This window comes from Acinetobacter lanii, from assembly GCF_011578285.1.
GTDB lineage: Bacteria > Pseudomonadota > Gammaproteobacteria > Pseudomonadales > Moraxellaceae > Acinetobacter > Acinetobacter lanii.
The window spans coordinates 115,125-230,467 of the sequence record NZ_CP049916.1; the positions used below are offsets into that span (position 1 = coordinate 115,125).

Here is a 115,343-nt window from a genome sequence, read left to right on the forward strand (position 1 = left end):
TTCTATTTTTGCTGTGGTACATCACAACTGACCAAAAATGGGTGGATCCCGCATTATTGCCACGTCCTCACAATGTATGGCAAGTGTTTGTAGAAAGTTGGCAGTCTAAAGAATTAATTGAAAATATTCTGTATAGCTTGGCACGCAATACCACTGGATTTATTGCAGGGGGACTCATCGGCGCTGCATTGGGACTGTTATTGGGACTGAACAGTTGGGCAGATCGTTTCTTCTCACCAACCTTAAATGCGATTAAACATGTGGCGGTGTTTGCTTGGATTCCACTCATGATCATGTGGTTTGGTAATGGGGAATTGTCCAAAGTGATCTTTATTGCATTGGTGGTGTTTTATCCGGTGTTTTTTAATACCTATGATGGGGTCAAAAACATCTCAGAAAAAACCAAAGAAGTAGCGAAAATATTCCAACTCAGTAAATTCAGCACCTTTTTTAAAGTGATTTTACCCTCAGCAGCACCGAGTATTTTTGCAGGCTTAAACATTGCCTTGGTGTTCTCTTGGGTCGCAACCATTGGTGCGGAATACTTCTTTGTGGCGGCACCGGGTGTGGTCAATCCAATCTTAGATGGACAGAGTTTATTTAAGATGGAAGTGGTGTTGTATGGCATGGCGATTATTGCTGTAGTGGGTTTGCTGTTCTCCAAATTGGCACAATTCTTTGAAGGCTATAACCTGCGTTGGCGTCAAGGTTTACACAAATAAACCCATTTAAAAATAGAAAAAATAAGGTCTGCATTCGTTCAGACCTACACCGAATATGAAAATAAATAGGCATACATATGAATCAGCAAGTCAAAGCCTTTGGGCAAGTTGAAATTAAGCAATTAGATAAATTTTTCCTGCGACAAGGCGAACCCTTACAAGTGTTGGATCAAATTAATCTCAATATTCAACCGGGTGAATTTATCAGTATTGTTGGGAATAGTGGCTGTGGTAAATCGACCTTATTGCGTCTTTTGGTGGGTTTAGATGCGGAGTTTAAAGGCTCAATTCTGATTGATGGCAAAGCCATTGAGGGTACAAGTCTAGAGCGGGGGATTGTGTTTCAAGATCACCGACTCTTTCCATGGTTAAATGTTGAACAAAACATTGCATTGGCTTTGGAAAAGAGTGCCTATAGCAAAGCTGAAAAGCAGGCGTTAATCGATTATCACCTTGAGTTGGTACAACTCAGCGCATTTAAACATTCCTATCCCTCTGAGTTGTCAGGTGGGATGAGTCAGCGCGTAGCGATTGCACGCAGCTTGGTGAATCGCCCGCAAATTTTGTTACTCGATGAGCCTTTTGGTGCACTCGATGCCTTAACCCGTGCCAACCTGCAACAAGAGTTGCAACGGATTCTAGCTTCAGAAAAAATCACCACCATTTTGGTCACGCATGATGTGGAAGAAGCGGTGTTATTAGGAGACCGTGTGGTGGTGATGCAACCCAATCCGGGTCGGATCAAACGTATAGTGGAGGTCAATTTAGAGCGTCCACGTAAACGTGAAGACTTTCGTTTGGCAGCTTTGAAAAATGATATTTTGGTGGATTTTAAAGACAAGCAGATTGAAGTCGAACCGCATGAATTGGCGCAGTATGGTTTAACTTGGTAATGCATATGCGCTGTTTCCAGCAAGAAACACACCATCAAATAAACAATAAAAATGCCCCGAAGGGCATTTTTTTATTGTGTTCTACAGCAATCTTAAGAGGCTTGAGCGGTATGACGCTTCGCCAACACATATTGGTTTTCAGGACGTTTTAGGCCTAAATTTTCACGTAAGGTGGTGCCTTCGTAAGCAGTGCGGAATAAACCTCGACGTTGCAGTTCAGGCACAATCAATTCAACGAAATCATCTAAACCAGCAGGTGTGGTCGGTGGTAACACGTTAAAGCCATCAGCCGCTTCATTTTCAAACCAGTGTTGTAAACGATCGACAATTTGTTCAGGTGTACCAATGAGCGTCCAATGCCCACGTGCAGAAGCAATATATTCATACAACTGACGAATACTAAATTGATGCTCACGGGCAATATCGATCATCATTTGCTGACGACTGGAGAAATTAATTTGACTGTCATCGAGTTCAGGGAAAGGCGCATCTAGGTCATATGGCGACAGATCAATCCCGCCGGCGAGACCCGCCAATAAACCTAAGCCCACATCGGGGTGAATTAAGCTGTTTAAATGTTCATATTTGGCTTGGGCTTCTTGTCCAGTTTTGGCCACAAACACTGAAACACCGGGCATGATTTTCACGTCATCGGCATGGCGACCATATTTGACTAAACGTCCTTTTACATCACGGTAAAAGGCTTGTGCATCTTCAAGCTTTTGTTGTGCGGTAAAAATCACTTCGGCATATTGCGCCGCCAACTCACGACCATCTTCCGACTGACCGGCTTGCACAATCACCGGATAACCTTGCGGTGGACGAGGTACATTTAACGCCCCTTGAACACTAAAGTATTTGCCTTGATGCAGCGGTTCATGGTTTTTCTCGGCATCATAAAAGTGCGCCGTTTCCTTGTTGTGTTCAAAGGCATCATCTTCCCAAGAATCCCAAAGCTTTTGCGTCACTTCAATAAACTCATGCGCACGTTCGTAACGTACTTTTGCATCAGGATGTGCGACCAAACCAAAATTTCGTGCGGTATCGGCAGACGTGGTGGTCACCACGTTCCAACCGGCACGACCTTTGGAAATATGATCTAAAGAGGCAAATTTGCGTGCCAGTAAATACGGCTCTTCATAAGTCGTGGACGCGGTCGCAATAAAACCAATATGTTGGGTCACGGCAGAAATTGCTGCAAACAAGGTCACCGGTTCAAAGCTCGCCACTTTGTCACTATACCCAATCGGTTTTTTGCCATTGGTTGAGCCATGACTCCAATTCACTGATAAACCATCGGCAAGAAAGTAAGCGTCAAATAAGCCTTTTTCAGCGATTTTTGCCAGTTCAATGGCATAGTCAATACTGAGATGATCCTGCGGACGCGAGGCTTCATGTCGCCAACCCGCTGCATGTTGTGATGTTGTTGGAATAAATGCACCGAGCTTAATTTGACGTTTTGACATTGTTATATCCTATTGATGTTCTTCAACTTGAATAGGGTTATAACAAGAATTGAAAGGGCTTAAAAATACGATTAAATTAAATCCTTATAAGTTTTATGGGATAGCTGTAACGCCATCCCATAAATAGGTTGCTGAATTTAATTTTTTAGTGAAAGGCAGGTTTAGATTAAGACCTCGACGGTTTTTTTCTTCCACACAAATTGATAGTACAGACCCTGCATCATGCACAGGCAAACAAAGGCAAGCGCATAGCCATACCAAATGCCAGCTAAGCCCCACCATGAACTGAACAGATAAGCACACGGCAATTCAATGGCAACAATCGCAATAATATTGATCACCATTGGTACTGTGACTGTACCGCTGGCACGCATAATTGAGGCAAAAATGGCACTGGCACCAAAGAAAATAATCGACCAAACCACAATAAAGAGCAGTTGCTGACCGAGTACCACCACATCTGGGTCGGTAATAAACAACGCCATTAAATATTTTGAGAACAGATACGCCAAGATTACCAAAATACCGGTAATCACGATATTCAAGCTAAGCGCGGTTTTGGTCACTTTAGACAGTGAATCGGCTTTACCTGCACCAATGGCTTGTGCTGCAAAAATTGAAGCGGCAATCCCAATCGATAGAGCAGGGAACTGAATGTAATTCAAGACCTGATTCACTGCGCCGTACGCCGCAGTCGCATTTGAGCCATACTGATTGACGAGGCTTACAATCACCAAACCTGCCACAGAAGTAGTGATCATTTGGATTCCAGTAGGAATGCCCAAGCGGAGAATGGTTTTACTCAGTTCCGCATCATATTTAATATGGCCCAGCAAAGCACGATCCGGCTTGAGGGGATGGTCTTTTTTGTTGAGATAGAAATAAAGAAACAATAAGACTGAGAAATAGCCGACCGTGGTTGCAATGGCAGGCGCAATAATCCCGAGCTTTGGAAAACCAAAATAACCGCCAATCAGTACTGGAGTAATACATAGGCCAATCACACTGGTCATGCCCAATGCAATCAAAGGCGTGACACTGTCACCGACCCCACGCAGGATGGAAGTGTAAATAATATAAATAAATAGCAGCGGACTGCCTGCCATCATCCATTGCACATAAGGCAAGGACAAATGCATCACGTCAGGATCTGTGCCTAAAGCAGTAAGTATTGAACGTGCTGCCAGTACCCCAAAGATCGCAATTAAACTTCCGCCAATAAAAGTCATAAACAGGGTTGAACCGACCACTTGACGGACTTTTTCGACATTTTGTGCCCCCCATGCTTGTCCGACCAAGACGGTAGATCCGGCTGAAAGCCCAATGACGAATGCCATTAAGCAAAATAAGATCGGGAAGAATACTGCCACCGCAGCAATGGCATCGACCCCGAGCATTTGCCCAACAAAAACGGTGTTAATGGTACCGGAGAGATTTTGCAGAATATTGGTGGCAATCAATGGCAGTAAAAACACCAAAAAAATTCTCCAGAAATTCGGCTCATCAATTGGGGTTAAATGGGGTTTCATTATTGAATATTGTCCGTAATTTAATAAGCTTTGCTATTTTTTCACAATAGCATAGCTGAATCCTGTCTAGCCTGAGCATTTGAGTAACCAAACTGCTAAAAATCAATCTGTTCGCTTAAATCACCGATAAGATCTGTGCTGCTTTTATTAAGGTCTGATCTGTTTTGGCGAAGCATAAACGTATGAGGCACAAATCTCGAGGGGGGCTCTGATAAAACACCGACACTGGAATCGCTACAATTTTGTGTTGTTCTGCCAAGTATTGGCACATCTCGACATCCTTTAACTCAGGTCGAATCTCGCTATAGTCCAAGTTTTGGAAATACGTTCCTGCCGAAGGGGTACATTTAAAACGAGATTGTTCAATGCCTGAGTTAAACAGATCACGTTTGGCTTGGTAGAAACTAGATAGATTTTCAATATGCTCAGGGTGCTCCTGCATAAAATTCGCCAATGCCCACTGAATCGGGGTGACCCCACAGAAATTGGCAAATTGATAGACCTGACGAAACACAGTCATCAACGCTGGCGCAGCGACACAGTAGCCGGTCTTCCACCCCGTGACATGAAAGGTCTTGCCAAAAGAGCCGACCACCACACTGCGTTCACGCAGTTCAGGAAAGGACAGAGCTGAATAATGATGTTGTCCATCAAAAATCAAATGTTCATAGACTTCGTCTGACAGCACCACAATATTGCGGTCTTGAATCAGTTCAATCAGATTCAGCCAATCTTGTTTTGACCAAATTGCACCTGAGGGATTGTGTGGTGTATTGACAATCACCATGCGGGTTTTGTCATTGATCGCATCTTTGACCTGATTCCAATCCACATCAAAGCTTGGATGTTGCAAAGCAATGTGAATCGGCTTGGCACCGACCAAAGTCACACTGGGTGCATAGCTGTCATAGCTTGGATCGAAAATAATGACTTCATCACCCGCCTGTACCAAAGCCTGAATCGTGGCAAAAATGCCAATGGTTGCCCCGGGGGTAATGGTGATTTCAGTGACAGGGTCAAGCTGAATCTGATCTCGCTTTAAAAATTGCGTTGCCACTTGCTCCCGAAGCGCCAACAATCCATCGCCCGGTGCATATTGGTTATGACCCGCTTGAGTCGCCTCACTTAAAGCCTTCAGGAGCTCGGGCGGGGCAGCAAAGTCAGGAAAACCTTGCGATAGATTCAGTGCATTTAAGCGTTGTGCTAAAGCCGACATGACACTAAAAATGGTCACCCCTTGGGCAGGCAGTTTGGATTGGATCTGGATCATAAGACGCAATAAAATTAATATTGTTATGGCTGACAACATAGCATGTTGTTCTTGTTTTTCTTATGCATTTTTTTCATGAGCATCAGCAAATGCTTTCAAAAGACATTCAAATCAAGCGTGCACTTTTGAAAGCAAAAACAATTGAGTCATAGACGGATCAATGCTTAAAACGCCACATCCACCAAGGCACGAATAATCCCAAGCACCAAACCAATAAAGGCACCCACGACGACGCCATTGACCCGAATCATATGCAGGTCGCCACCGACTTCATTTTCAATCTTGTCGATCATTTCCCGCGAATCCCATTCATGAATCCGCTCACTGATAAATCGAATGACTTTCTCGCTGTATTGGTCACTCAGGTTCACCGCAATACCGCTGATTTTTTCATTCATTAACTGACGAATAGCATCATTGGACATGATGTTTTCACCGACTTGTTGAATCGCAACCCGTAGGTTTTGCGCAATACCTGAATCAGGTTTGAGTAAGTCTTCTCGGATGGCATTACACAGAATGCCCACCGCGCCACTGATAAAATTCAGCACTTGCGGACTATCGAGTAATGCATCTTTGGTGTTGTTTAAACGAATGCTCGCGGTACTTTCATTGTTGGCCAACTCTTGCATTAAATGTTGCCCGATTTCCTCCACCTTTTGACGCCAAGGATGTTCAGGGTCAGCAAGCATGGATTCGACCCGACCAATCAGAGAATCAATCGTGCGTTGTTGCACATCAATCCCGATCCAACTGGCGCCCTTTGCCAGCTTCCATACCCCTAGTTCTTTAAACAGCGTGCGAGTCAGCTCCCGTGTCTGTTCGGGATGGGTCATGACCCATTCATGGGCTAAATCGAGCCCACGTTGCAACACATCCTGATGGAAGTCATTTTCCAACACCGCACGAATCATTTCACTCGCGAGATTATTAATTTTAGTATTGCGTACCCATTGCACACTATTGCTTTGAATAAAACGACCAACTTGCTCTTGACCGACAAATTCAAAGATTTTCGGTACGGTTTGCTGAATCACTTGCGTCACTTGCGCATTGTTTTGTGGTTTCGCCAACCATTTTCCGACGGCCAAACTCAAATCGGTTTGCATTAAACTTTTTTCAACAATCTGCGGCGATAGAAAGTTTTCTTGCACAAAACGACCCATGGATTCTGCAATACGGGCTTTGTTGCGGGGAATAATTTCAGTGTGATCTTTTAAAAATTTAGGAATCGGAATGCGACCAAAGGGATTGCGAAACAACACTGTAATCGCGTACCAATCGGCTAAACCCCCGACCACACCGGCTTCAGCGCCCAACATCAGAATATGAATCAGCCACACATAGTCGGGCAACAGTTTGGCACTGATCATCAGCGCGACCCATGCCAAAACCGCAATAATCAATGCTGTCATGGCATAACGGCGACTACGTTGTAAATTCGGAGATTGATATTCTTCCACTGGATTCATTCATTTTCCTAATCGGGTTTAAGCTTCAATTTAATTCATTCAGCAAAGCGATTCTGGCTCGCTTATTTTGCTTGGGTCGCAGGTGCAGGTGTCGCAGTCACAGGTTGAGGTTGTAATACCTGACCCGTTGCCGTCACGCCATATTTTTGACCTAAGGACTGTAAAATTAAGCGTGCGTCAAAAGCGTCATTCGGTGCAGATTTTTTGTCTTTAAAACACTGAATGGTATAGGACACTTGTACCGGATCGACATTGATCACTTGAGGCATGTTGTAAAAGGGATCATAGAAACCATGAAAACGTCTAAAGCCATAACCGTAACCATAGGGATACATCTGATTGGGATAAACCACCGCTTGACGAGGCGGTTGCTGGGTACGATTACTTGGGTCATCCATCACTTTAAAAAATTGGAAACCATTCAGCACCGCAGTTTGTGCAGATTTGAGTAAGGTAATTTCTTCAGCCATTCCATAGTTCATATTTGAACTGCCTTGGAAGCTGATGCGATAGGTCTGTGTATTTAACGGTGTGGTGCTGAACTGCCCCAATTGATCGAAAGTACGCGGTTGAGAGGGTGTAGTGACACAGCCAGAAAGTGCCAATACGGCCACCATCGTAAGACCCATGAGTGACTTTTTCATAATGATGTCTCCATAAAATGCTCCCAATGCGCTACAGTCGATTGAACAGCGACGAAATTGCCTAAAATTATAGCACTAACTAAAAGCTGCTATTCGGTTGCTTGAGAAACTCAATTTCTTCCGCCGTTGATTCACGCTCTAAAATGGCATTACGGTGTGGGTAGCGCCCGAAACGGTCGATAATGACTTTATGTTTCTTTTCAAATTCAAGATTGACCGGATTGCCTAAAGCTTCAAACAATTGTAGCGCTTGTTCATGAATGATCTTAGATTCACTGTGCATAAACGGCATATACAAAAATGAACGCTGTTGCGGTTTAAGTGCTAAGTCTAGTCCTAAACGAATGGCTTCTTGCGCCAAGGACAGCGCTAAGGGATCTTGAGCAAACGAGGCAGGATGGTCACGGAACAGATTTCGGGAAAACTGATCCAGCACAATAATTTCCGCCAAACGACTTTCAGCCGTTTCACGCCATGTCCACAATTCACATTGCATGGCTTGTTGTAGGGTATGTTCAAATTGAGTTTCGATTTCGAAGTCAAAATCATCGTCTTTGGCAAACCAATATTTTTGATGATTGGGGTCAAACCAAAAGTCTAATACGTTTTGATAATTCATAATATTTACAATTCATTAGCATTTATTGCTTCATAAAATCACAAATTTCAAATGTCTTAAAGGCAAACTTTGTGATAAACAATGGGCAAATAAGAAAGTTTGTTCCGTTGAAATGTCGTGTCAATCTGCATCTCGGACAAAAATTCACGTTATACTTGATATAAATCAATGATTTTATTTAAGCCGTCTTTAAGATAAGCGAGTAAGTAATGAGTCAACCCGAAGCCATCTCTCAATCGATTTTACCAAATTGGGTGGATTCAGCATTATTCAAAGGCATGTTGCGTGGTATAGAACGTGAAAGTCTACGCATGCAAAGCAATGGATTTTTATCGCAGCAGAATCATCCTGAAGCCTTAGGTTCGGCACTGACTCATCCGCATATTACGACGGATTATTCTGAAGCATTGATGGAGTTTATTACGCCACCTCAAGCCAGCATTCCAGAGGCACTGAATTATTTAAAAGATATTCATGCAGTGGCACATCGTCATTTGGAAAATGGCGAAAAATTATGGCCACTGTCGATGCCATGCATGTTAGATGAAGAAGAGGAAAATATCCGTCTGGCTGACTATGGCACATCCAATATTGGACGTTTTAAAACGCTATATCGTCATGGTTTAGGCGTGCGTTATGGTCGTCGTATGCAGACCATTTCAGGGGTACATTACAACGTCTCTTTCCCTGAAGAGTTGTTTGAAGCACTACAACAACACGAAACAGATGAACAATTAAAAGCACTGAGTCTGCAAGATTATCGTAGTCATCGTTACTTTGGTTTGATTCGGAATTTCATTCGTTTAACCCCTTTGGTGATGTTTTTACTCGGTGCAAGTCCTTCGGTCTGTCGTTGCTTTATGACCGGTCGTGATCATCATCTGTTGCCTTTGGTCGGGGGCACGCTACATCTTCCTTATGCGACCGCTTTACGCATGGGGCGCTTTGGTTATCAAAATTCGGCACAAAAAGAACTGGGCATTCACTACAACAATTTGCCGGATTATTTAGAAGGCTTACAACAAGCGGTGCATACGCCGTACAGCGCATTTACCCGTTTAGGCTTAAATGACAAAAATGGCGAACCGATTCAAATCAATGATCATGTGCTGCAAATCGAAAATGAGTACTACAGTCTCGTTCGCCCTAAACAGGTGCCTGAAGCAGGCGAAACGCCGTCACAAGCTTTGGCCAACCGTGGGGTGGCTTACGTTGAGCTGCGTGCAGTCGATGTGAATCCTTATGACCCAATTGGTGTAGATGAAGACACAGCAGGCTTTTTGGAAGTGTTGGCGCTGTATTGTTTACTCAAATACAGCCCAGAACTATTCGACAAAGAACTCGAAATCATTGAGAAAAACCAAACTGAAGTGGTCAATCGGGGTCGTGCGCCGAATGCTTCTATTATTGAAAATAAAAAATCCATTCATATTGAAAAATGGGCGGCTCAACATTTGGCTGACATGGCACCGTTGGCACAGATGTTAAATCAAAGCTATGCAACTCAGTTGTATAGTCAAGCCTTGAGTACCATGCAGTCACGGATCGATGAAGTGGACAACACTTTATCGGCGCAAGTGATTCAAGACACCTTGAGCAACAATGGCACTTGGGGCTTTGGCAGTGTCATGGCACAAAAACATGCTGAAGCTTATGAGCAGCATCAGCTTAGCCCTGAAACAAAACGCTATTTTGATGCGCTGGCAATCAGTTCATTGGAAAAACAACAGCAACTTGAGCAAGAATCAACACAGAGTTTTGATGATTATCTTGCTGCATTCAGATAAAAAAAAGAGGACATGCCATGCAGTGGAAAAGTTACCGTGCGGTGAGCGGGTTGTTGGTGATCACAAGTGTCATTGGAATGGCGTTTGCTTTATACCTTGAACATGGTCAAGGGCTAGAGCCTTGCCCGCTGTGTATTTTCCAACGTGTGGGATTAATCGGACTCGGCATTATTTCACTGATTGCTTTCTTACATAATCCCATCAGCAACGCCTTTAAACGTGGTTATGCATTTTTAGGATTATTGTCTATCTTATGGTCGGCAGGGGTGGCCACTCGTCATGTCTGGCTACAACATTTACCGCCAGATCAAGTACCGAGTTGTGGTCCCGGTTTGGACTATTGGTTGGATACCTTGCCGCTGAAATCAGTCTTTGAACAAGTGCTGAAAGGCTCAGGTGAATGTGCCAAAGTGGATTGGACGCTGTTGGGGCAATCTTTGCCTGTGTGGTCATTGGCGTTCTTTGCGGTGTTGACGCTGATTAGTCTGTGGCAATTATTGCGGAAATATCCGATTCGTTAATGACTCAAAAAAACCAGACTTTAAGTCTGGTTTCTTTTTTTGAAGAACAATAATTTAGAAGTACAACAATTTAGAAGAACATAAATGAAAAAATTAATCGCTATCGCAATGCTATCTGTAGCAACCACAAGTTCCGCCAACTATGCATTGATTCAAGATCCTGACGGTTATGTAAATGTTAGAGATCAAGCTTCGTTAAAAGCTAAAATCAGAGGGAAATTGAACAATGGTACAGTGGTTTACTGCTTAAATGACATCGAAAAGGAAACATTTTATGATGCTACTTATGCGAATTTGAAAACTGATGAAGGCTATATTCACAAGTCACGGCTGAACGTTTTTAAAGGTTTTCAGCAGTGGAAATATGAAAAAACACTCGCTCATAGTGCCATTTATGCACTTAAGCAAAATCGAATCACGATTTCTGTAAGACCTGCACAGTTCAATCATCAAGATTTCAAAATGGTCAAAACCAAAGACAATATCCCGCTATATTCGCTTTATAAAAACAAACCTTTTTTTGGCACGGATGGGGAATTGCCGAATCAGACTTCAATGTGGCAATTGTCTGAAATTAAGATTCAATGGAATGGTCATACCATTGTTATTCCGCAATCCAATTTGGAGCAATACTTTTTCCCAAACACGCCTTTAGCAAAAGGCTCTAAATATGACCATGAAATGTCAGAAATTTATAGCTTAGGGAATACACTCTATATTTTGAATGATTTGAATATTGGGGGTGCTGCACATTATCATCAAATCGTTGTGATTGAAGATGGCAAAGTCAAAGCTATCCAAGCATGGAATGCCATGTAAAAATTCTTTCTTACATGCCATATGAGTTATAAAGAAAACAGGCTGAAACCTTCACTTAGGTCTCAGCAATCCCTTCCATACTCTCAAGTTTGACCAGATATTTGCGAATCTGTTCTTCTGCCAATTCATCATGATGCGGGTAAAACCATTTCGCAATTTGTTCCGCCACACTTGAGTGATATTGAATTTCCATGTGGTTTAAACCATAGAACACCGCTTTATGCGATTCAGGTACTTTCAGTTGAAAGCGTGGATTCGGATGTTCGCCAAATGCACTTTTCACACTCACCAAATAATCACCAATCATTTTTAAGGTTCGGTTCTTTTTATTTTCAAATTCAATCGTGCCTGCCACCATAAAGGCGTTGATATGGGATGGGAGTGGGGCAGGCTTACGGTTGTCGTCCATACCACCAATACGGGCATGGTTATGTTCCCAATCATCATCACGGACACTGCCATGACGCAAATCTAGAATTCCGTCACTGCGAATATTCACAATATGCCCAGCCAGTTTCACGATGGGCAATTTGCCGACTTTCTCTTGCACGGCAAAACCAATCCGTTCAAGTACCGCACCATGATGCGGTGAACCCAGACAAACGATATTTTCTGCCATATGGAACCAGCGGTGCATATTTTGTTTACCGTAGAACAAGGCACTACGTGATACTAAGCCCCCCATACTGTGACCAATTAAATCGATACTGGTAATGCGGGGATTACGTTTCACTAAATCTTCAAGCAAATTCGACAATGAACGACCATTGGCGGAGATGCGACGTCCGGTGTTGTAATGCAAATAAAGCATGGTGTTTTGGTCACGTTGCGCCAACAGTTTTTCACCAATCCCGCCATAATTGCGATTGGTCCAATCTAAATGGTTCATACATAAACCATGACAGAAAATCACCACTCGACCAGATAAATCGCCTTGTTGCAGTGAGCCATAATGGTCATACAAGACTGTCGAGAGCGCCAGAGGATTATGGTTTTTAAGCAAATAATCTCCAATCACGCCGTTTAAGGCACTGATCAGAAAAATCATTTTTGGGGTTAAAGGTTTATCGTGTAAATTGGGAAATTGATCGATGATCTTACGTAAAGTTGGCGCAAGAAAATAATTACCGTAGTTTAATAAGGTGTTGTAGGAGAATTGATACAGTTTTTGAATATAGGAATTCTTTTGAAATTCTTTGGATTTTTTCTTACTTAAGCCAAAAATATCCAGCAAGATTTCACGTTGTAAGGACTGGATTATGTTCTTTACCACATTGCTCAAAGGCGTACTGACGAGCTGTGCTAAACCTTCCAAAACATCAGCTTGGCTGGGTGGTGAGCGATCCCATTTACAATAGGTTTCGTGGAGTGGCGTTAAACTCGGCATGCGTTATTATCCTCATCCAAATGATGCTGCCCGGAGTCTTTCTTTTAGGCATTAATCATTGTATAAAATCCTTTATATTTATCTTATGTTGTTCTTCCCGAACCATTTTTAAGATAACGCCATTACGCAACTGTTCTAATTATTTTGTCTGACAATACTTGCATAAGTACAAAACTTAAACAAAGTTGTGATTCAGTTCACACTAAAACTAAAGCAGATCATTTTCAAATGCAAACGAAACGTTCATGAATATCATCTATCTGCATGGCTTTAAAAGTAGTGCTTTATCGATCAAAGGACAACAGTTAAAGCAGTATTTTGTGCATGACCAAAATGTACAGGTGCATTTACCGGATTTAAATCAACCGCCGTGCATTGTGCTGCAAGAGATGTCGGCATTGATTGAATCATTGGATCAGGTCGCTTTGGTCGGCAGTAGTTTAGGTGGCTTTTATGCGACACAATTGGTCGCAAAATATGGCGTGCCTGCTGTTTTAATTAATCCAGCTATGCGACCATGGCAACTGTTTCGCGAGTTGTTCGGTTCGAGTGCTATTCCGCTAAAAGTCACCGAGGATTGGACTTTGAATGATGCACAACTTGATCAGTTAGCCGAAATGGCGGTGCCATTTGTGCAAGATGCAGACAAAATTTTGGTTCTGCTGCAACAAGGTGATGAAGTTTTGGATTATCGTGCAGCGCAGCGTTATTATAGCGCGGGAGAGCGCCACGCCTTAATCATCACTGAGGCGAAGGGCAATCATGCGATGGAAGATTTCGCGGACAAAATTCCAATGGCATATCAGTTTTTATCGGACTGCATAAAATAAGGAAACAGTACAACGTGTCTCAATATACGGCTCAATCACTTGAAGTTTTATCTGGTTTAGATCCGGTACGTCGCCGTCCCGGCATGTATACCGATACCACTCGCCCAAACCATTTGGCGCAAGAGGTCATTGATAACTCGGTCGATGAAGCACTTGCAGGACACGCCAACAAAATTACGGTCACAGTCTATAAAGATGGTTCATTGTCGGTGGAAGACAACGGTCGAGGGATGCCGGTCGATATTCACCCTGAATATGGTCAAAGCGGGATCGAAATCATTCTGACCAAACTGCATGCCGGTGGTAAATTCAGCACCGATAACTACCAATTTTCAGGCGGTTTGCATGGGGTGGGAATTTCGGTGGTGAATGCACTATCGATTCGAGTTGAAGTTGAAGTTCAGCGTCAAGGTAACCTCTACAAAATGGCTTTTGAGCAAGGTGCGCCTGTGGGCCCACTTGAAGTCCTTGAAGGTAAAGCACCGAAACGTGCCACGGGCACCCGTGTTCATTTTTGGCCTGAAGCCAAATATTTCGACTCACCAAAATTTGCATTAAAAGCACTTAAACATAATTTAAAAGCCAAAGCGGTTTTAGCAGCCGGCTTGCAGATTACTTATATCGATCAAATTAACGATGAAAAAATCGTATGGCAATTTGAAAATGGTTTGGTCGACTATTTGATGGATGAATTGGAAGATCGTGAAATTCTTCCAAGCCCTGCTTTTGTGGCGACAGGTGATGCTGAACGTGCCAGTGCGGAATTTGCCATTTGTTGGAATGCTGAAGGTGGCGAACAGATTCAAGAGTCTTATGTGAACTTGATTCCAACGGCACAGGGCGGTACGCATGTGAACGGCTTACGTTCAGGCGTGACCGATGCGATGCGTGAGTTCTGTGAACTGCGTAACCTGCTGCCGCGTAATTTGAAATTGGCTGCCGAAGATGTCTGGGATGGAGTGAACTATATTCTGTCACTCAAATTCCAAGAACCACAATTCTCAGGGCAGACCAAAGAGCGTCTTTCAAGCCGTGAAGCGGTGAGTGTGGTACAGAACATTGCGAAGGATGCGTTTGCACTATGGCTGAACCAAAACTCTGAAGTGGCAATGCAATTGGCCGAGTTGGTGATTGCCAAAGCGGGTCGTCGTCTAAAAGCTGCGAAAAAAGTTGAACGTAAAAAGATTGTTTCAGGCCCGACTTTACCGGGTAAATTGTCGGATTGTGTGGGACATGATCTAGATCAATCAGAACTGTTTATTGTTGAGGGTGATTCGGCAGGTGGTTCAGCCAAACAAGCCCGTGATAAGAATTTCCAAGCGATCATGCCAATTCGCGGTAAGATTTTGAATACTTGGGAAGTGTCTTCAGATGAAGTGTTGGCTTCTCAAGAAGTGCATAATATTGCCATTGCGATTGGGGTCGATCCGGGTTCTGACGATTTGTCTGAACTGCGTTATGGCAAGATCTGTATTTTGGCCGATGCCGACTCAGACGGTTTGCATATTGCGACTTTATTGTGCGCTTTATTTGTGAAGCACTTCCGCACCTTGGTGGAAGAAGGGCACCTTTATGTGGCAATGCCACCGCTGTATCGTATTGATGACGCCAAAGATGTGCACTATGCGCTGGATGATGCGGAACTTGAGGGCATTTTGAAAAAAACCAAAACCAAGAATCCACAAATTACCCGATTCAAAGGTTTGGGCGAGATGAATGCCAGTCAACTGCGTGAAACCACGCTTGATCCAAATACCCGTCGTTTGGTGCAATTGGACTTAGATGATATGCAATTTACCGCAGGTTTACTGGATAAATTGTTGGCGAAAAAACGTTCCGGTGACCGTAAGGATTGGTTAGAACAAAAAGGGAATTTGGCAGATATTATTGTTTAATCGCTCATCTGTTTTGTTAGATGAAACGGCTCGCATATCGCGGGCCTTTTTTATTTTTATAGGCTTTTAAACGGCTCATTTTGATCAATTAAATGATTCATCCGTACGTATTCAGAGGCTCGCTCCAATCGGCTTGGCACAGAAATTGAATAGCCTAGTACAGAAAACTAGTACAGAAAATTAGTACAGAAATTCAGTACAGAAAATAAACAACGCTGCATTTCAACGTGACCAACGCTGTGGAGAATGAAAACGATGTTTCAACAAAAAATACTGTCAAAAACTGTAGTTGCATTGGCGATGATGGGGAGCCTTGCATTAACCGGATGTTCAAAGCCTACGGAAAAAACTGCTGAAGCGAAACCTGAAGCGAAAGCCCCTGCTACGAGTGGTGACACGATTAAGGTCGGGATTCTGCACTCACTCTCAGGCACAATGGCTATTTCAGAAACCTCACTGAAAGACACTGCAATGATGGCGATCAATGAGATCAATGCCAATGGTGGTGTACTGGGTAAAAAGCTCGAACCGATTGTGGTGGACCCTGCATCGGATTGGCCATTATTTGCGGAAAAAGCCCGTCAGTTGCTGACCCAAGACAAAGTAGCGGTGATCTTTGGGGGATGGACCTCAGTATCACGTAAGTCAGTGTTGCCGGTGGTGGAAGAACTGAATGGTTTAATGTTCTATCCGGTGCAATATGAAGGGCAGGAACAGTCTAAAAATATTTTCTATACCGGAGCAGCACCGAACCAACAGGCCATTCCTGCAGTTGAATATTTGATGAGTGAGGAGGGGGGCAAAGCAGAGCGTTTTGTTCTACTTGGTACGGACTATGTTTACCCACGGACCACCAACAAAATTTTGCGTGCTTTCTTAAAGTCTAAAGGCGTTGATGAAAAAGACATTATGGAAGAGTACACGCCATTTAGTCACAGCAACTATCAAACCATAGTCGGCAATATCAAGAAATTCTCAGCAGGGAAAAAGACTGCGGTGATTTCGACGATCAATGGTGACTCCAATGTACCGTTCTACCGAGAATTAGGTAACCAAGGCATCAAAGCCTCAGATATTCCAGTCATGGCATTCTCAGTAGGGGAAGAAGAACTGCGTGGTATTGATGCCAAACCTCTGGTCGGTCATTTGGCGGCATGGAACTACTTCATGTCGGTGAAGAATCCAGTTAACAGCAAATTTATTGATAAATACAAGCAATTTGCAGTGGAATACAAACTTCCAAATGCAGCCAAAGTGGTGACCAATGACCCGATGGAAGCGACCTATGTCGGTATCCATATGTGGAAGCAAGCGGTTGAAAAAGCGGGCAGTACTGATGTTGATAAAGTTCGTGAAGCGATGGCAGGTCAGACTTTTGCTGCACCTTCAGGCTATACCTTGAAAATGGATGAAACCAACCATCACTTACACAAACCTGTGATGATTGGTGAAATTCGTGCAGATGGTCAATTTGATGTGGTCTATAAAACACCGACTGTAATCAAAGCGGAGCCTTGGAGCCCGTATATTCCTAAATAAGTTGTGCTTGCCTGCGGTGTTTTATCGCAGGCTTTTTTTTGTACTTTTTTCCCGCAAAGGGATGTTGCCCTCAATAGGGAGATTTCGCATGATTTGCCGTATAAATTACGCCATAATTCTACTGATTATTACTCAAATTTTTCTACTGCAACATTTATATGCAGAGACTTCCACTTCTCCTGAATCAGCATCACCGATCAATGCACCAAATACAGTTTTAACGACATCTGGCGATGCGATTCAGCAATTTGTCCAAGCTGAATTTGCTCAGCGTCGTGCCATGCTCAACAACTGGCCGGCAAGTATTGAACAATTGGATCAGTTGGTGGCTTATATTGACCAAAATGAACTGTATAGCGATGGTTCAGGGCAAACCTATATTTTAAAAAGCGAAGACACGTTACTGAGTTATCCTGAGCAAACGCCAGTCGCAACATGGCCTTCGGATTTGAATCAAGTCACTTTGGTGAATACCTTACGTAAGGCACTGAGTTTTGGACAAGCCAAAGCCAAACTGAAATCGGATGACACGCGTCAGCGTTTAGATGCGATTGATATTTTAGAAAATAATATCAATGAACTAAATATAAAAGACATCAATACACTGTATTTAAAAGAAAAAAATAGCAACGTCAAAGCACGCTTAGAACAGCTCAAAGCACGGATGGATTTTTCAAGTTCAGACGTATTGACCCAAATCCAAGCCACGAAAATACTCAAACAATCGAATCGTCCCGATGTTTTGGCACTGATTGAACAGCGTTTAGAACAGCCGAATCTACATCCCGATCTAAAAGCAGCATTACTGGATGCTAAAGGCAGTATTAAAACCCGTTTACAGTTGAGTGAATGGAGCGGACACGTCTTTTCAGGACTCAGTACAGCGAGTATTTTACTGTTGGCAGCACTTGGCCTTGCGATTACCTATGGTCTGCTGGGTGTGATCAACATGGCGCATGGTGAATTGATCATGATTGGGGCTTATACCACCTATGTGATTCAAGGACTGTTTAAAACCCATTTAGCAGGCTATGACGATTGGTACTTGATTGCCGCGATCCCTGCGGCATTTGTAGTCAGTGCTTTAATTGGCATGTTGATTGAACGAGTCATCATCCGTCCTTTATATGGTCGTCAACTTGAAACGCTACTGGCCACTTTTGGGGTGAGTCTGATTCTGATGCAAGGGGTGCGTATGCTGTTTGGTGCGCAAAATGTCGAAGTATCGAATATCTCATGGCTATCCGGTGGGATCTCAATTACGCCAAGTTTGATGCTGCCCTATAACCGCATTGCCATCATTGTATTCACTGTCGCAGTACTGCTTCTTTTGGTTTATCTACTGAATAAAACTCGCTTTGGTTTATTTGTTCGTGCGGTCACGCAAAACCGTCAAATGGCACGCGCTGTCGGGATTCGTTCAAGCCGAATTGACATGATGGCCTTTGGCTTAGGTTCAGGACTGGCAGGGCTTGCAGGCTGTGCTTTGGCGCAAGTGGGCAATGTTGGCCCTGACTTGGGGCAAAACTACATTATCGATGCTTTCTTGGTGGTCGTGGTCGGTGGCGTGGGACAAGTTTGGGGTGCAGTGCTGGCAGCCTTGGGTCTAGGCATTAGTGGCACAGTTCTTGAAATTGGAATCGGTGCTGTGCTTGCGAAAATTGTACTGTTGGTTCTTGTGATTTTGTTTATTCAAAAACGTCCACAAGGTTTATTCGCCATTAAAGGTCGATTTGTGGAGTAAGCTGAATGAAGATTACACATTTATTATCGGATAAACCCTACAGTGCGGTGCTGATCGCACTCTGTTTTGCAGTGATGTTGATTTTACCGTGGTTGCATCTGTTACCTGCGGATTCAGCACTGCATCTCTCCGCTTATTGGGTGACGCTGATTGGCAAAATCATGTGCTTGGCTTTGGTGGCTTTAGCCCTTGATTTGGTGTGGGGTTATGCAGGCATTTTAAGCCTTGGGCATGGTTTGTATTTTGCCTTGGGTGGTTATGCCTTTGGCATGTATCTGATGCGTGAGTCAGCAGGTGAAAGTTTGCCTGACTTTATGCGTTTCCTCAGTTGGACTGAACTGCCTTGGTATTGGATTGGAACAGAGCATCTCTGGTGGGCATTGGCATTGGTGGTACTCGCACCTGGATTGATCGCCTTTATCTTTGGCTACTTTGCTTTCCGCTCGAAAATCAAAGGCGTGTATTTCTCGATTATTACTCAAGCCATGACCTTTGCAGCAGCACTCTTGTTTTTCCGCAATGAAACAGGTTTTGGCGGTAACAATGGTTTTACGGGTTTTAAAACTATTTTGGGCATGGACATTACTTCGGCCTCCATGCGTGCAACATTGTGCTTTATCACCGCATTGGTGTTGATGTTGAGCTTCATCGGTTTGCGTCATCTTATGAATAAACCTTATGGTCGTGTACTCGGTGCAATTCGTGACAGTGAAAACCGTCTGCAATATTTGGGCTATCGTACCCTATGGTACAAGCTGTCTGCATGGGTGCTTTCAGCAGTGATTGCAGGGATTGCAGGAGCGCTGTATGTCCCTCAAGCAGGGATTATCAATCCAAGTGAAATGAACCCTGTTAACTCGATTGAAATGGCGGTGTGGGTCGCAGCAGGCGGACGTGGCACGCTCATTGGTCCAATTCTTGGTGCAGGACTGATTAATGGCGTGAAAACTTATTTCACCGTGGCCTATCCAGAAGCGTGGTTATTGATTTTAGGAGCGTTATTTATTGTAGTAACCATTTTCCTACCGAAAGGGGTGATTGGCTTGTTTGACCGCTTTAAGAAGGAGAAAAACTAAATGTCTGATTTAGGTTTACATGCACCGCATGGGGGTCAAGCACAGGAAGCGTATGGACGTCCGAAAGAAATTGGGCCGGATTTCACCCATGGGATTGCGCTGTATTTGGAAAAAGTCAGCGTGTGGTTTGATGCCTTTCGTGCTTTGAATGACTTGTCTCTCTACATCAAAGAGGGTGAATTACGTTGCATCATTGGACCCAATGGTGCAGGCAAAACCACCTTGATGGATGTGATTACAGGCAAAACCCGACCGACTGAAGGGACCGCATTTTTTGGTCAAAACTATGATCTTGCCAAGATGAGTACTGAACAAATTGCAGAAGCGGGCATTGGGCGTAAATTCCAAAAGCCCACCGTGTTTGAAAATTTCACTGTCATGGAAAATTTATTGCTTGCTGCGCCTAAAGATAAACGGGTCAAAAAAAGCTTTTTTTCTAAGCTCGATCCCGATGCACAACTGGCTTTAGATGAATCCTTGACTCAAATTCGACTGCAAGAATTCGTGAATAAACCTGCAGGCTTACTGTCACATGGTCAAAAGCAGTGGCTAGAGATTGGTATGTTGCTCATGCAACGACCTAAGCTAATTCTGCTCGATGAACCTGTGGCAGGTATGACCGATGCTGAAACGGAACGTACCGCAGAACTATGTTTGGAGCTCAAGAAAAATCACACCTTGGTGGTGGTGGAGCATGACATGAGCTTTATCGACGCCATCAGTGAAAAAGTCACAGTACTTGCGCAGGGGGCGATTTTGGCTGAGGGCACATTGGCGGAAGTCCAAGCCAATGAAGATGTAATTGAAAAGTATTTAGGGCGTTAAGGAGCAGACCATGTTAGAAGTCAAAGACGTCAATCAGTTTTATGGGGGCAGTCATATTTTACGTGATGTGTCCTTCACTGCCCCTGTCGGTGAATGCTCTGTAGTTTTGGGGCGTAATGGTGTCGGTAAAACCACGCTTTTAAAATGCCTCATGGGAATTTTACCGATCAAATCAGGTCAAATTTTATTGGATGGACAAGACATTTCAAAACTGAGCCCTGAACAGCGTGTTCGTGCAGGTTTGGCTTATGTCCCCCAAGGTCGCGATATTTTTTCAACCTTATCCGTAGAAGAGAATATCCTCATTGGGATGGCGAAATTTAAAGGTGCGAAAACTAAAAAAGTGCCTGAGCATCTTTATGAAATTTTTCCTGTGCTCGATGAAATGAAGCATCGTCGTGGGGGCGATTTATCGGGTGGTCAACAACAACAGTTAGCCATTGCTCGTGCGTTGGCATCTGAACCTCGGGTGCTTATTTTAGATGAACCAACGGAAGGCATTCAGCCATCTATCATTAAAGACATCGGGCGGGTGATTCGTAAACTTGCTGATGGGGGGGAAATGGCAATTGTACTGGTTGAGCAGTTCTATGACTTTGCTGAAGAACTTGCTGATGCTTATACCGTCATGGCACGTGGGCAGGTGGTGGCGCAAGGTGTGGGTAGCGAAATGCCTGAGAAAGGGATTAAGGATTTAGTGGCGATTTAATCAAAGCTTCCTCTCCCTTTGGGAGAGGGAAAAGCCTCCCTTTTTTAAAGGGAGGTTTGGAGGGATTTAATTTGTCGCTTTACGTTCTTCTTGTTTTGTCTCATTAATCGCTTTGATACTTTGTAATCGCTCTTGTCTTCGATGCCTTGCGATATACCATTCTTCTAATAATAATTCGATTAATTCAATGAGTTTTTGTGCTTCATCAGGGGCAACATCAATGATCAAATTGATGTTTTTTTCCATATGAGCACCGATGTTCCCAAGTTGACGTACTGCATTAATTGCATCGAAAATCAAAGGATCTACTTTTTCTTCAATTTGATCAATTTCTTTATTGAGATTATCAGGTTTGACTTCCCAAAAATCGCGTAATATTCCCTGTAAACAACGACGCGCTAAAGTTGCTGAGGCTTTAGGGCTTAAATCTCGAATCTTACATGCTTCTTCGTAATCATTAAGAATAGGGAAAGGGATGTAACTAGGAAAAATTTTGGCTTGGGAGAAAGGTCTCAATTGCCACTTTTCCAATAGTGAATCTGTTGAAGAGTTAAATATTGCAGAATCGCCCATGAATAGAGAAATATCTCTATGTAAAGAAGCTGATATTACGACTTCAGCACATGATGTATTTGGACAAACAATTACATAGGTATTTAGGCATAATTGTCTTTCAAATTTATTTGATAAGTGAAAAGTGTTACTCGCATTTGAAATATTATTTTGAGTTATATAGCATTTATGATTGCAATACGGACATTCCCAAGTAAAGTTAGACATAGATATTCCTAATTATTTGAATAAATTAAGAATATTCTATCGAATAAAAATTAGACTTTATAGTGCATTATTCAGAAATTTGAATATTGAGATCTAACTAAAAACATCACAATTATGACCACTGCCAATCTAACAGCAGAATCACTCAGACTCTCTAAAGTTAAAAGATCTATTCCACCCTTAAATAGGTACCCTGTGCCGCAACATTATGACCAAAACCACAGCTCATGATGTTGGTTTCTTTGACTTGAACAAATTGACCTTGTTTAGCGTCAAAACCAAATTTCAAATCAACTTTGCAGTCATCTAAATGATATGAAGCTTGGGTATTTTTCAGCGGCATTTGTGTACTAAATTCACCCATGTTCGGTCCATAGATTAAGCTTCGTGCACCCATATAGAGTCCATTAAATTCAATCTCATAAGCATTTTTTATATGTTTAACCGTGATGGTATTCCATTGCCCAAATCCTGCATGCTGCACATATTTGCCCACCCAACTTGTAGACTTTGTGGGATTCGGCAGTTGGCGCAAATTAAACTGGGTACTTTTCATTTCAGGAAAAACTGAAAACCACGAGCGTGCCCAACCATATTGCCCCAGTTTGGCATAGGTGAGCCCGACATTATTAAAGGCGGTGCTAATAGCTTGCTCAGAAAATGAGATGCCACTTTCTTCACGATTGACGTCACAAAAGGATGACCATGCTGCTTGTTGTTGAAAGGGAATCAAGGCTTTTTGATAGTGTTTCTGATCATAAAGTTGCTTGCCTAGCAGGGCATTGCTTTTGACTTTATTACATTGAGTACGGAGTTCTTGCTCAAAGCTCATCTCAGCAAAAGCGCCTGAACTGAAAGCCAACAGGCCTAAGCTGAAGATTACTTTATTCATAGTTTGACTCGATTGAATGATCTTATATCCAAAATAGTTGGAGATGAAGATAAATACAATCCAGTCTATAGGATTTTAAGCTTTGATCTCTATGGCATTTGGGAATTGAAATACATCACAATTATGTCCACCGCCAATACGATCCACCACAGCAAAATCACTTGGAGACTCAAGAGTAAGCAGTGGATGATGCCATGTTCCCGCCCGATAATTCACCCCTTGTTTTCCATCGGTAATAAAAGCACAAAGCTGAGACAAATCAGGTTCATCCGCATTTAAACTGGGTGCAACCACCACCAAAAAACGCTGCCCTTGCATCGGAATAAAGGCCTGCGAACCAATCGGATGCCGTTCTAACATTGAAATCTGAAAAGGAATAGTGGTGGTTTTGATGTTTCTAAAAATACTGATTCCTGTACGTGCTTCGCCTACAATTTCAGTCTGTACCAAAGCGTGATAACGCTCAGTGTGCGCATCATTAATATGGAAAAAATCATTGCCTGTACAACTGATAACTTCGCCAAAAGGTGCAAAATTTTCATGTGTAAGTGTTTGAATTTGAATGGTCATACTCATGTTTTATTTCTAATATCGTGATGTATGGAATCACCTTCAACATAACATAGCGATTCCATACACGCATATTTATTTAAAAAAAGATGCAAAATTAAGCAATTTTACCCCATAAACGAATACGGCTAATACCGCCGTCAGGAATCATATTGACTCGAATATACGAGATCTTTTCATGCGCTAAAATTTCATTGATGAAGCTATGAATATGATCCATTTGCATCGGCTGTGCGTCTAACAGGAAAGGCCAGAACATACTTTGTGGAATCAGTTGTGGATCAGTCGCATCTTCAATATAAATCGCTTGAATCGACACTTCTGCAGGGTAGTTGCCTTTGAAATGTGCCGTATCGATGTCAATTTTCTCGATTTTGCCGGCTTGTCCCAAAGCTAAAATACACCAATCAAAACCGGGTGCACGACGACGTTTGGTTTCCCAACCATCGCCCATATTGATGCCACGTCCCGGATTGATCAAATTACGTGGGTGTCCAAAATGTGCATCGCTATAAGCAATCACACGACCGCCATTTTCCAAGGCCAGTAGATCAAGAATGTCTGTGCTATTTTGAAATTGCGGTTTAACTTCGCCATAAACGCGTAAACGTGCCACCCCCCCATCTGGATAAATTTTTAAACGAATATGGGTATAGATTGCATCATCTTGAATCTCAAAAAGATGATGCTGACTTGGCCCCAATATACTATTGGGTAAAATTGAGTGCCATTCTACAGTGCTTAAGTCACCATTTGGTGCAAAACAGGCTTCGAGCGCAGCAGAAGCCGGATAATTGCCTGAGAAAAATGTGGTATCGATATCTAATGCTTTAATTTTTCCTGCAACCCCAAGTTTGACAATGGCCCAGTCATAGCCTGCATGGCGCTTACGACGCGTCTCCCATCCATCCATCCATTTGCCATGATCATCAAACTTATCTTCGACAAAAATCGGTGCATCAAATTGCAACATGCGTTTTGCTTCAGCAAAAAATTCATCTGAACATTCAATGACTTTTGCACCAATTCGGGTATCTGCGAGGTTGGTCAGTTGCTGAATGTGTGCAGGGATTTCAAAAGCGGGTGCAAATAATGTTGCCATTTGGATCTTCCATTTCAAATTTTAAATTGATCTTGAGTTTTGTTCTAAAACAGTGAGTTTTTGGGTCGAACTTGCCACAAAAACAACGCACTAAGCGCTTTTAAAATGCACAGCATGTGCCAACTTAAAATATTTTCCTGCGCAAAATTAAAAATGGCACGGTTTTCGCTATTTAACGACAAGAACTAATTTAAAAATGAAGGAGTAAAAAAGATGGAGATTGCTATTATTGGTGCAGGTATGGGGGGGTTAACCACAGGAATTGCCTTAAAAAAATTCGGACACCAAGTCACCATCTTTGAACAAGCTGAGCAAATTTTACCGGTCGGTGCTGCGATTTCATTGTGGTCAAATGGGGTCAAATGTCTGAACTATTTAGGGCTGACCGAACAAGTCGCGAAACTGGGTGGGCAAATGGACAATCTGGCTTATGTCGATGGCTTAACAGGCGATGTGATGACCCAATTCAGCTTATATCCCTTGATTGAAGAAGTTGGGCAACGTCCTTATCCGGTATCACGTGCTGAATTACAAAACATGTTGATGGACGAATTTGGTCGAGACAATATTAAACTCGGCAAAAAAATGGTGGCACTTCAGGACAATGGTGAAGCGGTCACGGTACATTTTGCTGACGGCTCACAAGTCAAAGCAGATTTATTGGTGGGGGCAGATGGTACCCATTCCATTACACGGGCTTATGTCTTAGGCGAGCAGGTTGAACGCCGTTATGCCGGCTATGTCAATTGGAATGGACTGGTCGATATTGCCGAAGATTTAGCCCCAGCAGATCAGTGGACGACTTTTGTTGCAGAAGGAAAACGGGCGTCACTCATGCCTGTGGCAGACAATCGTTTCTATTTCTTCTTCGATGTGCCATTGGCGGTCGGTTTGGACAATGATCGCAGTCAATATCAAAGCAAGCTCAAAGAATATTTTAAAGGCTGGTGTCCACAGGTACAGACCTTGATCGACCGGATTGACCCACAAAAAACCAATCGTGTAGAAATCCACGACATTGAACCTTTTGCCGATTTTTACAAAGGACGGGTGGTGATTGTCGGCGATGCAGCCCATAGCACTACACCGGACATTGGGCAGGGTGGTTGCCAAGCCATGGAAGATGCCATTTATCTGGCACGAGCATTACAGATCAATACTTTGGGGCTTCAAGACTCTCTCAAGCGTTATCAAAACAAACGCAATGAACGCACCAGTGAAATGGTATTACGTGCGCGTAAACGCTGTGATGTGACGCATATGAAAGACGAGTTGGTGACCCAAGAATGGTATTCAGACTTAAGGAAAGAACAAGGTCCGCATATCATGAAAGGGATTATCAGTAATATTGTCGGTAACCCGCTCGACTAAATGCAGAGATCTCAATGATTTGTTCAATAGAATTAATCAAATAATAACAATAATTCAGCGTTAATCTCATTCTCAGCGAAGGGCGTCAGCCCTTTTTTTTATGCTGTTTTTTTCGCTACATTTATGGACTGATAGCATCTGTTTTAACTCAATCAAAGTTCAGTTGCATCAACACCAAATCTCGCCATTGACCAAATTTTTGACCGACTTGTGGCATATAACCCGTATGCTGAAAGCCGAGTTTTTCATGGAGTTTGATCGAGCCAATATTCTCATGATCAATTGCCGCCACCATCACATGCACCGCATGATCACGTGCATGATCAATCAGATGTTGCAGCAGTGCCTTGCCTAAGCCTCGACGTGCGTATTCAGGCGCGATAAAAATCGAATGTTCAACAGTGTGTTTAAACCCAACAATACTTCGAAAGCTTGAATAATCTGCATACCCTGCAATATGTCGATGTTCATCATCCACCACCACGAACAATGGAAAGTTCTGCGATTTTAAGTCTTCAAACCATTGCTGAAAATGGGCTGCATCAAAGGCTTGATCATTCCAATTGGCAACTTGATGCAACACCTCATGGTTATAAATTTCTTGAATACGTTGCAAGTCACAGGGTACAGCAGGGCGGATGCTAAAGGTCATGGTCAGCAGATCAAAAACGGGTATATGGTTATTTTACGTGAAAAAAAGCAAGGCATGCGCCTTGCTTAAAAAGAATTTAATCCGCTTATATTGGCTATTAGAAGTGGTATTTCACTAAAGCACTGACATCGTTTTGGCGTACGTTTGAACCAAATTTATTGTTCCAAAGTGAATGCTCGATACCGACATATAGCTTGGTGTCCGGAGAAATATGTTTACCCACATTCCATTTATATTGACTGGTCCAGTTCAATTCACTCTTATGACCGGGCTCATTTTCAGCAGTGGTCCAGTCCAAGAACGCATCCGCAAGGAATTCTTCACCGCCAAGCGTAAATGGGATACCGTAAGTGATGGTCATTTGGTAATCATCTTTTACTTTGTCATTGGATGCTTTATAGAAGTTAATCGATGCATATTGGAACTTAGGAATGGCCAAATCAAAGCCAATACCATAAAGAATATTATCAAAATTTAAACCATCTTGGTTATTCGATTCCCAAGTCGTCGCAATCAACACATCTTTAATTGGACCGAATGCTAATTTTTTGCCAGATACCGCACCTAAGCTTAAACGTGGTGAAAACTCGAAATAATTACTTTGGTCGTGATTGTCATCCCAAAGATGGTCATTGAAGAAGAATACATCACCATACTTAAGTTTTGCTGCATATTCTAAAGTTACCGTGGTGCGTTCATCTGTACCCAATTCATAGTTTTCACCGTATAAACCAGATACGCTGAAGTCTTGCCAAATCGGCTTGGCTTGAGACATTGCTGCTATAGAACCAATCGCACATGCAGCTAAAACTTGTGTAAATTTCATATAAAACATCCCCAGAGAAAGCGATTGAAATCATACCGATAATTAAGCAAAAATAAAGCCAAATTTTTAAAAATATTCAAATTAAGTGCATAATAATTTGGAAAATTTTACCATTTGTTAAATTTCATGTTGGGTTTTGATTAAAACTTTGTTGGCTAATTTTTGTTTAGGTTGAACAAAATCAAAGTGATAGAACAGGATATTCATCAGCATAGCCATTAAGCAAGTGGAGCTAATTCCGGAGTGAAAAAGTGTTTGTACCCATTTTGGAAAATGATGGTAAAAGCTTTGATCGATAATCGGAATCATCCCAGCAGCAATAGACGTCGCTACAATGATCAGATTGCGTTGGTCGTTATAATCAATTTTGGCTAAGGTGCGAATCCCACTTGCGGCCACGGTGCCAAATAACACTAAGCCTGCACCACCCAATACCGGAACAGGAATGGCAGCGATCAAACGACCCATCACCGGCAGTAAACCTAAAATCACCAAAATGATTCCACCGGCAGCCACCACAAAACGGCTTTTCACGCCGGTAATGGCAACTAAACCGACATTTTGCGCAAAAGCACTTTGCATGAAAGAACCAAAAACCGGTGCGATTGCACTTGAAAACATATCGGCTCGTAAACCATTGGAAATACGATTGGCATCGACTTTGGTTTCAACAATTTCACCCACCGCAATAATGTCTGCCGTGGTTTCAGTCATGATCACTAAAGTGACGATCAGCATCGATAAAATAGCAGTCAATTCGAGAGTGGGCAGTCCAAAAGCAAATAAGCTCGGCACTTGGAACCATGTGCCTTGGGATACTTGACTAAAATCGCCAAACCCTAGTGCAAAAGCCAAAATCGACCCAATCACGATCGCCAATAAAATAGACAAACGACGAGTGGTAGCATTTCGGGATAGGTTTAAAACAATCACAATCGCAAGCGTCATCAGCGCCAAACAAATGTTATGAAAACTGCCCCAGTCTTCCGCATTTTTATTTCCGCCCATCATCCAGCGGACCGCCACAGGCAATAGCGATAGTCCAATAATGGTAATCACACTTCCGGTCACGACAGGCGGGAAGAAACGGATAATTTTAGAAAAATAAGGCGCCAAGAAAAAACCAATCAGCGATGAAACAATCACTGCGCCATAGACCGCTTGTAAGCCACCGCCCGTGGTGACAATTGCGACCATGGTTGCCACACCGGCAAAAGACACGCCCTGTACCAACGGCAGTTTGGCCCCGATATATTTCACGCCAATGGTTTGTAAAATCGTGGCAAGACCACCCACAAACAATGCTGCTGCAATCAGTAAACCAATTTGCATCGCATTTAATCCGGCAGCCGTGCCGACAATTAAAGGCGGTGCAATAATCCCGCCATACATGGTCAACACATGTTGTAAGCCGTAGGCTACACTTTTTCCTGCGCCCAAATATTCATCTTCTGGTGAGATTATTTTTTCATGTTCTGTCATTTTTAATCCCTCTGATTTTTTATCTATTTTTCAATTCATGTGCTTTGGATCAGTCCACTAAACAGGGCACTTAACTGCCTCGATAGGTCGAGTAGGCAAAGGGGCTAATCAACAACGGAATGTGGTAATGCTGAGCAGTATCGGCAATTGAAAAATGAATCACGGCTTTGGGGAAAAAGGTGGGTAAACCCAAGCCTTGAAAATACGCTGCCGTGTAAAAAGCCAAACTGTAATTACCCATCTGATATTCATTCAAATGAAAATCACTGATACGACCATCTGCATTGGTTTTAGATTCAGCCAAAAGCTGATTGTTGGCATCAAAAAGTTGAACCACCACATCATGTGCAGGTTTACCTAAATGGGTATCTAAAATATGGGTACTGATCATGTGTTCACTTCCTGTGATAAACGTAATAAAGCGATTTCTGAGAGTTGCTGGTGCACAATGCGCTGTTCAGTCTTTCTATCATTGGTAAGGCGATAATTCAGTGCAGTCAGAATCTGTTGACTATCGAGCCCAGAAGCTTTGATTAAGAAAATAAAGCCATATTTTTTTTCATAGGCCACATTGCCTTGATAAATGGCATTTAAAGTGTCTTGGTCTTGCGATAAATTGGCTTGCTCACGACTGGAAAAGGCTTGTTCTTTGGCACTCAAGTCAGATTGCGCTTTCTTTTCGCCAATCCTTGGATGAGTATTTAAGGCAGCTAAAATTTCATCCCATTGCCATGTTTTGGCGCATTGTTCTGCATAAGCCATCAAATCGGCAGGTGAACCATAAGGACGTCGCTGGGTAATCTCCTCAGCCCAACGCTCAATATGTACGCAGTGTTTCAACAAGCTTTGGATACGATCAACATCAGCCAGATTAAATTCGGAAAGCAACACAATTAACCCTAAAATCAAAAAAACATAGAGCATAAATTGCAATAAGGATGCCAAAATCCATTTTAGTCATGCTTGCAAGGGCTGAATAAAAAAAGAGCACAAAAATGTGCTCTATAGTTGATATCAAACTACTTGATTTGATTGATTATGGTGCAAAATTTTGCTGCCAATGCGCTGCAATATCGCCACGACGGCAAATCCACACTTTTTCATGCGACTGGACATAATCGAGGAATTTTTGCAGTGCTTTAAAACGCGCAGGTCGCCCTAAAAGACGGCAATGCATGCCAATCGATAGCATTTTCGGTGCGGTTTCACCCTCGGCATACAGCACATCAAAAGCATCTTTCAAATACTGATAAAACTGTTCTGCATGATTAAAACCGCCAGCCGAACTGAATTTCATGTCATTGGTGTCGAGGGTATAGGGAATAATCAGATGCGGACGGGTTTGACCTTGTGCATTGGTCAGACTGCTCCAAAACGGCAAGTCATCACCATAGTAGTCACAGTCATATTGAATCTGTGGAAACTCTGCCAAAAGTTGACGCGTGTTCGGGCTGTCCCGTCCGGTGTACCAGCCAATCGGCGCTTTGCCAAATAAGGCTTCAAGCACGCTGATGGCTTGGTCCATATGCTGACGTTCAGTGTCTATATCGATGTTTTGATAGTGCAACCAACGTTGTCCATGTGATACCACATCGTAGTCTGCGTCTTTAATCGCTTGCACCACATAGGGGTTACGTGCCAAGGCCATGCCCACCCCAAAAATGGTCATAGGTAGTCCACGCTTCTTAAACTCTTGATGAATGCGCCAAAACCCTGCACGTGAGCCATATTCATACATAGAGTCCATCGACATATGTTTGGCATTAAAACTGGCAGCCCCGACAATCTCAGATAAAAACTGCTCTGAACTCAAATCACCATGCTCAACATGATTTTCACCGCCTTCCTCATAGTTCAACACAAATTGAACCGCGACACGTGCTTCGTTGGGCCATTTAGGATCAGGGGTTTGTCCATGATAGCCAATTAAATCACGTGAATAAGGGGTACTTTGAATGCTTTCAATCAGCTCCTGACCACGTAAGTAAGCGCTTGTCACAATGGGTTATCCTTTTATAAATTTTTTAAAATACTGCTTGCATAATTCTGTGTTAAGCCCGATATTCAAAGTATAAGGACACGAATCTGCAGACTCAAAAGTGTTCATCATTCAATGATAAGGAGATACTCCAGACAAGATTGAAGATGGTTCATGCGATGTAATCAGTAAGCGACAAACGTGCCAAGATAATAAGTTTTGCACAAAAATGATTCAGATAAAGAAAGAGGATGATATTTATGAACATTGAAATCCGTACAGATAAAAATATTCCAAACAGTGAACGCTTAATTACTTATGTTCGTGCAGAACTGAACGCAGAATTCCAACGACATACCGAAAAAATTACTCATTTTTCTGTACATTTCAGTGATGAAAACGGGGTCAAAGGCGGGCCGGATGATATCCGTTGTATGATCGAAGCCCGTCCAGCAGGACTCAAACCGGTAGTGGTCAATCATAAAGGTCATAATATCGATACCGCGATTCATGGTGCGATTGACCGTTTAAAACGCAGCCTTGAGCATGTGTTTGAGAAGAAAGAAAATCCACGTGGTGGACCGCTCGAATTTGCGGATGTGGATGCAGATCAAGCCTAATGTTAAAAAGCCCTACGGGGCTTTTTTTATGGCGAATAATACGCAAATGATGAAGAGTAATTGTTTATCCACTGCGTAGAAGCCTTTTCAATGTGCAGTATTTAGTGCCATCAGCAGGCGTTCCGTCATTTAAGTCAAACACCTCAGCAATAATTCGGCATAATATTCCATTCAATATTTGATTCATTATGAGAGATCGACATGCTGAACGCACAACAACAAGTGTTTTTACAGGCTTTAGAAGAACTGGACCTTGCACAGGTTCAACGCCTGTTGGCAGAGGGTCTTGATCCAAATTTTATTGATCCTGAAAAAGGACCTGCAGTGTCGGTATGGTCTGATCAATTGTTTAAATGGTGGGAAAAAATTTGTGAAGCGCATGAATCGGGTCAATTGCTCACCGAACAAGAAAAACAGCAAGACTTACAAGTGCATTTGGATATTTTAGATGCGCTAATTGCAGCCAAAGCCAACTTCCATTTGTGGGATGCTGAAGAATGCTATGGTCCACTTTGGGATGCAGCAAGTGCAGCATGTGTACCGGCAGTTCAACGCTTACTCGATCACAATGTTGATCCGAACATGAAAGATGATGAAGGAAAAACCATTTTAAGCTCAATTAGTGACTTATTTTTCGACTGTGAGTTTGATACCATTGATTGGTCTCAGGCATTGCCTGAAGAAAAACAAACTTTGGAATTGCTCCGTAGTCGTGGCGCGAAGATGACCAAAGAAACAACATAATTTAAGTGGGTTCTCATGACAAAATTAAAACAACTGGGTGTAATGTGTATCGCATGCATGGGTATGCAAGCGATGGCAGCAGACTTTTCCTTTGACCGTCCAGGTACAGGTTTTAGTACAGGTATTACCCCTGTTGGCAAATTGGCATGGGAACAAGCTTTACCCACGGCAAGCTATACCGAGTCAAGCGCGGAAGATGGTGCCAAGGTCAAAACTTGGAACTTAAACGCCGACATGCTGTTCCGCACTGGGATTGGCAAGAACACGGAACTGCAACTGGGCTGGCAAGGTCCAGCATGGACCCAAAGCAAAGTTCATGGTCATAGTACCGATGATGATGGTGTCGGTGACATCACCGTTGGGATCAAACATGCGATTGATCTACAAGATGAAAAATTGACTTGGGCGGTGTTGGCTCAAGCTTTGATTGCGACAGGTGATGGTCAATTTACTGAAGATGAAGAAATTTATACTTTAGGCTCATCGGTGGATTATGCTTTTAATGATACCGTGAACACCGGTATCAGCATGTTCTATGAAGTCCAAGATGGTGATTGGGCAATTACCGCAGTGCCAACTTTGGGTTATAAAATCAAAGGTAATTTATCAGGCTATTCTGAATTGGTGTATCGCAAACAAGAACATCAAGACAATGAGTATGCTTTGGGCACAGGTTTAATCTATGCTTTGAATGACCGCGTACAATTCGATGCAAGCGTGGGTGTGAATTTAGAAGGACAAGACAAAAGCTACAAAGGTGGCTTGGGTGCGGCATTCTTGTTCTAGAAGCGTTTAAGTAAAATGATTGAAAAAGAGTGACTTTAAGTTGCTCTTTTTTTTGTAGATATGAAACGATTCGACAATAAAGCAAAGCTAAATTCGTGCGAGAATGGAGCATGAATCATTTTAAATAAAGATCAAAAATGAATAAGAATAGGAGGGCATCATTGTGATGAAACTATATATCGGCAATAAAAATTATTCTTCATGGTCGATGCGTCCATGGTTGGTGTTGCAACATTTTGGTATTCCCTTTGATGAAAAACTGATTCCTTTTGATGAGTTTAAAGCCGACCAACCGTTTAAAATGAAAATGACCCAAATCAGTCCGACAGGCAAAGTCCCGACTTTGGTTGATGAAGATTTTGTGATTTGGGATTCTTTGGCCATATGTGAATACTTAGCAGAACAGAATCCAGCAAAACCATTGTGGCCACTAGGCATCCAACAACGTACGGAAGCGCGTGCAATATGCGCGGAAATGCACAGCAGTTTTCAAACCCTACGCACCCTATGCGGTATGAATATCGAAGCGGATTTACAAGAGGTGGGGCAGTCACTGTGGAATGAACATCCGCAATTACAGGCTGATGTTAAACGGATTCAACAGATTTGGGCCGATCGCCCCCATGCCAATAGCTTTTTAAGTGGGGATCATTTTACCATTGCCGATGCTTTTTATGCTCCAGTGGTGATGCGCTTTGTGACTTATGGCTTACCGGTTTCAGACAATGCCAAACAATATATGAATACTATTCTGGCTGTGCCTGCGGTAAAAAAATGGATCGACGCTGCCAAGAAAGAACACCTATTTTTAGCTTCACAAGAACGCTATCGAACCGCACCGGCTGATGCATCAACACTTTAATGGATGGACTATTTCGCTAACTCAATGTTCAATTACAAAAGATTGTGAGTGTCGCCAAATCGATGCAAATAAAAAATCCATCTTGAGCAAAGGTCATCGCTTCAAGATGGAGTGTAGAAAACACTAAAGGCTCAGCGAATGCAGATTTTAATTAACTAAAAATGGCACGCTCATCACGCAGCTGGTTCATGCCACAGGCTTTGGCTAAGAACAAAGCACGATCTGCATATTGCAATACGCGGTCACTGAGCAAATTTTCATGCGATGCAGACACACCACAACTGGCACTCATTTGAATGGCGTGCTGCGCATAGTGAATGGTTGTGGATTGAATTAAATCGAGGCAACGTTTGGCTACACCATTGGCGTTGTCTAAATCGATTTGGCTTAAAATTAAAATAAATTCATGTTCACCGTATTTACCCACCAAATCGGTATCACGGATGTTATCGGTTAAGATCGAAGCGGTTTTGATCAGCGCCTTTTCAGCCGCTTTAAGACCGTAGCTAATTTGAATCTCTTTAAAATTATCAATGTTTAACAGTACGATCGCATAATGTGAATGAGTTTGAGGCTGTAATTCTTTTAAGTAGGTATTAATCCCAAACTGATTATAGATACCGGTTAAAGGGTCTGCATGCGCAGGTAGAATTTTATGATTCTTGGTCAACCATTGATAGACCAATGACTGTTTTAAAGTCCGTCTAAAAAATGCATGGATACGACGACGTCTCTCCGAGTAAATTGTTTTTCTCATTCGAGCTACAGCCTATGTGATGGATATGGTTTTTATGACTTATTGTTTTGCACTTTAAATATAAACATTTTAAAAATTTGGTTCAATTTTAATGCAGTCTAAAAGATTGAATTGCATAAACTTAATATTCAAGAGTGTGCTGAAATCGATCTTTTGCTGCCAATTTTACGATGAATGAACGATGAGTCTATGCAACACTTTTAAAAGTTCAGAGCGTTGATTGGTCACAACAAGTTAGGCTCAATCATTGCCAGGATATGAAATAAAAAATGAGCCGGAGCTCATTTTTAGATATTTCGAAAAATGTATTTGTTTAATTCAAAATAGCATGTTGATACAAAACTTAGGTTTCATCTAATTTATTGGCAAATTCAGCCAAATCAGCCAAGGCTTGTTTAGCTTCAACAAACCATGGGCTAAACATTTGGAAATTATGCCACATGCCGGTATACAGTTTATAAGTGACCTCTACACCGGCTTCTTTGGCTTTTTCATTAAAGCGAGTGGCATCATCCAGTAAAATTTCTTTAGAGCCGATTTGTACGAGTGTCGGAGGTAAACCTTTTAAGTCACCATAAAGTGGCGAGATTTCAGGCAGAGATTTATCAATATTTTTAGGCACATAGTAATTAATCCCGGTTTCTAGTGCTTCAATGGAAAGTAAGGCATCGTGTTTGGCGTTATAACGCAGTGATTCACTGGTGAGAGTCAAATCCAGAAAAGGCGACATCAGCACCAAGCCACTGGGCAGTTGTTTGGGATCTTCTTGTTTTAAACGTAAGGCCAATGCCAAGGCAAGATTAGCACCACAGGAATCCCCTGAAACAATAATGTCTTTAGGAAGCACCCCTTGGTCAAGCAACATCTGATAGACGTCATAAATCGCATCACCGACATCAGGATAGCGCTGTTCAGGGGAGAGTGGGTAATCTATGTGCAAGATCTGCATTTGAGTACGGAGTGCAATTTCACTTAAAAAAGCACGATGGGTCTTGAGAGAACCGAGAAAAAAAGCCCCGCCATGAATATGAAAAATTAATTGCGTGGTTTCAGGCTTGGGCTTGATTTCCTCAGCGCGAATACCTGCAATACGTAAGGATTTAAATTCGACATTTTTCGGTTGCGGTAAAATTTTGGTGAACTGTTCAAGTGCAATGCGTAATGCGGTTGGCGGCAGATTTAAACGACTTGGAAAGCGGAAACTGGTCTTTAAAATTGACTCTGTAATATATTGTTTCAGAAGTGGATTTATCTTCATTATTGTTCCATATTGCTTATTATTTGCACAGGTGTTATACAAGGTTACACCAAATAGTCACATTCAAAAATTGCTTAATTGTTATCAATTTTTAATAATATAAATGTCAAGAATGACAAGGGAAATCAAAAAAATGAAAAAAATGACTCTAGCGTTAGGATTGTTGGCGACTGCTGTTTTTGCACATGCAGCCGATCCACTCAATGGTACTGTTTGGAAAACAATTGATGATCAAACCAAACAACCTAAAGCATTGGTAAAGTTCACTGAGCAAAAAGATGGATCTCTCAGTGCAAGCATTCAAAGTGTACTGACTCCGGGTGAAGAGAATGCATGTAAAAAATGCGAAGGCACGTACCACAACAAACCATTAAAAGGTGTCAACATCGTTAATGGTCTTAAAAATGTCGGTGGCGCTTACGAGGGCGGTACTATTCTTGATCCTAAATCGGGTAAGACTTATAAATTAAAAGGCAAACTTGCGGATGGTGGCAAGAAACTCGAACTACGCGGTTTCGTAGGTGTGGCAGCATTGGGTCGTAACCAAACTTGGGTTCGTGCAAACTAAGTTCTTGCCAACTCAGTTTTAGCCTATCAAAGATTATAAAAAAGCCGAGTTGAACTCGGCTTTTTTAGGTCTATATCACTTACTTCAGCTTAGCGTTTTTGACCCACTCAATATGGATTTTAAACCTGCTATTTGAGCATGTTTATTTTAAAGTCTGATAACGTGCTTCATCAAAACCGACCATTAAACCTTTTTCAGTCACCAGTACCGGACGTTTGATCATGCTGGTGTGTGTAATTAAAGTTTGAATTAGATTGTCTTCACTTGCCAAGGCATTGCTTTGTTCTTCTTCAGTCAGTTTTTTCCACGTGGTGCCTTTTTTATTTAAAATTAGCTCTGCTCCGGCTTCATCGAGCCATTTTTTTAGTGTTTCTGCATCAATCCCTTGTTTTTTATAATCATGAAATTCATAAGCCAAGCCCAATGCATTGAGTAAATCAAAGGCTTTCTTCATCGAACTACAATTTTTAATACCGTAAATTTTTAACATTTAAAGACCTAAATTTTGAATGAAATAATGGGCTAAAGAGTAACAAAAAAAATCCTTAGCTCGAACATGAATATCTCAATAAACAAGCTGAAAAGTAAATCTGAATAAATGATTAAATATTTTTAAAAATGCAGTGTATTGTCATCAATATGAAAGAAACACAGGACATAATCAAACCAGTAGGAAACAGCAGACCGAGCATGAGAAAATCAGATTCAAAAAACAAAAAAGCTTCATTCAAAATGAACAAGTTAAAAAAATTAAACCAGTAAAAAAGCTAAAACAAAAAGATGAAGAGAAAGAAGAATATGATCAAAACCAGAATAAAAATTAAAAAATGCAAAAGAGCAGATAAAAATAATATATAAAACAAGATAAAGACTTAACAATAAATGATTTTTTGGGGATGGGTTGAAGAGATACAAGCACAGTAAAGAACTGTGATTGAAGCCTAGTGTTGATGAAAGGCGATGATGAAGTCGAAAAATGAGGATATATAGAAAGAGAAAACCCGCATCAAATCATCCTGATTATGCGGGTCTCAATTCAACGTCCAATGTCGTTCATCCTTGGAAAATAAATCTAGATTTATTTTCTTTTCATCCTACGGCGTCCAATCCTTATTTGTCATCCTGACATGTCCCTGTGCCGTGCGACCATAATGCCGAGATATAAGGGAAATAAAAATACCTAAACACGACAAGTTTTGTGAGCAATATGCGTATATTGAGTAAACAATTGTTCACTCAATAAGCATTGTTTTTTAATCAAATTTTGTAATCAATGATCACAGGCGCATGGTCACTAAACCAAGTTTCTTTATATACCCAAGCATTTAAGGTACGTTCTTTCCAATCTGGTGAACACGCATGGTAATCAATCCGCCAGCCAACGTTTTTTGCTCGTGCTTGCCCTCGATTTGACCACCAAGAGTACACTTCGGCATCTTTACGTACTTCACGGAACGTATCGACATAACCCAAATCATCATAAATATGATCTAACCATGCACGTTCATGCGGTAAGCAGCCTGATGCTTTTTGGTTGCCTGACCAATTTTTAATATCAATGCGTTTATGCACGATATTATAGTCACCACACACAATCACCGACTTATCTTCATCACGCCATTGTTTGAGCACGTTGGTATATTCTGCTAAGAAATGATCTTTACGGGCTTGCGCTTCATCGCCAGAAGAGCCTGAAGGTAGGTACAACGAACAGATATGTGCAGATTTACCTAAGCCTAAATCAAATTCAGCGGAAATAAAGCGACCTTGAGAGTCTGCCAATTCAAAGCCTAAGCCATCTTGAACTGAAAGGAAGGGTAATCGGCTATAAATAGCAGTGCCGGCATAGCCTGGTCGTTCAGCAGGGAACAAATGGGTATACCAACCTTCAGGACGGAATTTTTCAGTCCATTGCGCATGGGTAATCCGACTTTCTTGCATACAAATGACATCGGCTTCAGACTGTTCCAACCACTCCAGTAGTCCCTTGGTGACAGATGAACGTAAGCCATTCACATTTATTGAAACGACACGAAGAATTTTTTGATCACTTGGATAGCTACTCTTTGGTATCATGCGCAGTCATAACCTCTCATTATGAAAATTAGGAGCACCATATGACTTCGCCAGCTCAGTTTAACCCTCAAGCTTTTATCGAACTTGCGTTATCACGCGGTGTGCTTAAATTTGGTGAGTTTACTTTAAAATCAGGTCGAGTGAGTCCTTATTTTTTTAACGCAGGCTTGCTCAATGATGGGGAAGCTTTAAGTGTTTTGGCTTCAGGTTATGCAGATCAATTGACTCAATGCAATGATGTTGAAGTGATTTTTGGACCAGCCTACAAAGGGATTCCGTTTGTTGCCGCAACCGCAGTAGCGTTGTCGCAAAATCATGGGGTAAGCGTGCCTTGGGGCTTTAACCGTAAAGAAGCCAAAGATCATGGCGAAGGCGGTGTTCTAGTCGGTGCTTCGGTTGCAGGGAAAAAAGTTTGGATCATTGATGATGTGATTACAGCAGGTACTGCGATTCGTGAAGTCGTGACTATTCTAAAAAATGCCGGTGCGACGATTGCGGGTGTATTGGTTGCGCTTGATCGTCAAGAAAAAGGTCAAGGAAACCTATCTGCCATTCAAGAGGTACAACAAGAGCTTGAGATTCCAGTACATGCATTAATTAACATGAAAGATTTAATGGATTACTTGGCTGCTAAAGGCGATCAAGACGCTTTAGCAAAAATGGAAGCGTATCGTTTGAAATATGGTATTTAAACCGTTTGATATAAAAAAGGAAGCCTGAGCTTCCTTTTTTTAGGGTTGATGCAATTGATTCAACATCAATAGACTTAGTAGCCCACACTAAAACGTTGTTGAATATGATTGTTGTTTTTTAGCTCATCACACAGTGCAATCGCAAAATCTTCCGCAGAAATTTTACTGCCTTCTTTGTTCACAACCAGTTCATCTTTACCTAAGCGGAATTCTCCAGTACGTTTCCCTGGTCCAAATTCAGCAGCAGGAGAGATAAAAGTCCAATCAATATCATCGACTTGTTTAAGTTTGTCTAAGAAGTTAATTCCTGCTTCAGCCTCAGCTTTATACGCTTCAGGAAAATCTTCAGTATCAATCACACGCACGTTTTGATTAGGTACATTTAAACTTCCCGCACCCCCGACAACAAGATAGCGTTTTACTTTTGAATCTCGGATCGCGTTGAGCAGTGCATTAACATCGAGTCCCTGAAAACGTACCGCACTGATGACTGCATCTTGTCCCTTCAGGGCAGCCACTAATGCATCATGATCATTGAGGTCAATATCCTCAGTCATCACCAATTTGGTTTCTGGTACTTTATGGGTTTGACGTGCAATGGCTTTGACATAATGACCACGAGAAACCAATTCTTCTAAAATACGTGAACCTGCCATGCCTGTTGCACCAATTAAAGCAATTTTCATATGATTCCTCTTTTTCTTAGAATAAAATGTAATAAAATTTTTAATTCGTTTTTATAAACCATGAAACATGATTTAAAAAATTGCACTTCAGTAAATACCTTAATTGATTTTTTTAACTTGTTCTGTTGTTGATATATTTTTAATTAGCGATCTATTGATAAGCCTTGTAATCAATGAATTAATTTTTGTAAATTATTAATTTAAATTTGTTAAAGTAATTTGTAAGTCTTTAAAATTAATTGACTTTAATATAAGTAAATAAGGTTGAATGGAATTTTTTTATTTTCAATTTTTTATTGAATGTACATTTTACTGATTATTTCTAAACTTAAATTCTATCTTTATTGCATGTTGGATTGATTTTAAAAAATAGACATTGAGAACATTTAAAAATCGTCGTGATATTTTTGAGGGCACACGGGTGGTTATGCGACACGATTGGTGGGGGGCTAAAAGTTAAGTAACCCATTGGTCAAAGGTATTGAAGAAATTTCTCATTAAAATTTGAGCTTATCATGTAAAATCTATAGCTGAATTCATTATCAATATTTTAATTCAATAATGAGTGACTGTTCTTGGTTGAGTTCCATCTCATGTTGTTTTGGATTTAGGTTGCAATGTACATTTTAATTTTTATGATTGTTGGCATTGCGCTTGGATTTTTCTTTCTCAAGCAACTTGATCAGCGTCGATGGCAACGCTACCAAATAGAGCGTGATGTTTATTTTAGACAGCATCCTTATTCCTTTAAAACAACAGGAAGCTATAGCATCGCGGTTGCGATGAATAAGTCTGCGCAATTTAAATTGATCAATGAATTAATGCTGAAATCATCGCAACAGCCTGTGCAAAGAGCGGCGCTGATTCAACGCATGCCTGCACAAAGTCATCATCGTTATATAATTAAAGTGCTGGTTGAAGATATTACGATTGGCTATTTGGATCAGAGCTATGCTGAACGGTTTTGTCTTAGTTTAGAAGACACTGATTTTTTTATTGGTCGTCCCATTTCAACACAAGCTGAAATCAGTTTTTATGCGCTAAAACCAAATATACTAGGCTGTCGACTCAAGTTAGATTTGCCTAATCATCCACATTTGGCATCCCACTATTTAATGCATTTGTCAGATCCTCATGACGCTAAAACTGATTGAATTTTTGTGCTGACAAATTGCATAGTCTAGAGATATCCCCAAATGTCTTCACGAACTTGCTCTATCATGCCTTAGAGGCGATTTTGCCAATAGGGATTATGCCTATGTTGGTCATCACACGCTCAATCCGCACCCTTGCGCGCTTGTATATCTAAAAGAAACCCAATATTGCTTTGTTGCACGATTTAGCTTCAATATCAGAGGAAATTCGAGTATTCCATAAGCTTTACCAAAATTGAGAATAAACAACAATTAAACTCCGTTATACTTTTGCCAAGCTAAAAATAGATAGAGCAAAAACATGCGCGTACTTGTGGTGATGGATCCCATCGAAAATGTAAATCTCAAAAAAGATTCGTCTATGGCGATGCTTTGGGCAGCAGCGCGTCGTGGGCATGAATTGGGTTATGCGTTACAAGAAGATTTATATATCGACCAAGGCAAAGCCTTCGGTTTGATTTCACCGCTGAAAGTATTTGAAGACTATAACCACTATTACGAATTGGGTGAAAAAAACAAAGAATCGATCGCAGCCTATGATGTGGTGCTCATGCGTAAAGATCCGCCTTTTGATATGAACTTTGTGTATACCACCTATATTTTGGAACAAGCAGAACGTGAAGGTGCGTGGATTATTAATAAGCCACAAAGCCTACGTGACTGTAATGAAAAACTGTTTGCAACCCAGTTCCCTGAACTTCAAGTGCCTACACTGGTGACTTCACAGCAAAGCTTGATTCGTGAATTCCTCAAAGAGCATGGCGATGTGATTGTGAAGCCGCTTGATGGCATGGGTGGAATGGGGATTTTCCGTCTATATCAAGATGGGGTAAACATTGGTTCAACCATTGAAATTTTAACCAATAATGGGACACAGCCGATTATGGCACAGCGTTATATTCCTGAAATTGTTGATGGTGATAAACGCATTCTGATGGTCAATGGTGAGCCTGTACCCTACTGTTTGGCACGGATTCCACAAAATGGTGAAGTTCGTGGTAACTTGGCCGCAGGTGGTTTAGGTGAAGCGCGCCCATTGACGGAAAATGACAAAGCCATTGCCGCCAAAGTAGGTCCATTCTTAAAAGAAAAAGGTTTGGTCTTTGTTGGGCTTGATGTGATTGGAGAATATGTGACTGAAATTAACGTGACCAGTCCAACCTGTATCCGTGAAATTGACGCTCAATTTGGAACCTCTATTGCGGACGATTTATTCGACGTTTTAGAAGCGGGTCGTGGCTAAGGTCAAGTCTCAATGAAATTTGATCTAAAAAAGCTGAAATCTTTTATGCCAGAAGAATCACAGCAACGTGTCTGGTCTGAACTGAAAAGTATGTTTCAGCAAAAACCGCTACAAACGGTCCGTGATGCTTGTACTGTCTGGAGTGAAGCTAAATCTTTCGAAAGCCATTCAATTATCGGAAATCCTGTTTTCAATGCATTGGGTTTGCATCGTTTTCGCGTTAAAACAGCTGCAGATTTGGCACAAAAACGTCGCCACTATTTAGCACAATTTATTGATGCTGAAGATGTTGCGCAGTTTCAGGAAAATGGCTTTATTCTGAAAGAAAATTTTTTAGCAGATGAAGAATTTCAAAAATTAAAGCATGAGCTGTTGAATACGCAGTTTGATACCCGTGAAACTTTACAAGGGGATACGGTAACCAGACGAATGGCTTTAGATGACAAAGCATTAAAGCGTGTACCGGTTACCAAAGCATTGCTAGAGCGTCTAGATTGGCAACATCTGATTAATTATGTCGGTAGTTTTAAGGTGCAGCCGATGTATTACGTACAAGTGATTCTGTCGCATGTGCGTAAGGCGCGCCCAGATCCACAAACCAGTTTGCACAGTGATACTTTTCACCCCAGCGTAAAAGCCTGGTTATTCTTAAGCGATGTTGCAGAAGATCAAGGACCGTTTGTGTATGTGCCGGGTTCACATAAAGTCAATGATGCACGGCTTGCATGGGAACATAACACCGCACTGGGTATTAATGCGAAAACTCATGCGATGACACGCCGGGGTTCATTTCGTGTCAGTGAAGATGAATTAAAAACCATGGGATATGGAACACCTCAAGCATTTGCAGTCAAATCTAATACTTTAGTGATTGCAGATACTTATGGATTTCATGCACGTGGAAAATCCAGTGGAGAATCGATGCGGATAGAACTTTGGGCCTATGCGCGGCGTAATCCATTTTTACCTTGGGTGGGTTTGAATCCCTTATCTTTACCTGTTGTGAATCGACGCTTAGTGCCTTTGTATTGGAAAAGCTTAGATTTTTTAGAGCAGAAATATCAGCGTAATAATCCTTGGAAAAACGTTGGACAGCGCATCGCAACGGATCCAGCGGTAATTCGTAGTAAATAGCTAAATGATGTTTTATGAGAAGGGCCCGAGAGTGGGCTCTTTTTGTATGTATATGGCTTAAAAATCGAAAATATTACTTCGATATACTGCAAAATAAGCTTAATTTTTCTCAGTAAATGACAAAACTAGTTTAAACTTTGCAGAATGCCGAAAAAAACAATGAAATGATTGGTGAAAAAAAGTAAATAAACTTTTCCCAATATCTGTTTGTGATTACAATTGTTGTTTGAAAATACGCTTTAATTGACTCTGACTTGAAGAAATAACACTGTGACCAATACTTCGCAAAAAGCACCGAAACACGTCATGATGATGGCGGCAGGGACCGGTGGCCATGTTTTCCCAGCGCTTGCTGTCGCTAAACAATTGCAACAAGAAGGTTGTCAAGTGTCTTGGTTGGCCACGCCTTCAGGTATGGAAAACCGACTTCTCAAACAGCATGACATTCCTATTTATCAAATTGATATTCAAGGCGTGCGTGGCAATGGTTTAGTGCGTAAGTTAGCTGCTCCCTTTAAAATTTTAAAAGCAACCTTTAGCGCAATGCGCTATATGAAACAGCTCAAGGTAGATGCGGTGGCAGGTTTTGGCGGTTATGTGGCAGGCCCCGGTGGTTTAGCCGCACGATTGCTGGGCATACCTGTAATTATTCATGAACAAAATGCAGTCGCAGGCTTTACCAATACCCAATTGTCTCGTGTAGCAAAAGTGGTGTGTCAGGCTTTTCCCAATGCCTTTCCTGTAAGCTCAAAAGTTGTCACCACAGGTAATCCCGTACGTGCTGAAATTACGGCGATTGCCGATCCTGCTGTGCGTTATCAAGCACGTATGGATGCGAATCAACCTTTACAGATTTTAATCGTCGGTGGATCACTCGGTGCACAGGCCTTGAATGAAAATATTCCTCAAGCTTTAAAACAACTCAACATTGCGCTTGAAGTATTTCATCAATGTGGTCAGAACAAACAAGACACTACTCAACAGAATTATGAAAATGCACCTTCTACGTTAAAGGTGCAGGTGCAACCCTTTATTGAAGATATGGCAAAAGCCTATGCCAATGCCGATTTAATTATTTGTCGTGCAGGGGCACTGACGGTGACTGAAGTGGCAACAGCCGGTGTCGCTGCGGTGTTTGTGCCTTTACCCAGTGCGGTGGACGATCACCAAACGGCCAATGCTAAGTTTTTAGTCAATAGTGGTGCTGCGCAAATTTGCCCTCAGTCCAGCATGACACCTGATCATTTAGCTGCATTATTAACACCGTTGATGGATCGTTCAGTACTCAAAAATATGGCGATCAAAGCACGTCAACAAGCGCAACCCAATGCTACCCAGCATGTGGTTAGTTTAATTCAAGATTTGTAAGATTTTAGAGTAGATTATGTCTCCAGCAAGCCCAGCAGATAAAGCAAAAAATTTAATTAAAATTCCTGAAATGCGCCGTATCAAACATATCCATTTTATTGGGATTGGGGGCGCGGGGATGTGTGGTATTGCCGAAGTGTTAAAGAACCAAGGCTACAAAGTCTCGGGTTCAGATATTAAAGCGTCTAAAACCACGCAACAACTTGAGCAAAATGGCATTCAGGTGTACATCGGTCACGCGGCTGAAAACATTGAAGGTGCCAATGTGATTGTAGTATCGACCGCGATTGATACGGAAAATCTGGAAATTAAAGCGGCGATCGAACAGCGTATTCCTGTAGTGCGTCGTGCTGAAATGCTCGGTGAACTGATGCGTTACCGTCACGGTATCGCGGTTGCAGGCACACACGGTAAAACGACCACCACAAGTCTAGTGACCTGTATGTTGGCGGAAGAAAATTTGGATCCGACCTATGTGATTGGTGGATTGCTGAATCGCTCAGGTGTGAATGCTGCATTGGGTGCGAGTCGTTTTATCGTGGCTGAAGCTGATGAGTCAGATGCGTCATTCTTATATTTAGAGCCAATGGCCGCGATTGTGACCAATATCGATGCTGACCATATGGACACCTATGGCGGTAGTTTTGATACCTTAAAAGATACCTTTGTTCAGTTCCTGCAAAAGCTTCCATTTTATGGTTTGGCTGTGGTCTGTGGCGATGATGCCAATATTCGTGAAATCATGCCACGCATCGGTCGTCCAGTTTTGACCTATGGTTTCAATGAAGACAACGATATTCGTGCGATCGATGTCAAACAAGAAGGCATGCAGTCGCATTTCACGGTATTGCGTAAAGGTAAAGAGCCTTTGCCATTGACCATTAACATGCCAGGTCTACATAACATCCTAAATGCATTGGCTGCCATTGGCATTGCCACCGATGAAGGTGTGTCAGATGCTGCGATTGCACGTGCATTGGAAAGCTTTAGCGGTGTCGGTCGTCGTTTCCAAGTTCAAGGCGAATTTGAACTCGGCGAAGGTACAGTGAAATTGGTGGATGACTATGGTCACCATCCTAAAGAAGTGGAAGCGACCATTAAAGCGGCACGTGCCAGTCATCCTGAGCGTCGTTTGGTGATGATGTTCCAACCGCATCGTTACAGCCGTACCCGTGACTGCTTCGATGACTTTGTTGATGTGTTGTCACAAGTGGATCAATTGTTGCTTTTAGAAGTCTATGCCGCAGGTGAAAAGCCAATCGTGGGTGCGGACAGTCGTAGCTTAGCGCGCAGTATTCGTTTACGTGGTGATGTCGAGCCGATCTTAATCGATCCAGTAGACGGCAACCTCCAAAATGCGCTACAAAAAGTGTTACAAGCAAATGACTTGTTATTAACACAAGGTGCAGGTAACGTGGGAGCGATTTCAGTAGAATTGGCTCAAAACCAACTGTATTTGAAATAATCACGGATCGTGATTTGTTAGATTGACCCATTTTAAAGTTTAAGGATATAAACGTGTCAAATGCTTCTAAATTCGGCAAAGTTGCTGTATTGCTTGGTGGTAAATCTGCTGAGCGTGAGGTTTCGTTAGATAGTGGTAAAGCGGTACTTGAAGCATTGGTACGTTCAGGGGTAAATGCAGAAGCATTTGATCCGCAAGAGCGCAGCGTTACAGAACTTGTTCAATATGATCGTGCATTCATCGTATTGCATGGTCGTGGTGGTGAAGATGGTCAAATTCAGGGCACCTTGGAGTGGATGAATATTCCCTACACCGGTACAGGTGTACAAGGCTCTGCGATTGGGATGGACAAAGTCAAAACCAAGCAAATTTGGCAAGGATCTGAATTACCGACAGCGCCGTATCGCATTGTGACGCAACAAACCAATGTCGCTGACGTGGTTGAAGCATTGGATTTACCCTTAATTATTAAACCTGTACATGAAGGCTCGAGTGTCGGCATGAGTAAGGTTGAAAAAGCCGAAGATTTAGCAGAAGCAATTGCCAAAGCAACTCAACATGATGCGGTGGTGATGGCTGAAAAGTGGATCACAGGTCGTGAATTTACCATTTCATTTTTAAATGGTCAGGCTTTACCGGTGATTCGTTTGCAACCCCCTGCAGACGTTGCTTTTTATGACTATGAAGCAAAATACAACCGCAATGATGTGGAATATGGTATTCCATGTGGTTTAACGCCTGAAGAAGAAAAACAATTACAGGAAGTATGTACCCGAGCATTCCAAGCGGTGGGTGCGAGTGGTTGGGGACGTATTGATGCCATGCAAGATGAACAAGGCAATTTCTGGTTGTTAGAGGTGAATACCGTGCCAGGCATGACCAGTCATTCTTTGGTGCCTAAGGCTGCACAAGCGGTGGGCTATAGTTTTGATGAATTATGTGTTGCCATTTTGGAACAAACCTTAGCAAAAGATACGCATTAATTTATGGCACAGCTTCCAGCGTCAATGCGCCGTAAACGAGCGGCAATTACATCGATTCATGAAAAGCCACCCACCCGCAAAGAGAAAATGCTGGTTGCGGGTGGATGGCTGTTATTGATCTTTGCTTTTCTGGTGCTTTTATCCGGTATCTATGCAGCATATCGTGTGATTACCGATGCAAAAGTGGCGACTTTGGAAGTGGTTGGGACAGGTTCTGCTGTTGAAAAACAGCAGTTGATGACCCATTTAAGCCCTGTGGTGAAAGACAATTATTTCACTTCAGACTTAGAGCAGATTCGAGATAGAACCCTTGAAGTGTCATGGGTTGATCGCGTGGTGGTTTCACGTGCTTGGCCGAATGGCATTCGAGTGAGAGTTATGCCGCGTCACCCGATTGCACGCTGGGGGACAGGGCGATTGCTCAGTGATGAGGGAGATGTGTATTCTGAAGCGGTTGCAAAGAATCACGCATCTTTACCATTACTGCATGGACCTTTAGATCAGTCTAAGGTCATGATGCGACGTTATAATGAAATCAATCAACTCTTTCATCCTGCTCAGCTACGTTTGAAAGAATTGTATTTAACAGATCGTCGGACATGGTTTATGCAGTTTGATTCCGGTTTACGTATTATTGTGGATCAGGATCAGACCATGAGTAAACTGCAGCGTCTGAGTCATTTGGCACAAACCGACTTAAAAACAGTGTGGCCTAAAATATCTGCGGTAGATTTACGCTATCGAAATGGATTGGCACTGCAATGGAAAAAATCAGCACCACCAAGAATAGTCAATGGTCAGTTTGTGGTTCCGGTAAATGATGCAGTCGTTGCAAATGCAACAGCCGCACAGCCATAATAATGAGCTGATAAAGAGGCATTTAAGCCAACTAAACAATGAAGAAAGTGGTATTGAAAGATGAATGAAGCTGTTCCCTCAGTTGTTGCGATAGACATTGGGACACATAAAGTTTCAGTTCTAATTGGTAAAGTGCATGCCCCTGATAATATTCAGGTGATTGGTATGGCGAGCGCACGCAATAAAGGCATGAATAAAGGCAAAATTGTCAGCCTAGATAAAGTCATTAGTGCCATCAAAAATGCCGTTCAAGAAGCCGAAGACATGGCCGAGTGCCGTGTTCATTCAGCATGGGTGTCGATACCAAGTACTGAGCTACAAAGTTTTTATGCGACAGGCCGTACCCCAATTTCAAATCCTGAACGTACGATCACGACCACAGAAGTGGTACGTGCTTTAGAGCTTGCTAAAGCCAGTCATATGACTTTGGATCATTATTTGGCCAGTGCCGTACCGTTGGGCTTTGAATTGGATGATTCACCAGAATGGGTGCACAATCCGATCAATCTCTCTGCCAATAGCATGACTGCACATTATCAATTGATGATGCTACCAATCAGTACCATGCAGAACTTAGACCGTGCCATGAAAGGTGCCAACATTTTCGTTGAAAAGATGGTGGTCTCTTGTTTAGCGACGGCTGAAGGCTCATTGCTGAAAGATGAAAAAGAGTACGGCGTTTGCTTACTCGACATCGGTGCAGGCACTACCAATATCGCTGTGTATATTGAAGGGCATTTAGTGCTTGCACATACCATTCAACGGGGTGGTGAAAATGTCACCCGTGATATTGCAGCGGTATTACAAACCACCACTGAAGAAGCGGAGCGTTTAAAACTGCTTTATGGCTGTGTGGATCTGCATCAGGTCAAACCTGAACACATGATCGAGTTTGAAACGATTGATGGACCACAATCCATCAGTCGGATTGAACTTTCAGAAATCATCATTGCCCGTTATGAAGAAATTTTGGGTATGGTGCGTGAAGTGCTTGAAGAGCGTGGTGCCTTACAAAGTTTGTATCATGGTGTGGTATTAAGTGGAGATGTCTGTCAAATTGAAGGTATGGTGACCTTATCTCGACGTATACTCGGTGTTTCGGCACATTTAGGTAATCCGCCTTTACAAGTGTACGCAGATGATCAACACTTACCGGCATTACGTCGTTCAATGTACGCAACAGCCACCGGTTTACTTCTATTTAGTCAAAGCGAATTGCAAGAGTCGGTTGAAGAACCTGAAGAAAAAGGCAAGCGACCAATGTTTGACCGAGTGATCAGTGGATGGAATGCATTAAATAACAAATTAAAAGGCATTTTTTAGGTTTAATTTTTTTGGGAATCTTGTTAGCAACTTGTAAGCGCATCTTCATGTGCTTGACAAGACCTGCAATGCCAAGCATCCTAAAAACAATTTTTATTTTATTATTGTAGATCAAGGCAGTATACGGGCTTAAGTGACTGCCATATTTATTAGGAAATTTTAAGGTCATGGCTTCATTTGAATTTTTAGAAGATGAACAAACCGATAACAACGGTCAAGCCCGTTTTACTGTGTTTGGTGTTGGTGGCGGTGGTGGTAATGCCGTGCAGCACATGGTGCAATCTGACATCCAAGGTGTGAAATTTGTTTGTGCGAATACAGACAAGCAAGCGCTCGATCGCATGAATGCCCCATTTAAAATCCAATTGGGCCAACAAAGTACCCGTGGTCTAGGTGCAGGTGCCAATCCTGATGTGGGTCAAATTGCTGCTGAAGAAAGCCGTGAATTGATTCGTCAGCACCTTGAAGGTGCGGACATGGTGTTCGTCACTGCAGGTATGGGTGGTGGTACCGGTACCGGTGCAGCCCCTGTTGTCGCTGAAATTGCTCAAGAAATGGGTATTTTAACCGTGGGTGTTGTGACCACGCCATTTAACTTTGAAGGTCGTCGTCGTCAACGTTCGGCTGAAAAAGGCATTGAAGCGTTAGAAGCGCATGTAGATTCATTGATTATCATTCCAAACCAACGCTTACTCAGCGTGTATGGTGATATTTCAATGCAAGATGCCTACCGCAAAGCCGATGATGTATTGCTCAGCGCTGTACGGAGTATCTTCGATCTAGTGGTTCGTCCAGGTCATATTAACCTTGACTTCGCCGATTTGAAAACTGCGATGAGTACCCGTGGTTATGCAATGATGGGTGAAGGCAAGAGCAGTGGTCCTGATCGTGCAGAAGAAGCTGCACGTTTAGCGATTCGCAGTCCACTGCTTGATAATGTAAATATCATGAACGCCAAAGGTGTGTTGATTAACATTACCGGTGGTGCAGATATTACCTTACGTGAAACTGAAATCATCACCGATGTGGTCAATCAAATTGTTGACTTGGATGAAGGTGAAGTGTTCTTCGGTACTGTATTTGACCAAGATGCCCGTGATGAAATCCGTGTTACTGTGATTGCAACCGGTTTGACACGTAATGCCAATGAAGCAGAAGTGAAACGCCGTGCGCCGGTGAGTTCATCGACTCAAAGCTATCAACAACCGGCTCAAAATGCAGTGCTTGAAGAAGATGATGTACCTGCAATCAGCAAGCGTCAAAACACTGAAGCACCTGTTGCAGCACCAACAGCGTCGCCACGTTCTGCACCAATGAGCATTCAAGATTATTTGAAAAATCAACAACGTAAGTAATTTATTCTGAAAAACAATAAATGAAATCGGAAAAAGGTGGCGTGAAAACGCCACCTTTTTGTTTTTTATCAATGGCTAAATGTGCTAACGTATAGCGGAATTTTGCTGATGATCAAAGCCCTATGTTGAAACAACGCACCCTGAAACGAGTCGTGAAAGCGAGTGGTATCGGATTACACAGTGGGCAAAAAGTACTGATTAATTTTGTACCGCATGTGGCTGATGGGGGCATTGTATTCCGTCGTATTGATCTCAATCCACCGGTGGATATTCCTGCCAACGCGATGCTGATTCAAGAAGCCTTTATGTGTTCTAACTTGGTTCAAGAAAATGCCAAAGTCGGCACCATTGAACATGTGATGAGTGCGATTGCAGGTTTGGGCATCGATAATTTGATCATTGAAGTCTCTGCTTCAGAAGTGCCGATCATGGACGGCAGTGCCGGTCCTTTCATTTACCTCCTTATGCAAGGTGAGTTGGTGGAGCAAGATGCGCCAAAGAAATTCGTCAAAATTTTAAAACCGGTTGAAGCATTCATTGATGACAAACGTGCGATCTTTACACCGCATGAAGGTTTTCAACTGAACTTTACCATTGATTTTGATCACCCCGCATTTGCCAAAGAATACCAGTCCGCAACAATTGACTTTTCAACTGAAACATTTGTCTATGAAGTCAGTGAAGCGCGAACTTTTGGCTTTATGAAAGATTTGGATTATCTCAAATCGAATAATTTAGCTTTGGGTGCGAGCTTAGACAATGCCATTGGTTTAGACGAAAAAGGTATCGTGAATGAAGAAGGTTTGCGTTTTGCCGATGAATTTGTGCGCCATAAAATCTTAGATGCGGTCGGCGATTTATACCTGCTAGGACATCAAATCATAGCAAAATTCGATGGTTACAAGTCAGGACATGCATTGAATAATCAATTGTTACGCAATGTTAAAAGTGATCCTTCGAACTATGAAATTGTAACATTTGATGACATGAATTCCTGCCCAATTCAATTCGTGAATGTGACATAAGTCATTGTCTTTTCATCCCAATGTTATATTGTACCGAGAGATTATGATAATTTGATCATAATTTGTGCCTGTTATATTGCAAATTTTAGCTAAGCTGATTACTTTTTATTGCTTGCCAAACGTAGCAAAGCTTGGCTAAGCTTAGGGTCGCTCACAAAGCCTGCAGCAGCATGTAACATTTCTTGTGTTGCTGGAGAAATTTGTTTGGGGATTTGCATTCTTTTAGGTTCAGCTTGGGGTTTTGCTCGAAGACGCACTTGGATTTTCTGTAAGTCTTTAAACTCATCAATTTGTGATAACTGAGAAATATACTGTTTTTGAAGATAACCGAGTTGACTAATTAAGGCTTGATTTTCACCGGTCAGGGTCAAAATACCGTATTGATAACATACAACCTGCCAATCGTCCTGCGGTGGCAATAAAGGTTGAATTAATTTAGTAAGTCTTTGCCAGTCGGCAACTTGCTTTGTAAGAAACGATAAGTTTCCTGTTTTTATGTGTTGTCTTGTTTGTTGAAAGACGTTTTTAGGGTCAGACATACATTGTTCCTACATAGTGTTGTCTTAATCTTAAGCGCTCGTTTCAGTGAATATCAAGGAAGAGATCACGCAAGAAGCTTGAGTAAGAACAGTTTAATGAGGTTTTTATGCATACGCGACGTATTTTATTGGCGTTTTCGCTTGCCGCTTCGGCAGCATCAGTGGCTTTCGCAGACTTAGTTCAATTGGATGCCAGTAACATCAACACCGCTTCACCTGATCGTTTAGAGCTACTTACAAAAACATTATCACAAGGCTCTTACAGTCATCCAGATGACATGGATATCCCTGCAGATACAACCTTCAATACCAATATTCGTAAATCAACACCGACTGAGTTGAATAATGCGTCTCTGGCGGCTAAATATGGGACCTCTAAATCATACTCAAGCAATAGCTATGCAAATAAAGGGGCTTATTCTTGGTTGGTATCACATCCGCTGCCTGATATGAAACGCGTCAGTTCAGATTTCGGTGGTCGTACCATGGGTGGACGTGCTGAAAACCATTCTGGCTTAGATATGTCTGCACCAAGTGGTACACCGATCTATGCAACAGGTCCGGGTATCGTGACCAAATCAGGTTGGGGCACAGGTTATGGTCAATACGTTGAGATTAACCATGGCAATGGCTACATCACTCGTTATGCGCATGCATCTCGCTTAATTGCTCGTGTCGGCGATCAAGTCAAAGCCGGTGAGCACATTGCCAATGTAGGTTGTACCGGACGTTGTACTGGTCCTCATTTACATTATGAAGTGGTCAAAGATGGTCAACGTAAAAATCCATCTTCATACTTAGCGATGTTACCTTAAAGAATCATGTGGCCTTAATGAACTATGTTGCTTTAATGAGCTGATTTAGATCGCATGGTTTAAAGACAAGTTCAGGTACAAGAGTGTCGAACTAGACCTAAAACGTCTGACTAGTGCATTGAAGTCTTTTTTACTTTATCACGTGAATAAATAGAGATTGTATAAAAAACCGCCATGATTGGCGGTTTTTTGTTTTGTTCTGTAATTTTTGGTCAATCACTATTTCGAAATGAAATAGTGTGCAAATCCGTATTCAGCTGTAACCATAACTGAACGTCCTTAAAACGTGATACATATAAGATATAAAGTAAGATTTAAATGGAGTAGGGAACACATGGCGTATTATGGCGATACAGACGCACAAGAAACGCAAGAATGGCAAGAAGCCTTTGATTCTGTCTTAAAACATATGGGTACAGAGCGTGCTGCATTTTTGTTAGAGAAATTGTATCAGCAAGCAATCGCAAAGCATGTGCCATTACAACGTTTAAACACTCCATATTTAAATACTATTTCAGTAGAAGAACAGCCAGCTATGCCGGGCGATGCCGATATGGAGCGTCGTATTCGTGCATTGATTCGTTGGAATGCATTGGCAATGGTGTTACGTGCCAATAAAACCGGCGATGACTTAGGCGGTCACTTAGCAAGTTTTGCCTCCTCAGCCACCTTGTATGATGTGGGCTTTAACCATTTCTTCCGTGCCAATAACGATCATTTTGGCGGCGACATGATTTATTACCAAGGTCACTGTGCCCCGGGGATTTATGCGCGTTCGTTTCTAGAAGGACGTTTAAACGAAGATCAGTTGAATAATTTCCGCCGTGAAGTGGGTGGCAATGGTCTACCGAGTTATCCGCATCCTTACCTCATGCCAGACTATTGGCAATTTCCAACGGTATCGATGGGTCTAGGACCGATCATGTCGATCTACCAAGCCCATATTCAAAAGTATTTGATGAACCGTGGTTTGATTAAAGAAGAAGATCGTAAAGTTTGGGCTTATCTCGGTGATGGGGAAATGGATGAGCCAGAAAGTACGGGTGCAATCTCACTGGCAGGCCGTGAAAAGCTCGACAACCTCATTTGGGTGGTGAACTGTAACTTACAACGTTTGGACGGTCCGGTCCGTGGCAATGGTAAGATTATTCAGGAGCTTGAATCTTTATTCCGTGGCGCAGGTTGGCGCGTGATTAAAGTGGTTTGGGGTCGTCATTGGGATCCACTACTTGATAAAGATGAATCCGGCGCACTCAAAGCCATTATGGAAGAAGCGGTGGATGGTGATTTCCAACGTTACCAAGTAAAAGGCGGTGCTTATACCCGTGCGCATTTCTTTGGAAAATACCCTGAAGCAGAAGCGTTGGTAAAAAACTTAAGTGATGAAGACATTGATAATCTGAACCGTGGCGGTCATGACCCCTATAAAGTCTACGCAGCCTATGCAGAAGCGATGAAATCGACCGGACAACCGACGGTGATTTTGGCGAAAACCGTCAAAGGCTACGGTTTGTCTGAAGAAATTGAAGCGGTCAATAAAACCCATCAAATCAAAAAAATGCAACTTGAATCACTCAAGTATGTACGTAACCGCTTTAATTTACCCTTTACCGATGAACAGCTTGAAGAAGTGCCGTTCTATCGTCCAAGCGAGAACTCGCCTGAATTGAAATACATGAAAGCACGTCGTGAGGCATTGGGTGGCTATTTACCTGCACGTCGTAAAGACAGTGAGCAATTGGCCATTCCTGAACTTTCAGTGTTTGATGCGGTGCTCAAAGGCAGTGGCGGTAAAGAACAATCGACCACCATGGTGATGGTGCGTTTGATTTCTGCTTTATTAAAAGAAAAAGCCATTAAAGATCGTGTGGTGCCGATTGTGCCCGATGAAGCACGTACATTTGGTTTAGAAGGTATGTTCCGTCAGTTGGGTATTTATGCCGCACACGGTCAAAAATACACGCCTGAAGACCAAGAACAGTTGATGCATTATCGTGAAGCCAAAGACGGTCACATGTTACAAGAAGGCATCAATGAAGCCGGTGCAATGAGTGCATGGGCAGCATTGGGCACCAGTTATTCAACCAATAACTTGCCGATGATCCCGATGTACATGTATTACTCGATGTTTGGTTTCCAACGCATTGGAGATATTGCATGGGCAGCAGGGGATGCACAAGCACAAGGTTTCTTACTGGGAGCAACTGCAGGGCGTACAACGCTGAATGGTGAAGGTCTACAGCACCAAGATGGTCATTCACACATTCTTGCCAATACCATTCCGAACTGTATTTCTTATGACCCTTGCTTTGGCTATGAGCTTGCGGTGATTGTGCATGACGGTTTACGCCGTATGTATGTCAATCAAGAGCGTGTGTTCTATTACTTAACTGTGATGAACGAAAATTACGAACATCCTGCGATTCCTGAAGGCGCGGAAGAGGGCATCAAACGTGGTATGTACCTCCTTGAGAAAGATGATAAAGCCACGGTTCAGTTGATGGGCTCGGGTGTAATCCTGCGCGAAGTGATTAAAGCGGCGCAAATCTTACGTGACGAATACCAAATCCATTCCAATGTGTGGAGTGTGACCAGTTTCAATGAGTTGGCACGTGATGGGATGGCATGTGAGGAATATAACCGTCTACACCCATTAGCAACCGAAGTGAAAGAGTCATGGGTATCTCAACAACTTCGTGGACATGATGGCATCGTGGTGTCAGCGACGGATCATATGCGTGCTTATAGTGAGCAGATTCGAGGCTACTTACCCGACAGCCGTCCATTTGTCGCACTCGGTACTGATGGTTACGGTCGTTCAGATACCCGTGGGAATTTGCGTAGTTACTTTGGTGTCGATGCTGCGCATATTGTGGTGGCAACATTGAAAAAATTGGCCGATGAAGGTGAAGTCGATCCGCGCTTGGTCAAAGATGCGATTTCAAATTTTGAACTTGATACCGACCGTCCTGTTGCATGGGCACCTCAAGCTCACCCTGAAGTTCAGGCGGTGGCTGACTATAAAGAACCGACATCAGTTGAGGAGAAATAAAGATGCAAATTAAAACTCCGGATATTGGTGTAGATAAAGCGACTGTTGCAGAAATTTTAGTCAACATTGGTGATACCATTGCCATTGATGATAGCTTGGTTTTGCTCGAGTCTGATAAAGCCTCAGTTGAAGTACCCAGCACTTCAGCAGGCATAGTAAAAAGTATTGCTGTTGCCTTAGGCGATAGTGTTTCAGAAGGGACGGTGCTGATCGAGCTTGAAGCTGAAGATGAGGCTTCAACAGCGCAGAACACTGCTGAAACGGTATCTCAGTCTGAACCTGTGCCTGAACAATCAGTTGAAGTGAAGACAGAGCCAAAAGCTGAACAGAAAGTAGAAGAAACACCTACACCATCAGCATCGAACAGTTCAAGTTCAGTGGTTGATGTACAAATTCCGGACATTGGGGTTGAAAAAGCCTTGGTGGGTGAAATCTTGGTGAAAGTCGGTGATAGCATCGAGGTGGATCAGAGCATTGTGGTGGTGGAATCGGACAAGGCAACGGTCGAAGTTCCAAGCACGGTTGCAGGTACAGTTGAAAGTATTGAGATCAAAGAAGGCGATACGATTAAAGAAGGCGTGGTGGTGCTTAAAGTGAAAGTTGCAGGAGAAGCTGCAGCTCAAACCACACCACAATCTGTTGAAACAGCTCAAGTTCAGCCGACGCAAGCGACGCCAACGGATATAAAAGCTTCAGAAAGCTCAGTGCCATCTGATCTTTCTACGCCAAGCGTGGTTGAGATTGCAGTGCCAGACTTAGGTGTAGATAAAGCCACAGTATCTGAAATCTTGGTACAAGTCGGCGATACTGTTGAAGCTCAACAGAGCTTATGTGTGGTGGAATCGGACAAGGCTTCGGTTGAAGTACCGAGTACAGTTGCAGGAAAAATCACCGCGATTCATGTTGAACTTAATCAAGCAGTGAAACAAGGCGTGGCGTTGGTGAGCATCGAAACCACAGGTGCAACTGCTCAACCTGTTGCTAAAGCGACTGTAGCTGAAACGAAACCTGCTCAGGCGACAGAAAAAGCATCTGAGTCAACGCAGGTTGAGCGCGCATCGGCTTCTGTCAGTGCAGAGCCTGAAAAGTTAACCGCAGCTCAGCAAGCAGACAATGCCAAAGTCTATGCGGGGCCTGCGGTGCGTAAGTTGGCACGTGAGTTGGGTGTCGTGCTTGCTCAAGTCAAAGCAACAGGTCCACATGAACGTGTGATGAAAGAAGATGTCTTTGCTTTCGTTAAATGGCGTTTAACTGCACCGCAAGTAGCCCCTGTCGCGCAAGCTGCCGTCGTATCCGGTTTGCCTAAACTACCTGACTTTAGTGCTTTTGGTGGTACAGAAGTCAAAGCCATGACCCGCTTGCAACAAGTGTCTGTGCCTCAGTTGTCTTTAAACAACTATATTCCACAAGTGACTCAGTTTGATTTGGCTGACATTACTGAACTTGAAGCATGGCGAGGTGAGCTTAAAGCCAACTTTAAGAAAGAAGGCATTAGCCTGACCATTTTAGCTTTTATTGCCAAAGCTGTGGCGCATCTACTCAAAGAAGAGCCATATTTTGCAAGTCATTTGGCAGACGATCAAAAGTCGGTGGTATTACGTAAAGAAATCCATATGGGGATTGCGGTGGCAACCCCTGATGGTTTGACTGTTCCGGTACTCAGAAATCCAGATCAAAAGTCGATTAAACAAATTGCGATTGAATTGGGTGAACTCAGTCAAAAAGCACGTGATAAGAAGTTATCGCCTAAAGATCTACAAGGTGCCAACTTTACCATTACCAGCTTAGGTTCAATTGGAGGTACTGCCTTTACGCCGTTAGTCAATTGGCCTCAAGTGGCGATCTTGGGTATTTCACCTGCGACCATGCAACCGGTATGGAATGGTTCAGGTTTTGATCCTAAACTCATGTTGCCGTTGTCTTTGTCATATGACCATCGTGTGATTAATGGGGCAGATGCAGCTCGCTTTACCAACAAGCTGACCAAGCTGTTGGCGGATATTCGTAATTTATTGCTTTAACTGTTCTGAATTGATCAAAGCTTCCCTAATATATAAAACCCTGCCTCGGCAGGGTTTTTTGATCTAGAGAAGCATGTTTGATTAAAAATTACAGTTTCAATATAATGAGCGCACTTCATTGGGGAGTAGCCGCCTTTTACGCAAAGTAGAAGGGTGATGGTCAACATAATTGCTCTAAAACGAGCATGGTCATCATAGCAAAGAACCAAATGTGCTTTTCTAAGCATTCTTTTGTTGGCAAGACCTTTGATTTACCATTCTGCACCTATGGCTAGCAGGAGTGGTGAGTCATCGGTATATGTTTTGCTAGCCAGAGAAACACAACATGCTTTCAGCTTTCCTGATCTCATTGGCCGTGGTTGCCCTGTCTGAAATGGGCGATAAAACCCAACTTTTGGCCTTATTGCTTGCTGCACGTTTCCGTAAACCGCTTCCAATTTTAGTTGCCATTTTTTTAGCGACTGTGGTGAATCATGGTGTGTCTGCAATTTTAGGACAATGGATCACCACCGTATTGAGCCCGACTGTACTCTTGTGGATTGTATCCTTGGGCTTTATTGGGATGGCGATCTGGATGCTCATTCCTGATGAGCTGGATGATGAAGATGACAGCATCAATAAATGGCAAAAATATGGTGTTTTCGGTGCCACTTTTGTGTTGTTCTTCTTAGCTGAAATTGGCGACAAAACCCAAATTGCGACGGTCGCACTAGCCGCTCGTTTTGACAGTGTGGGTTGGGTGACCTTAGGTACAACGCTCGGGATCATGTTGGTGAATGCACCTGCGGTCTTTATTGGGAACAAACTCGCTGAAAAATTACCGATTTCCTTAATCCATAAAATTGGTGCCTTGGTCTTCTTGGTCATTGGTCTTGCAGCATTGGCACAACATTATCTTTTTTAAGTTATCCGTATACATCCTAAATGATAAGAAATCCTAGCAAATTTGTTGGGATTTTTTATGTAAATTACATCACAAATTATTGATAATAATAAAAATAATTTAAATCTTCTTGGTTGTGTGTTGTGTTAATTCCCTATATTTTATCGGGTATTAAAATAGCGATTTTTAAAATCGTATTTGGGGAATAACAATGGCTTTAGATCGTACAACATCACAAGTACTCTTCGATAATGGCACACATAAATGTATTAGTTTTACCAGTTTGGTCAAAGGTGAAGGGGTTCAAGCTAATCAGTTTCTGATTGTAAATCATGGTCGTGCTGCAGTGATTGATCCAGGTGGGGATTTAACCTATGTGCCATTGACCATGGAACTGAATAAGTACACGCGACTTGCCAATCTCGATTATGTGATGGCATCGCATCAAGACCCTGACATTATTACCTCGATGCCGCGTTGGTTGGTGTATACCGATGCAACTGTGGTGGCTTCTAAACTGTGGGCGCGTTTCCTTCCTCACCTGAACTCAGCTTTTATGAGTGATCGGATGAAAGGCCATTGGTTAGATCGTTTGGTCGAACTGCCTGATCAGGGCATGGCCATCCGTTTAGGTGAAACCAAAATTGTGGCAATACCTGCACATTTCTTGCACTCAGTAGGAAATTTTCAATTTTATGACCCGATTTCGAAAATTCTATTTTCAGGCGATATGGGTGCTTCGATGGTGGAAGACGCTGCCGAAGAATTGACAGATTTCAATGCGCATATATTGAAAATGAAAGGCTTTCACCAGCGTTATATGTGTTCAAACCGAGTCATTCGTTTATGGGTGAAAATGGTTCGAGACATGGATATTGAAATGATCGTTCCTCAGCATGGAACACCTTTTAAAGGGAAAACACAGATCAATCAATTTTTAGATTGGATTGAAAATTTGCAATGTGGCATTGATTTGATGGATGAAAAGGTATTTTCTTGTCCGCAATATTTATTGTAAATCTTGAATTTTGAGATGACATTTTTTAGGATTTATCCAACAAAAAATTGATCGAAATCGACGAGAATTTTAAAAATGTTGTCTCAGAAACTTACACAGGATGCGTGTTTAAGTTGCGGTGCATGTTGCACATTTTACCGTGTCTCATTTTATTGGGCGGAAGCTGAACATTTACCGGCACATATGGTTGAACCTTTAACGCCTGTTTATTCTTGCATGGCGGGCACGAACCAAGCTACACCCCGTTGTATCGCACTCCAAGGTCAGATCGGCCAACAGGTGAGTTGCAGTGTCTATGCACATCGCAGCTCAACCTGTAAAGAAGTTCAAGCAGGGGATAGCCAGTGCTTAAAGGCACGTCGAGCGGCAGGATTAATCCCAATGATTGATGTGGCGGCGCATCATTCGGCCAATGATCAAGATTATGATCAGGTGAGTTAATTGAAGCGTTAAAAGCGAAAGTAGGATGATTGAGCATGCGTTCACTTTCAATTATTTTAAGTGATTGTATTCAAGAAAGTTATAAATTCATCGCAATAAAAAATGAATTTTTAATGGAAATTTGTATATAATGGCTCACGGAAATTACCAGCGAGACTGTTATGTTGACCATCGTTCAAGAAGCGCTAACCTTTGATGATGTCTTATTACTCCCTGCCTATTCAACTATCCTTCCAAAAGATGTCTCGTTAAAGACACGATTTACTCGCGGCATTCAACTCAATATTCCTCTTGTATCAGCAGCAATGGATACGGTGACTGAGTCACGTATGGCGATTGCAATGGCGCAAAATGGCGGTATTGGTATTCTGCATAAAAACATGGATATTTCTGCACAAGCAGCAGAAGTACGCCGTGTGAAAAAATTCGAAGCAGGAATGGTGAAAGACCCAATCACTGTAACCCCAGAAACCACGGTTCGTGAATTGATCGCTTTAACGCAAGCGAACAATATCAGCGGTGTACCTGTTGTCAAAGACGGTAAAGTGGTGGGTATCGTGACAGGACGTGATACACGTTTTGAAACGAATCTAGAACAACCGGTAAGCAATATCATGACAGGCCAAGAGCGTTTGGTGACTGTTCGTGAAAATGAATCAAAAGAAAATATCCAAGCATTATTGCAACAGCACCGTATTGAAAAAGTACTGGTGGTGGGTGAAAACAATGAGCTTAAAGGCTTAATTACCGTAACAGACTTTAATAAAGCTGAACTGTATCCAAACAGCTGTAAAGATGACCTCGGTCGTTTACGTGTGGGCGCGGCTGTGGGTACCGGTGTAGAAACCCCAAGCCGCGTTGAAGCGTTGGTTGAAGCGGGTGTCGATGCGATTGTGGTCGATACTGCACATGGTCACTCAGCAGGCGTAATTGAACGTGTTCGTTGGGTGAAAGCAAACTATCCTCAAGTTCAGGTGATTGGCGGTAATATTGCGACAGGTGATGCTGCGCTTGCTTTACTTGATGCGGGTGCAGATGCAGTGAAAGTGGGTATTGGCCCAGGTTCAATCTGTACCACACGTATTGTGGCAGGGATTGGTATGCCACAAATGTCGGCGATTGATTCGGTTGCCAATGCATTGAAAGAACAAATTCCATTAATTGCTGATGGTGGTATTCGTTTCTCTGGCGATATCGCAAAAGCGATTGGTGCGGGTGCAAGTACCATTATGGTTGGTTCACTCATGGCCGGTACTGAAGAAGCACCGGGTGAAGTTGAATTCTTCCAAGGCCGTTACTATAAAGCGTACCGCGGTATGGGTTCATTGGGCGCAATGGCGGGTTCAACCGGTTCTGCGGATCGTTATTTCCAAGATGCCAAAGCAGGTGCTGAGAAATTGGTACCAGAAGGTATTGAAGGTCGTGTACCGTATAAAGGTCCAATGGGCAATATCGTGCATCAAATGATGGGTGGTCTACGTTCATCAATGGGTTATACCGGTTCAGCGACTGTCAATGACTTACGCCAAAATGCGAAATTTGTAAAAATTACTGCTGCGGGTATGTCTGAATCGCATGTCCATGACGTAACCATTACCAAAGAAGCGCCAAACTACCGTGTAGGTTAAGACGCTCCGCTATAAATAGGTAATCTTGCTTATACTTTGTGTGCAAAAAAGCCGTCAGTTTATGACGGCTTTTTTTATTTGGTGTAAAGTAGCTGTATTGAAAAAGCGTCGTTATATAGCACCATAATAAGTGGGAATAAAATGAGTTATTTTGGAACAGATGGTATTCGCGGTAAATTTGGGCAACTTCCAATCACGCCTGATTTTGCACTCAAACTGGGTTTTGCAGCGGGTAAAGTATTAAAACGCCGAACTAAAAAAAATAAACCTATCGTTGTTTTGGGTAAAGATACTCGTTTATCCGGTTATATTTTAGAGGCTGCTTTACAAGCGGGTTTAAACGCTGCGGGTGTCTATGTCCATTTGCTTGGCCCATTACCGACCCCAGCGATTGCACATTTGACTCGTGCCTTACATGCCAGTCTTGGCATCGTGATTTCAGCATCGCATAACCCATATTTTGACAATGGCATTAAGTTTTTCTCATGCGAAGGTAAGAAATTACCGGATTATTGGCAAGATGAAATCAATGCAGAACTTGAACTTGATATGCATATTGATGACACGGCAAACTTAGGTAAAAGCGTGCGTGTTAAAGATGCCAATGGGCGTTATATCGAATTTTGTAAATCGACCTTTCCTTACCATTTAGATTTATCTGATCTAAAAATTGTGGTGGATTGTGCCAACGGTGCAGCCTATAACGTCGGACCTGCGGTGTATCGTGAACTCGGTGCCAAAGTGATTGCGATTCATGATGAGCCTACAGGTTTAAATATTAATGATGGTTGTGGTTCAACCCATCCCGAGCATTTACAAAAAGCTGTTGTAGAGCATCAAGCTGATTTGGGTATTGCCTTTGACGGTGATGCAGACCGCGTGATTATGGTGGATAAAAATGGTGAGCAAATTACCGGTGACCATATTCTATATATTTTAGGTACACAAGCATCACGCAAACCTGCAGGTATTGTCGGCACTGTGATGAGCAATATGGCCCTTGAAATTGCACTCGACAAAGCAGGGGTTGCGTTACATCGAGCTAAGGTCGGTGACCGTTATGTACTTCAAAAACTAGAAGATCATCATCTAGTCATAGGCGGTGAACCATCAGGCCATATTCTAACTCTTGATAAAAGCACCACGGGCGATGCGATTATTGCCTCATTACAAGTGCTGACTGTGATGGTTGAACAGAAGAAAGCGCTACACGAGCTGGTTGATGGTTTCCATTTATTGCCGAATGTTTTAGTGAACGTGCGTTTAGACGCGATGTTTGATCCCTATTCGGTACCTGCTTTAGTAACAGAATTTGAAAAAGCAGAAGCACAGCTCAAAGGTCGAGGTCGTTTATTGATTCGTAAATCAGGCACTGAACCGGTGATTCGTGTCATGGTGGAAGGGGATGATTTGGCTGAAGTGACGCAACTTGCCAATGATTTGGCTGAAGCTGTACGTGCGAATGCTGTTTAAAGACAAATAAAAGGCAAAGCCAAAGTCTGTAAAAGGGTGAAATGAATGAGTGATGTGATTAGAGATTTGAGTGAACTTCGTTTAAGTTACCAAAAAGGTGAGTTACATGAAGATCAAGTTCAAAAGAATCCGCATGAGCAATTTCTCAATTGGTTTAACCATGCTTTAGAGATTAAACTTCATGAACCCTATGCGATGTCTTTGGCAACAGCCAATGCCCAAGGTCGTCCGCATGTACGCACCGTTTTATTGCGTGGGGCATCTGAAGCAGGTTATGACTTTTATACCAATTATGATAGTCAGAAGGGTTTGGATTTAGGTGAAAATCCTTATGCTGAAATTTTGTTTTATTGGCCGGAATTAGAACGACAAATTCGTATTGCGGGTAAAGTTGAAAAAATTTCAGAGGCGGAGTCGACAGACTATTATCATAAGCGTCCTCGCGACAGTCAAATTGCAGCCCATATCAGTACCCCGCAAAGTGGTGCGATTGAAAGCCGTGAAGTTTTACAATCTCGTTTTGATGCGTTGCATGATGCAGTGGAGTCGAAGTCAACGCTCGATAAACCCGAGTTTTGGGGAGGCTATCGTTTGGTGCCAGATCATTATGAATTTTGGCAAGGTCGACCCAACCGTTTACATGACCGCTTGAGTTATGAAAGAATCGAAGCTCAATGGACACTACAACGGCTCATGCCTTAAATGCAAAATATACGCATACAACAACGACCATTTCTTTCCAACCCTGAGCAATTTCAGGGTTTGTCGCCTTTATTGGCCAACATTTTAGCGCGCCGTGGCGTACAGTCAGAACAAGAACTTGAACTCAAACTCAAGCATTTACTTGCTCCTAAAATGAAAGGTTTAGAACAAGCCATTCAGATTATAGACACCGCCCTTGATCAGCATCAAAAAATTGTCATTGTCGGGGATTATGATGCGGATGGTGCAACCAGTACCGCACTGATGGTTCTGGCACTTCGGGAGATGGGAGCAGATGTTGAATATTTGGTACCTGACCGTTTTAAATATGGTTATGGCTTAACCCCCGCCATTGCTGATTTGGCTTTTGTGACCTTTACTCCGGACGTATTGATTACCGTCGACAATGGTATTTCGAGTCATGAAGGGGTGGCCCAAGCACAAGCGCACGGGATGCAAGTCATCGTGACAGACCATCATTTGACCACCAAAGAAACACCACATGCTGAAGCGGTGGTGAATCCGAATCAATTGGGCTGTGGATTTCCAAGTAAAGCCTTAGCCGGGGTGGGTGTAGCATTTTATGTCTTGGCCAATTTAGCCAGCTTTCGTGCTAAACAGGGGAAATCCAGTATCAAGATGAGCCAATACTTAGATTTGGTGGCTTTAGGTACTTATGCTGATGTGGCAAGCCTCGATTATAACAATCGCATACTGGTCGACTCAGGTGTGAAACGCATTCAAAGCAGTCAATGTCGAGCAGGAATAATTGCACTCCTTGATGTGGCGGGACGTGATCCAGCACAGCTCAAAGCACAAGATTTAGGTTTTGTGATTGGACCACGGATTAATGCCGCAGGTCGTATGGAAACCATGGACATTGGGATTGAATGTCTATTGGCCGAAGACATGCAAACCGCCTATGCTTTAGCACGACAACTGAATGACTTAAATCTTGAACGTCGTCATGTTGAAGCTGAAATGAAGCAAGATGCGCTCAAGGCAATGCAAGATCTTGATTTGGATGAAAATCATTTACCTCCGGCCATTATTATGTTTGAGGAACATTGGCATCAAGGCGTAATTGGCATTGTCGCAGGGCGCTTAAAAGAACAATTCCATCGCCCCGCAATCGTGTTTGCTGCCGATCAAGATGGGGTTCATATTAAAGGTTCAGCACGTTCGATTGAAGGTATTCATATTCGAGACAGTATTGAAAAGGTCGCAGAGCAGTATCCGCATTTGGTGAGCTTTTTTGGCGGGCATGCAGCAGCGGCAGGCTTAACCATTCGACGGGAACATTTTGCAGAATTCAAACAGGTGTTTGAGAATTTGATTGCTGAAACTGATGATGCGATTTTTCAAGCCTGTTTATGGACGGATGGTGAACTGAAAGCAGAGGATTTTCAGGTCTCAACAGTAAAACAGATTGAAGACTTGGGTCCATGGGGACAAAAATTTCCACATCCTGTATTTGAGGGTATCTTTAAGGTGGTTGAGCATCGATGGCTCAAGGAGGTTCATCTGAAACTGAAACTGATGTTGGACAATGGTCAAGTGGTTGAGGCAATTGCGTTTAATGCGCTGGATAAATTTGATTATGATCCGCAGCAAGCCAAGGTTCGCTTAGTCTATGAGCTCGATCAAAATGAATATAAGGGCAATGTCAGTGTTCAGCTTCGAGTCATACATTTAGAGCATTAAGTCTTAATACTCAAATTTAGCCCATAAAAAAACCGCTCTGATGAGCGGTTTTTTTATTAAGTTTAAATCATATTAGAAGCGATACGCTGCACGAAGACCATAAGTATTGGCATCATCACCGAAACCAATATCGCCTTCTAGGCTAACTTGTTGCGTGAAGAATTTTTTGGCACGAATCGAGAAAACATCTTCATCGTTGCCTTCTAAGTCGCTACCTCTATAACCTAGACCAACACTTAACGTTTTGTCTAAGTAAAGATCTGCGCCAACATTATAAGCATCGATATCACCGAAGCTTGCACCACCTTCGAAGTTCATATCGTATGAACCCACTTTGGTGACATATTTTGCACGAATCGTTGGATCAACACCGTCATCATAATCATTGTCATAGCCCAACAGACCAACAGCGACCAATAAGCCAGAAACGGGTAAATAACCCACTTCTGCAGAATATTGAAGGGTATCGTTATCACGTAAGTCAGAATCTAAAAAAGTTTGACCAATTCTACCACTGACATAAAAATCAGAATTCGGCACGAAATATTCTAATCCCACATTGTAAGTGGTTAAATCGAATAGATCATAATCATAATAACTGACATCAGCATTCACATTGCTTGCACGGTTTAAAAATGCAGCTTCATTCAGTGGTGAATCTTTCACTTGGACAGGATTAAAATAATACGTTCCATCTAATGCGAAACCTGCAGAGCCATCACCATGATCTGGATCAACATAAGCAACTGTTCCACCTACTTCTGCTTGGTAAGCATAAGCATTTCCTAGGCCAGCAATAAGCGCTGTTGCAAGTGCAATTTTCTTAAACATTATCGTAACTCTCGTATTTTTGAAATTGTTTCATTGTTGTTACATTTTTAGTATTGTAGAAAAAAAAAGCACTGTCAATGCGCAAAAAAATCTTTTTGTATCTGAAATTATTAAGAATGTAGTTTTTTTTCGCTCGAAAATTAAATGATTTAGACACTATTTAGAAGTGATAACGGGCAGCTAAATCGAAACTCGTATAATTCTGATCATGTTCTTCACCAAAGCCCACACGGCCTTCAAGGCTAAATTGGCTATTTAAGAACTTGCGTGTTTTAATCCCGACTTCAGAGAGATCTTCCACATCATTACGATGAAAATCTGCACCTACACTGAATGTATGATTGATGTAAAAATCAGAAGACACGCTGAATTCTTGAAGATCACCGAAGGATGTTTCAGCTTCTAAATTGACATATTTTCCTGCAATTTCACGTACATATTTAGCACGTAAAGTAGGACTTACACCATTTTCATGATCATTCTCATAGCCTTTTACCCCAGCGGCAACGAGTAAACCTTGGATAGGGGATACACCCACTTCAGCATCATAATAGGTGGTGTTTAAATCATTTTTTATGCCTTGTTCACGCCAAGTTTCACGGGATTGATTTGCACCGACAGCAAAGTAGAAGTTGTTTGGTGTGTAGACTTTCAATTCAGCACCATAGGTGTCATCTTCAGTATTACCATGATCTGCATAGTGGGCATGTGCGCTGATACTGCTAGCACGATCTAAATATGCAGTTTCTGCCAGTGGCACATCATGAATATCGACACGTTTGAAAAAGTAAGTCCCGTGCACACCCAATTCACTGCCAGAATGACCATGCTCACTATGATCAAAACCGGTGCTTGCTTCGACTTCAGCATGATAGGCATGGGCAAAGACAGTCCCAGAACTCATCGCAAGTGTAGAAAATAAAGCAGATGCAATGATGAATTTGTTCATGGGTAAATTTCCTGTCGCTTCTAAAATCAGGCGGTGTTGCGCTGATGGTGAAAGTGTAGGAAAAAATGGCTTGGGTTAAATGAAGCGAATCTGAGGGCGTGTATTAAAAATCAACAGATTAGCTGTAACTTAAGTTTAAACGGTTGAATTTAAATAAAAATAAAAATAGATGAAAACGAAAAATAAATAAAATAAAGTGAAATTTTGATTTGCCTACAGCACAATTTGAAGCCTGATTCTGCAATTTTCTATTCAAGATAACACTTCGGGCTCCACGTTTTAGTGCGTTCATCAGTTAGGGATATTACGTTTTTTGACTCGGATTTTTTGACAGTGTGGTAGAATGCATATGAATTTATGATCGACATATTTAGGGTCAACACACGTGGAAATTAATCCTTACCTCATTCAAATAAAAGACTTAAACGACCGTGGTCAAACACTACGGGGGTATCTTTGACTACGATCTGAAAAAAGAGCGTTTAGAAGAAGTTCTACGTGAACTCGAAGATCCTGCAATTTGGAATGACCAAAGTCGTGCGCAAGCGATGGCCAAAGAAAAAGGCGAGCTTGAAAATGTTTTAAATGTGCTTGATGGTCTTGCTGTTCAGATTGAAGATGCGCAAGCGATGTTAGATTTGGCTGTAGAAGCTGATGATGAAAGCTTGCTTGAAGATGTACAAGCAGAACTGAGTTCAGCTGAAGAAGAATTGGCGAAACTTGAATTCCGTCGTATGTTCAGTAACCCGATGGATCCGAACCCATGTTATGTGGAAATTCAAGCGGGTTCTGGTGGTACTGAAGCACAAGATTGGGCGTCAATGTTACTGCGTATGTACTTGCGTTGGATTGAACGTCATGGCTTTAAAGCAGAATTGATGGAAGAATCGGATGGTGATGTAGCGGGGATTAAATCTGCGACCATTCGTGTTGAAGGTGAGTATGCTTATGGCTGGCTACGTACTGAATCAGGTGTGCATCGTCTAGTACGTAAGTCACCATTTGACTCAGGTAACCGCCGTCATACCTCATTCTCAGCAGTATTTGTTTCTCCTGAAATTGATGACAATATTGAGATTGAAATTAATCCTGCCGATGTACGTACCGATACCTATCGTGCCTCAGGTGCCGGTGGTCAGCACATTAACAAAACCGATTCTGCGGTGCGTTTAACGCATGCGCCGACAGGGATTGTGGTGGCGTGTCAGAACCAGCGTTCACAACATGCCAACCGTGACCATGCATGGAAACAGTTACGTGCCAAATTGTACGAATTGGAAATGCAGAAACGTAATGATGCAGCCAAAGCCCTTGAAGACTCGAAGTCAGATATCGGCTGGGGCAGTCAGATTCGCTCTTATGTGTTAGATGACTCACGGATTAAAGACTTACGTACCAGTGTTGAAAGTTCCAACACAGGCGCAGTTTTAGATGGTGATTTGGATAAATTTATTGAAGCGAGTCTAAAACAAGGTCTTTAATACGACTTTGAAACGCCTTAAAAAGCAGAGATTGATTCTCTGCTTTTTTTGTATTAACGCTTTGTATTAAAGCTGTTATTGCAAAGGTATTATTGCAACGCATCTATCTGAAGATTTTGGAATGTTGATTACTGCAAATACGTGATCATTTTAGAACAATGTTAGAATACGCCATACTTGTCAGTTCAATACTGGTTTTTAAAGCATGATCTAATATCGTAAATATTCGATATTAATATCTAAAAAAATCGATATAATGAGGCTGTTGAGTGCATATCATGAATTTGAGCGAAATGAGATGGACACCGAAGCAATTTATAAAGCCTTATCCAATCCGATTAGAAGACAAATTTTGCAATGTCTGAAACATCCTGAGCAGATGATCCCCAAAGGAGAATGCGAGCAGGATTTTAGTCGTGGGGTGTGTGCAGGGCAAATTGAAAAAATTGCCGATGTGTCTCAATCGACTATGTCCAATCATCTGTCGGTATTACAGCAGGCGGGGTTGGTGACCGTGACCAAACATGGTCAATGGTGTTATTTCGCACGTAATGAAGCACAGATTCAGAATTTTTTAGCCCATATACAGCATGCTTTATAAGCATTGAACCACTGTGCTTGCACAGCAAGATGACAAGGAATTGCAATGACTGATTTTTCAAGCCCAATCCAATTCGGTGAACTCAAACTGAAAAACCGTGTGGTGATGGCACCTTTAACCCGGAGCCGTGCGACTCAAGACCGTGTACCGACCCCGATGATGGTTGAATATTATGCACAACGTGCCAGTGCAGGGTTGATTATTGCTGAAGCGACGGTGATTTCAGAAGAAGCCAATGGCTATGAATATACTCCTGGCTTATTTACTGATGCACAAGTAGAAGGCTGGAAACCGATTACTCAGGCTGTGCATGACCAAGGTGGTTTGATCGTATCGCAGTTATGGCATGTGGGGCGTGTATCGCATCCAGATTTATTAAACGGTGAAACACCTGTATCTGCGAGTGCTGTTAAACAAGCAGGGTATGTAAGTTTGTTGCGTCCAAAAAGAGAATTTGTTGAGCCACGTCCACTCGAAATTGCTGAAATTCATGCCATTACCGAACAATACAAACAAGCGGCGATTCGTGCTAAAGCTGCCGGTTTTGATGGGGTGGAACTGCATGCTGCCAATGGTTATTTGATTGATCAATTCTTACAGACCAAGACCAATTTACGTGATGATATTTACGGCGGTTGTGTAGAAAACCGCGCGCGTTTCTTGCTTGAAGTGGTGGACGCACTGATTGAAGTGTGGGGTGCAGGTCGAGTCGGTGTGCATTTAGCACCTCGTGGCGATGAGCATGATATGGGCGATGTGAATCCACGTGAAACATTTGGTTATGTGTTAGAACAATTGGGTAAACGTCAAATTGCGTTCTTCTTTACTCGTGAATATTTGGCTGAAGACAGTATTTCAGCAGAGATGAAAGCACGTTCAAATGGCGTGCCGTATATTGCCAATATGCGTTTAACTCGTGAAGATGCGCTGGATTTATTGTCTTCAGGTCAAGCTGATGCAGTGGCCTTTGGTAAAGCCTATATTGCCAATCCAGACTTATATGAACGTTTGGTGCAAGATGCGCCGCTGAATGAACTTCGCTTTGAAAATATGATTGGCAGTCAAGTGGCAGAAGGCTATACCGATTATCCATTTTTAGCGGATCGCTTAATCGAAGCTTAAAGGCTTCAATCTGCGTTCGATGATGCTGAACAGGATGAGTCATTAACATTGGGCTCATCCTCTGCTATATTTTTCAAAATCTCTGATATTTTAATTTCACGGCTTTGAGGCGAATTTTTTGACAACTCCATTGTGGTACAACGCTGCTTTAGCACTGATTAAACCCTTATACCAATGGCGTATCAAAAAGCGTGCCAGTGATGCTGAGCAATTGCAGCAAGAAAGCCTTGAGCGTTTTGGTCCTTTCCAAACCCCGAAAAATCTTCACAGTATTTGGTTTCATGTGGTGTCAGTGGGTGAAACCAATGCAGCGCAACCGCTGATTGAGCATTATTTAAAATTGGGTCATCCAGTTTTGGTCACCAATACCACCAAAACAGGTCAGGCCAGAGCCAAATCATTATTTTTAAAAGCGCCTTATGAAGCGTTGTTTCAAGCCGTCTATTTGCCTGCTGATCAAAAAAAATTAATCAAAACCTTTTTCGCCAAGTATCAACCGAAAATGTTGGTGTTGGTCGAAACTGAATTGTGGCCGAATTTGATTGCACAGGCGCAGCAATCTCAAGTGCCTTGTGTGTTGGTCAATGCACGGCTTTCCGAAAAATCAGCCAAAGGCTATGGCAAAGTGCCAAGTCTCACCCGAGCTATGCTTCAAGGCTTAAAACAATTGTTGGCACAAGATCAAGCCTCATTGGATCGCTTTGTGGCATTGGGTGCCCATCCTCAGCAGAGTCAGGTGGTGGGGAGTATCAAATTTGATATTAATGCTCCGCAAAACTTCCTTGATCAAGCCCAGCAATTAAAATTGGATTGGCAGTTACAACATCGAAAGATCATCACCTTGGCGAGTACCCATGCGCCTGAAGAACAAAGCTTGGTTAACGCCTTAAAAGCGTATCTGCTTCAAGATCCAAAAGTTGTGGTGATTGTGGTGCCACGTCATCCTGAACGCTTTGATGCTGTCTATCACACCATGCAAGACTTAGGTTTAAAGATCCAGCGCCGTAGTTTGGGGCAAAGCATCGAAGCAGATACCCAAGTGTATTTGGCAGATTCGATGGGTGAAATGTGGTTGTGGTATGCCTTGAGTCAAGTGTGTTTTGTCGGTGGCTCGTTGAATCAGCCCGGTGGTGGACACAATATTTTAGAGCCCATTGCATTAAATGTGCCGACGGTGGTTGGTCCAAATTATTTTAATTTCCAGACCATTGTCGATGAGTTCCTCGATGCCCATGCAGTAGCGGTAGGTGCCAATGCTGAACAGGTGGCGGAGCAGTTAATCCAATATGTGCAACAGCCTGAGTTAGCAAAGGTGATGGCTGAACATGCGCAGTTGATCATGCAAAAAAATGCTGGCTCTTTAGAGACGCATATAGGTGTACTCGATCAGTATTTAACGCCATAACTTAAGCGGCATTGCCTTAAATATTGAGTATAAATCAGCGCACATTGCGTAGGCTGTAATCACTTTTGACGCGCCAAAAGTGACAAACGCGCTTTGTTTCTCTGATGCGCTGTCCTATCGCACAGAGAAACCGGCAACATCCATGTCGCCACATCCGCGTATCCAATTTTTCTGTTTATTCCTCATGGGTTTTTATGAATATTGTCTTACTTGACCCACGCCAAACCCAATCTGAAATTTGGTCCATTAGCTCCAAACGTCAAATCGAACATTTGATCACGCATGTGAATGTCCAAGTCGGTGATACCTTAAAAGTTGGAGTGCGTGAAGGAAAACGCTATTTAACAGAAATAGTGGAAATCACAGCGCAAGCTATTCGAGTCAAAGCTTTAAATGAAGAAGTGGTTCCTCAGAAGTTGCCCGTAACCCTGATTGTCGCGATGCCAAGACCCAAAGTGTTACGCCGTTTAATCATGGACAGTGTGACTTTAGGGGTTGAGAAAATTATTTTATTGCACAGTTATCGGGTGGATAAAAGCTATTGGCAAAGTCCTTTTCTACAGCAACTCGATCAATATGTGACTTTGGGTTTAGAGCAGGCAGGCGATACCATTGCCCCTCAAATTGAAATTTATAAACGCTTTAAACCCTTTGTGGAAGATGTCCTACCCACGCTGATTTCATCACAGACACCGGCTTATGTTGCACATCCTTATGCACGTGTAGCCATGCCTTTTGCAATCGAACATCCATGCACGATGGTGATAGGCCCTGAGGGCGGATTTATTCCCTATGAAATTGAACTGCTCGAAAAAAACGGCTGCCAAGCTGTGAGCTTAGGCAACCGTATTTTAAGAACCGAAACTGTGATCAGTTATGTCTTAGGTCGATTGTTTAGCACGACCTGATTCATCTTCTTGGGATGCATCGCCACGATAAACTTTCACTTCCTGTACTGGGTAAGGAATTGAAATGTTATTGTCGGCAAAAGAATGGATCACTTTTTCTTGAACAGTACTGATCGAGGTTGATGTCACCACTTCAGAGGTATTGACCCACCACTGTACTTTTAAATTCACCGAGAAATCAGCAAGGGCAGTGACATTCACACTAAAGCCCGGCTGACTCAAAATCGTGGTATCGCGATCTAAAATATCCAAAACCAACTCTTTGGCTTTTTGCACGTCATCTTCATAGCCAATTCCGACAATAAATTCACAGCGACGACGTTGATAAGCGGTATTCACCGTCACTGGACTGGTATATACCGTAGCATTGGGAATCACGATACGGCGACCGTCCGGTGAGCGCAAGAACGTTGCACGAATCTGAATGTCTTCAACTGTGCCTTCCATACCTGACACAATAATGTCATCGCCAATTTTGAACGGTTCACCGAGCAAAATTAAAATACCTGACAATAGGTTTTGGAAAATGTCTTTAAATGCAAAACCAATGGCAACCGAACCAATCCCCAAAGCACTCATCAGCTGACCTGGGGTGAAACCTGGAATGGCAATCACCATCGCAATCAAAAAGCCGATGAAAATAATCGCAGAGCTACCCACACGATTTAACACCAAGACCAAATTTTGTTTGGTATAGCTGCGATCTGCCAATGCTTTACGCACGAAGAATTTAAACAGCTTGGAGAGTAAATAGAACAGGGTAAAGACCACCAAAGCGATACAGATATACGGTAAACGCTCCCAAAAAGCTTCGACAAACTTATCAATGGTTTTGTAGGCATCGTTGTATTTTGCCGTATGCGCCATCACCGTTTGAGCGGTTTTTTCGGTTGCTTCATGTAACAGTTGTGTCGTGCCTTGGGTCACATCATTTAGGGTATTTTGTTCTTCAGCCACGTGAATTCCGGAATGTTTAAACTGTTTATATTTTGCCTGAAACAGCACCATAAAGGATAGCGTTGACGTATCAACTCTAGCAATACAACGTAAATAATGTTCAGCTTTTGCTTATTTATTCAACAGCATTGGTGAGCCTCAACAAAATATGTTTTAGCAACGTCTACGCAATGAAATTTAGTGAAAGATAAAATAAAAAATGGCATGTTTTGACAATAGATTGATGCTTTAGGCTAACGACTAAAAATCCAAGTTATTCAATCATAAGCATAAATTTAGGACGCTCGACATGAGCCATTTTGAATGCTTTACATTAAAGCTGAACTTTAAAGAATTTGACTATTTTTTCTACGACCAAAGCATCATTGTTGCATTTTTAAAGTATAGTCATATTAAATAGAAAACTCAAAAAATGATCAATACGATCCATAAACGCTCGAGATAAGACTAATAATCAAGGATGTGTACTATGAATGAACTGTATCCAGTTCCTGAACAATTCAAAAAAACAGCACGAACCAATCAAGACCAGTATTTTGAACGTTATCAGCAGTCAATCCAAAATCCTAATGCATTTTGGGCAGAGGCTGCGAAGAAACTCGACTGGATGAAGCCCTTTACCCAAGTCAAAAACACTAACTTTGACAAAGACAATTATCAGGTGGAATGGTTTGCCGATGGTCAGCTCAACGTCAGTGAAAATTGTTTAGATCGTCATCTCAAAGAGCATCCGCATAAACCGGCTATTATCTGGGAGGGTGATCATCCCTCTCGCCACAAAATCATTTCCTTTTCAGAGCTACATGATGAAGTCTGCCGTTTCGCCAATGTGTTAAAGAAAAATGGCGTGAGCAAAGGTGACCGTGTGGTGTTGTATATGCCAATGGTGCCTGAAGCCGCGATTGCGATGTTGGCATGTACCCGGATTGGCGCAGTGCATTGTGTGGTATTCGGGGGGTTCTCACCCGATTCACTAGCAAGTCGCATTGAGGACAGCCAAGCCAAAATTGTGATTACCGCAGACTCAGGCATGCGTGGTGGTAAGCCCATTCCACTCAAAGAAAATGTCGATGCGGCATTGCAACTCGACGGCACAGACTCGGTGACCAACGTGATTGTGGTACACCGCACCGGCAACCCGATTACCATGCAGGAGAATCGTGACCTGTGGTATCACATGGAAATCATGTCGGTGAATGACATCTGTCCGCCTGAACCAATGAATGCTGAAGATCCGTTATTTATTCTATATACCTCAGGCTCGACCGGAAAACCTAAAGGGGTATTGCATACCACAGGCGGTTATCTGACTTTTGTAAACACGTCTTTCCGTGAAGTGTTCGATTTAAAACAAGATGATATTTTCTGGTGTACTGCTGATGTGGGCTGGATCACGGGGCACTCTTATGTACTGTATGGACCACTGTCCAATGGAACAACCACACTAATGTTTGAAGGCGTGCCCCAATATCCAACATGGGCACGCACCGGACATATTGTCGATAAGCACAATGTCACTATTCTTTATACTGCACCGACTGCGATTCGCGCAATGATGCGTGAGGGTGATGCCTTTATTCGAGAAAGTGACCGTAGTAGTTTACGTTTATTGGGCTCAGTCGGTGAGCCGATTAACCCTGAAGCGTGGAATTGGTATTACACGGTGGTGGGTGAAAACCGTTGCCCAATTGTCGATACCTGGTGGCAAACCGAAACCGGTGGATTCATGATTACCCCATTACCCGGAGCAACCGATTTAAAACCGGGTTCAGCCACTCGTCCATTTTTCGGCATTCAGCCAGCATTGGTTGATGCAGATGGTAAAGAGATTGAAGGCGAAGCAGAAGGTAATTTGGTCATTAAAGACTCTTGGCCGGGTCAAATGCGCACCATTTGGGGCGATCCTGAACGCTTTATCGAGGCCTATTTTTCGACCTATCCGGGCAATTATTTTACGGGAGATGGCGCACGTCGTGATAAAGACGGCTACTACTGGATTACCGGACGCGTCGATGACGTCTTAAATGTGTCGGGACACCGTTTAGGTACAGCCGAAATTGAAAGTGCATTGGTGGCTCATGAGCATGTGGCGGAAGCAGCAGTGATTGGGATTCCACATGACATCAAAGGTCAAGGCATTGCCGCTTATGTCACCTTACAAGCAGACACTTCTGAATCTGAAGAACTGCGTAAAGAGCTAGTGGGTTGGGTACGTAAAGTGTTAGGACCTGTTGCCACTCCAGATGCGATTTATTGGGCACCTGCACTACCAAAAACCCGTTCAGGTAAGATCATGCGCCGTATCTTACGTAAGATTGCTGCTAATGAATTGGACAGTTTAGGCGATACGTCTACACTTGCCGATCCTCAAGTGGTCGATCAACTCATTGCGGAAGTTCAATCACAACATCCTGAATAGCATGTTCATTCTTTATTCAAATACCGCTACAAATGCTAGCGGTATTTTTGTTTTAGGAATAAGGACTGCAGGCATTGTGATAAGACCATAGCATCAAATCTGCTAAGATTTTGTGCATATGTGAAATGGTATCAATCCAATGAATGCTCCCCAACATCCTATCCATCCATCTCCAATCGACATTGCACAACAGCTTGCTCAGACTTTTGCAACCACTGCTGCAGAACGGGATAAACAGGGGGGCAATCCCAAACATGAACGGGATCTAATTCGTCAAAGTGGCTTACTCAGTTTATCCATTCCCAAAGAATTTGGAGGGCAGGGAGCAGATTGGAACACCATTTTTAAAACCATTCAGAGCATTGCCAATGTCGACAGTTCACTTGCACACGTTTATGGATTTCACCATTTATTGATTGCCACAGTGCAATTATTCTCTCAAAAACAACAATATCAAACTTGGTTTGAGCAAACCGCTCAAAACAATTTGTTTTGGGGTAATACTTTAAATCCCTTAGATCAACGTACAACTGCAACCAAGATGAATGAAAATGAATATATTTTTCATGGCGATAAAAGCTTCTGTTCAGGTTCAATGGACTCCGATATTTTACTTTGTTCAGGCTTTAACGATGCTGGAAAACTGTTGATTGGTGTGATTCCAACAAAACGAGAGGGCGTGAGCTTTCTCGGCGATTGGAACAACATGGGACAGCGCCAAACAGACAGTGGTACCAGTCATTTTGAACAGGTCAAAATTCATCAAAGTGAATTATTGCTGAATCCAGGGCCACTGAGTACGCCGTATTCAAGTTTACGTCCGCTGATTGCTCAACTCATATTTGTGCATTTGTTTTTAGGTGTTGCAGAAGGTGCCTTTGACGTGGCCAAACAAACCGTGCAAACCCAAAAAGCTTGGTCGAAGTCTTTGGCTGAACATGCTGTGAATGATCCCTTTACCCAAAAGCACTTCGCTGAATTTTATGTGCAATTAGAAAGTGTGCGTTTACTGGCTCAAAAAGCGATTGATACACTGCAATGGGCTTGGGATATAGGCGAAGCATTGAATGCAGAACAACGTGGACAAGTTTCGATTGCCATTGCAACTGCCAAGATTGCAGCGACCCATACTTCATTATTTATTACGCAAAACATCTTTCAAGTCATGGGGGCACGTGCAACCACAGCCAAACTGAATCTAGACCGTTTCTGGCGCAATGTTCGCACACAAACCTTGCACGATCCGATTGATTATAAATATCAAGAAGTCGGAGAATGGGTGCTGACTGCCAAAGTACCTGATCCAAGTTTTTATTCTTAAGACATTCATTTGATCAATCAATCAATCTCAAAGCCTCCGAAAGGAGGTCTTTGTTAAAGTTAGAAGAAAACATTCTTGAAATACATATATACAATTCATATTTTTCAGGACTTCATAAATTTGTTATGATTGAACATTACTTAGGAAGTACCGTTTTATGAATAAAGATTTAACCAATAATAAAAATATGTTGTTGTATGTTTTGTTCGGCCTGTTGGCTTTTACCTTGATGCTGACCAATGTATTACATAACGATATCGTCGATGCTGTTTTAACCGTGATTAATACCGTGATTATTGTCAAAATTGCTTTGATTTTGTTGAAATCAGGCATTGCGAGTGTCAATGCGATTTGTAATCCATAATCCATACAATGATTTGAATGTGAAACCATTTTAATACCAGTTATTTTAAAAGACTTAAAATAGACTCAGAAAAGACGTAGGTAGATCCTGCGTTTTTTTATGTCTTAATTTTTAGGTTTTTAATGACGATCAATTTTAATATGTGTTTATGATGATAAAAATCGATTCACTAACAATGGATGATCCTCAGTCATCATCATGATATCGATAAAAAAATCCCCCAAGCCGAGCCTTGAAGGAAATTGAATGAACCTTAGTTTTTAATTGTTATGCGATAGCGTATTGTTTAAGCAGATTTGGCCGTAATTTGATTGGCTTGCGCTGCTTCAAGTTCACGTACTAAAGGCAATACTTTTTCGCCAAAGTATTCCACTTCTTCAATAAAGTGTAAGAAACCTGAAAGCACTAAATCGACCCCCACTGATTTCAGTTCAACAATGCGTTCAGCAATTTGCTGCGGTGTACCAATCAGATTGGTACGGAAACCATCGTTATATTGAACCAAATCTTCAAAGGTGGATTTCGCCCAGTTCCCTTCACCTTCTGATGTTGAAGCACCTGCTTCACGGGTGGCATCACCAAAGGCTTTGACCGCTTCGACATTGGCACCATCAATGATCTCTTGCAAGACTCGTTTCGCTTCTTCTTCAGTATCACGTGCAATCACAAAAGCATTGACGCCCACTTTAACTTCATGATTATTGGCTTTGGCTTTTTCGCGAATGTCATCAATCTGTTTTTTCAGTTCGGCAGGGGTGTTGCCATTGGTGAAGTACCAATCCGATACACGCGATGCCATATCCCGTGCAGCGCGAGAACTGCCCCCTTGGAAAATTTCGATATGTGGCTTTTGAACAGGTTTAGGGCTCAGGGTATAGTCTTTAAATTGATAGAATTTACCATCAAAACTATAATGATCCTGTGTCCATACCCCTTTCAAAGCGGTAATGAATTCTTCAGAACGGGCATAACGTTGATCATGCTCAGGCCATTCTTCACCAATGGCATCAAATTCACCACGGAACCAACCACTGACCACATTAATTGCAATACGGCCATTGGTCAGGTGATCAATGGTGGCCAATTGCTTTGCGGCAAGTGCAGGTTTCCACGGTCCAGGCAGAATCGCTGCGATGACTTTTAATTTTTCTGTTTTCGCCAAAATACCATGACTGAAGCTGACCGATTCATGTTGATTTTCAGCATTGTAGCCTGCAGTAAAACGAATTTGCGTTAAGGCATATTCGAAACCGCTTTTTTCTGCCGCTTGGGCCAAACGTACGTTGTAGTCATAGCTCCAATCAGTACGTTGTTCAATATTACTGACCACCAAGCCACCGCTAACATTCGGTACCCAATAGGCAAACTTGATTGCTTCATTTTTTGATTGTGTCATGACTTTCTCCAATGAATGTTCTTGTTATGCCACTTGTGTTTTTTTGGTGATTTTTTGGGTTGTCTTTTGATGTAAGCGTGATTCAGCCGCATCTAAGCTCGGTACTGCAGCAGAAGGTAGCACTTCAGCTTGTTCAATTTGTTTATTAATACCCAAAGACTGATTCGCTAATTGGGTTTTTTCTTTGACCACTTCAGCGCGGATGCCTTTAGCAGGTGCCCATTCTAAGATCGGGAGTGCACGTGCCACTGCCAAGGTAATGCGATCACGTAACAACTCGCTGTGAATGGTATATTCAGGGGTAAAGTCTTTGTCTGTGGCATATACACCAATCGGCAGTGTTTGTGCTTGGAAGAAGCTAAACAGTGGACGGAGTTGATGTTCAAGTACCAAAGCATGACGTTCACTACCGCCTGAAGCTGCAAGCAGTACAGGCACATCAACCAAAGCCGTTTGCTCGACAAAATCAAAGAAGTGTTTAAATAGACCCGTGAAAGAAGCTCGATAGACTGGCGTACCTACAATCAGTGCATCGGCAGCTTCAACAGCAGCTAAGTCGTCTTGAACACGTTGCGGCAATTGGTTGCGATAGATTGCACCACCCATGAGTTGTCCAATTTCACTGAACTTAATAAAGTGCACATTAATCGGCGTTGCTTCACCCAGTTCATCAAGAATAGCTTGAACCAAAGCTTCTGTTTTCGATGGGTTGTTTAAACCACCTGATACAGCAACGATATTTAATGGTTTTTGTTGTGAATTAGACATGGAGGCAAACCTAATCAATATAAATCTGAATTGCTAACCATTAATCAATATTTGGGTATATTCTGTAAAATAAGCAAATGAACATTGGTTATCTGATTTTTGTATATAAAAATAAACTGTCTAATATTTATCTATAAAAATGGATAAGTTTATGAAATTAAAAAAAATCTCAAATGCTTATAAGCTTTTCTATTTTTTGAATAAATTTTATATTTAAAAATGATGTACTTATCATTAAATTGATTAATCATTTAAAAAAGAATGCTTTTATTCGATCAAACGACATTTTTCTGAAAAATTCGTTAATATTGTTATATCCTTTACTGCTATGGCACAGTTAAAATGAAGATTGTGCTAGAGATCTCTTGCGTCGCTTATGAATATTTTAATCGTTGATGACCATCCCCTGTTTCGCCATGCTTTAATTCAAGCGGTGCGTTACAGTTTACCGCAAGCCCAAATCCATGAAACCGCTGCAGTTAATGAGTTTTATGAACGCTTAGAGAAAGGACCAGAACCTGATCTCGTTTTGCTTGATTTGAATTTGCCAGGTGCTTCAGGCTTTTCTGCATTGGTTCACGTCCGCGCACAATACCCATCTCTACCAATTATCGTGGTTTCGGCACATGAAGAAGTGTCAATTATCCAACGTTCGATTGCCCATGGTGCTATGGGTTACATTCCAAAATCTTCGCATCCAAGTAATATTGGTGAGGCGATTCGCCAAGTTTTAGAAGGTGAGATTTGGTTACCCACTAACTTGCCTGCAAACTTAAACTTTGATCCACGTGCGGCGGATGAAACCGCCTTGGCTGAACGGATTCAATCTTTAACCCCACAACAATTCCGTGTCTTAATGATGGTGGCTGAAGGTTTACTGAATAAACAAATTGCTTACGAGCTTGAAGTGTCAGAAGCCACCATTAAAGCGCATGTCACTGCCATTTTCCGTAAATTAGGCGTGCAAAACCGCACTCAAGCCGTTTTAGCGATTAGTGCGCTGAACATTGAAGAAAAACGTGTCTAAGTTAGGACTTGGCATTTAAAAATCAAAATCATAAAAAGACCTCAATAGAGGTCTTTTTTTATGGCGAATCGTTTTACTGATTCGCATCATTCAAGAGAATACATTTTTAAGCCAAACAATCTTGTTTTGAAATCAGATCCGGGCAACCTAAGGGATTGAGTGCGCATTTCAAATCATCAATCTGATCTTGAGAGACATAGCCTTTGGCTTTTAAATATTCTGCCACTCGATCATCACGTAGACTCAAGAATGCGGCATCATAAACCGCTAAATCGACAAACAGGGCAGCGGTTTCTAAGCTGTTGAACTTATCTAAAAAGACTTCATTGCCATACATCAAGAAAATATGATCATGCTCTGCAAGGGCATCCACATTTAAACGCTCGGCTAAGGTATGTGGTGAGGTTTTGATAAACAACAAATCTGAAATTTCATCAAACTGGGTCATATCCAATTGGTTTTCACCGCTTTTGACTTTGCCAAGCCAGGCTTTAAATACCAAGACTGCACCACCACGCAGTAACATACTCCAAATTTGATGACGCACCACTTCATCTAAATTTTGGCTCTCTGTTTCTAAAGCTGCAATCAGCTTGCTTTCTTGCTGAGCCAGTTTATCGAATAAACCCAAACCTTGTGGGTGGTAAGCGGGATGTGAAAATACATCAAATTTAAGCTCATCAAAGACTTGTAAAGCCAAAGGTACCGCAGCTTGGTAGATGCTTTCTAAGGCTTGTAAATGCACATCTTTTAACGCGGTATGAGGGAAAATGGCTTGCCACTGTATTTCAGGCAACATTGCATTTGCACCATACTGGCGGTGAAATTCTTGAGCTTTGCCTAAGCCGTGGGGTACTGCATCTGAAATATTCATGGCAACTCCTGATTAAATATAATGAATCACAAGTCCAAGATGAACAAAAAATATGTTCATCATTGCAACATTGAGAGCTTGCTTGATTTATGAATTATGCAAGATGCAATAGGAATAATACTAAAGTCTAATATGGGTAATTTTCAGTATTTTATTTTAATAAAAACAATAATTTATAAAATTTGTAACGATTTATTTTAAGTTTTAAATCGTTTTTTGATCAAAATTGCCATAGATAAGGCTCAAATGAACGATTCAGTCACTGTTTTATCCTCATTTTTTACTAATTTTGATTGTTTATGCATGTGCTACTCAAAAAGATGCAAATCTGTGTGTGCATAGGTCACATTTTGTATAGAAATCACCCTGATCAGGTAAATGAAACAGGGCGATCATTGTTACAAAATTTACGTCCAAAGCTATTCAATGAACCACTTTATTTAAACGATTATTTGGAAATTTTCAGTCCCGATAACCATGAACGCAGTGACGCAGGTTTTAGCGGTTTACGTAACAAGACTACATTCAGCTCTTTTAAGCGTTGTGGCAGTTCAGGGTCAGAGTCAGCAGTAATCAGTGCCACAGGAACATTGTCCTGACGATGCTGATTAATGAAATCTAAGCCAATCTTGCCGTGATTTAAATGTTGATCGACCAACCACACCTGAATGTTTTCTTGCGCAATAATCTCAAGCGCTTGTTCAGGCTCCGTGGCTTTAAACACTTGATAACCCCATTTGGTCAGTAAGGTCGACATACCTTCCAAAATGGTTTGATCATTGTCCAAGCAGAGAATTTTATAGGCTTTGGATTTTAGTGGTACTGCTTGCACTGGTGTTGCCACCACTTGCGGTGCAGCCACCACAGGCACTTCAATCATGAAGCATGAGCCTTGCCCCAATTTTGAATAGACATGTACAGGGTAGTCCAATAGACCGGTCATACGTTGCACGATGGCTAAGCCCAAACCGAGCCCTTGCTCACCCCATGGTGAAGTATGGCCACAGCGCTCAAATTCTTGGAACAATTTAATCCGTTGTTGTTCAGCAATACCCGGTCCGGTATCCCAAACCCCAATTCGGATATGATTTTCACGCTCAGCAGAACGGAGTACCCCAACCACCACACGACCTTTGGCCGTATAGCGCAGGGCATTGCTGACAAAATTTTGAATAATACGACGGATCCACTGTGGGTCAGCATCAATCCAGAATTTCACATCATGTACTTTAAATTCAATGCCACGTTGTGCGGCAATGGACTTAAACTGCAAAGCCAAGTCACTGAGCAGATCATGCAGTGGATAAGCTTGACGTTTTGGTTGAATGGTACCGCCTTCAAGTCTTGCAATATCGAGTAGCGCAGACAACATACTTTCCGCACCATGTAGCGCACGATCTAGCTGTTGTAAGGTCTTACGGTCTTCATCACTTTGAATACTTTGCTCAAGCGCGGTACTGAATAAACGTGCAGCGTGCATTGGTTGCAATAAGTCATGACTGGCGGCTGCAATAAAGCGACTTTTCGACATATTGGCTTTATCGGCTTGTTCACGTGCCAGTTGTTGTTCCGTTAAAGCATCTGCCAACTGTTGGGTGCGGTGTTGCACACGACCTTCAAGTAAGGCTTCGGTTTCACGGAAGGCCGTAATATCGGCAAAAGTTGTGACAAAACCGCCGCCTTCGATCGGGTTGCCACGCATCTGAATCACGCGACCATCCTTACGAATGCGCTCAAACTCATGCGCACTGCCGACTTTCATCCAATGGATGCGTTTACGCACGTGTTCTTCGATATAGCCCGGGCCACATTCGCCACGCTCTGCGTTATAACGGATCAAATCTGAAATTGGACAGCCGACATAAACAATGTCTTTGGGATAATCGAACAATTTCAAGTATTGATTATTCCAAGCGACCAAACACATATTTTGATCGACCACACTCACGCCTTGGGTCATATGGTCAATCATGGTCATAATCAGGTTTTGATTAAAGCGTTGCCACTGTGAGGCTTGATCGAGAATATTCGCCACCTGACCGAGCGCCAAACCATTGTTGACCATGGCGGTGGTTAGTAAAGTACGAGCTGAGGCCGCACCAATGGTTCCCGCCAAATATTGTTCAGTAAAGCGCCACCACATGCCATTGGCACTGCTATTTTCATCTAGCTCGACATTATTTAACGCACAGTATTGTTGAAAGGCTTGCATGGTCGGGCCTTCACCGGTAATACGGCGTGCCAAGGCAATTAAGTCACCGACTTTTAAACGTGCTACATCATGTTGTGAGTAATTAATTTCATTTGCTGCACTTTGTGCAGGTAAAGGTTTGGTTTCATAGTAGAAAAAGCTTTCTGCTTGAATTTGTTCTGCAATACTTGGGCGATACAAACGTGACACCCAAATATATAAAATAATGTTCATACCCAAAGCCCAAATCACGCCATGGGTCAGCGGGGCAAAAGAGGCAAATCCGAGTAAGCCTTCAGGGCGCAACCACGTCCACCCAAAAGGACCAAATTCTAAAATGTACTGCGCAATCTCATGAAAAGGTTCAGGTAAACTTCTTAAAAAAGTCGGGAACAGTAGGGTATAGGCCCACATCATGAAGCCTGCAATTAAACCTGCATAAACCCCAAATTTACTTCCGCCGCGCCAATATAAACCCCCAATCAGGGCAGGTGAAAATTGCGCTACAGCACTAAATGCCAATAGACCAAAGACCGACAGTTGATCGATATCGTTATAAAAATGGAAACAATAAAAGCCCAGTAACATCACGGTCAGAATACTGGCGCGACGTGTCAATTTAAGCAGTTGAGGGAGACGTTTGTCATGTCTTGAAATTAAACCAATACGCCACAGTGCCGGTAGGATCAAGTCATTACTGAGCATGATCGACAGTGCTACAGACGATACCAATAGCATGCCCGTAGAGGCACTGAAACCGCCCAAGAATGCCAGTAGCGTTAACCAATCTTGTCCATAGCTGATGGGTAAGGACAACACGGCAACATCAGCGACACTGATATATTCAGGTGCGGCATGCAAAGTCCAACTGGCAATGGGAATAATCGCCAATACGGTTAAAATTAAATAACCCGCGAACCAACGGCGTGCCCCTCGAATATGTTTTTCGTCGCGCAACTCCACCACAGCCACATGAAATTGGCGCGGTAAACAAATAATCGCTAAACCTGCGAGTAAGGTTTGAATCCAAAAGGTTTCAGGTACACCAAACAATTGTACTTCATTAAAGGTACGTGTCACATCACGTGACACTTGTACAATATTTTGTGGCGCATCGAGCAAGAAAAACAAAGCCACTGCAAGAAGTGCAATGATTTTCATAAACGATTCAAAGGCCACCGCAAGCATCAGCCCACCGTGCTGTTCGGTATTGGCAATTTGTCGAGTACCGAACATCATCGCCAGTAATGCCAAGATTCCGGTTAGTGCCAAAACACCATTGGTGGTGGTGCTGGCAATGGTGGTGTCTTGTCCCAAAATGACCGATGCACTCAGTGCAATGGCACGCAGCTGTAACGCCAAATAGGGAATGATTGCAACCACTGCAAGAATGGTGACTAAAGAGGCTAAAGGACCGCTTTTGCCGTAACGTGCTGCGACAAAGTCGGCAATGGATGAAATGGCATGGTGTTGACGTACTCGACCGAGTCGTCGCCATACATCATAGCCAAACCAAATGAACAGCAGTGGACCCAGATAAATCGGTAGGAAAATAATCCCTTGGCGTACCGCAGCACCGGTTGATCCATAAAACGTCCAAGATGAACAATACACCCCTAAAGTCAGACTGAACAGGAACATGCGCCCCCGTGTGCTGAGTCGACTGGCATGTCGTTCACCAAAAATGGCACAGACAAAAAGGATCAAGATGTACAGGGCAAGCACCCCAATAATCAACCAACTGTTCATAGCAAATACGGCATAAAAATCTAGCGCTATGATAGCGCATCCGTGAACTGCCACGTTCAAATTGCTCAAAATTTAACGACCAAAGTCTAAGTTACGAGATTGAGTAAATATTGCTAAGTTGTCGAACGGAATAATAAGATTAAAAAATAGCCATATGGGATATGGCCGAGGAGTAGTAGAAATGGATGATAGACAAGTAGAACAGATTCTACACAATCCAAAATTTAAGGAAATGGTTTCCAAAAAAAGCACATTAAGTTGGACACTGACCATCATTATGTTGGTGGTCTATGTCGGCTTTATGCTTTTGGTCGGCTATAACAAAGAGTTCCTCATGAGTTCAGTGTCGGGCGGTGTCACCACTTGGGGCATGCCATTGGGACTGGGCATTATTGTGCTGTCCTTTGTGTTATGTGCGGTGTATTCCTACATCGCCAACAATAAACTCGATCGTCTCAATGAAGAGGCAATGAAAGAAGTCGAAGCAATTACTCACGAGAAAGGGCTGCATTAAAATGAAATGGAATTCATTCAAAGCACTGGCAGCATCGACCTTGTTGATGTCTGGCATGGCATTCGCTGGACCTGATCTAGGTGAAGCACAGCAACAAGCCACCAACTGGCACGCGATTATCATGTTTATCGTGTTTGTTGGTGCAACCTTATTTATTACCAAATGGGCTGCAAAACAAACCACCAATACCAATGATTTCTACACCGCAGGGGGTGGCATTTCAGGATTCCAAAATGGTTTAGCGATTGCCGGTGACTTTATGTCAGCAGCGTCATTCTTAGGTATTTCTGCGATGGTGTTTATGTCAGGCTTTGACGGCTTGCTGTATTCATTGGGCTTTATGGTGGGTTGGCCGATTGTATTGTTCCTGATTGCAGAACGTTTACGTAACTTGGGTAAGTTCAACCTGTCTGACGTAGTGTCATTCCGCTTAGAAGAAAAACCTGTGCGTACCTTAGCGGCAATCAGCTCTTTGGTGGTGGTGGCATTTTATCTGATTGCACAAATGGTCGGTGCAGGTCAGTTAATCAAACTGCTTTTCGGTTTGAACTACAACATTGCAGTGGTGATCGTAGGTCTCTTGATGATGGCTTACGTGATGTTTGGTGGCATGTTGGCAACCACGTGGGTACAGATCATTAAAGCGGTGATGCTACTCTCTGGTGCAACCTTTATGGCCTTTATGGTGATGAAAGGTGTGGGCTTTAGCTTCACCAATATGTTTGAACAAGCGATTGGCATGTACTCTAGCGTGCATAGTATTAGCTTAACTGAAGCGACCAAAATCATGGGGCCGGGAAGCCTGGCATCGAATCCCATTGATGCGATTTCTTTAGGTTTAGCCTTGATGTTCGGTACTGCGGGTCTGCCACATATTTTAATGCGTTTCTTTACCGTGAAAGATGCCAAAGAAGCCCGTAAATCAGTGGTTGTAGCGACAGGTTTTATTGGTTATTTCTACCTATTGACCTTCATTATTGGTTTTGGTGCGATTCTTTATGTGGCGAACAATCCACAGTTCATCGATGTGGCAAAAATGGCAGTCACGGGCAAGTTAGAGCTTGTCGGTGGTAACAACATGGCTGCAGTTCACTTATCCGATGCAATCGGTGGTGATCTGTTCATGGGCTTCATTTCTGCTGTGGCCTTTGCAACGATTCTTGCTGTTGTGGCAGGCTTAACCCTTTCAGGTGCTTCAGCCATCTCACATGACTTGTATGCCAATGTATTCAAAAAAGGTCAAACCACGCCTGAATCTGAACTACGTATGTCAAAAATGGCAACGCTCGGTCTTGCAATTTTTGCCATGATTTTAGGTATTTTGTTCGAAAAACAAAACGTGGCGTTCATGGTTGGTTTAGCTTTCTCTGTGGCATGTTGTGCAAACTTCCCAGTGCTTGTGCTTTCAATGTATTGGAAAGGTTTAACCACACGTGGTGCAGTGATTGGCGGTGTAGTGGGGCTGGTGACTGCTGTGGTATTGATCATTCTGTCTAAAGCCGTATGGGTCGATACGCTGAAAATTTCTGATACCGCAATCAACCCATTCAATGGTCCAGCGATTTTCGCGATGCCATTGTCATTCTTCTGCTGTTGGTTGTTCTCTATTACGGATAACTCTGCAGGTGCCCAAGCGGAACGTAAAGGTTTCGATGCACAGTATGTTCGCTCACAAACAGGGATTGGCATCTCGGGTGCTTCAGATCATTAAGTTGAAACTGATTTAAATTCGATACAATAAAAAAGTCCCCAAGTGGGGCTTTTTTTATGAGGACCAGTTAAGCAGTAACTGTATCCACGATCGCTACAATTTTATATTTTATACCATTACATCTTCATGTTAGTTTGCATTAAGAATAACAAATACACCTCAATCACAGCTTATAAAAACAATCTGGAACACCTGTATGCAAGCGTTTATCGACTTTTGGAAAGCTTTTCGGTTATTGCCTTCAGCATGGCTATTGCTTTTACAATTCGTGATTTTACTCCTGTCACTGTTGACCAATAACAGTGTGTCTTACCGTGCATTAACATGGGCATTGGGGGTGCTGGTATTGTTGATTATTGCCAAAGTAATTCGTCAAACGCCTGTCTTTACCATCATGGGTTTAAGCTTTGTTGGTGGTGCACTGATTTTTTCTGCACTCATCTTGTTTGGCATCCATGATCCTTATGTGATTGCAATCAGTCACTTCTTTGAAGCAAGCGCTTATTTTATTGCTGCTTTTGGTTTACTTCGTTATATGTTCGCAGACCGCTACCTGACCAAAGATGAACTATTTGCAGCAGGCGCGGTATTTACCCTGATCGCATGGGGTTTTGCATTTTTATACAACATTTGCCAAATCTTGATTCCCAACAGTTTTTTAAATCCAAATGCGATGGGTCAACAATCATGGTTGGATTTATTGTTCTTGAGTTTTAGTTTGCAATCTGCCACAGGTTTGTCGGATCTAATTCCTTTAAGTCCTGCATCACGCGTAATTGCCATGTTGCAAATGTTCTGTGGGGTGATGTATTTGGCGCTGATCGTCTCGCGCTTGATTGCATTGCAATATATTGCGCATTTGCCCAAGCATAAAGATGGAGAATAGAGGCTGAATTGCTCATAAGTTTTGTAGTCAAAAGTGAACAAAGAACGAATGCAATACAAGGAATTGAATACCCTAATAGAGTTGTTTACTTTTGAAACACTTGATTAATCTATATGAGATTTTCATCAATAAAATGTACATTAGTGTGTTGATGTTCAAGCCCTACTAAATTAATCGGCTTTACAAAATAGCATAGCTTTCACATAATACCTCTATCAACTTGAGATGAAGATACAGATGTCTTCTTCAGTGTTTCAAGTCAAAAGATTTATCTTTTATATGCCCAACTTTCCCCAAGGTTGGGTTTTTTTTCGTCTTTAGAAAAGAGCATATTGAAGAATTAGATTTGAAAACCAGAGCTTAAAGCATGATTTTTATACGAAATGGAACGGATGAAATGAATGATTAAAGAATAAGAATGCATTTTTGCATCATGGTAGTGCATTTTTAATAATTTGTTGGTTATTTTTAGACATAAAAAAACCTAATTTTCATAGAAAATTAGGTTTTTTCGCCAAAACTTGAGGGAAATTTAGAAAATCTGCTGAGGAATATATCTAAATCGCCCTAATGCGGTGCATTATGCACTAAATTATCGCAGTGGTAAATATTTTTTTACAAATTTTAGAATTTTTTTCCTCGAATCTTGTCCAAAGTCAGAACAACATGATGTTTGAAATATCGACACAGCAGATATGATGCACACCATGAAGATCAAGGCATACCTAGGATATATAACGTTAAGTTTAAGCATTGGACTGAACTTAAGTGCCTGTCGTTCAAATGCTGAAATCAAGTCCTCAGATTCCAGTCCAATGGTTCATTCTTGTCATTCAGATCACATTTCTCAAAACAAAAGCAATGATATAAAAAATCTGTTCAATGCATCGCATCATCAGGCAGTGTTTATGACCTACGATGGTCAGGCTTTTCACTGTTATGGCAATGCGCTTGAACGAGCAGAGCAAGCCTATGTGCCTGCTTCTACCTTTAAAATCCTCAATGCTTTGATTGGATTACAGCATCAAAAAGTTACTACAGATGAAGTGTTTAAATGGAATGGTGAGAAACGACTGTTTTCAAGTTGGCAAAAAGACATGAATTTGTCTGAAGCCATGCAACTGTCCGCTGTACCGGTCTATCAGAGTTTAGCGCGTCGAATCGGTTTACGACGCATGCAACAAGAGCTCGAGCGCTTAGAATATGGCAATCAATACGTTGGAGATCACGTCGATCAATTTTGGCTCAAAGGTCCGCTTAAAATCACTCCGAAACAACAAGTACGGTTCATTTATGATTTGGCGACTCAGCAATTGGCTTTCGATGCGACCGTTCAACAGCAGGTTCAACAGATGCTGCTAGTTGAGTCGAGAGCAGGCACTACCCTTTATGCGAAAAGCGGATGGGCCATGGATGTGAATCCGCAAGTGGGGTGGTATGTGGGATGGGTTAAAAAATATAATGGAGAAATCGTGGCTTTTGCATTGAATTTAGACCTGTATGAAAATTCAGATGTAGCTGAACGTCAAAATTTGAGCTTAGATGTCCTGGATAAATTGGGAATATTTCATTATTTAAAATAGAAAAATATCGTAATGATCAGGCAAAAAAAAGCCCAACCGATTGGGGATGGTTGGGCTTGAAAAAGGATGTTTTATGTGTGGGAGAAACATCCGAGGAATAACCTTAAATTCCTGTAGCGAGACTGAACAATCGTCTTCATCGTTGCTATGAAGTGATTATGCATCTCGCCTTTTTAGATTGAAAATGGGTAAATTTTATCTAAATAATCTAATAAGTCGATCAAAAAGTATCATTCAATTTAATTCGATGATTCTTATTTGGTAATTTTAAAAATGTAATTTTTATACATGATGATTAACATGATAGGTCAATAAAAATACTTTTGATATGCTTTGATTTTAAGCTTCTCGCTATCGTATGATGAATATCATCGCAAGCTAAAGGTTTGTTTTATTAAATTGTTTTTTAAAGTCACGTGATTTTCATGGTTTATTTTGCGACACTTTATAGATGATTTTGATCGAATTTTGAATCGAATAAGAATGGCTAAAGCACCATTCGACGGTACGGGGAGTAGGGGACCATGTTGAAATTGCACTCTGAGCATATTGGAAAACGCTTATTGATTTCAATGTTGGTGATCGTGCTGTCACTGTTGTGTATTTCTATTCCTTTGATTATTGGGGCATATCGAGATTACCAACAATCTAAACACACATTGGTTGAACTCAAGGCACTGACCACAGTTGCAGATCTTGCCAATCAGATTTCAAGAGAGCGTGGTCCATCTAATATGGCGATGTCGAGCACGGCTGAAGACTTAAATAAAAACCTTGAAGATTTAAAACAATATCGAAAAGGCGTGGATGAACAGATTGAACTCACCTTTGCAACTTTACAGAATGCTGGTTTTAAACAATTGGCCAAAGAGTTGAAATTTGAGATTCAAAATAAATTAACCTTGGCACGTCAACATGTCGATAAGTATATAGAAACACCTTTTCAACAACGTCAATCATCTCAACTCGATACTACGATTGTCAGCATGTTTGGTGCTTGGGACAGTTGTCATGAATTGCTGAAAAATGTGGTGATGCAATCGCAGAGCAAGGATGGGGGCATCTCGGATTACTATACTTTGGTGATGATTCTGGCAGAACTTCGTGATCAGGCAGGTCGTGTGGCATCTAATGTCATGGCAAGTGTGACCTTTCATGAACCGATTCCGAATGAAAATATCGCGCGTGCATTGCAGACACAAAAACAAGTGCGTTACTTATGGGACTTGGTGAATACCATGCAACATGAGCAAAATAAAACGCCTGAATTTAATCATTTATATGTCAATGTTAAACGTCAATTCATCGATTTAGGTTTGCCAATCGTCACCCAGCTCATCGAACAAAGTCATGCGGGCGAAGCCTACTTTCTCAAAGGCACACAGCTGACCGCAGAAATTTCTCCAAAATTTACCACAGTGATTGATCTACAAAAGTACCTGTTGGAATACAGTGTTGAAGCGGCAGAACGTGAACAAAGCGCTGCACAGCGTAAGTTTTTGAGTAATTTATTGATTGCATTGGTGTCGCTGATGGCTGCGTTATTCACCATGATTTACGCACAGCGCAAAGTATTTTATCCGCTGATTCAAGCGCGTGACACCATTGTTGAGTTGTCTTATGCACATTCCAGCGCAGGCAGTGATGTGGTCGAGCATAAATTGCGTCAAGTGCATTCGCTATATGATGCTTTACGAAAACTGCAGGACATGTTGAAACAGCGTGATGCATTTGAATTTGAACTGAAAAGTATTGCCAATACCGACCGGCTGACGGGTGTCTCCAACCGTTTGGCCTTGGATGAGTATTTAAAACTGACAGAAAAATTGCCGAATCATTTTGAGAATATTTGTTTGATCATTATCGATATTGATAATTTTAAACAGGTGAATGATACCCATGGTCATATTTTTGGTGACAATGTGATTGTGGCAGTGGCAGATTGTTTAAAAGAGAATGTGCGTCACTCTGATCTGATCATTCGTTTTGGCGGTGATGAATTTTTAGTGGTCATGCAAAATATTGAATTTGACAAGGCTGTGGCAAGTGCAGAAAAAATCCGAACGGCTGTGGCGAGTTTGGATTTGATTGATCCTGAAAACCAAGAAAAATTAAATATTTCGGTGAGTATAGGCGTTGCAGTGGGGGCGAGAACATGGATGGATTTGTTGGAAAAAGCCGATAAATCGCTGTTTAAATCGAAAGAGGGCGGTAAAAATTTGGTTTCGGTTTAGCATCGCACAATAAGAAATCAGGTGCATTGTGTTTGAAGACGCACCTGATTCAATCTAGATTTATTGTTCATCAGCAAAAGACTGGATACAGCTTTTCTCAGTTTTCAACACACCCGATGTATTCCAACACTGTGCCGCTTTAATGTTGCCGTGACTATAAGCAAGCTCAGCTTCTGGTTTTCCGCTTTCATACCATGATTTATAAACGCCTTCACGTACGCCATTTTTATATTGACCTTGGCGTTCAAGCTTGCCATTTCTGTACCATTGCTTAAGTTCACCGACCATGCGTCCGTTGTCAAAACGTACATACGTCCAAGGGTCACCTGATTCGTACCAACGCTGACGCATACCGACAGGAATGTCTTGTTTGTATTTACTCGACATGGCGATTTGTCCATTGGGATGCCAAATTTTGTAATCGCCGTCATTCATGCCGTTAATAATTTGGCTTTCTTGCTGTTTTAAGCCATTCGCAAACCAAAATTGCAGTTTTCCTTCATATTGACCATCTTGATATTCGATGCGACTGTGCGTTTTTCCATTGGGATAAAATGATTCAAAAACACCTGTGCCTTGGATATTATCTGGGAATTGAACAAGATTTTCACATTCACCTGATTTGATTTTGGTTTTGCTTAAAAAGACGGATGTGAGAGGATTACCATTTTGAAAGGTGTATTGGTTTTCATACAATCCTTTGCTGATCGATTTACTGACAGCGTTGCATTGCGGTTTTTCTTTCCACGGGCTTTGAGCAGGATCTTCTTCTGAAACGAAGACCACCATATTTTCATTTATATAGCCTTCAGCGTGGGTTTGTACCGCGGGGGCTAAGCATGCAAAAGTAAGTGTTAAAAATAGTGACTTATTTATCATTTATATTTCTCTAGTTTGTTGTATTTCATGGTTTACTTTTATTTTATTGTAGTAGAATCAATATGTTTTTCAACTTTTAAAATAAAAAATAACAAAAAAATTAGTGTCTTTTTCATTTTTAAATTTGACTAAATATTGAAATTTTTGAAGGGACTCTACAGATGCTCAGTACAGAAAGCTCAAGTAGCTCAGTCATTAGAATCGATAGGGTAAATAAAATAAAGCGGTGAAAGAATCACCGCTTTTATGCTTAAAAGATCAAGACCCGAGTGTTAAGCTTTGCTAAGTAGAACTTTACAAACTCAGCAGAAAAAATTATTTCAACATCGGCTTTAAGAACTTCGCTGTATGTGAAACTTTAGATTTAGCAACTTCTTCAGGTGTACCTTCAGCGATAATCATCCCGCCACCTGCACCGCCTTCAGGACCCAAGTCAATAATCCAATCGGCAGTCTTGATCACATCCAAATTATGCTCAATCACCACAATGGTATTTCCTTTGTTGCGAAGCTGGTGCAGGATGTCGAGCAACTTCGCAATATCATGGAAATGCAAACCTGTGGTGGGTTCATCGAGTACATACAAGGTTTTACCTGTATCACGCTTCGCCAATTCACGTGCCAATTTCACCCGTTGTGCTTCACCACCAGAAAGCGTTGTTGCAGATTGACCTAAACGAATATAGCCCAAACCGACTTGATGTAAGGTTTCCAAACGACGGTGAATCACAGGAATCGCATCAAAGAAATGCATCGCATCTTCAACGGTCATTTCCAACACATCTGAAATATTACGTCCTTTATAACCGACTTCTAAAGTCTCACGGTTATAGCGTTTACCATGACAGGAATCGCAAGGCACATACATATCCGGTAAGAAATGCATTGCGACTTTAATCATGCCGTCACCCTCACAGGCTTCACAGCGACCGCCTTTCACGTTAAACGAGAAACGACCCGCGGCATAACCACGAGCTTTGGCTTCAGGCGTTTGCGCAAACAACTCACGAATTGGGGTAAATAATCCTGTATAGGTTGCAGGATTCGAACGTGGTGTACGTCCAATCGGACTTTGGTCAATATCGACGACTTTATCGAGGAACTGCAAGCCATCAATCGAGTCAAATTTCTCAGCGGTTAATGTGGTTGCACCATTGAGCTGTGTGGCAGCAAGTGGTAACAAGGTGCGGTTTATCAATGTTGATTTACCTGAACCTGAAACACCGGTCACACAGGTCATCACACCCAATGGAATGGTTAAATCCACATTTTTAAGGTTATGACCGGCTGCACCCATCAACTTGATCTGTTCTTCAGGTTTAGGTGGCTCTACCCGTTGTTTCGGTACTTCAATTTTCAGTTTGCCTGATAAATACTGACCCGTCAGTGAGTCAGGATTCGCTAAGATCTCATCATAAGTACCTTCGGCAATCACATGACCGCCATGCACGCCGGCACCCGGACCAATATCAATAATATGATCGGCGGCACGAATCGCATCTTCATCATGCTCAACCACAAGTACGGTATTACCTAAGTCACGTAAGCGAACCAAAGTTTCAAGCAAACGGTCATTGTCACGTTGATGCAAACCAATCGAAGGTTCATCGAGCACATACATTACGCCCATCAAACCTGCACCGATTTGTGATGCCAAACGAATACGCTGCGCTTCACCACCCGATAAGGTTTCTGCTGAACGAGACAGACTTAAATAATTCAAACCAACGGATACAAGGAAATGCAGACGTTCACGAATTTCTTTAAAGATTTTATCGGCAATTTCACCACGTGCGCCTTCAAGATTTAAACCTTGATAATACGTTTCCGCATCACCAATCGACATCTTAGTGATTTGCGCAATGGTTTTATCCAAAATTTTCACATTGCGTGAGATTTCATTCAGACGAGAACCACCACAAGCATCACAGGCTGCATTGGATAAGTACTGTGCTAAATCTTCACGTACATAGTTGGATTCGGTTTCACGATAGCGACGCTCAAGATGTGGCAAAATCCCTTCAAAGGCTTGGACACGGGTGTGTTTGCGACCACGTTCATCGATATAACTCAGGTCAATTTTTTCTTTACCTGTACCGTAAAGGAATTTTTTCTGAGTATCAGCATCGAGTTCATTCCACGGTGTATCCAGTGAAAAACCGAAATGCGCCGCGACTTTTTGAATCATGCCGTAATAATACGGACGTTGACGATCCCAACCACGAATTGCACCTTGGCTGATAGAGACATCAGGGCTAGGAATCAATTTGTCCGCACTAAAATGGCTACGTGTCCCTAAACCATCACAGACTGGGCAGGCACCAAATGGATTGTTGAATGAGAACAGGCGAGGTTCAAGTTCAGCCACCGCACGGTCACATTCAGGGCAAGAGTGCTTAGCTGAAAAGACACGATCGTCTTGCTCGCCATTCATCCACGATAAAATCGCAATGTCACTGCCTAAACGTAGTGCAGTTTCAAAAGATTCTGCAATACGGTTACCTAAGTCATCACGGACTTTAAAACGATCGACCACCACTTCAATGGTGTGTTTTTTCTTTTTATCTAGTTCAGGGGGAACATCAATATCGACCACTTCACCATCAACACGGGCGCGTACAAAACCTTGACTTTGTAGTTGTTCAAACAAATTGGTGTATTCACCTTTACGCTCACGTACCACAGGGGCAAGCAACATCAAGGCAGTGCCTTCTTCTAAACCTTTGACTGCATCGACCATTTCAGTGACGGTTTGTGCCACCATCGGCAAGTCATGTTCAGGGCAGTAAGGTGTCCCCACACGGGCATACAACAGACGTAAATAGTCATAAATTTCGGTAATGGTACCGACGGTCGAACGGGGGTTGTGACTGGTTGACTTTTGTTCAATCGCAATCGCTGGACTTAAACCTTCAATTGAATCGACTTCTGGTTTTTCCATTTGCGATAAGAACTGACGGGCATAGGCAGACAAGGATTCAACATAGCGTCGTTGACCTTCGGCATATAAAGTATCGAAAGCTAAGGATGATTTACCTGAGCCTGAGAGTCCCGTAATCACCACGAATTTGTCACGTGGAATATCGAGTGACACATTTTTTAAGTTATGGGTTCGTGCGCCTCGAATACGGATATGACTTTGACTCATAAAAACATCTCGATGTTAAGCAATTTGAAGGTTATATATGATAGCGGTTTAATTTTGTTCAAGTGTGCATAGCGCAAAATAAAACGACAATATCTGTCGGATAGTTTAAAGCATTGAAAATCTTCAAGTGATGACAAAGTGCTTGGCTTTGAGAAAATTGCAGTAAATTGTTAAAAATTTCAATTTTTTGCAGAATAATGCATCACTATTCGATTATTATGCCACTGAGATCATACTTTTTATGGAAGTAGATTTTAGGTATGATTCGATGTGGCGGTGATTCAGTTAAGATTGAGTTTGAATAAAATCATCAAATTAAGTTTGAGTAGCATGAAATGAAGGATGTTCGCTGTGAAGCGCATATTAAAATAGAGCTATGAGGTTGATGGATTGAAAACACTTGAAATAGGCTGTTATCTTTAGGATTTCGATCATCAAGACTATATAATCATGCTTCATGCTGATGATTCAGCACAAACAAAGTAACGAACGTTTTTGCGTTTTTGGGGATGAGTAAGGAATGCTGTCTTTAATTTATAAATGCCTGTTGGGGGCAGCAGTGGTGTTTATTATCGCGATTTTGTCGAAAAGTCGTGCCTTCTATGTTGCGGGGTTAGTACCGCTCTTTCCAACTTTTGCTTTGATTGCGCATGTGATTGTATCGCAAGAGCAGGGCGCTGAAGCCTTACGTAAAACGGCGTTATTTGGCTTGTGGTCGTTAATCCCTTATTTTATTTATTTGGTCACGGTGTATGCCTTTGCCACCAAAATGTCGATGGTCTCTTGCCTCAGTGCCGCAACTGTATTTTGGATGTTTTCAGCAGGCTGTTTAATTTACGGTTGGCAGTATTTTAATCAATAATTTCAGTCATCATTGCTTGAAGTTAATACAACCTAGATTAGATATAGCGAATTGTGAATTCGTTGTTGAAGCCTTTCAATCAATCCCCTTCGAAGGTGAGTATGAAAAGAATAGCTCGTCGGCGTCTTTTCAATAAAGAGGCTTATTGTCGGAGCTCATATGCTACTTTTGTAACGGCAAAAGTAGCCAAAACCTTTTGTCATTCGCTGAACTCGTTCAGGTGCTGGCACATCTCAAAATCATCGCAAAAACATTCATGATTGAATTGAGGGACACTCGAACAGCAGCGAATGACTTTTCCGCGTATCCAGTGATCTGCAAAAGCAAACGATTCAAAAAATTGGATGATCATCATCAAGATCCAAGTCACTTCTCATCTAAGCCCAACCATTTTTCTTGGCGATAAGCACTGTCCCAAAACAACCACTCCAACTCTGCCCCACGGGTATAAGCCTGATGCATTTTTTCAATGGTATCCGCATCACAACGCTCAGCCACACGATCAATCGTTTCAATCACTTTCTTGACCACGGCGTTAAATTCATCCCCCGCATAAGTATCGATCCACGCTTGATAGGGATTATTCGGTACTGAATTACGCACAATGTCATTGCCAACTTCGGCATAAATCCAATAACACGGCAACAGTGATGCCAATACAACAGGATAGCTTTCTGACCACGCTGTTGCGGTGAGAAAAGACGTATAGTGATGACAAGCCAAGCTCAGTGGGGTGTTTTGGAATTCATCTTTGGAAATGTCAAAATTCTGCATAAAATCATCATGCAAACTGCGCTCGACCACAATCGCAATTTTGGCAGAGTCGGCAAATTGAATGACATCTTCGGCTTCAAAAGCCTTTGCTGCACAGACCGCAAGCGCACGACCATAAGCCAACAGATAATGGGCATCCTGAATCACATAATGACAAAAGGTGTCTTTGCTGAGCGTGCCTTTCGCCAAGGCTTGGTTAAAAGGATGAGCAAGGGTTTTTTGATAAAGCGCTAAATTACGTTGCCAAACATCCTGTGAAAATGACATTTTCAATTCCTATATGCGTCAATAAAAAATGGAACAGTGTAGCGATGCTATGCAGTGCTTATACTACAAGATATGATGCGATTGAATCTTGAGGGCTTTTGTTCAAAAAAAGCATACGAAGAATTTTGGAATGTGCTGTAAAAGTCGTCATAATTGTGCCTAGAAATTCTTAAGCTTCATTTTTAAGTTTTATATTTTTTTCAATATTAATAATTGTCCATAGGTCGATTTATCATGATGAAACACTTTGGTTTCTCAATCGTATTTTCGATCGTGTGTCTTGCCATTTCTGCATATTGGGGTTTTACCCACGGTCCAGATGCGGGTATTAAGACCATGATCACGGCACTGACCATTACTGCGATTTTAGCAGTGATGGAGGTGTCCCTTTCTTTTGATAATGCAGTGGTAAACGCTTCGGTACTGCGTGGTTGGGATCATTTTTGGAAAATGATTTTCTTAACCGTCGGAATCTTGGTGGCTGTGTTTGGTATGCGTTTGATTTTCCCGATTGTGATTGTGGCTGTGACCGCAGACATGGGCATGATGGACGTGATCAATATGGCACTCAATGATCCAAAAAATTACTCAGAACGACTGATTGCCCATCATGCAGAAATTGCAGCCTTTGGTGGCTCATTCCTGTTGTTGGTGTTCTTAAACTTCTTCTTAGACGAAGGCAAGGATACGCATTGGTTCCGTTGGTTAGAACGCCGTCTGGCTAATCTTGCCAATGTGCCTGCAATGTCGGTGTTTATCGCGCTGATTGCTTTATTGATCATGGCAGCCAATGTTGCTGAAGACACCCGTTTAGCGGTGACCATGGCCGGAATTTGGGGCATCGTGGTGTATATCGGGGTGCAAGTGCTGAGTCATATGCTTGGCGGTGAGCCAGAAGTGGATGAAGAGGGTAATGCAATTGGACATGACGCAAGCGGTGCGCCAACAGGTGCAATCAAAGCGGGTCTAGGTGGCTTTATCTACCTTGAAGTGCTTGATGCATCCTTTAGTTTTGACGGTGTGATTGGTGCATTTGCGATTACTTCAGATGTAGTGATCATTATGCTCGGTCTAGCGATTGGTGCGATGTTCGTGCGTTCAATGACCATTTACTTGGTCGACAAAGGTACATTGGATGCTTATATCTACCTTGAGCATGGTGCACATTATGCGATTGGCGCATTGGCATTGATTATGTTGGCCAGCGGTACAGGGGTACATGTGCCTGAAATCGTGACTGGACTAATTGGTGTGGCCTTTATTGTTTGGGCGGTGATTGCATCGATTCAATACAACAAACGTCAGCCTGCTTAACAGCCTGTTTCAACTTCCAGATTGAATCCTTATAAGAGGATACTTTGATGTTGCTCTCGGCTAAGGTTCAGATGTGAATGTCCAAAAAGCGTAACTTCGGTTACGCTTTTTTCTATTCTGAAAAAAACTTGATCTTTATTTCTCATCAAAATAGCCTGCTCATAACCCGATTGAATGTCCTATAATCCCCACTCAAGATTAATGAGTTATTAGCTATCTTATGATGAATGCCCTCGAACGTCGCTCAACCTTTGCATTAAGCAGCATTTTCGCACTGCGCATGTTGGGACTGTTCATGATTGTGCCTGTATTTTCAGTAGCGGGGCAGTCATATCAGTATGCGACACCAGCCTTAATTGGTCTTGCCGTGGGTGTTTATGGTTTGACGCAGGCGATCCTTCAAATTCCATTTAGCTTAATTGCAGACCGTTTTAGTCGTAAACCGCTGATCATTTTAGGTTTGTTGTTGTTTGCTCTTGGTGGTGCTGTGGCTGCAATGTCTGAGACCATTTATGGCGTGATTATTGGTCGAGCCATTGCTGGCGGTGGGGCGGTGTCGGCTGTAGTGATGGCGCTTTTGGCCGATGTGACGCGTGAAGAAAACCGCACCAAAGCCATGGCCACTATGGGCATGAGTATTGGCGTATCGTTTATGGTGGCATTCAGCTTAGGTCCTTGGCTCACCACATTGGTCGGGATTTCAGGGTTATTCTGGGTCACCACGATTATGGGCTTACTCGCGATTTTGATGCTGTTTATGGTGCCATCGACCACGCGTCATCATAAGAACTTCCAACAAGGCTATTTCAATCAGCTCAAGCAAGTCTTGAAAATGCAAGACTTGAACCGTTTGCATGTGTCCGTGTTTGCACTGCATTTATTGCTGACCGCGATGTTTATTTATGTGCCGTCACAGTTGATTGAGTTTGCAGATATTCCGCTGTCAAAACACGGTTTGATCTACTTGCCACTTTTGGTGGTCAGTTTATTCTTCGCATTCCCGAGCATCATCTTGGCGGAAAAATATCGCAAAATGCGTGGTATTTTCCTGACGGCGATTGGCGGTATTATTGCCGGCTTGGCGGTGATGATTTTTGGCTTTGAATCCAAATACATTTTACTGCTCGGCTTAGGGCTATTCTTTATTGCCTTTAACGTGATGGAAGCGTTATTGCCTTCATGGCTCTCTAAAGCTGCACCGATTCAATCCAAAGCAACGGCGATGGGTGTCAATGCATCAGGACAATTTTTGGGTGCATTTTGTGGTGGGATTTTGGGTGGTCAACTGAATATGCTCGGCAATACCACACTCGGTTGGAGCATTCTCACCGGCATCGCATTGATTTGGTTATTGATCAGTTTTGGACTGTCACAACCACGTTATTTATCCTCTCTAGTATTCAGTTTGCCGGAAGCAAAACAAACGGATGAATGGACTTCTCAACTCCTCGCAATTCGTGGTATTGAAGAGGTCGTGGTGATGCCCGAACAGCAAGTGGCTTACGTTAAGGTCGATAAACAGCAAATAGATGAGGCTGCGCGACACGATTTAACGCGCTTGTTGGGTAAAGAGGTAGCCATTTAAGCATAACTCTTATAAAGTAAAACATAGAATCGACATAGGAAGATAACAGCAAATGCGCGGCGTAAACAAAGTAATCTTAGTTGGTACATTGGGTAAAGACCCAGAAACGAAAACGTTCCCAAATGGTGGTTCACTCACTCAGTTTTCGATCGCAACCAGCGAGTCGTGGACAGACAAAAACAGCGGTGAGCGTAAAGAGCAAACTGAATGGCATCGTATTGTATTGCACAACCGTTTAGGTGAAATTGCACAACAATATTTACGTAAAGGATCGAAAGTCTATATCGAAGGTTCATTACGTACCCGTCAATGGACAGATCAAAGCGGTCAAGAACGTTACACCACAGAAATCCGTGGTGAACAAATGCAGATGCTCGATTCAAACAATCGTCAGCAAAATGACAATCAAGGTGAAGGCGGATATCAGCAACCTCGTTTTAACAACAATCAAAATAGCCAAGGCGGGTATGGCAACCAAGCACCTGCGCAAGGTGGTTACGGTAATCAAGCTGCACCACAAGGTGGTTATGGCAATGTTAACCAAGGTTTCCAATCCCCTAAACCACAGCAGCAACCTGCTAAGCCAATGGCGACAGCACCTTCTGATCTAGATGATGACTTACCATTTTAGACTATACAATAACTAAATATTGTATTTAATATAAAGTAAGAACCTGCTTAAAACGGCAGATCATCATTAAAAGCCCATCATAAAGATGGGCTTTTTTTATCGATGATACATCGGGCATAAGCGCATCCGAAAGTGCTGAGCTTGCTCCGATAGACATTGCCAAGTCAATAGAAATATTAGATCTAAAAATTCGATAAATATTATAAAAACTTACTGTTTTACCGATCTAAATCCTTATCGTATTCTTATTTCACAAACAGGCAATCCTCCCAAACGAGATAAGGAAAACGAGATGAGTTTAATCAATACTGAAATCAAACCATTCAATGTAACAGCGTATCAAGATGGTCAATTTATTGAAATTTCTGAAAAAGAATTTAAAGGTAAATGGTCAGTGGTCTTCTTCTATCCTGCCGATTTTACTTTTGTATGTCCAACTGAATTAGGCGATTTAGCGGATCATTATGCTGAATTCCAAAAAATGGGTGTAGAAATTTATTCAGTGTCAACGGATACTCACTTCACCCACAAGGCGTGGCATGATTCTTCTGATGAAATCAAAAAAATCCAATACCCAATGGTGGGCGATCCAACATGGACTTTGGCAAAAAACTTTGAAGTGCTGATTGAAGCTGAAGGTCTTGCAGACCGTGGTACTTTCGTAATTGACCCTGACGGTAAAATCCAAATCGTAGAAATTAATGCCGGTGGTATCGGTCGTGATGCGCAAGAACTGCTTCGTAAAGTGAAAGCCGCACAATATGTGCATGCTCACCCGGGTGAAGTTTGCCCAGCAAAATGGAAAGAAGGCGATGCAACGCTTGCACCTTCAATCGATTTGATTGGTAAAATCTAATCTCATTTTTAATAAGTGGGCTGTTTATTTTTACAATAGCCTTTGCTGCAGAAATCCAGAACTTCGGTTCTGGATTTTATATTTCAGCGCTCAAACTTATTCGACTGTAGAATGACTCAGTTAAAGTTCGAATTTAAAGTCATCAAGTCAAAGCTACAAGGGTAAAAATAAAAAGCTAAACCACATAACCCGCTTCATGTTGTGAATAGCTGCGAATCCCCTCAACCAAATGCTCAATCAATTGTTCCATGACTAAGCGTTGTCCCTTACGCGAGGCATACACCAATTGCACTGTGCCAAGATTCGAGCACCATTCAGGTAAGATATGAATCAAACGACCCGATGCAATGTCTTCTTTCACGGTTAAATAGGGCAGGTCTGCAATACCTAAGCCATCTAAAACTGCAAAATATGCCCCTGAGAGATCATTGCTTTTGACTCTGGGCTGCAATGGAATTTCGATTTGTTCTTGATGCGCTAAATGATGCAATAACCATTGATAATGTGGCTTCTGCGTGCCTAAAACAATACTCGGGTATTCATATAATTCTGTGATATGTTGAATGACACGACCTTGTAGAAGCTCAGGACTTGCCACCAAGCAATGCGTGGTTTTAATAATATCTCTGACAATAATGCTCGAGTCTTCATTGGCGGAAAAATTGGTGCGAATCGCTAAATCTATATCATCATGAAGCACATCGACACGGCGACTGGTGAGTTCCATTTCAACATTCACTTTGGGATGACGTTTTAGAAAATCATTTAGCAAAGGGCGAATCTGATGTTCCATCATCACCGGGGGACAGCTGAGTTTAATTAGCCCTTGCATGTCGACTTTTTGGCGGGTCAATACATTCTGTGCCTGTTCCACCTGTTCAATAATTTTTTGACATTCTTCATAGAACTCTTGTCCCAAGGGAGTAACTTTAAAATGACGCGTGGAGCGTTGAATCAGGGTGACATTAAACTGGGCTTCTAAGTCTAAAATTCGACGACTGAGTTTTGATTTGGTGATATTGCTGGCTTCACTGGCCGCACTAAAGCCACCGTGTTTCACCACCAAATAGAAATAGTAAAAGTCATCGAAAGAATGCACATGCACAGTCCAAAGCAAGCGAGTGATCAGTTTCACTATATCATTTTTAGGAAAGTATGCAGTTCAATACGGATGAATGAAACAAAAAAAGCGATCCGAAGATCGCTTAAAAGTATGGCTGTTTAGGATAATCTAACACCCTGACCAATCGTCTTATTTCTTCTCCGCTGTATTTTGAACATAGCTGTTGATGAGATTGCTATAGTCTGGAATATGCTGACCAAACAAGGTACCTAAGCCTTCGATATCATTGCGCCAATCGCGGTGCAGTTCACATGATGCGCCAAACCAAGTCATCAGTTGCGCACCTGCATTCGACATACGATCCCAAGCAGAATCACGGGTTAAGGCATTAAAAGTGCCGGATGCATCGGTAATCACAAACACCTCAAAGTCTTCTGCTAATGCAGATAGAGTGGGGAATGCCACACAGACTTCAGTCACTACACCTGCAATAATGAGTTGCTTTTTCCCTGTGGCTTTCACGGCTTGAACAAAATCTTCATTGTCCCAAGCATTGATTTGCCCAGGACGTGCAATATAGGGAGCATCAGGGAACATATTTTTTAGTTCAGGCACCAACGGACCATTCGGACCTTGTTCAAAACTGGTGGTTAAAATCGTCGGTAAATTAAAATATTTGGCCGCAGCTGCCAGTGCCAAGACATTGTTTTTAAATTTATCTGGATCGATATCACGAACCAATGACAGTAAACCGGTTTGATGGTCCACCAATAAAACCGCAGCATTGTCTTTATCTAAACGTATATAGGGCTTGCCCATTGTTATCTTCCTTTTATCTATTCATCTGTATGAAATTTCGATGTTGCAAGATCAAAAAACCTCGCAACTGAGTTTCATGCTAAAGACAAGCGCATCGATGCAGAAGAGGCTGAATTGGGAAAAATAATCATAAAAATAAGACAATCACTGAAATGCTGAACAGCATAGATGAGAGTTGAAGGCATTAGCATAGCGCATGAGGTTATTAAGAATTATCCTATTTATGTGACGCAGTATGCTGGCGCAGCACTCGAATGGCATCAGAGTAATGGCTATGATGAATGCATATTCAATCCTAGCCATAGGAGTTAAAAATGAAAAAAATTGTCGGTGTCTATCGTAATCAACAGATGCATTGGGTGGGTGACGGCTTTCCGGTGAAAAACCTGTTTTCTTATGATCGTTTGGGTCAAGCGATCAGTCCGTTTTTATTGTTGGACTATGCTGCACCCTATCATTTCGACCCGACTACCGCACAACATGGCGTGGGCTCACATCCGCATCGTGGTTTTGAAACCGTGACTATTGCCTATCAAGGTGAGGTAACGCATAAAGACTCTGCTGGCGGTGGCGGTACGATTAAAACTGGTGATGTGCAATGGATGACAGCAGCCTCCGGTGTGGTGCATGAAGAATTTCATTCGCCTGAGTTTGCGCAAAGCGGTGGTTTATTTGAAATGGTGCAATTGTGGGTGAATTTGCCTGCAAAAGACAAAATGACAGCACCACGTTATCAAGCGATTGAGTCACAAGATATTCCTGTGATTGAGTTTGAAGATCAAGCAGGGCATCTGCGGGTGATTGCAGGTAGCCAAGGTGATGTACAGGGTGCTGCACAGACCTTTAGTCCAGTCAATGTTTGGGATGGTGTACTCAAAGTTGGACATAGCGAATTTATCCATGTGCCTGTAGATCACAATACATTGCTGGTGGTGCTTGAAGGCGAGATGTTGTTGAATGGCACTCAAAAAGTTCAAGACAGTTCGATTGTGATGTTCGCCAAAGATGGTGAAACTGCAATTCAACTTGAAGCGACCCAAGAGGCTAAGTTTTTGGTACTCACTGGAAAACCGTTGAATGAACCGATTCAAGGGCATGGGCCTTTTGTGATGAACAGTAAAGAGGAAATCATCCAAGCGTTCCATGATTTCAATCAGGGGAAATTTGGTCAAATTTCAGTTTAAACTCGTGCTATAGCATTCAACCGATCGAAACAGGTGCTCGAAATACAAAAAAGGCAAATTTAGATTTGCCTTTTTTGTGGCTTAAACTCATTGGAGAATATATTTTTTGAGCATTAAAAGTTCAATAATCAGTGAGAGGTGAATTGAATAGATTTGAAAAATGGTAGAAAAAATCAAATCAGTGATGATCTATCTCTTTTAACCGTGAGCAGATTGATCAATCCATTGAATATTTAAAAAGCTAAAAAAATTAAGGGCCTCTATCCCACACAACAGAGGCCCTTTAACGCTGTAATTTCTATTTATTTTTTTGCTCTGTCACTATGTTTTTATAAGTTTAATGTGACTTGGTTCTCGTTTTGTGTGCGTATAATAATTCAAAAATATCTACTTGTAAACTATAAATTTTATTATTTGGTGAAAATATCCTACTTGTTTTTAAAGGTTTTTTTGTTTTTTTAAAAAAACTAATAGTTTTAGTAGCTTAGAAAACCACCTAAATAGGTAAAGTTTAAATAGATATTTTTATTTGACTTATCTTTGAGCGATAAAAAGAGCAAATCTGGAACTTTTTAATACCGTATTTGTTCGCATCTTCGAGCATAATAAAAAAATATCGTTAACATTTACGGATAATAATTTTGAAGATCGCAGTGATTGGAAGTGGCATGGCTGGGTTGGCTACTGCAAGAATGCTTAAAGATGCAGGACATCAGATCACGATTTTTGAGGCACTCCCAGGCCGTGGAATGGACAGTTATAGTTTGGCCTATGAAGGTGGCAATATCGATTCGCCATTACGGGTGATGAATCCAATGCTGTGGAAAAATACCCTCAGTTTGGCAACCCACTTAGGTATTAAAACTTTTCCTGTACGCACCTATATGTCGTGTAGTTGGTTATTTGAAGATAAAATTGAAACTTGGTTGACCACTTCACGCACGCCCATTGGTAATTTCCCGATTATTAACAACCGTAAAGGCATTAAACAATATGGCTGGCGTATCGTAAAAGGTATGCTACAGCTAAAAACAGCCTTAAAGCAGTTTTTTAAATCGGACAATCAAGACATCACTTTGGATGAGTTTGTTCGTATCAATCAAATCGAAGAAGTGTTTTGGAATGGCGTAGTAATGCCTGTTCTCTTCACGATTTGTACCTGTGATGCGAAAACCATTGGCGAATGGCCTGCGAAACCATTGTTGGTGTTCTTACGCCAATTGACGGATGGCGATGCATTATTGCGGATTCAAGGGGGAACCCCAGCCTTGGTCGATAAACTGAGCGAAGGGGTTGAGATTCGGAGTTCAACACCCATTCACAAAATTGAAGAACGTGGTGAGCAGGTTTATGTCGAAACCGCGCAAGGCGACTCGGCGTTATTTGATCGGGTGATTGTGGCGACCCCGACCACCAAAGTGCACAAATTCCTGCATCCTGAGCAGTTTGCCGATGACATTGCGTTGTTGAAGCAATTTAAATTTGTCGATGGTGAATTGGTGATTCATACCGATCCAATCGTGATGCCTGAACGCCGTAAAGATTGGTCTGTTTTAAGCTATATGATGGATCGTAAATTTACCAAACAGCATTTCACCGTCTGGCTGAATTCCATTGAACCGAGTTTGGTGGGTAAATCTGCCGTATTCCAAACTTGGAATCCGGTGATTGAGATTGACCCGAAGAAAATCATTTCAACGGTTAAACTCACTCGCGCTGTGGTTGATACCAATACCTTGTCTTTAAATACCGAATTGCAGAAACGTCATTTGGATCCCAACCGTAAAGTGTTTTACTGCGGTTCATGGTCATGTGATGGCTTACCGATTTTGGAATCTGCCGTGACTTCAGCCATGCATATTGCGGAAATTTTTAAAGCCCCATTGCCGTTTGTCGGTTTAAAACCAATTGTTGAGGTTGCTCCGCAATTGGGTTACTAAGCGATTAGGTCAATACAAGATGAAATGGTTTCAAGCATTGCTTCAGAACACACCGCAACATAAGTATGCAATTAATGCAGTGATGTTGGGAGATGCATCTGAATCTGCTTGGACCAATTTGGGTTATTGGCAAGTCCAAAATGATGCTTATCCACACGCCTGTGAAACATTGGCACAACAACTTGCCGATGCCATAGATTTAAATTCAAAAGATCGCGTGTTGGATTTGGGCTGTGGACAAGGGGCAAGTTTACACTTGTGGAAAAGTCATTATCAGGTGACACATATTGAGGCTGTGGATATACAGCCTGCCTGTGTGGATAAAATTATCCACAGCATGCCTTTTATACACAATGTAATGTGTGGATCATTTTTAAATTTAAATGGGTGCGATTTTGAGTTTAAATTTGATGCGGTGCTCTGCATCGATGCAGCCTACCACAGTGATTTAAATTCATTTTTAAACTCAGTCAAATCGGTTTTGAATTCAAAAGCACGCATTGGTTTTCATTATTTGGTCTTGACTGAAAAATACGCCACTTTGAATTCATTTGAAAAATTAAAGTTAAGCGCATTGTTAAAAAGTGCAGATATTCAGTTGAAGCATTTAAATTCATATGCGGAAACTGAAAATATCATCGGAAGTTTCGGCTTTGAAAAGATTCAAATTGAAAATCTATCTAGACCCGTGTTACAGGGATTTGCAGATTATATTCAGCAGTCAAGTCAGCAGCAGGCTCAAAAAAAACTGCAAGGGCAGTGGTCTTTAGATCGTTTTAAAATTGAAATGACTGCCAAGCTGTGTCAAAAACTGTATGCCGATGGCTTGGTGGATTATGTCCAGATTTGCGCAGTGAATGCGTAATAAAGCGTTTTGTAGGAAATACAAATCCCAGAAACAACAAAGCCTCACTAAAAAGCGAGGCTAAGTTTAAAATGGTGCCGGCACACGGATTCGAACTGTGGACCTACTGATTACAAGTCAGTTGCTCTACCAACTGAGCTATGCCGGCAACGTTGTGTGTGAATAATAGCGGATTCTTGCTAAAACACAAGCCAAAAAACGATCACTTAATTCACTTTATTATTTATTGTTATTATTGTCTGTTGTTAATGTTGCAAATTTATACATTTCAAAATGCACTTAATGATGAGTGATTAATCAGATCATTAAAGCATTGCTAGTGTTGCCTCTTGTTCTCAACGGTTTTTTAATCATGTTTTGATTAAAGTGTTTATAGCACTTTAGTTTAATTTTATTTATGCATTTTTAAGTTTTGCTTCTTTAGCATCAACTTGGGTGATGTTTAAATGTTTCACCTGTGAAGATTTTTCAATTGAATATTGACCCTCATATTTCACTTGAGTAGTTCCTGCAAATACACCAGATGTCGTCGTAAACAAAATAGCACAAATCAAAAAGCGTAATTTAGTCATGTTGAATACTCATAATGTGAACTTGTTGGCGTTATTTTTAGCAAAGTTGATTTTGGTTGTAAACAAAAAATAGACAAACAACTTAAAAAATATACAATTATTTTTCAAGTATTTGAAATTTATAAATAATATGATGGTTATTATTATTTAGTTTGATTTAATAGTTAAAATATATGAAGAGTAAAACTAAATAATATATCTCATGTTTAGTTATTCTGAGATTAAAATTTAGACAAAATCAATAATAGCTTGAGTTTCTTATGACAGCGTGCGCTTATTGATAAAAGTATAATGAAACTAAAACAATGTACAAACGCAGACTGAGGTGATCACCATTCAACAGGATGTTGTAATTATCCATTACTTTGTGCTGTTGAATATGTACCGTCATTTATACCGTCAACATTTCGAACCTATGCGCGATTTAAAGTATTTTTAGGCAACAAAAAAGGTTTAATTCATGCGAATTAAACCTTTCTGTACTGCTTGGCATGCAGTTTTTAAATTCTGGCGGTGAGAGAGGGATTCGAACCCTCGATACGCTATAAACGTATACACACTTTCCAGGCGTGCTCCTTCAGCCACTCGGACACCTCACCAAGGCGACGGATAATAACCAAAAAAAACCGCTCTGCCAAGCTGAAACAATTGATTTAAAGAAAAAGTTTTAACGCAGTGCTATGATGACGGAAAAATACTGTCTAATTTGTTGAAGACGTTTATATGCAAAGCAATGCAAAAAAAGCCGCCTTACCAGCGATTACCTTAGCTGCCCTTGGGGTGGTGTTTGGTGATATTGGGACCAGTCCTTTGTATGCATTACGTCAATGTTTTTTGACGGCTCATATTGCAATTACTGAGGCGACCGTTTTAGGCATCTTATCACTCATTTTTTGGTGCATGATGCTGACCATCAGCTTCAAATATGTCACTGTGATTATGCGTGCTGACAACAACGGTGAAGGCGGGATTATGTCATTATTGGCACTCAATATGCGTTCTACACGCATTGCCGATAATAAAAAAATCTACCTCATTGCACTTGGCTTTATCGGCGCATCACTGTTCTTTGGTGATGGCATTATTACCCCTGCAATATCCATTCTCTCTGCCATTGAAGGCTTAAGTATTGCTACACCCATGTTTAATCAGTGGTTATTGCCACTTGCGATTGGTATTCTGACCGGCTTATTCATTGTGCAACGTCACGGTACGGGCACAATGGGAAAATTTTTCGGTCCTTTAACCCTAGTTTGGTTTTTATCCATTGGGATTTTAGGACTCTGGAGCATCATGCAAACCCCATTTGTACTGACCATGATCAGTCCACATTGGGCGTTTAATTTTGTGGTGCATCAACCTTATGTAGCATTTTTAACCATGGGTGCAGTCATCCTGACCATTACCGGGGGTGAAGCGCTATATGCAGATATGGGACACTTTGGACGTTTGCCCATTAAATTGGCATGGTTCACCGTAGTGTTGCCTTGTCTACTGCTCAATTATGCGGGGCAGGGGGCATTATTGTTGCGTGATCCTGCGGCACTTGAAAATCCATTCTATATGCTGATTCCAGAATGGGCACTCTATCCAATGATTGGTTTGGCGACAGCGGCAGCGGTGATCGCTTCCCAAGCCGTGATCACGGGGGTGTTTTCAATGGTCAATCAGGCCATTCAACTGCGTTATTTACCTCGTTTAACCGTGTTACATACCTCCGATGTTGAACAGGGGCAGATTTATGTGCCCTTCATCAATTGGGTGCTGTTTGTATCGGTCGTGATTCTGATTTTACTGTTTGAAAACAGTGCCAATTTGGCCAGTGCCTATGGTGTAGCAGTGACCATGACCATGCTCTGTGGCACCATTTTAATTGCCATTTTGGCCTATGGTTTTTGGCGTTGGCCGATGTGGAAAGTGGCGTTGTTTGGCGTGCCACTGTTGCTCATTGATTTGGTCTTTGTCGGTTCAACCTCACTGAAAATTCTCGGTGGTGGTTGGGTGCCGATCTTGATTGGTGCAATGGTCTATACCATTTTAATGACGTGGAAAGATGGTCGAGAAATTGTGTTGAATCGCCTCCAATCTGACACCTTGCCTTTGGATGTGTTCATTAAAAGCGTCAGCATGAGCAATGAAACACCGATTGTCCCGGGTGATGCGATCTTCCTGACCGGTACGCCGAATGTGGTGCCGCATGCGATGTTGCACAACATTAAGCACAATAAGGTTTTACACGAGCGTAATATCATGGTCACAGTCATTACCCGTGATATTCCTTTTGTACCTGAAAATGAGCGCATTCAAGTGGAAAAATTGGATGAGCGATTCTTCCGAATCTTTGTGTATTACGGGTTTAAAGATCAGCCGAATATTCCTGCCGCATTAGAGAAAGCCTATGCGCAAGCAGATGCTGAATTTAATATGATGAGTATTAGCTTCTTTATTTCTCGAGATCGTTTGATTCATACCGTGGGTGATGGAATGGCGCCGTGGCGTGAAAAATTATTTATTTCCATGCAACGTAATACCAGTCCGGTGAGTGACTTCTACCAAATCCCGCCCAATCGTGTGGTTGAAATGGGTAGTCAAATTCAAATTTAATTTGAAATTTACCTATAAAAAAGCCAAGGCTCATGTCCTTGGCTTTTTTTATGTTTTGTTTTATTCAATCTTGGAACAAAGCCCTGACTGAATTGCGGTTAAAGATCTATAGGACATCGTGATTCTTAAAGATTGCTCTGCTTAATTGGTCGGATCAACATTCTCAGCATCATTGGACAGCTGTTGAGGTGCTTCAGATAAATTCTCTGCTTGAGGGGGAGTGGCAGGCTGAACAGCTTCGGGATTAGCTGTAGGCGCAACTGCTTCAGGCGGTGTTATATTCGCTATTGATGTAGGCGCTGCGTTGGCATCTCCTAGCAATTTCACCTGACCACTCGACACCAAGTCATTGAGTGAACCGGGTTGACCATTCACAGTCGTGGTCACTTTGACTTTAGATAAACTTTCTAGTGTTTCCCCAGCTTGAACAGGAGGCTCAGCAAATGCTGAAACAGAAGCAAAAGATAATCCTGTCATTAAACTTAAAGCTAAAAATTGAGTACGCATAATTGACTCCGATGTTTTATTTAATTTGAAAAAATCATGTCAATCTTTAAAACTCGCTGATGGGTTAGCGATGGGAAGATGACGCTTGAAATGGATTGGATAATAAAAAATGCATTGAATTGCTGAAAATGTCAGCATTTAAGATGCCATAGTTTAGAAAAGGCTTTCCACTAGAACTACGCAAAGTCATCTATAGTTATTCGAAACTGCTGTATAAGGACAACATTTTGTTACTTAAATTTAGTGCAAAAATCAGCACAATTGTAGAAGATTTATTCACTTGAAAATTCACTTGATATACATCAATCTGAATGCTTGTTAAGCTATTTTGTCGTCGATTATTCATACAGCATTTCGCCAAGATAATAGTCGAAACATAATTTAGAAAAATTGGATATCACTCGATTGAGCAATTTAGCGGTTAAAAGTATTTTAGGTCTTGTCGCAGCAGGTGGTTTTGCACTGAGCTTTGGACAAGAGGGCATCTCTCAATATATTCCTTTTAGCAGTTCGAGCAGCAATTCGACCTGCTTAAAGCAGTTTTATCGTGAACAACCGCCGGTTTTAGTCAAAGAAAAATTACAGAAAAATACCTACCCACTGTGTTTTAACGGTTTTAACGTGATGTATTCGGGGGTTTCTAAAACCCCCTTGTGGACCGCTGAATATTTATCGGTGCAGCGTTTGAGTCAGAAGATTGCGCGTGAAGACAGCTTCCATGAAGAGTTACAAGTCAGCGCCAGTGATCGTGCCACTTTGGCGGACTATAGAGGCTCAGGCTATGACCGAGGTCATATGTCGCCAAATGCGGATATGCCCACCAAAGAAGCCCAATTTGACAGTTTCTCACTGGCCAATATGGTGCCCCAGTCACCCAAAAATAATCAGCAAGTATGGCGTGAGCTTGAAGAAGCCACTCGTGCCATTGTGACCAAGCAAAAGCAAGATGTGTATGTGGTGACGGGTCCGGTATTTTCGGGTAAAAAGCTCAAGACCATTGGCAAGGGGGTGATTGTCCCGAGTGCTGTGTTTAAAGCGGTCTATTTACCTAAAAATGGCATTGTAGGGGTGTATTACGCACCAAATGACAATTCATTGCAGGTCAAAGTGATCAGCGTCTGTGAATTAGAGGAAATGGTGGGCATGAATGTGTTCCCGCAATTAACCTCAGAGCAGAAGCGCAATACTTACCAATTGCCCTTGAAAGCCTCGCAGGTTAAAGCCAATAAAACCATAGAGTATTCACATTGGGATGCAGAAAGTCAGTGTGCAGTCGATATTCCATCCGATCAGATTAAAGCCTTACAAAAGAAATTTGTCGCGCCTAAATCGATGTCGACGACAACCACAACTTCAAGCAGTACCGCCACTGAAAACAACACAGCAAACAATCAAAGCACTCAGTCGCATGAGGAGAACAGTTCTCCACAAGCACAAGTGATGGAATCCTTATTGGACGCGTTGCTAAAATTTTTGATGAGTTTGTTTAAATAACAGGTGCAGACAGGGGCTTGGACGTATTATATTTTGCAGCATAACAACCACAATTT

Annotated in this window: 100 protein-coding genes, 2 tRNA genes and 1 riboswitch (1 of these 103 only partly in view); of the genes, 63 read left to right on the forward strand and 39 right to left on the reverse strand. The window is 42.1% G+C overall.

Annotated elements, in window-relative coordinates; genetic code table 11:
• Together G8D99_RS00540 and G8D99_RS00545 are read left to right on the forward strand one after the other, a co-directional pair.
• On the forward strand, nt 1-722 hold the 3' portion of the coding sequence (locus tag G8D99_RS00540; protein WP_166321626.1) for an ABC transporter permease. Its footprint begins 79 nt before the window's first position; 722 of the gene's 801 nt are visible here — the last part of the coding sequence; its start codon lies beyond the left edge, outside the window; it ends in the stop codon at nt 720-722.
• Nucleotides 723-799: 77 nt separating this feature from the next.
• Nucleotides 800-1,615 (forward strand): ABC transporter ATP-binding protein, encoded by an 816-nt coding sequence (locus G8D99_RS00545; protein ID WP_166321628.1) that lies wholly within the window; start codon nt 800-802, stop codon nt 1,613-1,615.
• A 92-nt stretch (nt 1,616-1,707) separates the two neighbouring features.
• On the opposite strand, the gene G8D99_RS00550 is transcribed toward G8D99_RS00545, so the two are convergent.
• From G8D99_RS00550 to G8D99_RS00575, 6 genes are all read right to left on the reverse strand, one after another.
• On the reverse strand, nt 1,708-3,081 hold the full coding sequence (locus G8D99_RS00550) for an LLM class flavin-dependent oxidoreductase (protein WP_166321630.1): 1,374 nt from the start codon (nt 3,079-3,081) through the stop codon (nt 1,708-1,710).
• 161 nt (nt 3,082-3,242) lie between these two features.
• On the reverse strand, nt 3,243-4,610 hold the full coding sequence (locus tag G8D99_RS00555) for an MATE family efflux transporter (protein WP_166321632.1): 1,368 nt from the start codon (nt 4,608-4,610) through the stop codon (nt 3,243-3,245).
• Between the two features lie 115 nt (nt 4,611-4,725).
• Nucleotides 4,726-5,880 (reverse strand): methionine aminotransferase, encoded by a 1,155-nt coding sequence (locus G8D99_RS00560; RefSeq protein ID WP_166321634.1) that lies wholly within the window; start codon nt 5,878-5,880, stop codon nt 4,726-4,728.
• Between the two features lie 164 nt (nt 5,881-6,044).
• Nucleotides 6,045-7,352: a DUF445 domain-containing protein gene (locus G8D99_RS00565; protein WP_166321636.1), complete on the reverse strand. Its 1,308-nt coding sequence runs from the start codon at nt 7,350-7,352 to the stop codon at nt 6,045-6,047.
• A gap of 62 nt (nt 7,353-7,414) precedes the next feature.
• Nucleotides 7,415-7,996, reverse strand: coding sequence for a CC0125/CC1285 family lipoprotein (locus G8D99_RS00570; protein ID WP_166321638.1), 582 nt, complete (start codon nt 7,994-7,996; stop codon nt 7,415-7,417).
• 79 nt (nt 7,997-8,075) lie between these two features.
• Nucleotides 8,076-8,615: a DUF924 family protein gene (locus G8D99_RS00575; RefSeq protein WP_166321640.1), complete on the reverse strand. Its 540-nt coding sequence runs from the start codon at nt 8,613-8,615 to the stop codon at nt 8,076-8,078.
• 209 nt (nt 8,616-8,824) lie between these two features.
• Here G8D99_RS00575 and gshA point away from each other — a divergent pair, with 209 nt between their 5' ends.
• The 3 genes from gshA to G8D99_RS00590 all read left to right on the forward strand — a co-directional run bounded on the left by gshA (nt 8,825) and on the right by G8D99_RS00590 (nt 11,742).
• The gene (gene gshA / locus G8D99_RS00580; RefSeq protein WP_166321642.1) at nt 8,825-10,402 is read left to right on the forward strand and encodes a glutamate--cysteine ligase; all 1,578 of its coding nucleotides are present in this window, start codon (nt 8,825-8,827) and stop codon (nt 10,400-10,402) included.
• Between the two features lie 17 nt (nt 10,403-10,419).
• A complete protein-coding gene (locus G8D99_RS00585) occupies nt 10,420-10,923 on the forward strand; it encodes a disulfide bond formation protein B (RefSeq protein ID WP_166321644.1) in 504 nt (167 codons plus the stop codon).
• Nucleotides 10,924-11,007: 84 nt separating this feature from the next.
• On the forward strand, nt 11,008-11,742 hold the full coding sequence (locus G8D99_RS00590; protein ID WP_166321646.1) for an SH3 domain-containing protein: 735 nt from the start codon (nt 11,008-11,010) through the stop codon (nt 11,740-11,742).
• A 55-nt stretch (nt 11,743-11,797) separates the two neighbouring features.
• Here G8D99_RS00590 and G8D99_RS00595 read toward each other — a convergent pair whose 3' ends face one another.
• Nucleotides 11,798-13,129 carry a PGAP1-like alpha/beta domain-containing protein gene (locus G8D99_RS00595; protein ID WP_166321648.1) on the reverse strand — a complete coding sequence of 444 codons (1,332 nt, stop codon included), beginning with the start codon at nt 13,127-13,129 and terminating at the stop codon, nt 11,798-11,800.
• 245 nt (nt 13,130-13,374) lie between these two features.
• On the opposite strand from G8D99_RS00595, the gene G8D99_RS00600 reads away from it, so the two are divergent.
• The 7 genes from G8D99_RS00600 (at nt 13,375) to urtE (ending at nt 21,747) form a co-directional block, all read left to right on the forward strand.
• Complete coding sequence (locus G8D99_RS00600; RefSeq protein WP_166321650.1) at nt 13,375-13,959, forward strand: YqiA/YcfP family alpha/beta fold hydrolase; 585 nt, start codon at nt 13,375-13,377, stop codon at nt 13,957-13,959.
• A gap of 14 nt (nt 13,960-13,973) precedes the next feature.
• Nucleotides 13,974-15,854 carry a DNA topoisomerase IV subunit B gene (gene parE, locus G8D99_RS00605; RefSeq protein WP_166321652.1) on the forward strand — a complete coding sequence of 627 codons (1,881 nt, stop codon included), beginning with the start codon at nt 13,974-13,976 and terminating at the stop codon, nt 15,852-15,854.
• Between the two features lie 255 nt (nt 15,855-16,109).
• Nucleotides 16,110-17,393: an urea ABC transporter substrate-binding protein gene (gene urtA / locus G8D99_RS00610; protein ID WP_166321654.1), complete on the forward strand. Its 1,284-nt coding sequence runs from the start codon at nt 16,110-16,112 to the stop codon at nt 17,391-17,393.
• 88 nt (nt 17,394-17,481) lie between these two features.
• On the forward strand, nt 17,482-19,137 hold the full coding sequence (gene urtB / locus G8D99_RS00615; RefSeq protein ID WP_166321656.1) for an urea ABC transporter permease subunit UrtB: 1,656 nt from the start codon (nt 17,482-17,484) through the stop codon (nt 19,135-19,137).
• A 5-nt stretch (nt 19,138-19,142) separates the two neighbouring features.
• Nucleotides 19,143-20,213 carry an urea ABC transporter permease subunit UrtC gene (urtC, locus tag G8D99_RS00620; protein WP_166321658.1) on the forward strand — a complete coding sequence of 357 codons (1,071 nt, stop codon included), beginning with the start codon at nt 19,143-19,145 and terminating at the stop codon, nt 20,211-20,213.
• Nucleotides 20,214-21,038 (forward strand): urea ABC transporter ATP-binding protein UrtD, encoded by an 825-nt coding sequence (gene urtD, locus G8D99_RS00625; RefSeq protein ID WP_166321660.1) that lies wholly within the window; start codon nt 20,214-20,216, stop codon nt 21,036-21,038.
• A 10-nt stretch (nt 21,039-21,048) separates the two neighbouring features.
• Nucleotides 21,049-21,747 (forward strand): urea ABC transporter ATP-binding subunit UrtE, encoded by a 699-nt coding sequence (urtE, locus tag G8D99_RS00630; protein WP_166321662.1) that lies wholly within the window; start codon nt 21,049-21,051, stop codon nt 21,745-21,747.
• A gap of 66 nt (nt 21,748-21,813) precedes the next feature.
• Here the strand turns inward: urtE and G8D99_RS00635 are convergent, their stop codons facing one another.
• The 4 genes from G8D99_RS00635 to alc form a co-directional block, all read right to left on the reverse strand.
• Entirely contained in the window at nt 21,814-22,527 is a 714-nt protein-coding gene (locus tag G8D99_RS00635; RefSeq protein ID WP_166321664.1) for a DUF4145 domain-containing protein, read from the reverse strand.
• A gap of 169 nt (nt 22,528-22,696) precedes the next feature.
• A complete protein-coding gene (locus tag G8D99_RS00640; protein WP_166321666.1) occupies nt 22,697-23,419 on the reverse strand; it encodes a hypothetical protein in 723 nt (240 codons plus the stop codon).
• 75 nt (nt 23,420-23,494) lie between these two features.
• Nucleotides 23,495-23,995, reverse strand: coding sequence for an ureidoglycolate lyase (locus tag G8D99_RS00645; protein ID WP_166321668.1), 501 nt, complete (start codon nt 23,993-23,995; stop codon nt 23,495-23,497).
• Nucleotides 23,996-24,086: 91 nt separating this feature from the next.
• On the reverse strand, nt 24,087-25,091 hold the full coding sequence (gene alc, locus G8D99_RS00650) for an allantoicase (RefSeq protein WP_166321670.1): 1,005 nt from the start codon (nt 25,089-25,091) through the stop codon (nt 24,087-24,089).
• A 213-nt stretch (nt 25,092-25,304) separates the two neighbouring features.
• Between alc and hpxO the strand changes: the two genes are divergently transcribed.
• A complete protein-coding gene (gene hpxO / locus G8D99_RS00655; RefSeq protein ID WP_166321672.1) occupies nt 25,305-26,462 on the forward strand; it encodes an FAD-dependent urate hydroxylase HpxO in 1,158 nt (385 codons plus the stop codon).
• A 148-nt stretch (nt 26,463-26,610) separates the two neighbouring features.
• Here the strand turns inward: hpxO and G8D99_RS00660 are convergent, their stop codons facing one another.
• The 6 genes from G8D99_RS00660 to puuE form a co-directional block, all read right to left on the reverse strand.
• Nucleotides 26,611-27,114 (reverse strand): GNAT family N-acetyltransferase, encoded by a 504-nt coding sequence (locus G8D99_RS00660; protein WP_166321674.1) that lies wholly within the window; start codon nt 27,112-27,114, stop codon nt 26,611-26,613.
• A 97-nt stretch (nt 27,115-27,211) separates the two neighbouring features.
• Nucleotides 27,212-27,940, reverse strand: a complete 729-nt coding sequence (locus G8D99_RS00665; RefSeq protein WP_166321676.1) for an outer membrane protein OmpK — start codon at nt 27,938-27,940, stop codon at nt 27,212-27,214.
• Between the two features lie 117 nt (nt 27,941-28,057).
• Nucleotides 28,058-29,422: a nucleobase:cation symporter-2 family protein gene (locus G8D99_RS00670; protein ID WP_166321678.1), complete on the reverse strand. Its 1,365-nt coding sequence runs from the start codon at nt 29,420-29,422 to the stop codon at nt 28,058-28,060.
• 70 nt (nt 29,423-29,492) lie between these two features.
• Nucleotides 29,493-29,813, reverse strand: coding sequence for a hydroxyisourate hydrolase (uraH, locus tag G8D99_RS00675; protein ID WP_166321680.1), 321 nt, complete (start codon nt 29,811-29,813; stop codon nt 29,493-29,495).
• Nucleotides 29,810-30,313 carry a 2-oxo-4-hydroxy-4-carboxy-5-ureidoimidazoline decarboxylase gene (gene uraD, locus G8D99_RS00680; RefSeq protein WP_166321682.1) on the reverse strand — a complete coding sequence of 168 codons (504 nt, stop codon included), beginning with the start codon at nt 30,311-30,313 and terminating at the stop codon, nt 29,810-29,812. Before uraD ends, uraH begins: the two co-directional genes overlap by 4 nt.
• A gap of 145 nt (nt 30,314-30,458) precedes the next feature.
• The gene (gene puuE, locus G8D99_RS00685; protein ID WP_166321684.1) at nt 30,459-31,421 is read right to left on the reverse strand and encodes an allantoinase PuuE; all 963 of its coding nucleotides are present in this window, start codon (nt 31,419-31,421) and stop codon (nt 30,459-30,461) included.
• Between the two features lie 239 nt (nt 31,422-31,660).
• On the opposite strand from puuE, the gene G8D99_RS00690 reads away from it, so the two are divergent.
• The 4 genes from G8D99_RS00690 to G8D99_RS00705 all read left to right on the forward strand — a co-directional run bounded on the left by G8D99_RS00690 (nt 31,661) and on the right by G8D99_RS00705 (nt 34,412).
• Complete coding sequence (locus G8D99_RS00690) at nt 31,661-32,020, forward strand: HPF/RaiA family ribosome-associated protein (protein ID WP_196782893.1); 360 nt, start codon at nt 31,661-31,663, stop codon at nt 32,018-32,020.
• A 201-nt stretch (nt 32,021-32,221) separates the two neighbouring features.
• Nucleotides 32,222-32,764, forward strand: coding sequence for an ankyrin repeat domain-containing protein (locus G8D99_RS00695; protein WP_166321688.1), 543 nt, complete (start codon nt 32,222-32,224; stop codon nt 32,762-32,764).
• Between the two features lie 15 nt (nt 32,765-32,779).
• Nucleotides 32,780-33,550: a transporter gene (locus tag G8D99_RS00700; protein ID WP_166321690.1), complete on the forward strand. Its 771-nt coding sequence runs from the start codon at nt 32,780-32,782 to the stop codon at nt 33,548-33,550.
• A gap of 163 nt (nt 33,551-33,713) precedes the next feature.
• Nucleotides 33,714-34,412 carry a glutathione S-transferase family protein gene (locus G8D99_RS00705; RefSeq protein WP_171522746.1) on the forward strand — a complete coding sequence of 233 codons (699 nt, stop codon included), beginning with the start codon at nt 33,714-33,716 and terminating at the stop codon, nt 34,410-34,412.
• 151 nt (nt 34,413-34,563) lie between these two features.
• Here the strand turns inward: G8D99_RS00705 and G8D99_RS00710 are convergent, their stop codons facing one another.
• Both G8D99_RS00710 and G8D99_RS00715 read right to left on the reverse strand, forming a co-directional pair.
• Nucleotides 34,564-35,169, reverse strand: coding sequence for a diguanylate cyclase domain-containing protein (locus G8D99_RS00710; RefSeq protein WP_166321692.1), 606 nt, complete (start codon nt 35,167-35,169; stop codon nt 34,564-34,566).
• A gap of 343 nt (nt 35,170-35,512) precedes the next feature.
• Nucleotides 35,513-36,427, reverse strand: coding sequence for an alpha/beta hydrolase (locus G8D99_RS00715; protein WP_166321694.1), 915 nt, complete (start codon nt 36,425-36,427; stop codon nt 35,513-35,515).
• 133 nt (nt 36,428-36,560) lie between these two features.
• Here G8D99_RS00715 and G8D99_RS00720 point away from each other — a divergent pair, with 133 nt between their 5' ends.
• The gene (locus G8D99_RS00720) at nt 36,561-36,995 is read left to right on the forward strand and encodes a DUF2147 domain-containing protein (protein WP_166321696.1); all 435 of its coding nucleotides are present in this window, start codon (nt 36,561-36,563) and stop codon (nt 36,993-36,995) included.
• 142 nt (nt 36,996-37,137) lie between these two features.
• Here G8D99_RS00720 and G8D99_RS00725 read toward each other — a convergent pair whose 3' ends face one another.
• A complete protein-coding gene (locus G8D99_RS00725) occupies nt 37,138-37,485 on the reverse strand; it encodes a Spx/MgsR family RNA polymerase-binding regulatory protein (protein WP_166321698.1) in 348 nt (115 codons plus the stop codon).
• A 767-nt stretch (nt 37,486-38,252) separates the two neighbouring features.
• Nucleotides 38,253-39,071: an exodeoxyribonuclease III gene (locus G8D99_RS00730; RefSeq protein WP_166321700.1), complete on the reverse strand. Its 819-nt coding sequence runs from the start codon at nt 39,069-39,071 to the stop codon at nt 38,253-38,255.
• A gap of 41 nt (nt 39,072-39,112) precedes the next feature.
• Between G8D99_RS00730 and pyrE the strand changes: the two genes are divergently transcribed.
• Nucleotides 39,113-39,763 (forward strand): orotate phosphoribosyltransferase, encoded by a 651-nt coding sequence (gene pyrE / locus G8D99_RS00735; RefSeq protein ID WP_166321702.1) that lies wholly within the window; start codon nt 39,113-39,115, stop codon nt 39,761-39,763.
• A 74-nt stretch (nt 39,764-39,837) separates the two neighbouring features.
• Here pyrE and G8D99_RS00740 read toward each other — a convergent pair whose 3' ends face one another.
• The gene (locus tag G8D99_RS00740; RefSeq protein WP_166321704.1) at nt 39,838-40,449 is read right to left on the reverse strand and encodes an NAD(P)-dependent oxidoreductase; all 612 of its coding nucleotides are present in this window, start codon (nt 40,447-40,449) and stop codon (nt 39,838-39,840) included.
• Between the two features lie 617 nt (nt 40,450-41,066).
• Here G8D99_RS00740 and G8D99_RS00745 point away from each other — a divergent pair.
• The 10 genes from G8D99_RS00745 to lpxC all read left to right on the forward strand — a co-directional run bounded on the left by G8D99_RS00745 (nt 41,067) and on the right by lpxC (nt 52,357).
• A complete protein-coding gene (locus tag G8D99_RS00745; RefSeq protein ID WP_166321706.1) occupies nt 41,067-41,603 on the forward strand; it encodes a hypothetical protein in 537 nt (178 codons plus the stop codon).
• Between the two features lie 301 nt (nt 41,604-41,904).
• The gene (gshB, locus tag G8D99_RS00750) at nt 41,905-42,846 is read left to right on the forward strand and encodes a glutathione synthase (protein ID WP_166321708.1); all 942 of its coding nucleotides are present in this window, start codon (nt 41,905-41,907) and stop codon (nt 42,844-42,846) included.
• Nucleotides 42,847-42,858: 12 nt separating this feature from the next.
• Nucleotides 42,859-43,980 carry a phytanoyl-CoA dioxygenase family protein gene (locus tag G8D99_RS00755; protein ID WP_166321710.1) on the forward strand — a complete coding sequence of 374 codons (1,122 nt, stop codon included), beginning with the start codon at nt 42,859-42,861 and terminating at the stop codon, nt 43,978-43,980.
• Between the two features lie 270 nt (nt 43,981-44,250).
• Complete coding sequence (gene murG, locus G8D99_RS00760; RefSeq protein ID WP_166321712.1) at nt 44,251-45,348, forward strand: undecaprenyldiphospho-muramoylpentapeptide beta-N-acetylglucosaminyltransferase; 1,098 nt, start codon at nt 44,251-44,253, stop codon at nt 45,346-45,348.
• 16 nt (nt 45,349-45,364) lie between these two features.
• A complete protein-coding gene (gene murC, locus G8D99_RS00765) occupies nt 45,365-46,813 on the forward strand; it encodes a UDP-N-acetylmuramate--L-alanine ligase (RefSeq protein ID WP_166321714.1) in 1,449 nt (482 codons plus the stop codon).
• 53 nt (nt 46,814-46,866) lie between these two features.
• Nucleotides 46,867-47,796, forward strand: coding sequence for a D-alanine--D-alanine ligase (locus G8D99_RS00770; RefSeq protein WP_166321716.1), 930 nt, complete (start codon nt 46,867-46,869; stop codon nt 47,794-47,796).
• Nucleotides 47,797-47,799: 3 nt separating this feature from the next.
• The gene (locus G8D99_RS00775; RefSeq protein ID WP_166321718.1) at nt 47,800-48,654 is read left to right on the forward strand and encodes a cell division protein FtsQ/DivIB; all 855 of its coding nucleotides are present in this window, start codon (nt 47,800-47,802) and stop codon (nt 48,652-48,654) included.
• 60 nt (nt 48,655-48,714) lie between these two features.
• Nucleotides 48,715-49,977, forward strand: a complete 1,263-nt coding sequence (gene ftsA, locus G8D99_RS00780; RefSeq protein WP_166321720.1) for a cell division protein FtsA — start codon at nt 48,715-48,717, stop codon at nt 49,975-49,977.
• 167 nt (nt 49,978-50,144) lie between these two features.
• A complete protein-coding gene (gene ftsZ, locus G8D99_RS00785; protein ID WP_166321722.1) occupies nt 50,145-51,332 on the forward strand; it encodes a cell division protein FtsZ in 1,188 nt (395 codons plus the stop codon).
• 122 nt (nt 51,333-51,454) lie between these two features.
• On the forward strand, nt 51,455-52,357 hold the full coding sequence (gene lpxC, locus G8D99_RS00790; RefSeq protein ID WP_166321724.1) for a UDP-3-O-acyl-N-acetylglucosamine deacetylase: 903 nt from the start codon (nt 51,455-51,457) through the stop codon (nt 52,355-52,357).
• A 98-nt stretch (nt 52,358-52,455) separates the two neighbouring features.
• Here lpxC and G8D99_RS00795 read toward each other — a convergent pair whose 3' ends face one another.
• The gene (locus G8D99_RS00795) at nt 52,456-52,896 is read right to left on the reverse strand and encodes a DUF721 domain-containing protein (protein WP_166321726.1); all 441 of its coding nucleotides are present in this window, start codon (nt 52,894-52,896) and stop codon (nt 52,456-52,458) included.
• A gap of 107 nt (nt 52,897-53,003) precedes the next feature.
• Here G8D99_RS00795 and G8D99_RS00800 point away from each other — a divergent pair, with 107 nt between their 5' ends.
• The 10 genes from G8D99_RS00800 to recJ all read left to right on the forward strand — a co-directional run bounded on the left by G8D99_RS00800 (nt 53,004) and on the right by recJ (nt 66,633).
• Complete coding sequence (locus G8D99_RS00800) at nt 53,004-53,711, forward strand: M23 family metallopeptidase (protein WP_166321728.1); 708 nt, start codon at nt 53,004-53,006, stop codon at nt 53,709-53,711.
• A 334-nt stretch (nt 53,712-54,045) separates the two neighbouring features.
• The gene (gene aceE, locus G8D99_RS00805; RefSeq protein ID WP_166321730.1) at nt 54,046-56,763 is read left to right on the forward strand and encodes a pyruvate dehydrogenase (acetyl-transferring), homodimeric type; all 2,718 of its coding nucleotides are present in this window, start codon (nt 54,046-54,048) and stop codon (nt 56,761-56,763) included.
• 2 nt (nt 56,764-56,765) lie between these two features.
• Entirely contained in the window at nt 56,766-58,784 is a 2,019-nt protein-coding gene (locus G8D99_RS00810; RefSeq protein ID WP_166321732.1) for a 2-oxo acid dehydrogenase subunit E2, read from the forward strand.
• 108 nt (nt 58,785-58,892) lie between these two features.
• Nucleotides 58,893-59,036: riboswitch (yybP-ykoY riboswitch) on the forward strand.
• Between the two features lie 73 nt (nt 59,037-59,109).
• Nucleotides 59,110-59,688, forward strand: coding sequence for a TMEM165/GDT1 family protein (locus G8D99_RS00815; RefSeq protein WP_166321734.1), 579 nt, complete (start codon nt 59,110-59,112; stop codon nt 59,686-59,688).
• Nucleotides 59,689-59,878: 190 nt separating this feature from the next.
• On the forward strand, nt 59,879-60,685 hold the full coding sequence (locus tag G8D99_RS00820) for an oxygen-binding di-iron domain-containing protein (protein WP_166321736.1): 807 nt from the start codon (nt 59,879-59,881) through the stop codon (nt 60,683-60,685).
• A 75-nt stretch (nt 60,686-60,760) separates the two neighbouring features.
• Complete coding sequence (locus G8D99_RS00825; protein ID WP_166321738.1) at nt 60,761-61,126, forward strand: YkgJ family cysteine cluster protein; 366 nt, start codon at nt 60,761-60,763, stop codon at nt 61,124-61,126.
• Nucleotides 61,127-61,287: 161 nt separating this feature from the next.
• Nucleotides 61,288-62,754, forward strand: coding sequence for an IMP dehydrogenase (gene guaB / locus G8D99_RS00830; RefSeq protein WP_166321740.1), 1,467 nt, complete (start codon nt 61,288-61,290; stop codon nt 62,752-62,754).
• A gap of 141 nt (nt 62,755-62,895) precedes the next feature.
• The gene (gene glmM / locus G8D99_RS00835; RefSeq protein WP_166321742.1) at nt 62,896-64,227 is read left to right on the forward strand and encodes a phosphoglucosamine mutase; all 1,332 of its coding nucleotides are present in this window, start codon (nt 62,896-62,898) and stop codon (nt 64,225-64,227) included.
• Between the two features lie 45 nt (nt 64,228-64,272).
• Complete coding sequence (gene pdxH, locus G8D99_RS00840) at nt 64,273-64,929, forward strand: pyridoxamine 5'-phosphate oxidase (protein ID WP_166321744.1); 657 nt, start codon at nt 64,273-64,275, stop codon at nt 64,927-64,929.
• Nucleotides 64,930-66,633, forward strand: a complete 1,704-nt coding sequence (recJ, locus tag G8D99_RS00845; RefSeq protein WP_166321746.1) for a single-stranded-DNA-specific exonuclease RecJ — start codon at nt 64,930-64,932, stop codon at nt 66,631-66,633.
• 72 nt (nt 66,634-66,705) lie between these two features.
• On the opposite strand, the gene G8D99_RS00850 is transcribed toward recJ, so the two are convergent.
• The gene (locus G8D99_RS00850) at nt 66,706-67,464 is read right to left on the reverse strand and encodes a putative porin (protein ID WP_166321748.1); all 759 of its coding nucleotides are present in this window, start codon (nt 67,462-67,464) and stop codon (nt 66,706-66,708) included.
• A gap of 160 nt (nt 67,465-67,624) precedes the next feature.
• Nucleotides 67,625-68,413 carry a putative porin gene (locus G8D99_RS00855; protein WP_166321750.1) on the reverse strand — a complete coding sequence of 263 codons (789 nt, stop codon included), beginning with the start codon at nt 68,411-68,413 and terminating at the stop codon, nt 67,625-67,627.
• A 385-nt stretch (nt 68,414-68,798) separates the two neighbouring features.
• On the opposite strand from G8D99_RS00855, the gene prfB reads away from it, so the two are divergent.
• From prfB to G8D99_RS00880, 5 genes are all read left to right on the forward strand, one after another.
• Nucleotides 68,799-69,894 (forward strand): peptide chain release factor 2 gene (gene prfB / locus G8D99_RS00860; RefSeq protein WP_166321752.1). Its coding sequence is split into 2 segments (ribosomal slippage): nt 68,799-68,870 and nt 68,872-69,894, totalling 1,095 coding nucleotides; the frame shifts between segments, so codons are not numbered across the junction.
• Nucleotides 69,895-70,192: 298 nt separating this feature from the next.
• Entirely contained in the window at nt 70,193-70,495 is a 303-nt protein-coding gene (locus G8D99_RS00865) for an ArsR/SmtB family transcription factor (protein ID WP_166321754.1), read from the forward strand.
• Nucleotides 70,496-70,540: 45 nt separating this feature from the next.
• A complete protein-coding gene (locus G8D99_RS00870; RefSeq protein WP_166321756.1) occupies nt 70,541-71,617 on the forward strand; it encodes an alkene reductase in 1,077 nt (358 codons plus the stop codon).
• A gap of 118 nt (nt 71,618-71,735) precedes the next feature.
• On the forward strand, nt 71,736-73,022 hold the full coding sequence (locus G8D99_RS00875; RefSeq protein ID WP_166321758.1) for a 3-deoxy-D-manno-octulosonic acid transferase: 1,287 nt from the start codon (nt 71,736-71,738) through the stop codon (nt 73,020-73,022).
• Between the two features lie 194 nt (nt 73,023-73,216).
• Nucleotides 73,217-73,930, forward strand: a complete 714-nt coding sequence (locus tag G8D99_RS00880) for a 16S rRNA (uracil(1498)-N(3))-methyltransferase (protein WP_166321760.1) — start codon at nt 73,217-73,219, stop codon at nt 73,928-73,930.
• Here G8D99_RS00880 and G8D99_RS00885 read toward each other — a convergent pair.
• Nucleotides 73,904-74,887: a mechanosensitive ion channel family protein gene (locus G8D99_RS00885; RefSeq protein WP_166321762.1), complete on the reverse strand. Its 984-nt coding sequence runs from the start codon at nt 74,885-74,887 to the stop codon at nt 73,904-73,906. The genes G8D99_RS00880 and G8D99_RS00885 overlap by 27 nt on opposite strands.
• 469 nt (nt 74,888-75,356) lie before the next feature.
• On the opposite strand from G8D99_RS00885, the gene acs reads away from it, so the two are divergent.
• The 3 genes from acs to G8D99_RS00900 all read left to right on the forward strand — a co-directional run bounded on the left by acs (nt 75,357) and on the right by G8D99_RS00900 (nt 78,991).
• Entirely contained in the window at nt 75,357-77,306 is a 1,950-nt protein-coding gene (gene acs / locus G8D99_RS00890) for an acetate--CoA ligase (RefSeq protein ID WP_166321763.1), read from the forward strand.
• A 139-nt stretch (nt 77,307-77,445) separates the two neighbouring features.
• Nucleotides 77,446-78,627 carry an acyl-CoA dehydrogenase family protein gene (locus G8D99_RS00895; protein ID WP_166321765.1) on the forward strand — a complete coding sequence of 394 codons (1,182 nt, stop codon included), beginning with the start codon at nt 77,446-77,448 and terminating at the stop codon, nt 78,625-78,627.
• 157 nt (nt 78,628-78,784) lie between these two features.
• On the forward strand, nt 78,785-78,991 hold the full coding sequence (locus G8D99_RS00900) for a hypothetical protein (protein ID WP_166321419.1): 207 nt from the start codon (nt 78,785-78,787) through the stop codon (nt 78,989-78,991).
• Nucleotides 78,992-79,277: 286 nt separating this feature from the next.
• Here G8D99_RS00900 and sfnG read toward each other — a convergent pair whose 3' ends face one another.
• On the reverse strand, nt 79,278-80,387 hold the full coding sequence (gene sfnG, locus G8D99_RS00905; protein WP_166321767.1) for a dimethylsulfone monooxygenase SfnG: 1,110 nt from the start codon (nt 80,385-80,387) through the stop codon (nt 79,278-79,280).
• A 24-nt stretch (nt 80,388-80,411) separates the two neighbouring features.
• A complete protein-coding gene (gene msuE / locus G8D99_RS00910) occupies nt 80,412-81,155 on the reverse strand; it encodes an FMN reductase (protein WP_166321769.1) in 744 nt (247 codons plus the stop codon).
• Nucleotides 81,156-81,531: 376 nt separating this feature from the next.
• Between msuE and G8D99_RS00915 the strand changes: the two genes are divergently transcribed.
• A complete protein-coding gene (locus tag G8D99_RS00915; RefSeq protein WP_166321771.1) occupies nt 81,532-82,182 on the forward strand; it encodes a response regulator in 651 nt (216 codons plus the stop codon).
• A gap of 106 nt (nt 82,183-82,288) precedes the next feature.
• Here the strand turns inward: G8D99_RS00915 and G8D99_RS00920 are convergent, their stop codons facing one another.
• Together G8D99_RS00920 and G8D99_RS00925 are read right to left on the reverse strand one after the other, a co-directional pair.
• On the reverse strand, nt 82,289-83,056 hold the full coding sequence (locus tag G8D99_RS00920; protein ID WP_166321773.1) for a hypothetical protein: 768 nt from the start codon (nt 83,054-83,056) through the stop codon (nt 82,289-82,291).
• A 448-nt stretch (nt 83,057-83,504) separates the two neighbouring features.
• Nucleotides 83,505-86,996 (reverse strand): hybrid sensor histidine kinase/response regulator, encoded by a 3,492-nt coding sequence (locus tag G8D99_RS00925; protein ID WP_166321775.1) that lies wholly within the window; start codon nt 86,994-86,996, stop codon nt 83,505-83,507.
• 181 nt (nt 86,997-87,177) lie between these two features.
• On the opposite strand from G8D99_RS00925, the gene G8D99_RS00930 reads away from it, so the two are divergent.
• From G8D99_RS00930 to G8D99_RS00950, 5 genes are all read left to right on the forward strand, one after another.
• Nucleotides 87,178-87,510, forward strand: coding sequence for a DUF485 domain-containing protein (locus tag G8D99_RS00930; protein ID WP_166321777.1), 333 nt, complete (start codon nt 87,178-87,180; stop codon nt 87,508-87,510).
• Between the two features lies 1 nt (nt 87,511).
• Nucleotides 87,512-89,221: a cation acetate symporter gene (locus tag G8D99_RS00935; protein ID WP_166321779.1), complete on the forward strand. Its 1,710-nt coding sequence runs from the start codon at nt 87,512-87,514 to the stop codon at nt 89,219-89,221.
• Nucleotides 89,222-89,417: 196 nt separating this feature from the next.
• Entirely contained in the window at nt 89,418-90,107 is a 690-nt protein-coding gene (locus G8D99_RS00940) for an ion channel (RefSeq protein ID WP_166321781.1), read from the forward strand.
• Between the two features lie 707 nt (nt 90,108-90,814).
• Nucleotides 90,815-91,690, forward strand: a complete 876-nt coding sequence (blaOXA, locus tag G8D99_RS00945; protein ID WP_166321783.1) for a class D beta-lactamase — start codon at nt 90,815-90,817, stop codon at nt 91,688-91,690.
• A gap of 524 nt (nt 91,691-92,214) precedes the next feature.
• On the forward strand, nt 92,215-93,924 hold the full coding sequence (locus G8D99_RS00950) for a GGDEF domain-containing protein (protein WP_166321785.1): 1,710 nt from the start codon (nt 92,215-92,217) through the stop codon (nt 93,922-93,924).
• Nucleotides 93,925-93,984: 60 nt separating this feature from the next.
• On the opposite strand, the gene G8D99_RS00955 is transcribed toward G8D99_RS00950, so the two are convergent.
• Both G8D99_RS00955 and uvrA read right to left on the reverse strand, forming a co-directional pair.
• A complete protein-coding gene (locus tag G8D99_RS00955; protein ID WP_166321787.1) occupies nt 93,985-94,803 on the reverse strand; it encodes a toxin-antitoxin system YwqK family antitoxin in 819 nt (272 codons plus the stop codon).
• 315 nt (nt 94,804-95,118) lie between these two features.
• Nucleotides 95,119-97,950 carry an excinuclease ABC subunit UvrA gene (gene uvrA / locus G8D99_RS00960; protein WP_166321789.1) on the reverse strand — a complete coding sequence of 944 codons (2,832 nt, stop codon included), beginning with the start codon at nt 97,948-97,950 and terminating at the stop codon, nt 95,119-95,121.
• Nucleotides 97,951-98,470: 520 nt separating this feature from the next.
• Between uvrA and G8D99_RS00965 the strand changes: the two genes are divergently transcribed.
• Nucleotides 98,471-98,812 carry a GlpM family protein gene (locus G8D99_RS00965; protein WP_166321791.1) on the forward strand — a complete coding sequence of 114 codons (342 nt, stop codon included), beginning with the start codon at nt 98,471-98,473 and terminating at the stop codon, nt 98,810-98,812.
• A gap of 366 nt (nt 98,813-99,178) precedes the next feature.
• Here the strand turns inward: G8D99_RS00965 and tenA are convergent, their stop codons facing one another.
• Nucleotides 99,179-99,853, reverse strand: a complete 675-nt coding sequence (gene tenA, locus G8D99_RS00970; protein WP_166321793.1) for a thiaminase II — start codon at nt 99,851-99,853, stop codon at nt 99,179-99,181.
• A gap of 234 nt (nt 99,854-100,087) precedes the next feature.
• Here tenA and G8D99_RS00975 point away from each other — a divergent pair, with 234 nt between their 5' ends.
• The 4 genes from G8D99_RS00975 to ahpC all read left to right on the forward strand — a co-directional run bounded on the left by G8D99_RS00975 (nt 100,088) and on the right by ahpC (nt 104,239).
• The gene (locus G8D99_RS00975) at nt 100,088-101,167 is read left to right on the forward strand and encodes a DUF475 domain-containing protein (RefSeq protein ID WP_166321795.1); all 1,080 of its coding nucleotides are present in this window, start codon (nt 100,088-100,090) and stop codon (nt 101,165-101,167) included.
• A 220-nt stretch (nt 101,168-101,387) separates the two neighbouring features.
• Nucleotides 101,388-102,752, forward strand: coding sequence for an MFS transporter (locus G8D99_RS00980; protein WP_166321797.1), 1,365 nt, complete (start codon nt 101,388-101,390; stop codon nt 102,750-102,752).
• Between the two features lie 52 nt (nt 102,753-102,804).
• Nucleotides 102,805-103,383 (forward strand): single-stranded DNA-binding protein, encoded by a 579-nt coding sequence (ssb, locus tag G8D99_RS00985; RefSeq protein ID WP_166321799.1) that lies wholly within the window; start codon nt 102,805-102,807, stop codon nt 103,381-103,383.
• A 292-nt stretch (nt 103,384-103,675) separates the two neighbouring features.
• Nucleotides 103,676-104,239, forward strand: a complete 564-nt coding sequence (gene ahpC, locus G8D99_RS00990) for an alkyl hydroperoxide reductase subunit C (protein ID WP_166321801.1) — start codon at nt 103,676-103,678, stop codon at nt 104,237-104,239.
• 175 nt (nt 104,240-104,414) lie between these two features.
• Here ahpC and G8D99_RS00995 read toward each other — a convergent pair whose 3' ends face one another.
• Both G8D99_RS00995 and ycaC read right to left on the reverse strand, forming a co-directional pair.
• Nucleotides 104,415-105,338, reverse strand: a complete 924-nt coding sequence (locus G8D99_RS00995; protein ID WP_166327426.1) for a LysR substrate-binding domain-containing protein — start codon at nt 105,336-105,338, stop codon at nt 104,415-104,417.
• A gap of 153 nt (nt 105,339-105,491) precedes the next feature.
• Nucleotides 105,492-106,121 (reverse strand): isochorismate family cysteine hydrolase YcaC, encoded by a 630-nt coding sequence (gene ycaC, locus G8D99_RS01000; RefSeq protein ID WP_166321803.1) that lies wholly within the window; start codon nt 106,119-106,121, stop codon nt 105,492-105,494.
• Nucleotides 106,122-106,435: 314 nt separating this feature from the next.
• Between ycaC and G8D99_RS01005 the strand changes: the two genes are divergently transcribed.
• The 3 genes from G8D99_RS01005 to G8D99_RS01015 all read left to right on the forward strand — a co-directional run bounded on the left by G8D99_RS01005 (nt 106,436) and on the right by G8D99_RS01015 (nt 110,110).
• Nucleotides 106,436-107,305, forward strand: coding sequence for a pirin family protein (locus G8D99_RS01005; protein WP_166321805.1), 870 nt, complete (start codon nt 106,436-106,438; stop codon nt 107,303-107,305).
• A 641-nt stretch (nt 107,306-107,946) separates the two neighbouring features.
• The gene (locus G8D99_RS01010; RefSeq protein ID WP_196782894.1) at nt 107,947-109,245 is read left to right on the forward strand and encodes an FAD-dependent oxidoreductase; all 1,299 of its coding nucleotides are present in this window, start codon (nt 107,947-107,949) and stop codon (nt 109,243-109,245) included.
• Nucleotides 109,246-109,264: 19 nt separating this feature from the next.
• Nucleotides 109,265-110,110, forward strand: a complete 846-nt coding sequence (locus G8D99_RS01015; RefSeq protein ID WP_166321809.1) for an SAM-dependent methyltransferase — start codon at nt 109,265-109,267, stop codon at nt 110,108-110,110.
• 72 nt (nt 110,111-110,182) lie between these two features.
• Here G8D99_RS01015 and G8D99_RS01020 read toward each other — a convergent pair.
• The 3 genes from G8D99_RS01020 to G8D99_RS01030 all read right to left on the reverse strand — a co-directional run bounded on the left by G8D99_RS01020 (nt 110,183) and on the right by G8D99_RS01030 (nt 111,281).
• Nucleotides 110,183-110,258, reverse strand: a tRNA-Thr gene (locus tag G8D99_RS01020).
• A gap of 247 nt (nt 110,259-110,505) precedes the next feature.
• A complete protein-coding gene (locus G8D99_RS01025) occupies nt 110,506-110,682 on the reverse strand; it encodes a hypothetical protein (protein ID WP_166321811.1) in 177 nt (58 codons plus the stop codon).
• A 508-nt stretch (nt 110,683-111,190) separates the two neighbouring features.
• Nucleotides 111,191-111,281: transfer RNA gene (locus tag G8D99_RS01030), tRNA-Ser, on the reverse strand.
• 124 nt (nt 111,282-111,405) lie between these two features.
• On the opposite strand from G8D99_RS01030, the gene G8D99_RS01035 reads away from it, so the two are divergent.
• On the forward strand, nt 111,406-113,286 hold the full coding sequence (locus G8D99_RS01035; protein WP_166321813.1) for a potassium transporter Kup: 1,881 nt from the start codon (nt 111,406-111,408) through the stop codon (nt 113,284-113,286).
• Nucleotides 113,287-113,427: 141 nt separating this feature from the next.
• Here the strand turns inward: G8D99_RS01035 and G8D99_RS01040 are convergent, their stop codons facing one another.
• Entirely contained in the window at nt 113,428-113,793 is a 366-nt protein-coding gene (locus tag G8D99_RS01040; RefSeq protein ID WP_166321815.1) for a hypothetical protein, read from the reverse strand.
• A gap of 405 nt (nt 113,794-114,198) precedes the next feature.
• Here G8D99_RS01040 and G8D99_RS01045 point away from each other — a divergent pair, with 405 nt between their 5' ends.
• A complete protein-coding gene (locus G8D99_RS01045; RefSeq protein ID WP_166321817.1) occupies nt 114,199-115,287 on the forward strand; it encodes a DNA/RNA non-specific endonuclease in 1,089 nt (362 codons plus the stop codon).
• The last annotated feature ends 56 nt before the right edge of the window (nt 115,288-115,343 follow it).

Bases quoted from the DNA above. Each gene is read 5' to 3' on its own strand.
- G8D99_RS00925 (WP_166321775.1), bottom strand. From the start codon at position 86,996: ATGAACAGTTGGTTGATTATTGGGGTGCTTGCCCTGTACATCTTGATC.
- pyrE (WP_166321702.1), top strand. From the start codon at position 39,113: ATGACTTCGCCAGCTCAGTTTAACCCTCAAGCTTTTATCGAACTTGCG.
- G8D99_RS00575 (WP_166321640.1), bottom strand. From the start codon at position 8,615: ATGAATTATCAAAACGTATTAGACTTTTGGTTTGACCCCAATCATCAA.
- G8D99_RS00720 (WP_166321696.1), top strand. From the start codon at position 36,561: ATGAAAAAAATGACTCTAGCGTTAGGATTGTTGGCGACTGCTGTTTTT.
- G8D99_RS00865 (WP_166321754.1), top strand. From the start codon at position 70,193: ATGGACACCGAAGCAATTTATAAAGCCTTATCCAATCCGATTAGAAGA.
- G8D99_RS00690 (WP_196782893.1), top strand. From the start codon at position 31,661: ATGAACATTGAAATCCGTACAGATAAAAATATTCCAAACAGTGAACGC.
- urtD (WP_166321660.1), top strand. From the start codon at position 20,214: ATGTCTGATTTAGGTTTACATGCACCGCATGGGGGTCAAGCACAGGAA.
- G8D99_RS00545 (WP_166321628.1), top strand. From the start codon at position 800: ATGAATCAGCAAGTCAAAGCCTTTGGGCAAGTTGAAATTAAGCAATTA.
- G8D99_RS01005 (WP_166321805.1), top strand. From the start codon at position 106,436: ATGAAAAAAATTGTCGGTGTCTATCGTAATCAACAGATGCATTGGGTG.
- ycaC (WP_166321803.1), bottom strand. From the start codon at position 106,121: ATGGGCAAGCCCTATATACGTTTAGATAAAGACAATGCTGCGGTTTTA.
- ftsA (WP_166321720.1), top strand. From the start codon at position 48,715: ATGAATGAAGCTGTTCCCTCAGTTGTTGCGATAGACATTGGGACACAT.
- sfnG (WP_166321767.1), bottom strand. From the start codon at position 80,387: ATGACACAATCAAAAAATGAAGCAATCAAGTTTGCCTATTGGGTACCG.
- G8D99_RS00800 (WP_166321728.1), top strand. From the start codon at position 53,004: ATGCATACGCGACGTATTTTATTGGCGTTTTCGCTTGCCGCTTCGGCA.
- murC (WP_166321714.1), top strand. From the start codon at position 45,365: ATGTCTCCAGCAAGCCCAGCAGATAAAGCAAAAAATTTAATTAAAATT.
- G8D99_RS00660 (WP_166321674.1), bottom strand. From the start codon at position 27,114: ATGACCTTTAGCATCCGCCCTGCTGTACCCTGTGACTTGCAACGTATT.
- G8D99_RS00725 (WP_166321698.1), bottom strand. From the start codon at position 37,485: ATGTTAAAAATTTACGGTATTAAAAATTGTAGTTCGATGAAGAAAGCC.
- urtB (WP_166321656.1), top strand. From the start codon at position 17,482: ATGATTTGCCGTATAAATTACGCCATAATTCTACTGATTATTACTCAA.
- G8D99_RS00965 (WP_166321791.1), top strand. From the start codon at position 98,471: ATGCTGTCTTTAATTTATAAATGCCTGTTGGGGGCAGCAGTGGTGTTT.
- G8D99_RS00710 (WP_166321692.1), bottom strand. From the start codon at position 35,169: ATGAGAAAAACAATTTACTCGGAGAGACGTCGTCGTATCCATGCATTT.
- alc (WP_166321670.1), bottom strand. From the start codon at position 25,091: ATGGCAACATTATTTGCACCCGCTTTTGAAATCCCTGCACACATTCAG.
- G8D99_RS00855 (WP_166321750.1), bottom strand. From the start codon at position 68,413: ATGAACAAATTCATCATTGCATCTGCTTTATTTTCTACACTTGCGATG.
- urtE (WP_166321662.1), top strand. From the start codon at position 21,049: ATGTTAGAAGTCAAAGACGTCAATCAGTTTTATGGGGGCAGTCATATT.
- G8D99_RS00980 (WP_166321797.1), top strand. From the start codon at position 101,388: ATGATGAATGCCCTCGAACGTCGCTCAACCTTTGCATTAAGCAGCATT.
- ssb (WP_166321799.1), top strand. From the start codon at position 102,805: ATGCGCGGCGTAAACAAAGTAATCTTAGTTGGTACATTGGGTAAAGAC.
- guaB (WP_166321740.1), top strand. From the start codon at position 61,288: ATGTTGACCATCGTTCAAGAAGCGCTAACCTTTGATGATGTCTTATTA.
- G8D99_RS00700 (WP_166321690.1), top strand. From the start codon at position 32,780: ATGACAAAATTAAAACAACTGGGTGTAATGTGTATCGCATGCATGGGT.
- G8D99_RS00755 (WP_166321710.1), top strand. From the start codon at position 42,859: ATGAAATTTGATCTAAAAAAGCTGAAATCTTTTATGCCAGAAGAATCA.
- G8D99_RS00555 (WP_166321632.1), bottom strand. From the start codon at position 4,610: ATGAAACCCCATTTAACCCCAATTGATGAGCCGAATTTCTGGAGAATT.
- G8D99_RS00550 (WP_166321630.1), bottom strand. From the start codon at position 3,081: ATGTCAAAACGTCAAATTAAGCTCGGTGCATTTATTCCAACAACATCA.
- G8D99_RS00900 (WP_166321419.1), top strand. From the start codon at position 78,785: ATGAATAAAGATTTAACCAATAATAAAAATATGTTGTTGTATGTTTTG.
- G8D99_RS01025 (WP_166321811.1), bottom strand. From the start codon at position 110,682: ATGACTAAATTACGCTTTTTGATTTGTGCTATTTTGTTTACGACGACA.
- G8D99_RS00635 (WP_166321664.1), bottom strand. From the start codon at position 22,527: ATGTCTAACTTTACTTGGGAATGTCCGTATTGCAATCATAAATGCTAT.
- G8D99_RS00740 (WP_166321704.1), bottom strand. From the start codon at position 40,449: ATGAAAATTGCTTTAATTGGTGCAACAGGCATGGCAGGTTCACGTATT.
- G8D99_RS00600 (WP_166321650.1), top strand. From the start codon at position 13,375: ATGAATATCATCTATCTGCATGGCTTTAAAAGTAGTGCTTTATCGATC.
- G8D99_RS00585 (WP_166321644.1), top strand. From the start codon at position 10,420: ATGCAGTGGAAAAGTTACCGTGCGGTGAGCGGGTTGTTGGTGATCACA.
- G8D99_RS00870 (WP_166321756.1), top strand. From the start codon at position 70,541: ATGACTGATTTTTCAAGCCCAATCCAATTCGGTGAACTCAAACTGAAA.
- G8D99_RS00920 (WP_166321773.1), bottom strand. From the start codon at position 83,056: ATGAATATTTCAGATGCAGTACCCCACGGCTTAGGCAAAGCTCAAGAA.
- blaOXA (WP_166321783.1), top strand. From the start codon at position 90,815: ATGAAGATCAAGGCATACCTAGGATATATAACGTTAAGTTTAAGCATT.
- G8D99_RS00940 (WP_166321781.1), top strand. From the start codon at position 89,418: ATGCAAGCGTTTATCGACTTTTGGAAAGCTTTTCGGTTATTGCCTTCA.
- G8D99_RS00565 (WP_166321636.1), bottom strand. From the start codon at position 7,352: ATGAATCCAGTGGAAGAATATCAATCTCCGAATTTACAACGTAGTCGC.
- uvrA (WP_166321789.1), bottom strand. From the start codon at position 97,950: ATGAGTCAAAGTCATATCCGTATTCGAGGCGCACGAACCCATAACTTA.
- G8D99_RS00820 (WP_166321736.1), top strand. From the start codon at position 59,879: ATGGCTTTAGATCGTACAACATCACAAGTACTCTTCGATAATGGCACA.
- G8D99_RS00930 (WP_166321777.1), top strand. From the start codon at position 87,178: ATGGATGATAGACAAGTAGAACAGATTCTACACAATCCAAAATTTAAG.
- hpxO (WP_166321672.1), top strand. From the start codon at position 25,305: ATGGAGATTGCTATTATTGGTGCAGGTATGGGGGGGTTAACCACAGGA.
- G8D99_RS01015 (WP_166321809.1), top strand. From the start codon at position 109,265: ATGAAATGGTTTCAAGCATTGCTTCAGAACACACCGCAACATAAGTAT.
- G8D99_RS00665 (WP_166321676.1), bottom strand. From the start codon at position 27,940: ATGAAATTTACACAAGTTTTAGCTGCATGTGCGATTGGTTCTATAGCA.
- lpxC (WP_166321724.1), top strand. From the start codon at position 51,455: ATGTTGAAACAACGCACCCTGAAACGAGTCGTGAAAGCGAGTGGTATC.
- G8D99_RS00880 (WP_166321760.1), top strand. From the start codon at position 73,217: ATGAATATTGTCTTACTTGACCCACGCCAAACCCAATCTGAAATTTGG.
- G8D99_RS00825 (WP_166321738.1), top strand. From the start codon at position 60,761: ATGTTGTCTCAGAAACTTACACAGGATGCGTGTTTAAGTTGCGGTGCA.
- gshB (WP_166321708.1), top strand. From the start codon at position 41,905: ATGCGCGTACTTGTGGTGATGGATCCCATCGAAAATGTAAATCTCAAA.
- urtC (WP_166321658.1), top strand. From the start codon at position 19,143: ATGAAGATTACACATTTATTATCGGATAAACCCTACAGTGCGGTGCTG.
- G8D99_RS01035 (WP_166321813.1), top strand. From the start codon at position 111,406: ATGCAAAGCAATGCAAAAAAAGCCGCCTTACCAGCGATTACCTTAGCT.
- recJ (WP_166321746.1), top strand. From the start codon at position 64,930: ATGCAAAATATACGCATACAACAACGACCATTTCTTTCCAACCCTGAG.
- urtA (WP_166321654.1), top strand. From the start codon at position 16,110: ATGTTTCAACAAAAAATACTGTCAAAAACTGTAGTTGCATTGGCGATG.
- acs (WP_166321763.1), top strand. From the start codon at position 75,357: ATGAATGAACTGTATCCAGTTCCTGAACAATTCAAAAAAACAGCACGA.
- G8D99_RS00570 (WP_166321638.1), bottom strand. From the start codon at position 7,996: ATGAAAAAGTCACTCATGGGTCTTACGATGGTGGCCGTATTGGCACTT.
- G8D99_RS00935 (WP_166321779.1), top strand. From the start codon at position 87,512: ATGAAATGGAATTCATTCAAAGCACTGGCAGCATCGACCTTGTTGATG.
- G8D99_RS00640 (WP_166321666.1), bottom strand. From the start codon at position 23,419: ATGAATAAAGTAATCTTCAGCTTAGGCCTGTTGGCTTTCAGTTCAGGC.
- G8D99_RS00595 (WP_166321648.1), bottom strand. From the start codon at position 13,129: ATGCCGAGTTTAACGCCACTCCACGAAACCTATTGTAAATGGGATCGC.
- G8D99_RS00895 (WP_166321765.1), top strand. From the start codon at position 77,446: ATGAATGCTCCCCAACATCCTATCCATCCATCTCCAATCGACATTGCA.
- G8D99_RS00560 (WP_166321634.1), bottom strand. From the start codon at position 5,880: ATGATCCAGATCCAATCCAAACTGCCTGCCCAAGGGGTGACCATTTTT.
- G8D99_RS00745 (WP_166321706.1), top strand. From the start codon at position 41,067: ATGTACATTTTAATTTTTATGATTGTTGGCATTGCGCTTGGATTTTTC.
- tenA (WP_166321793.1), bottom strand. From the start codon at position 99,853: ATGTCATTTTCACAGGATGTTTGGCAACGTAATTTAGCGCTTTATCAA.
- ftsZ (WP_166321722.1), top strand. From the start codon at position 50,145: ATGGCTTCATTTGAATTTTTAGAAGATGAACAAACCGATAACAACGGT.
- G8D99_RS00730 (WP_166321700.1), bottom strand. From the start codon at position 39,071: ATGATACCAAAGAGTAGCTATCCAAGTGATCAAAAAATTCTTCGTGTC.
- G8D99_RS00795 (WP_166321726.1), bottom strand. From the start codon at position 52,896: ATGTCTGACCCTAAAAACGTCTTTCAACAAACAAGACAACACATAAAA.
- G8D99_RS00645 (WP_166321668.1), bottom strand. From the start codon at position 23,995: ATGAGTATGACCATTCAAATTCAAACACTTACACATGAAAATTTTGCA.
- G8D99_RS00850 (WP_166321748.1), bottom strand. From the start codon at position 67,464: ATGTTTAAGAAAATTGCACTTGCAACAGCGCTTATTGCTGGCCTAGGA.
- G8D99_RS01040 (WP_166321815.1), bottom strand. From the start codon at position 113,793: ATGCGTACTCAATTTTTAGCTTTAAGTTTAATGACAGGATTATCTTTT.
- G8D99_RS00915 (WP_166321771.1), top strand. From the start codon at position 81,532: ATGAATATTTTAATCGTTGATGACCATCCCCTGTTTCGCCATGCTTTA.
- G8D99_RS00695 (WP_166321688.1), top strand. From the start codon at position 32,222: ATGCTGAACGCACAACAACAAGTGTTTTTACAGGCTTTAGAAGAACTG.
- G8D99_RS00955 (WP_166321787.1), bottom strand. From the start codon at position 94,803: ATGATAAATAAGTCACTATTTTTAACACTTACTTTTGCATGCTTAGCC.
- msuE (WP_166321769.1), bottom strand. From the start codon at position 81,155: ATGTCTAATTCACAACAAAAACCATTAAATATCGTTGCTGTATCAGGT.
- aceE (WP_166321730.1), top strand. From the start codon at position 54,046: ATGGCGTATTATGGCGATACAGACGCACAAGAAACGCAAGAATGGCAA.
- pdxH (WP_166321744.1), top strand. From the start codon at position 64,273: ATGAGTGATGTGATTAGAGATTTGAGTGAACTTCGTTTAAGTTACCAA.
- glmM (WP_166321742.1), top strand. From the start codon at position 62,896: ATGAGTTATTTTGGAACAGATGGTATTCGCGGTAAATTTGGGCAACTT.
- uraH (WP_166321680.1), bottom strand. From the start codon at position 29,813: ATGATCAGTACCCATATTTTAGATACCCATTTAGGTAAACCTGCACAT.
- G8D99_RS00715 (WP_166321694.1), bottom strand. From the start codon at position 36,427: ATGAAGATAAATCCACTTCTGAAACAATATATTACAGAGTCAATTTTA.
- gshA (WP_166321642.1), top strand. From the start codon at position 8,825: ATGAGTCAACCCGAAGCCATCTCTCAATCGATTTTACCAAATTGGGTG.
- G8D99_RS00670 (WP_166321678.1), bottom strand. From the start codon at position 29,422: ATGACAGAACATGAAAAAATAATCTCACCAGAAGATGAATATTTGGGC.
- G8D99_RS00975 (WP_166321795.1), top strand. From the start codon at position 100,088: ATGATGAAACACTTTGGTTTCTCAATCGTATTTTCGATCGTGTGTCTT.
- G8D99_RS00815 (WP_166321734.1), top strand. From the start codon at position 59,110: ATGCTTTCAGCTTTCCTGATCTCATTGGCCGTGGTTGCCCTGTCTGAA.
- G8D99_RS00950 (WP_166321785.1), top strand. From the start codon at position 92,215: ATGTTGAAATTGCACTCTGAGCATATTGGAAAACGCTTATTGATTTCA.
- G8D99_RS00810 (WP_166321732.1), top strand. From the start codon at position 56,766: ATGCAAATTAAAACTCCGGATATTGGTGTAGATAAAGCGACTGTTGCA.
- G8D99_RS00590 (WP_166321646.1), top strand. From the start codon at position 11,008: ATGAAAAAATTAATCGCTATCGCAATGCTATCTGTAGCAACCACAAGT.
- G8D99_RS00775 (WP_166321718.1), top strand. From the start codon at position 47,800: ATGGCACAGCTTCCAGCGTCAATGCGCCGTAAACGAGCGGCAATTACA.
- ahpC (WP_166321801.1), top strand. From the start codon at position 103,676: ATGAGTTTAATCAATACTGAAATCAAACCATTCAATGTAACAGCGTAT.